At 73.5% G+C, this 113,242-nt stretch carries 99 protein-coding genes and 5 pseudogenes (1 of these 104 only partly in view); 56 read left to right on the top strand and 48 right to left on the bottom strand.

Annotated features, from left to right (window positions below; genetic code table 11):
- A protein-coding gene (locus tag AC069K_RS01885) for a hypothetical protein (RefSeq protein ID WP_478611108.1) crosses the window boundary here: on the bottom strand, nt 1-644 show its 5' portion. The gene continues 301 nt to the left of window position 1, outside the view; only the first 644 of its 945 coding nucleotides appear in the window; it begins with the start codon at nt 642-644; its stop codon lies off the left edge, out of view.
- Between the two features lie 376 nt (nt 645-1,020).
- Between AC069K_RS01885 and helR the strand changes: the two genes are divergently transcribed.
- The 3 genes from helR to AC069K_RS01870 all read left to right on the top strand — a co-directional run bounded on the left by helR (nt 1,021) and on the right by AC069K_RS01870 (nt 5,529).
- On the top strand, nt 1,021-3,204 hold the full coding sequence (gene helR / locus AC069K_RS01880) for an RNA polymerase recycling motor ATPase HelR (RefSeq protein WP_478611105.1): 2,184 nt from the start codon (nt 1,021-1,023) through the stop codon (nt 3,202-3,204).
- A 108-nt stretch (nt 3,205-3,312) separates the two neighbouring features.
- Entirely contained in the window at nt 3,313-4,290 is a 978-nt protein-coding gene (locus tag AC069K_RS01875) for a phosphotransferase family protein (protein WP_478611102.1), read from the top strand.
- A 186-nt stretch (nt 4,291-4,476) separates the two neighbouring features.
- The gene (locus tag AC069K_RS01870; protein ID WP_478611099.1) at nt 4,477-5,529 is read left to right on the top strand and encodes a methyltransferase; all 1,053 of its coding nucleotides are present in this window, start codon (nt 4,477-4,479) and stop codon (nt 5,527-5,529) included.
- 69 nt (nt 5,530-5,598) lie between these two features.
- On the opposite strand, the gene phzG is transcribed toward AC069K_RS01870, so the two are convergent.
- Together phzG and AC069K_RS01860 are read right to left on the bottom strand one after the other, a co-directional pair.
- Complete coding sequence (gene phzG / locus AC069K_RS01865; protein WP_478611096.1) at nt 5,599-6,300, bottom strand: phenazine biosynthesis FMN-dependent oxidase PhzG; 702 nt, start codon at nt 6,298-6,300, stop codon at nt 5,599-5,601.
- A 103-nt stretch (nt 6,301-6,403) separates the two neighbouring features.
- A complete protein-coding gene (locus AC069K_RS01860) occupies nt 6,404-6,796 on the bottom strand; it encodes a nuclear transport factor 2 family protein (RefSeq protein ID WP_478611093.1) in 393 nt (130 codons plus the stop codon).
- Between the two features lie 90 nt (nt 6,797-6,886).
- Here AC069K_RS01860 and AC069K_RS01855 point away from each other — a divergent pair, with 90 nt between their 5' ends.
- Nucleotides 6,887-7,333 (top strand): MarR family winged helix-turn-helix transcriptional regulator, encoded by a 447-nt coding sequence (locus AC069K_RS01855; RefSeq protein WP_478611090.1) that lies wholly within the window; start codon nt 6,887-6,889, stop codon nt 7,331-7,333.
- Between the two features lie 90 nt (nt 7,334-7,423).
- Here AC069K_RS01855 and AC069K_RS01850 read toward each other — a convergent pair whose 3' ends face one another.
- Together AC069K_RS01850 and AC069K_RS01845 are read right to left on the bottom strand one after the other, a co-directional pair.
- Nucleotides 7,424-9,142, bottom strand: coding sequence for an acyl-CoA dehydrogenase family protein (locus AC069K_RS01850; protein ID WP_478611087.1), 1,719 nt, complete (start codon nt 9,140-9,142; stop codon nt 7,424-7,426).
- A gap of 37 nt (nt 9,143-9,179) precedes the next feature.
- Nucleotides 9,180-9,755 (bottom strand): PadR family transcriptional regulator, encoded by a 576-nt coding sequence (locus AC069K_RS01845; RefSeq protein ID WP_478611084.1) that lies wholly within the window; start codon nt 9,753-9,755, stop codon nt 9,180-9,182.
- A gap of 245 nt (nt 9,756-10,000) precedes the next feature.
- Here AC069K_RS01845 and AC069K_RS01840 point away from each other — a divergent pair, with 245 nt between their 5' ends.
- Complete coding sequence (locus tag AC069K_RS01840; protein WP_358837279.1) at nt 10,001-10,186, top strand: hypothetical protein; 186 nt, start codon at nt 10,001-10,003, stop codon at nt 10,184-10,186.
- 65 nt (nt 10,187-10,251) lie between these two features.
- On the opposite strand, the gene AC069K_RS01835 is transcribed toward AC069K_RS01840, so the two are convergent.
- The 6 genes from AC069K_RS01835 to AC069K_RS01810 form a co-directional block, all read right to left on the bottom strand.
- A complete protein-coding gene (locus AC069K_RS01835) occupies nt 10,252-13,203 on the bottom strand; it encodes an AfsR/SARP family transcriptional regulator (RefSeq protein ID WP_478611080.1) in 2,952 nt (983 codons plus the stop codon).
- A 92-nt stretch (nt 13,204-13,295) separates the two neighbouring features.
- Complete coding sequence (locus AC069K_RS01830) at nt 13,296-13,697, bottom strand: NUDIX domain-containing protein (RefSeq protein ID WP_478611077.1); 402 nt, start codon at nt 13,695-13,697, stop codon at nt 13,296-13,298.
- Entirely contained in the window at nt 13,694-14,917 is a 1,224-nt protein-coding gene (locus AC069K_RS01825) for a hypothetical protein (protein ID WP_478611074.1), read from the bottom strand. The genes AC069K_RS01830 and AC069K_RS01825 overlap by 4 nt, the downstream gene beginning before the upstream one ends.
- The gene (locus AC069K_RS01820; RefSeq protein WP_365104434.1) at nt 14,914-15,678 is read right to left on the bottom strand and encodes a dTMP kinase; all 765 of its coding nucleotides are present in this window, start codon (nt 15,676-15,678) and stop codon (nt 14,914-14,916) included. The genes AC069K_RS01825 and AC069K_RS01820 overlap by 4 nt, the downstream gene beginning before the upstream one ends.
- 56 nt (nt 15,679-15,734) lie before the next feature.
- Complete coding sequence (locus AC069K_RS01815) at nt 15,735-17,666, bottom strand: hypothetical protein (RefSeq protein ID WP_478611070.1); 1,932 nt, start codon at nt 17,664-17,666, stop codon at nt 15,735-15,737.
- A complete protein-coding gene (locus AC069K_RS01810; protein WP_365104441.1) occupies nt 17,663-18,472 on the bottom strand; it encodes a glucose 1-dehydrogenase in 810 nt (269 codons plus the stop codon). The genes AC069K_RS01815 and AC069K_RS01810 overlap by 4 nt, the downstream gene beginning before the upstream one ends.
- 381 nt (nt 18,473-18,853) lie before the next feature.
- Between AC069K_RS01810 and AC069K_RS01805 the strand changes: the two genes are divergently transcribed.
- Genes AC069K_RS01805 through AC069K_RS01775 form a run of 7 tightly spaced genes read left to right on the top strand, consistent with a single transcriptional unit; the run spans nt 18,854 to nt 25,201 of the window.
- Complete coding sequence (locus tag AC069K_RS01805; protein WP_478611066.1) at nt 18,854-20,059, top strand: M16 family metallopeptidase; 1,206 nt, start codon at nt 18,854-18,856, stop codon at nt 20,057-20,059.
- Nucleotides 20,056-20,883, top strand: coding sequence for a hypothetical protein (locus tag AC069K_RS01800; protein ID WP_478611063.1), 828 nt, complete (start codon nt 20,056-20,058; stop codon nt 20,881-20,883). The genes AC069K_RS01805 and AC069K_RS01800 overlap by 4 nt, the downstream gene beginning before the upstream one ends.
- A complete protein-coding gene (locus tag AC069K_RS01795) occupies nt 20,880-21,935 on the top strand; it encodes a nucleotidyltransferase family protein (RefSeq protein ID WP_478611060.1) in 1,056 nt (351 codons plus the stop codon). Before AC069K_RS01800 ends, AC069K_RS01795 begins: the two co-directional genes overlap by 4 nt.
- Complete coding sequence (locus AC069K_RS01790; protein ID WP_478611057.1) at nt 21,932-22,885, top strand: ABC transporter ATP-binding protein; 954 nt, start codon at nt 21,932-21,934, stop codon at nt 22,883-22,885. The genes AC069K_RS01795 and AC069K_RS01790 overlap by 4 nt, the downstream gene beginning before the upstream one ends.
- A complete protein-coding gene (locus tag AC069K_RS01785; protein ID WP_358836127.1) occupies nt 22,885-23,652 on the top strand; it encodes an ABC transporter permease in 768 nt (255 codons plus the stop codon). Before AC069K_RS01790 ends, AC069K_RS01785 begins: the two co-directional genes overlap by 1 nt.
- Nucleotides 23,649-24,461: an ABC transporter permease gene (locus tag AC069K_RS01780; RefSeq protein ID WP_478611053.1), complete on the top strand. Its 813-nt coding sequence runs from the start codon at nt 23,649-23,651 to the stop codon at nt 24,459-24,461. Before AC069K_RS01785 ends, AC069K_RS01780 begins: the two co-directional genes overlap by 4 nt.
- Before the next feature lie 2 nt (nt 24,462-24,463).
- Nucleotides 24,464-25,201 carry an HAD family hydrolase gene (locus AC069K_RS01775; RefSeq protein ID WP_478611050.1) on the top strand — a complete coding sequence of 246 codons (738 nt, stop codon included), beginning with the start codon at nt 24,464-24,466 and terminating at the stop codon, nt 25,199-25,201.
- Here the strand turns inward: AC069K_RS01775 and AC069K_RS01770 are convergent.
- Nucleotides 25,194-25,679 (bottom strand): carboxymuconolactone decarboxylase family protein, encoded by a 486-nt coding sequence (locus tag AC069K_RS01770; RefSeq protein ID WP_478611047.1) that lies wholly within the window; start codon nt 25,677-25,679, stop codon nt 25,194-25,196. The genes AC069K_RS01775 and AC069K_RS01770 overlap by 8 nt on opposite strands.
- A gap of 169 nt (nt 25,680-25,848) precedes the next feature.
- Between AC069K_RS01770 and AC069K_RS01765 the strand changes: the two genes are divergently transcribed.
- On the top strand, nt 25,849-26,781 hold the full coding sequence (locus AC069K_RS01765) for an RNA polymerase sigma-70 factor (protein WP_478611044.1): 933 nt from the start codon (nt 25,849-25,851) through the stop codon (nt 26,779-26,781).
- Nucleotides 26,782-26,809: 28 nt separating this feature from the next.
- On the opposite strand, the gene AC069K_RS01760 is transcribed toward AC069K_RS01765, so the two are convergent.
- A complete protein-coding gene (locus tag AC069K_RS01760; RefSeq protein ID WP_358836131.1) occupies nt 26,810-27,121 on the bottom strand; it encodes a hypothetical protein in 312 nt (103 codons plus the stop codon).
- A gap of 256 nt (nt 27,122-27,377) precedes the next feature.
- Between AC069K_RS01760 and AC069K_RS01755 the strand changes: the two genes are divergently transcribed.
- From AC069K_RS01755 to AC069K_RS01745, 3 genes are all read left to right on the top strand, one after another.
- Nucleotides 27,378-28,376, top strand: a complete 999-nt coding sequence (locus AC069K_RS01755; RefSeq protein WP_478611040.1) for an aldo/keto reductase — start codon at nt 27,378-27,380, stop codon at nt 28,374-28,376.
- Between the two features lie 75 nt (nt 28,377-28,451).
- Nucleotides 28,452-29,261: an alpha/beta fold hydrolase gene (locus tag AC069K_RS01750; RefSeq protein ID WP_478611037.1), complete on the top strand. Its 810-nt coding sequence runs from the start codon at nt 28,452-28,454 to the stop codon at nt 29,259-29,261.
- A complete protein-coding gene (locus tag AC069K_RS01745; RefSeq protein WP_478611034.1) occupies nt 29,261-30,523 on the top strand; it encodes a SpoIIE family protein phosphatase in 1,263 nt (420 codons plus the stop codon). The genes AC069K_RS01750 and AC069K_RS01745 overlap by 1 nt, the downstream gene beginning before the upstream one ends.
- Nucleotides 30,524-30,540: 17 nt before the next feature.
- Here the strand turns inward: AC069K_RS01745 and AC069K_RS01740 are convergent, their stop codons facing one another.
- Complete coding sequence (locus tag AC069K_RS01740; protein WP_365104478.1) at nt 30,541-31,158, bottom strand: dihydrofolate reductase family protein; 618 nt, start codon at nt 31,156-31,158, stop codon at nt 30,541-30,543.
- Between the two features lie 178 nt (nt 31,159-31,336).
- On the opposite strand from AC069K_RS01740, the gene AC069K_RS01735 reads away from it, so the two are divergent.
- From AC069K_RS01735 to AC069K_RS01710, 6 genes are all read left to right on the top strand, one after another.
- Nucleotides 31,337-31,795: a GNAT family N-acetyltransferase gene (locus AC069K_RS01735; protein ID WP_365104480.1), complete on the top strand. Its 459-nt coding sequence runs from the start codon at nt 31,337-31,339 to the stop codon at nt 31,793-31,795.
- A gap of 196 nt (nt 31,796-31,991) precedes the next feature.
- On the top strand, nt 31,992-32,594 hold the full coding sequence (locus AC069K_RS01730; RefSeq protein ID WP_478611030.1) for a hypothetical protein: 603 nt from the start codon (nt 31,992-31,994) through the stop codon (nt 32,592-32,594).
- A 428-nt stretch (nt 32,595-33,022) separates the two neighbouring features.
- A complete protein-coding gene (locus AC069K_RS01725; RefSeq protein ID WP_478611027.1) occupies nt 33,023-35,143 on the top strand; it encodes a PEP/pyruvate-binding domain-containing protein in 2,121 nt (706 codons plus the stop codon).
- Nucleotides 35,140-36,024, top strand: coding sequence for a hypothetical protein (locus AC069K_RS01720; RefSeq protein WP_478611025.1), 885 nt, complete (start codon nt 35,140-35,142; stop codon nt 36,022-36,024). The genes AC069K_RS01725 and AC069K_RS01720 overlap by 4 nt, the downstream gene beginning before the upstream one ends.
- A 123-nt stretch (nt 36,025-36,147) precedes the next feature.
- Nucleotides 36,148-36,672 carry a DUF2243 domain-containing protein gene (locus AC069K_RS01715; protein ID WP_478611022.1) on the top strand — a complete coding sequence of 175 codons (525 nt, stop codon included), beginning with the start codon at nt 36,148-36,150 and terminating at the stop codon, nt 36,670-36,672.
- Nucleotides 36,669-37,574, top strand: a complete 906-nt coding sequence (locus tag AC069K_RS01710) for a cytochrome c oxidase assembly protein (protein ID WP_478611019.1) — start codon at nt 36,669-36,671, stop codon at nt 37,572-37,574. The genes AC069K_RS01715 and AC069K_RS01710 overlap by 4 nt, the downstream gene beginning before the upstream one ends.
- On the opposite strand, the pseudogene AC069K_RS01705 reads toward AC069K_RS01710, so the two are convergent.
- From AC069K_RS01705 to AC069K_RS01660, 10 genes and pseudogenes are all read right to left on the bottom strand, one after another.
- Nucleotides 37,556-39,061: pseudogene (locus AC069K_RS01705) on the bottom strand (carboxylesterase/lipase family protein); the annotation flags it as partial. The gene AC069K_RS01710 and the pseudogene AC069K_RS01705 sit on opposite strands and share 19 nt — an antisense overlap.
- 490 nt (nt 39,062-39,551) lie before the next feature.
- Nucleotides 39,552-39,761 (bottom strand): annotated as a pseudogene (locus AC069K_RS01700) (histidine kinase); the annotation flags it as partial.
- A gap of 1,403 nt (nt 39,762-41,164) precedes the next feature.
- Nucleotides 41,165-41,839: a response regulator transcription factor gene (locus AC069K_RS01695; RefSeq protein ID WP_365104499.1), complete on the bottom strand. Its 675-nt coding sequence runs from the start codon at nt 41,837-41,839 to the stop codon at nt 41,165-41,167.
- Nucleotides 41,840-41,925: 86 nt separating this feature from the next.
- Complete coding sequence (locus AC069K_RS01690; RefSeq protein WP_478611014.1) at nt 41,926-42,849, bottom strand: VOC family protein; 924 nt, start codon at nt 42,847-42,849, stop codon at nt 41,926-41,928.
- Nucleotides 42,850-42,867: 18 nt separating this feature from the next.
- Entirely contained in the window at nt 42,868-44,424 is a 1,557-nt protein-coding gene (locus AC069K_RS01685) for an FAD-dependent oxidoreductase (protein WP_478611011.1), read from the bottom strand.
- Nucleotides 44,421-44,993 carry a VOC family protein gene (locus AC069K_RS01680; RefSeq protein ID WP_478611008.1) on the bottom strand — a complete coding sequence of 191 codons (573 nt, stop codon included), beginning with the start codon at nt 44,991-44,993 and terminating at the stop codon, nt 44,421-44,423. Before AC069K_RS01680 ends, AC069K_RS01685 begins: the two co-directional genes overlap by 4 nt.
- On the bottom strand, nt 44,990-45,391 hold the full coding sequence (locus tag AC069K_RS01675; protein WP_478611005.1) for a hypothetical protein: 402 nt from the start codon (nt 45,389-45,391) through the stop codon (nt 44,990-44,992). The genes AC069K_RS01680 and AC069K_RS01675 overlap by 4 nt, the downstream gene beginning before the upstream one ends.
- Nucleotides 45,388-46,104, bottom strand: a complete 717-nt coding sequence (locus tag AC069K_RS01670; protein ID WP_478611003.1) for a cupin domain-containing protein — start codon at nt 46,102-46,104, stop codon at nt 45,388-45,390. The genes AC069K_RS01675 and AC069K_RS01670 overlap by 4 nt, the downstream gene beginning before the upstream one ends.
- Nucleotides 46,097-47,314 carry a sedoheptulose 7-phosphate cyclase gene (locus tag AC069K_RS01665; RefSeq protein WP_478611000.1) on the bottom strand — a complete coding sequence of 406 codons (1,218 nt, stop codon included), beginning with the start codon at nt 47,312-47,314 and terminating at the stop codon, nt 46,097-46,099. The genes AC069K_RS01670 and AC069K_RS01665 overlap by 8 nt, the downstream gene beginning before the upstream one ends.
- A 58-nt stretch (nt 47,315-47,372) precedes the next feature.
- Nucleotides 47,373-48,566: a 3-dehydroquinate synthase family protein gene (locus AC069K_RS01660; protein WP_478610997.1), complete on the bottom strand. Its 1,194-nt coding sequence runs from the start codon at nt 48,564-48,566 to the stop codon at nt 47,373-47,375.
- A 236-nt stretch (nt 48,567-48,802) separates the two neighbouring features.
- Here AC069K_RS01660 and AC069K_RS01655 point away from each other — a divergent pair, with 236 nt between their 5' ends.
- Nucleotides 48,803-50,035, top strand: coding sequence for an MFS transporter (locus tag AC069K_RS01655; RefSeq protein WP_478610994.1), 1,233 nt, complete (start codon nt 48,803-48,805; stop codon nt 50,033-50,035).
- Nucleotides 50,036-50,165: 130 nt separating this feature from the next.
- On the opposite strand, the gene AC069K_RS01650 is transcribed toward AC069K_RS01655, so the two are convergent.
- Complete coding sequence (locus tag AC069K_RS01650; protein WP_478610991.1) at nt 50,166-50,573, bottom strand: nuclear transport factor 2 family protein; 408 nt, start codon at nt 50,571-50,573, stop codon at nt 50,166-50,168.
- Between the two features lie 263 nt (nt 50,574-50,836).
- On the opposite strand from AC069K_RS01650, the gene AC069K_RS01645 reads away from it, so the two are divergent.
- Entirely contained in the window at nt 50,837-51,436 is a 600-nt protein-coding gene (locus AC069K_RS01645; RefSeq protein WP_358837603.1) for a cupin domain-containing protein, read from the top strand.
- Nucleotides 51,437-51,910: 474 nt separating this feature from the next.
- Here AC069K_RS01645 and AC069K_RS01640 read toward each other — a convergent pair whose 3' ends face one another.
- Nucleotides 51,911-53,683, bottom strand: a complete 1,773-nt coding sequence (locus AC069K_RS01640; RefSeq protein WP_365104522.1) for an NlpC/P60 family protein — start codon at nt 53,681-53,683, stop codon at nt 51,911-51,913.
- A 415-nt stretch (nt 53,684-54,098) separates the two neighbouring features.
- Between AC069K_RS01640 and AC069K_RS01635 the strand changes: the two genes are divergently transcribed.
- The 7 genes from AC069K_RS01635 to AC069K_RS01605 all read left to right on the top strand — a co-directional run bounded on the left by AC069K_RS01635 (nt 54,099) and on the right by AC069K_RS01605 (nt 62,589).
- A complete protein-coding gene (locus AC069K_RS01635; RefSeq protein ID WP_478610986.1) occupies nt 54,099-55,265 on the top strand; it encodes a mandelate racemase/muconate lactonizing enzyme family protein in 1,167 nt (388 codons plus the stop codon).
- The gene (locus tag AC069K_RS01630) at nt 55,262-56,335 is read left to right on the top strand and encodes a zinc-dependent alcohol dehydrogenase (protein WP_478610983.1); all 1,074 of its coding nucleotides are present in this window, start codon (nt 55,262-55,264) and stop codon (nt 56,333-56,335) included. The genes AC069K_RS01635 and AC069K_RS01630 overlap by 4 nt, the downstream gene beginning before the upstream one ends.
- A gap of 121 nt (nt 56,336-56,456) precedes the next feature.
- On the top strand, nt 56,457-57,452 hold the full coding sequence (locus tag AC069K_RS01625; RefSeq protein ID WP_478610980.1) for a hypothetical protein: 996 nt from the start codon (nt 56,457-56,459) through the stop codon (nt 57,450-57,452).
- A gap of 5 nt (nt 57,453-57,457) precedes the next feature.
- Nucleotides 57,458-58,576 carry a multiple monosaccharide ABC transporter substrate-binding protein gene (gene chvE / locus AC069K_RS01620; RefSeq protein ID WP_478610977.1) on the top strand — a complete coding sequence of 373 codons (1,119 nt, stop codon included), beginning with the start codon at nt 57,458-57,460 and terminating at the stop codon, nt 58,574-58,576.
- A gap of 59 nt (nt 58,577-58,635) precedes the next feature.
- A complete protein-coding gene (mmsA, locus tag AC069K_RS01615) occupies nt 58,636-60,168 on the top strand; it encodes a multiple monosaccharide ABC transporter ATP-binding protein (RefSeq protein ID WP_358835442.1) in 1,533 nt (510 codons plus the stop codon).
- A gap of 5 nt (nt 60,169-60,173) precedes the next feature.
- Complete coding sequence (gene mmsB, locus AC069K_RS01610) at nt 60,174-61,409, top strand: multiple monosaccharide ABC transporter permease (protein ID WP_358835435.1); 1,236 nt, start codon at nt 60,174-60,176, stop codon at nt 61,407-61,409.
- A 31-nt stretch (nt 61,410-61,440) separates the two neighbouring features.
- A complete protein-coding gene (locus tag AC069K_RS01605) occupies nt 61,441-62,589 on the top strand; it encodes an aldose epimerase family protein (protein ID WP_478610973.1) in 1,149 nt (382 codons plus the stop codon).
- Nucleotides 62,590-62,630: 41 nt separating this feature from the next.
- On the opposite strand, the gene AC069K_RS01600 is transcribed toward AC069K_RS01605, so the two are convergent.
- The 4 genes and pseudogenes from AC069K_RS01600 to AC069K_RS01585 form a co-directional block, all read right to left on the bottom strand.
- Nucleotides 62,631-63,473: an SMP-30/gluconolactonase/LRE family protein gene (locus tag AC069K_RS01600; protein ID WP_478610970.1), complete on the bottom strand. Its 843-nt coding sequence runs from the start codon at nt 63,471-63,473 to the stop codon at nt 62,631-62,633.
- Nucleotides 63,470-64,240 carry an IclR family transcriptional regulator gene (locus tag AC069K_RS01595; RefSeq protein ID WP_365104543.1) on the bottom strand — a complete coding sequence of 257 codons (771 nt, stop codon included), beginning with the start codon at nt 64,238-64,240 and terminating at the stop codon, nt 63,470-63,472. Before AC069K_RS01595 ends, AC069K_RS01600 begins: the two co-directional genes overlap by 4 nt.
- Before the next feature lie 131 nt (nt 64,241-64,371).
- On the bottom strand, nt 64,372-65,019 hold the full coding sequence (locus AC069K_RS01590; RefSeq protein ID WP_365104546.1) for a carbonic anhydrase: 648 nt from the start codon (nt 65,017-65,019) through the stop codon (nt 64,372-64,374).
- A 111-nt stretch (nt 65,020-65,130) separates the two neighbouring features.
- Nucleotides 65,131-65,514, bottom strand: a pseudogene (locus AC069K_RS01585) (class I SAM-dependent methyltransferase); the annotation flags it as partial.
- Between the two features lie 528 nt (nt 65,515-66,042).
- Between AC069K_RS01585 and AC069K_RS01580 the strand changes: the two are divergent.
- From AC069K_RS01580 to AC069K_RS01550, 7 genes are all read left to right on the top strand, one after another.
- Entirely contained in the window at nt 66,043-67,380 is a 1,338-nt protein-coding gene (locus AC069K_RS01580; RefSeq protein ID WP_478610965.1) for an MFS transporter, read from the top strand.
- A 74-nt stretch (nt 67,381-67,454) separates the two neighbouring features.
- A complete protein-coding gene (locus AC069K_RS01575) occupies nt 67,455-68,750 on the top strand; it encodes a non-ribosomal peptide synthetase (RefSeq protein WP_478610962.1) in 1,296 nt (431 codons plus the stop codon).
- 215 nt (nt 68,751-68,965) lie between these two features.
- Complete coding sequence (locus AC069K_RS01570) at nt 68,966-72,142, top strand: non-ribosomal peptide synthetase (protein WP_478610959.1); 3,177 nt, start codon at nt 68,966-68,968, stop codon at nt 72,140-72,142.
- Complete coding sequence (locus tag AC069K_RS01565; RefSeq protein WP_478610956.1) at nt 72,142-74,037, top strand: non-ribosomal peptide synthetase; 1,896 nt, start codon at nt 72,142-72,144, stop codon at nt 74,035-74,037. Before AC069K_RS01570 ends, AC069K_RS01565 begins: the two co-directional genes overlap by 1 nt.
- A 1-nt stretch (nt 74,038) precedes the next feature.
- The gene (locus AC069K_RS01560; RefSeq protein ID WP_478610953.1) at nt 74,039-75,847 is read left to right on the top strand and encodes a non-ribosomal peptide synthetase; all 1,809 of its coding nucleotides are present in this window, start codon (nt 74,039-74,041) and stop codon (nt 75,845-75,847) included.
- Nucleotides 75,837-78,761 (top strand): condensation domain-containing protein, encoded by a 2,925-nt coding sequence (locus AC069K_RS01555; RefSeq protein ID WP_478610950.1) that lies wholly within the window; start codon nt 75,837-75,839, stop codon nt 78,759-78,761. Before AC069K_RS01560 ends, AC069K_RS01555 begins: the two co-directional genes overlap by 11 nt.
- Before the next feature lie 161 nt (nt 78,762-78,922).
- The gene (locus tag AC069K_RS01550) at nt 78,923-79,414 is read left to right on the top strand and encodes a Gmad2 immunoglobulin-like domain-containing protein (protein ID WP_358837302.1); all 492 of its coding nucleotides are present in this window, start codon (nt 78,923-78,925) and stop codon (nt 79,412-79,414) included.
- Here AC069K_RS01550 and AC069K_RS01545 read toward each other — a convergent pair.
- The gene (locus AC069K_RS01545; RefSeq protein WP_478610947.1) at nt 79,409-80,500 is read right to left on the bottom strand and encodes a YncE family protein; all 1,092 of its coding nucleotides are present in this window, start codon (nt 80,498-80,500) and stop codon (nt 79,409-79,411) included. The genes AC069K_RS01550 and AC069K_RS01545 overlap by 6 nt on opposite strands.
- A gap of 145 nt (nt 80,501-80,645) precedes the next feature.
- Between AC069K_RS01545 and AC069K_RS01540 the strand changes: the two genes are divergently transcribed.
- Both AC069K_RS01540 and AC069K_RS01535 read left to right on the top strand, forming a co-directional pair.
- Nucleotides 80,646-81,659 carry a LysR family transcriptional regulator gene (locus tag AC069K_RS01540; protein ID WP_478611990.1) on the top strand — a complete coding sequence of 338 codons (1,014 nt, stop codon included), beginning with the start codon at nt 80,646-80,648 and terminating at the stop codon, nt 81,657-81,659.
- A gap of 129 nt (nt 81,660-81,788) precedes the next feature.
- Nucleotides 81,789-82,283: a hypothetical protein gene (locus AC069K_RS01535; RefSeq protein ID WP_478610944.1), complete on the top strand. Its 495-nt coding sequence runs from the start codon at nt 81,789-81,791 to the stop codon at nt 82,281-82,283.
- Between the two features lie 162 nt (nt 82,284-82,445).
- Here the strand turns inward: AC069K_RS01535 and AC069K_RS01530 are convergent, their stop codons facing one another.
- Nucleotides 82,446-82,799: an ANTAR domain-containing protein gene (locus AC069K_RS01530; protein WP_365104573.1), complete on the bottom strand. Its 354-nt coding sequence runs from the start codon at nt 82,797-82,799 to the stop codon at nt 82,446-82,448.
- A 135-nt stretch (nt 82,800-82,934) separates the two neighbouring features.
- Between AC069K_RS01530 and AC069K_RS01525 the strand changes: the two genes are divergently transcribed.
- Both AC069K_RS01525 and AC069K_RS01520 read left to right on the top strand, forming a co-directional pair.
- Nucleotides 82,935-83,288, top strand: coding sequence for a MarR family transcriptional regulator (locus AC069K_RS01525; RefSeq protein WP_478610941.1), 354 nt, complete (start codon nt 82,935-82,937; stop codon nt 83,286-83,288).
- A 142-nt stretch (nt 83,289-83,430) separates the two neighbouring features.
- The gene (locus AC069K_RS01520) at nt 83,431-84,087 is read left to right on the top strand and encodes a maleylpyruvate isomerase N-terminal domain-containing protein (protein ID WP_478610938.1); all 657 of its coding nucleotides are present in this window, start codon (nt 83,431-83,433) and stop codon (nt 84,085-84,087) included.
- A gap of 10 nt (nt 84,088-84,097) precedes the next feature.
- Here AC069K_RS01520 and AC069K_RS01515 read toward each other — a convergent pair whose 3' ends face one another.
- The 3 genes from AC069K_RS01515 to AC069K_RS01505 form a co-directional block, all read right to left on the bottom strand.
- On the bottom strand, nt 84,098-84,526 hold the full coding sequence (locus AC069K_RS01515; RefSeq protein WP_365104580.1) for a response regulator: 429 nt from the start codon (nt 84,524-84,526) through the stop codon (nt 84,098-84,100).
- 201 nt (nt 84,527-84,727) lie between these two features.
- On the bottom strand, nt 84,728-85,585 hold the full coding sequence (locus tag AC069K_RS01510; RefSeq protein ID WP_478610934.1) for an ANTAR domain-containing protein: 858 nt from the start codon (nt 85,583-85,585) through the stop codon (nt 84,728-84,730).
- Nucleotides 85,586-85,616: 31 nt separating this feature from the next.
- On the bottom strand, nt 85,617-85,844 hold the full coding sequence (locus AC069K_RS01505; RefSeq protein WP_358837194.1) for a DUF5133 domain-containing protein: 228 nt from the start codon (nt 85,842-85,844) through the stop codon (nt 85,617-85,619).
- 561 nt (nt 85,845-86,405) lie between these two features.
- On the opposite strand from AC069K_RS01505, the gene AC069K_RS01500 reads away from it, so the two are divergent.
- The 5 genes from AC069K_RS01500 (at nt 86,406) to AC069K_RS01480 (ending at nt 94,193) form a co-directional block, all read left to right on the top strand.
- Nucleotides 86,406-87,896: a cellulose binding domain-containing protein gene (locus tag AC069K_RS01500; RefSeq protein WP_478610930.1), complete on the top strand. Its 1,491-nt coding sequence runs from the start codon at nt 86,406-86,408 to the stop codon at nt 87,894-87,896.
- Between the two features lie 57 nt (nt 87,897-87,953).
- A complete protein-coding gene (locus tag AC069K_RS01495; RefSeq protein ID WP_478610927.1) occupies nt 87,954-89,711 on the top strand; it encodes a glycoside hydrolase family 6 protein in 1,758 nt (585 codons plus the stop codon).
- Nucleotides 89,712-90,053: 342 nt separating this feature from the next.
- Nucleotides 90,054-90,479: a nuclear transport factor 2 family protein gene (locus AC069K_RS01490; protein WP_478610924.1), complete on the top strand. Its 426-nt coding sequence runs from the start codon at nt 90,054-90,056 to the stop codon at nt 90,477-90,479.
- Between the two features lie 41 nt (nt 90,480-90,520).
- Entirely contained in the window at nt 90,521-90,841 is a 321-nt protein-coding gene (locus AC069K_RS01485; protein WP_365104595.1) for a nuclear transport factor 2 family protein, read from the top strand.
- 154 nt (nt 90,842-90,995) lie between these two features.
- Nucleotides 90,996-94,193, top strand: coding sequence for an AfsR/SARP family transcriptional regulator (locus AC069K_RS01480; RefSeq protein ID WP_478610921.1), 3,198 nt, complete (start codon nt 90,996-90,998; stop codon nt 94,191-94,193).
- Here the strand turns inward: AC069K_RS01480 and AC069K_RS01475 are convergent.
- The 7 genes from AC069K_RS01475 to AC069K_RS01445 all read right to left on the bottom strand — a co-directional run bounded on the left by AC069K_RS01475 (nt 94,186) and on the right by AC069K_RS01445 (nt 99,494).
- Nucleotides 94,186-94,503 carry an AzlD domain-containing protein gene (locus tag AC069K_RS01475; RefSeq protein WP_358837934.1) on the bottom strand — a complete coding sequence of 106 codons (318 nt, stop codon included), beginning with the start codon at nt 94,501-94,503 and terminating at the stop codon, nt 94,186-94,188. The genes AC069K_RS01480 and AC069K_RS01475 overlap by 8 nt on opposite strands.
- Nucleotides 94,500-95,228: an AzlC family ABC transporter permease gene (locus tag AC069K_RS01470; protein WP_365104600.1), complete on the bottom strand. Its 729-nt coding sequence runs from the start codon at nt 95,226-95,228 to the stop codon at nt 94,500-94,502. The genes AC069K_RS01475 and AC069K_RS01470 overlap by 4 nt, the downstream gene beginning before the upstream one ends.
- Nucleotides 95,225-96,205 (bottom strand): branched-chain amino acid transaminase, encoded by a 981-nt coding sequence (locus AC069K_RS01465; RefSeq protein ID WP_478610915.1) that lies wholly within the window; start codon nt 96,203-96,205, stop codon nt 95,225-95,227. Before AC069K_RS01465 ends, AC069K_RS01470 begins: the two co-directional genes overlap by 4 nt.
- A complete protein-coding gene (locus AC069K_RS01460) occupies nt 96,202-96,672 on the bottom strand; it encodes a nuclear transport factor 2 family protein (RefSeq protein WP_478610912.1) in 471 nt (156 codons plus the stop codon). The genes AC069K_RS01465 and AC069K_RS01460 overlap by 4 nt, the downstream gene beginning before the upstream one ends.
- 48 nt (nt 96,673-96,720) lie before the next feature.
- Nucleotides 96,721-97,989: a DUF6421 family protein gene (locus AC069K_RS01455; RefSeq protein WP_478610910.1), complete on the bottom strand. Its 1,269-nt coding sequence runs from the start codon at nt 97,987-97,989 to the stop codon at nt 96,721-96,723.
- Nucleotides 97,986-98,567 (bottom strand): type 2 periplasmic-binding domain-containing protein, encoded by a 582-nt coding sequence (locus tag AC069K_RS01450; RefSeq protein WP_365104611.1) that lies wholly within the window; start codon nt 98,565-98,567, stop codon nt 97,986-97,988. Before AC069K_RS01450 ends, AC069K_RS01455 begins: the two co-directional genes overlap by 4 nt.
- A gap of 432 nt (nt 98,568-98,999) precedes the next feature.
- Nucleotides 99,000-99,494 (bottom strand): FBP domain-containing protein, encoded by a 495-nt coding sequence (locus AC069K_RS01445; RefSeq protein ID WP_365104614.1) that lies wholly within the window; start codon nt 99,492-99,494, stop codon nt 99,000-99,002.
- An 81-nt stretch (nt 99,495-99,575) separates the two neighbouring features.
- On the opposite strand from AC069K_RS01445, the gene AC069K_RS01440 reads away from it, so the two are divergent.
- Nucleotides 99,576-100,145, top strand: coding sequence for a TetR/AcrR family transcriptional regulator (locus tag AC069K_RS01440; protein ID WP_478610906.1), 570 nt, complete (start codon nt 99,576-99,578; stop codon nt 100,143-100,145).
- Between the two features lie 154 nt (nt 100,146-100,299).
- Here the strand turns inward: AC069K_RS01440 and AC069K_RS01435 are convergent, their stop codons facing one another.
- Nucleotides 100,300-101,583: a serine hydrolase domain-containing protein gene (locus tag AC069K_RS01435; protein ID WP_478610903.1), complete on the bottom strand. Its 1,284-nt coding sequence runs from the start codon at nt 101,581-101,583 to the stop codon at nt 100,300-100,302.
- 236 nt (nt 101,584-101,819) lie between these two features.
- Between AC069K_RS01435 and AC069K_RS01430 the strand changes: the two genes are divergently transcribed.
- The 4 genes from AC069K_RS01430 to AC069K_RS01415 all read left to right on the top strand — a co-directional run bounded on the left by AC069K_RS01430 (nt 101,820) and on the right by AC069K_RS01415 (nt 106,217).
- Complete coding sequence (locus AC069K_RS01430) at nt 101,820-102,284, top strand: nuclear transport factor 2 family protein (RefSeq protein ID WP_478610900.1); 465 nt, start codon at nt 101,820-101,822, stop codon at nt 102,282-102,284.
- Between the two features lie 145 nt (nt 102,285-102,429).
- The gene (locus tag AC069K_RS01425; RefSeq protein WP_478610897.1) at nt 102,430-104,271 is read left to right on the top strand and encodes a choice-of-anchor A family protein; all 1,842 of its coding nucleotides are present in this window, start codon (nt 102,430-102,432) and stop codon (nt 104,269-104,271) included.
- 177 nt (nt 104,272-104,448) lie between these two features.
- Nucleotides 104,449-105,699 (top strand): phage baseplate protein, encoded by a 1,251-nt coding sequence (locus tag AC069K_RS01420; RefSeq protein ID WP_478610894.1) that lies wholly within the window; start codon nt 104,449-104,451, stop codon nt 105,697-105,699.
- 53 nt (nt 105,700-105,752) lie between these two features.
- The gene (locus tag AC069K_RS01415; protein WP_478610891.1) at nt 105,753-106,217 is read left to right on the top strand and encodes a hypothetical protein; all 465 of its coding nucleotides are present in this window, start codon (nt 105,753-105,755) and stop codon (nt 106,215-106,217) included.
- A 43-nt stretch (nt 106,218-106,260) separates the two neighbouring features.
- Here the strand turns inward: AC069K_RS01415 and AC069K_RS01410 are convergent.
- Nucleotides 106,261-106,419, bottom strand: a pseudogene (locus AC069K_RS01410) (MerR family transcriptional regulator); the annotation flags it as partial.
- Between the two features lie 8 nt (nt 106,420-106,427).
- Between AC069K_RS01410 and AC069K_RS01405 the strand changes: the two are divergent.
- Nucleotides 106,428-106,610, top strand: a pseudogene (locus tag AC069K_RS01405) (monooxygenase family protein); the annotation flags it as partial.
- A 41-nt stretch (nt 106,611-106,651) separates the two neighbouring features.
- On the opposite strand, the gene AC069K_RS01400 reads toward AC069K_RS01405, so the two are convergent.
- Nucleotides 106,652-107,554 (bottom strand): aminoglycoside phosphotransferase family protein, encoded by a 903-nt coding sequence (locus tag AC069K_RS01400; protein WP_478610888.1) that lies wholly within the window; start codon nt 107,552-107,554, stop codon nt 106,652-106,654.
- Nucleotides 107,555-107,715: 161 nt separating this feature from the next.
- Between AC069K_RS01400 and AC069K_RS01395 the strand changes: the two genes are divergently transcribed.
- Both AC069K_RS01395 and AC069K_RS01390 read left to right on the top strand, forming a co-directional pair.
- Entirely contained in the window at nt 107,716-108,702 is a 987-nt protein-coding gene (locus AC069K_RS01395) for a GDSL-type esterase/lipase family protein (RefSeq protein ID WP_478610885.1), read from the top strand.
- Between the two features lie 255 nt (nt 108,703-108,957).
- Nucleotides 108,958-109,812 carry an ATP nucleotide 3'-pyrophosphokinase gene (locus tag AC069K_RS01390; RefSeq protein ID WP_478610882.1) on the top strand — a complete coding sequence of 285 codons (855 nt, stop codon included), beginning with the start codon at nt 108,958-108,960 and terminating at the stop codon, nt 109,810-109,812.
- Between the two features lie 77 nt (nt 109,813-109,889).
- On the opposite strand, the gene AC069K_RS01385 is transcribed toward AC069K_RS01390, so the two are convergent.
- From AC069K_RS01385 to AC069K_RS01375, 3 genes are read right to left on the bottom strand one after another with little or no spacing between them, the layout of a single operon-like run.
- On the bottom strand, nt 109,890-110,711 hold the full coding sequence (locus AC069K_RS01385) for a hypothetical protein (protein WP_478610879.1): 822 nt from the start codon (nt 110,709-110,711) through the stop codon (nt 109,890-109,892).
- The gene (locus AC069K_RS01380) at nt 110,695-111,285 is read right to left on the bottom strand and encodes a sigma-70 family RNA polymerase sigma factor (RefSeq protein WP_365104643.1); all 591 of its coding nucleotides are present in this window, start codon (nt 111,283-111,285) and stop codon (nt 110,695-110,697) included. The genes AC069K_RS01385 and AC069K_RS01380 overlap by 17 nt, the downstream gene beginning before the upstream one ends.
- The gene (locus AC069K_RS01375) at nt 111,282-111,437 is read right to left on the bottom strand and encodes a hypothetical protein (protein ID WP_358837159.1); all 156 of its coding nucleotides are present in this window, start codon (nt 111,435-111,437) and stop codon (nt 111,282-111,284) included. The genes AC069K_RS01380 and AC069K_RS01375 overlap by 4 nt, the downstream gene beginning before the upstream one ends.
- A gap of 452 nt (nt 111,438-111,889) precedes the next feature.
- Here AC069K_RS01375 and AC069K_RS01370 point away from each other — a divergent pair, with 452 nt between their 5' ends.
- Nucleotides 111,890-113,089, top strand: coding sequence for a phospholipase D-like domain-containing protein (locus AC069K_RS01370; protein WP_478610873.1), 1,200 nt, complete (start codon nt 111,890-111,892; stop codon nt 113,087-113,089).
- Nucleotides 113,090-113,242 lie beyond the last annotated feature (153 nt).

The raw sequence follows: 113,242 nt of genomic DNA, 5'->3' as shown, positions 1-113,242 counted from the left end.
GCGCGTGCGGCCTGGGCGCGCTGCTCGGTTTCCTGTTCGCGCTTGCGGCGCCGGTCGGCGAGTTCGTCCTTGGGCGGGGTCTTCGGTGGGGGCGGCGCGGCCCGGCGTCCGGCCGGTTTGTGCGACGCCCCCGTCGTCTGCGGGAACGCCGACGGCGGCGTGAGCGCCGACTCCAGTCGGCCCGTGGCCCACTGGTCCGCCGCGTCCTGGTCGGCGAGGACCGCGCGCAGGGTGGTGTCGACGTCCTGCCGGGCCGCGTCCGCCAGCCGGTGGCCCGCCTCCTGTGCCAGCGCCGCGGCCTGTCCGGTCAGCGCGGACACCACGGTGCGGCGCTGCTCGTTGAGCGCTTTGATCCCGTCGGCGTCCAGGGTCTGGTAGGCCTCGCGCAGCGCCCGGCCCAGCTCCAGGAACCGCTCGCTCTCCTCGGGGCGGGAGCGCAGCAGCAGGTTCGCGGCCCAGGCCGCGAGGGTGGGGCGGCGGGCGGCGCGGATGCGGCGGGCGTCCTCGGCGCGGCCCGCCGCCTTCGCCGCGACGGCCAGCTCCTCGCGCCGGGCCACGAAGTCGGCGGGGGGTGTGCCGTAGAGCAGGTCGAGAACCGCCTCCGGGTCCTGGCCCGCGCCGCCTCGTTCGCCCTTGCGCCGCATGGTGTCCAGACTCCGCCGAACCGGGGTGCGGCGCACCTCGGAGCCCGGAAACACGAACGGCCCCAAAAAACACGAAAGGCAAGGAGGTGTTCCCACTCCTTGCCACTCTCAACTTATAGCGCAGTGGGGGCCTTGCCGCAAGGCCCCCGAGGTGGGGCACAATCGCGCACCGAGCTCAGGACGTCAGGCAAAAGGGGGATGTGCGACGTGTGTGCGTTGTCGTCGGTGGACCGGCCGTGGCCGTCGGCTCAAGGGGCGGGCGGTGACGTGGGGCCGGTGGTGGGACCCGTACGGCCGCCGTGGGCGCCCCGCACCGGTGCGCGGGTGTGCGCGCCGCCGTTCCCCGTCGTCGCGTCCCCGGATCGGAGCCGCTGACATGAGCCACCTGACCACCAGCGCGTTCGACCTTCCCGAGCGGCTGTCCCGCAAGGCCGACCCGGTGCTCGTCGGCGGCGACGAACGGCACTTCGCGGCGATCGCGGAGAGCCTGGACCAGTCGATCGCGGAGCTGTCCGACCGCTTGGAGGAGGCCCGCAGGGCGCCCGGCGGCAAGGGCCGGGAGGCCATGGACCGGGACACGGAGATCCACCGGCTGACCGGCCGTCTGCGTACCCTGCGCCGCTTCGGCCTGGACCTCTGCCTCGGGCACTTCCTGCGCGAGGACGACGCCGAGCCCGTGTACGTCGGCCGCCTCGGGCTCACCGACAGCACCGGTCGCCGACTGCTCGTCGACTGGCGCTCCCCGGCCGCCGAGCCGTTCTTCGCGGCGACCCACGCCTCCCCGATGGGACTGGCCAGCCGCCGCAGGTACCGGTGGACGGGGGGCCGGATCAGCGACTACTGGGACGAGGTGTTCACCTCCGAGGGGCTTCAGGGGCGCGCCGCCCTCGACGACCAGTCGGCGTTCATCGCCAGCCTGGGCGGCAACCGGTCGGCCCGGATGCGGGACGTCCTCTCCACCATCCAGTCCGACCAGGACGCCATCATCCGCGCGGGCTCGCGCGGTGCCCTGGTCGTCGACGGCGGTCCGGGTACGGGCAAGACCGTGGTCGCCCTGCACCGCGCGGCCCATCTGCTCTACTCCGACCCCCGGCTCGGTCACCGCCGGGGCGGGGTGCTGTTCGTCGGCCCGCACCGCCCCTATCTGGAGTACGTCGCCGACGTCCTGCCCAGCCTCGGCGAGGAGGGGGTGCGGACCTGCCTCGTGCGGGACCTGGTCGCCGAGGGCGCCTCCGCGGCCACCGAGACCGACGCGGAGGTGGCCCGGCTGAAGTCGTCGGCGCGGATGGTGGGGGCGATCGAGCCGGCCGTCGCCCTGTACGAGGAGCCGCCCACCGAGGGGATGACGGTCTCGACCCCCTGGTCCGACGTCTCGCTGAGCGCGGACGACTGGGCCACGGCGTTCGCGGCCGTGGAGCCCGGTACCCCGCACAACGAGGCACGCGACCAGATCCGCGAGGAACTGCTGGCGATCCTGATGGACAAGCACGCCGACGAGGACGAGGAGGACGGCGAGGCGGACGACGAGGTCGCGCCCCGGCTGCTGCGGAGGGCACTGCTCCAGAACCGTGAGCTGAACGGCGCCCTGAACCGCGCGTGGCCGATGCTGGAGGCCACCGACCTCGTCGGGGACCTGTGGTCGGTGTCCGCGTATCTGCGCAGGTGCGCCCCGTGGCTGAGCGCCGACGACGTACGCCGGCTCCAGCGCGAGGAGGCGCACGCCTGGACGGTGTCCGACCTGCCGCTGCTGGATGCCGCGCGGCAGCGACTCGGTGACGCGCAGGCGTCCGCGCGCAGGAGCCGGCGTGAGGCCGCCACCGCCACCGAACGCGCGCGCCGGGCCGATGCCATGGCGAGCATGCTGGAGAACGTCGAGATCGACGAGAGCGAGGGCGCGCTGGGGATGCTGCGCGGGCGCGACATCCAGGACACCCTCATCGACGAGAGCGCGCTGCCCGCCGACGAACGCGATCCGCTCGCCGGGCCGTTCGCGCACATCATCGTGGACGAGGCCCAGGAGCTCTCCGACGCCGAGTGGCAGATGCTCGTGCGGCGCTGCCCGTCCCGCAGCTTCACCATCGTGGGCGACCGCGCCCAGGCCCGGCACGGGTTCACCGAGTCCTGGCGGGAGCGGCTGGAGCGGATCGGGCTCGACCGGATCGAGGTGGCCTCCCTCAGCGTCAACTACCGTACGCCCGCGGAAGTCATGGCCCACGCCGAGCCGGTCATCCGGGCCGCGCTCCCCGACGCCAACGTGCCGACGTCGATCCGCGGCAGCGGTGTCCCCGTCCGCCACGGGTCGGTCACGGAGCTGGACGCGGTCCTCGACGGCTGGCTCGCGGCGCACGACGAGGGGGTGGCCTGCGTCATCGGTGCTCCCCGGTTCCGCGAGAAACCCCGGGTACGGTCGCTCACTCCGACCCTGTCGAAGGGGCTGGAGTTCGACCTGGTCGTCCTCGTCGACCCCGAGACGTTCGGCGACGGCATCGAGGGAGCCGTCGACCGGTACGTCGCGATGACCCGCGCGACCCGGCAGCTCGTCGTCCTCACGAGCGGCTGAGGTCACGCGGCACGCGGCCGTCCACGGGCGACATGGGCGAGGTACGGGCGGTCACGCCCGTACGAAAACCGCTCGCACCCCTTCCGGCGCTTGGCCGATCATGTCCGCATGAGCCTCGACACCCCGCCCGCCACCGGAGTCCGCACCGCCTGGGAACAGGTTCCCGAGCACGTGCGGTGCGGGGTGGAGGCCGGCCTGGGGGCGCCCGTCGTCGACGCGGTGACCCAGCGCGGCGGGTTCTCGCCGGGCGTGGCGGCGCGGGTGCGGCTGGCGGACGGGCGGCGCGCCTTCGTGAAGGCCGTGAGCGCCGAGGCCAATCCGAGCAGTCCGCTGCTCCACCGCGCCGAGGCACGCGTCTCGGCGTCCCTGCCGCTCGCCGTCCCCGCACCCCGGCTGCTGGCCACCCACGACGACGCGACCTGGGTGGCCCTCGCCTTCGAGGACGTCGAGGGGCACCAGCCCCATGTGCCGTGGCGGGCGGGCGAGTTGGCGCGTGTCCTGGACGCGGTGGGCGCGCTCGCGACCACCCTGACGCCCGCGCCGGTGGACGTCCCGGCCGTCGCGGAGAGCGAGGCGGAGTCCTTCCGGGGGTGGGAGCGACTCCTCGACGTGGGGGGCGAGGAGGGCGAGGGGTACCGGGACCGGCTGGACCCCTGGGTGCGGCGGAACATGCCCGCGCTCGCCGATCTCGCGGCGCCCTGGGCCGAGGCCGCCTCGGGCGACACGCTCGCCCACGGTGATCTGCGTGCCGACAACATGCTGCTCACGGCCGACGGCCGCGTCGTCTTCGTCGACTGGCCGCACGCCGTACGGGCCGCCCCCTGGTTCGACCTGCTCCTGATGCTGCCGTGCGTCCGCGCCCAGGGCGGCCCCGACCCGGACGAGGTGTTCACCGCCCACCCGCTGGGCCGGGACGCCGAGCCCGAGGGTGTGACCGCCACGCTTGCGGCCCTGACCGGCTATTTCGTACGTCAGTCGGTGCGCGCCGCACCGCCCGGACTGCCGACCGTGCGCGCCTTCCAGGCCGCCCAGGGCGCGACGGCGCTGGAGTGGCTCAGGAAGCGGCTGGGTTCACGGCTGCCGTAGCCGGCCGATGGTCGACACCGGGTCCCTTGCTCGTGCCATTGGCCGCGCCGGCGACTTCCAGGACTCGCGGTGGTCTCCAGCTGGACGCGAAGCAGCGGCCGTAGGCTGGAGCGCCGTTCAGGCGCTTGTCCGCAGAGTGCCCCCGCGCCCTTGCCGGTGACGGGGGTCGAGAGAGGGGACCCACCGATGGCAGACGCTCGCCCCGCAGGCACCGGAGCTCCGCAGACGTCGGCCGCCCCGGGGGAGGTGACCGGCGAGTTACTCGAACTCTCCCTGGGCTACCTCTACTCGGCGGCCCTGCACACCGCCGCGCGCTTCGGCATCGCCGATCATCTGGCGGACGGGCCGCGCAGTGCCGACGAACTCGCGAAGGCGGCGGGGGTCGACGGTCCCCACCTCTACCGGCTGCTGCGCTTCCTCGCCACCAAGGGTGTCTTCCGTGAGGACGACGAGGGCCGCTTCCACCTCACCCCGCTCGCACAGCCGCTGCGCACGGACGTCGAGCGTTCGCTGCGCGACTACATCCTGGTGCGCGGCGAGCCCGTGTTCTGGCAGTCGGCGGCCCAGCTCCACGAGGCGGTACGCACCGGCGGCACCGCCTTCGAGAACGTGTACGGCGTCCCCTTCTACGACCACGTCGCCGCCGACCCGGACCTCGGCAGGGCCTTCAACTCCAGTATGGCGGCGTTCTCCGAGACGCTCAGCAACGACGTCGTCGACGCCCTGGACTTCTCCGGTGCCACCACCGTGGTCGACGTCGGCGGTGGGCGGGGCGGTCTGCTCCGCGCCGTCCTGCGGCGCAACCCCCGCGTGCACGGCACTCTGGTCGACCTGGAGAGCGTGGTGGCCGGGCATGTGCTCGACACCCCGGAGCTGGCCGGCCGCTGGAGCGCGCGGGCCGGGGACTTCTTCACCTCCGTGCCGTCCGGCGCCGACGTCTACCTCCTCAAGCACGTGCTGGCCAGCTGGCCGGACGAGGCGTGCGTCCGCATCCTGCGGACCTGCCGCGAGGCCATGCCCGCGCACGCCCGGCTGCTGGTCATCAACGCGATGATCCCGGCGGGCAACGAGCCGCACCCCGGCAAGACCATCGACGTGCTGATGATGACGGTCCTGAACGGAAAGGGCCGTACCCGCGCCGAGTACGAGGCGCTGCTCGCCACGGCCGGTTTCGCGGTCGCGCGGGTCCTGGAACCCTCGCCGCACGCCTCGGTCGTCGAGGCGGTCCCGGCGGGCTGAGGCGCCTGCGCACCTCACGGGTCCGGGGGCCGCGGTCGGCGGCCCCCGGTCGGTCGCGCGCGGGGGTGGTCAGGGCTGGAGCCTGCTGATGTCCCAGCCGCCGTCGGTACGGTCGTAGCGCAGCCGTTCGTGGAGGCGGTCGGTGCCGTCGGCCCAGAACTCCACGGTCTCGGGGACGAGCCGGTAGGCGGTGAAGGTCGCGGGGCGCGGCAGCGGGCGCGGCGGATCCGCCAGCTGCCGTGCGGTGGCCCGCAACTCGTCCACCTCGTCGAGACCGTTCATCGTCCGGCTCTGCCGGGAGGCGGTGGACATGGCGTGGGTGAAGACGGGCCGCGCGGACCACAGGCGGTCGGACTCGGCGTCGGGCAGCTTCTCCACCGGCCCGGCAAGGGTGATCTGCTGGCTGGTCTCACGCCAGTACAGGACGCCGGACGCCCAGGGGTTCTCCGCGAGTTCGCGCCCCTTCCGGCTGGCGCTGTGGCTGAGGAAGACGAGGCCGTCCTTCGTCACGGAGCCGAGCGCCACGATGCGGGAGGAGGAGCGCCCGCGGGCGTCGGCGGTGGCCAGGGCCAGTGCGCGTGGCTCCCGGACGCCGTGCGCGACGCTGCTGTCCAGCCAGGAGGTCAGTAACCCCATCGGCTCGGGCGGCGGTGTCAGGAACTCGGGGAACTCGACCTCGACGGTGCCGGTGAGTGTCTCCGAACGACGCCCGGGAGCAGGGCCGTTGGCGGTTTCGGCGGTGTATCCGTTGGTCTGGGGAAGGTCCGGCACGGGTCATCCTTTCGACGGTTCCGCCATGATGTCCTGCCACCCCGGTGCCGTCGAGATCACCGGTCCGCCGCCGGGCCGCCCGCACGGCCGGTACGCGTGGGTTTCAGCGGGCGCTGCCGAGGTCGCGGTCGCCCTCGCCGCCCGAGAGCATCAAGGTGGTCTCCTCGATGCGGCGGAAGCGGCCGTCGGGCGCGAACTCGGCGAACACGTACACCTCCATGGCGACCGTGGAGCCGTCCGTCTTGGTGATGTCGACGGTGTGCCGGTCGGCGTACCGGGCGCCGTCGTACAGCTCGTCGTGCACGGTGACCCGCCCGTCGGCGACGAGGGTGCGCAGATGGGTGATGTGCTCGACGAACCCGGCGCGGTCGGCCCACTCGCCGTCCGTGCGCTGGCGGTAGTCCGGGGCGAAGTGGCGGTCGGCCGCCTCCTCCACGGTGAGGGCGCGGTTGAACAGCAGGTCGTCGAGAGCGGTGGCGATGCCGATGCGGTTCATGGGTGATCCTCTCAGATTATGCGTGCGCCGCGCACGCTTCAGAGGGCACCTTAACAGGAACACGTGCGCCGCGCACGCTATTCTTCGGGGGTGGACAACGACGTGGGACACGAGATCGCGGACGCGCTGGGGATTCTGCTGCGGCGCACCACCCGCGAGCAGCTGCACCACCGGCTCACCGAGGGCATGGGCGAAGGGCTGGACGAGGTCACCTACCCGGTACTCAGCGCCCTGGCCCGGACGGGGCCGCGCAGCGCGGCTGACCTCGCTCCCGATGTCGGGATCGACCGCTCGGGCGTCACCCGCCGCGCGTCCCGTCTGGAGGCCGCCGGGCTCGTACGCCGCGAACCGGACCCCGACGACGGGCGGGCCCAGTTGCTCGTCCTCACCGGGCGGGGCCGCGCCGCGGTGACGGAGCTGCGCGGACGGCTGGCCGCGCACATCACCGAGAGCCTGTCCTCCTGGCCGCCGGGCGAGGCCGAGGCGTTCGCCCGCCAGTTGCGGCGTTTCACCACCGACGGCCCGTTCGTGGGATAGGAAACGCGCTCGGCCCACCGGCGGGCACTACGCCGGTGGGCCGGGACACCTGACCGCTGGTTCAGTGCGCCCGCCGGGCGCGCTCCGAGGTCAGCGCGCCATCTCGTACGCGCCCGACAGCGCCTCCACCCGGTCCCAGACGCGCGCCGAGCGGGCCTCGTCGACGACCGGGCGGCGGACCGCGCCGAGCGCCCAGGACTGCTGCGCCTCGGTCGCCGAGTCCTTGCCGTGCAGCTCCACGGCGTGCGCGGAGAAGTCACGGACGAGAACCGCGAACAGCTCGTCCAGCACGTCCTGGTCCAGGTCCGTCAGACGGGCCTGCTCCAGGATCAGCTGACCGTGCACGACCAGCGCGAAGAGCTGGCCCACCGCGAGCAGCAGGTCGAGGTCGCGGCTCTGCTCCTCGTCGGGGGCGGCCGTGGTGACGAACGCGCACAGCGCGTCGGCCTGCTCGCGGAAGCGGGCGACGTTGGGCAGCTCGGCGTAGGCGTCGTAAGCGGTACGCCAGTCGTGGAAGCGCACGGAACCCAGGCCCCGGGCCGGCCCCTGCCGGAAGAGGAAGTCGTCGTCGGCCGCGTCGAGGCGGCTCGGCACGGCCGGGTACTCCACCGGCTCCAGCAGGTGGTTGCGCATGAACTTGAGGATCAGCGCGAGGTTGACGTGGACCGTGCCCTCCAGCTTGGGCAGTCCGCGGATCTCGATGGCCGCCTGGGCGAAGTAGTTGTCCTTCTCGAAGCCCTTGGCGGCGATGACGTCCCACATCAGGTCAATGACCTTCTCGCCCTCCGTGGTCACCTTCATCTTCGTCATCGGGTTGAAGAGGAGGTAGCGGCGGTCGTCGGGCCCGGCGGTGCGGAAGTAGTCCACGGCGCGGTCGCTGAACAGCTTCATCCCGACGAGACGGACGTACGCGTCCGTCAGCTCGCGGCGCACGTGCGGGAACGCGGTGACGGGGCGGCCGTAGAGGACGCGGTTCTGGGCGTGGGTGACGGCCTCGTACATCGCGTGCTGGCAGATGCCGATCGAGGCGGTGCACAGGTTGAACTTGCCGACGTTGACGGTGTTGAGCGCGGCGTCGAACGCGGCCCGGCCGGTGTGCAGGACGTCCCCCGGGGTGACCGGGTAGTTCTCCAGCCGGAACTCGCTGACGTACTTGGAGGAGTCGACGACGTTCTTCACCAGGTGGTACGCCGGGTGGCGGCTGTCGGCGGCGAAGAAGACGTAGCCGTCCGGGCCCTCGACGTCGGTGCGCCGGCCGAAGACGGAGACGAGCCCCGCGGCGTTGCCGTTGCCGATGTAGTACTTGGAACCGGTGGCGCGGAAGCCGCCGTCGCCGTCGGGCTCCAGGAGCATGTCGGTGGAGTAGATGTCGGCGCCGTGCGTCTTCTCGGACAGGCCGAAGGCGAACACCTCGCCCTGGGAAAGGAGTTCGGCGGCGCGGGCGCGCGCGTCGGCGTTGTCGCTCTGCCACACCGGGCCGAGACCCAGGATGGTGACCTGCCAGGCGTACCAGTAGTCGAGACCGTAGAACCCGAAGATCTCGTTGAGGGCCGCGATCCGGGCCGTGTCCCAGCGCTGGTCCTCGTTCGAGCCCTCGGAGGCCGGGGTGAGGAAGGTCGCGAACAGGCCCTCCTTGGCGGAGAACGCCAGGAAGTCGGCGAGCCAGGCGCGGGAACGGTAGTCCTCGATCAGCTGCCGCTTGCCACGCGCCTCGAACCAGTCGACGGTGGCGCGCAGCAGCCGGCGGGTCTCGGGGTCGAAGTGCGCCGGGTCGTAGGTGCGCGGGTTGAACAGCAGGGCGTCGGCCATGGAGGTCCGCCTTTCGGGAGGGTTCGCGGTCGGGGGTTCAGTGGTCATCGGTGGCGGGGGCGCCTGTGGAGAGCCTGCGGACGGTGGCCAGGACGTCGTCGAGCCAGGCGATCGTCATCCGCTCGTACGCGATGCCGCCCCGCAGCACGACGTGCTGGAGCTCCTGCCCGGTGTCGAGCGGCACGGGGGCGGCGGGGCCGGTGAAGTCGCGCAGCTCCCCCGCGAGGTAGTGGGCGAGCCGGTCGCTGTGCACCTGGCGGTGGCGCTCGACCTCCTGGATCACCGCGGCCGGGTCGTCGAAGGCCGCGCCGCGGATCTTCACGGCGAGGTCGTGCCGCAGGCTCTCGGGCTCGATCGGCTCGTGCAGCCACCGGGAGAGCGCGGCGCGGCCGGGGGCCGCGACGGAGTACTCCTTCTTGTCCGGCCTGCCCTCCTGGGCGACCTCGCGGACGGCGAGCAGGCCGTCGCTCTCCATGCGCTTGAGCACGCGGTAGATCTGCTGGTGGGTCGCGGTCCAGAAGTAGCCGATGGACCGTTCGAACCGCCGGGCCAGCTCATAGCCTGAGCCCGGCTTCTCCAGCAGGGAGACGAGGATCGCGTGGTCGAGCGCCATACCGCGATCCTTCTATGCAACTCGTTGCATAGCCAAGTCGCACCGCCCGAGTGAGACCCGGATCACCCGCGACGGCCCCCTTGCCCCAGCGGGTGCCCGCCCTGCGGCGCCGACGCCCGCCCGTAGAGGAAACGTCGACGTCCGCCCGTATATGAAACATAGATGCGCCGGTGCGAGAGTCGGCGCGGAACCGCTCGCAGGCCGGGTCGCAGCCGCAGGCCTCTTCGACAGACAGGGAAAACCCCGTGCAGCACAACCCGAAGTCCGCCGCCCGCCGCCTGACCGTCCTCGTCCCCGCCCTGCTCGCCGCGCTCCTCGCCGTCTCGGTGCCGGCCCTGTCGGCGACGCACTCGGCGGACACGGGACGGACCTCGCTGGCCGGCGACCCGGGTCACAAGAACGACCACGAGGAGTTCAACACCAAGGCGTGAGAACGGGGCGCGGCCGGCGGCGCGGGCGCCGGGGCCCCGCCGCCACGACGCGGGCGGCCCCGGGCCTACACCGGTACGACTTCGGTGGCGTCCACCAGCAGCCGCGCCTGGGCCGCCTCCGGCAGACCGGCCCGGGTGAACACCTCCAGCGCCTCTTGGGAGCGCGCCAGCGCCTGCTCGTGCTGGCCGGCGTCGGCGCAGACACGGGCGTGGATCAGCAGCGCGTAGCCCCGGTCGCGGTCCCGGTCGGGCACGGTCCGGAAGTAGGCCACCGCACGGGCGGCCGCCTCCAGCGCCGCCTGGAGGCGCCCCAGCACGCGCAGGGTGTCGGCGTACCGGTACAGGGCCTGCGCCCGCCGGCCCGGGATCCCCTCCGCCTCGCAGACCTCCAGGCACTGCGCGTAGTCGGCCAGTGCCTGCGGCAGACGGCCCAGCTCGTGCAGCGCCTGACCGCGGACGCACAGCGCGTGGGCGATGCCGTGCGGGTCGGCCATCGCGCGCAGCGCGCTCAGCGCCTCGTCGCAGGCGGGCAGTGCCTCCTCCGCCCTGCCGCCGCGGATCCGGGCCAGGGCGGCGTTGAGGGTGGTGGTCAGCCCGCCCGAGCGGTTGCCCAGCTCATGGGCGAGGGCGAGTGCCTGGTCGAAGTGGTCGGCCGCGTCGTCGTAGCGCTGCTCGAACTGGGCGATGACGCCGAGGTCGTTGTACGCCTGCTGGAGAATGGCCCGGTCCCCGGCCCGGCGGCACGCCTCGGCCGCGAGCTGGGACTCGGTCCTGGCCCGCGCCAGCTGGGTCGCCTGGAGTGCGGCGTTGCCGCAGATGAAGTGGGCGCGCCCGGCCGCGTGGTGGTTGCCGTGCAGCGCCGCGACCTCGGCCAGGGAGCGTGCGGTGAGGGCCATCTGCCCGTACGGGATGTCCTGGCCGAAGGAGCTGAGGGCCACCAGGAGGTCGGCCGCGACCGTCAGCAGGTCCGGGTCCGCGCCCTCGCCCCGCGCGACCAGGAGCTGGACGGCGTGGACGGCGCAGTCGAACTCGGCCACCACCCAGGCGCGTGCCTGACCCAGGGTCGCCAGCCGCTGCTCCCCCGGCTCCCCGCCCGCCACGGAGATCGTGCCGTGCACCGGGTCGCCCGGCACCATCCGCTGGAACGCCTCGGCCGCCATGCGCAGCAGATGGCCGAGCAGTCGGCGCTCCACCAGCGCGTCGGCCCCGGTCTCCCGTTCGGACTCCGGGTGGGGCAGGTGCAGCGCGAAGTCCCGGCCGAGGTCGTGGTAGCGGTAGCGGCCCGCCTCCGGCGACTCCAGCAGCGCGGCGTCCACCAGCGCCTCCAGCAGGGTCTCGGTCTCCGGCTCCCCCAGCGCCAGCGCCGCCGCGGCGGCGGACAGGCCGATGCTCGGCCAGGCGACCGGGGCGAGCGAGCGGAACACCGTCGCCTGCGGTCCGGTCAGCTGGTGGTAGCCGAGCTCGAAGACGGCGGATACGGCCAGGTCGTCGGCCCGCAGTTCGCTCAGCCGGCGCCGCTCGTCCGCCAGCCGGGCCAGCAGGTACGCCACCGTCCAGCCCGGCCGGGCCGCCAGCCGCGCGGCCACGATGCGTACCGCCAGCGGCAGATGGGCACAGGCGCCGACCAACGCGACCGCCGCGGCCTGCTCCTGGTCGATCCGGTGCGCGCCGACGATGTGCCGCAGCAGGGACAGCGCCTCGCCCGGGCTGAACTCCTTGAGCTGCACATGGGTGCCGGAGGGCACGCCGGAGAGGTGTGCGCGGCTGGTCACCACGACCGCGCAGTGGACCGCGCCGGGCAGCAGCGGTTTGACCTGCGCGGTGTCGCGGGCGTCGTCGAGCAGCACCAGGACCCGGCGGCCGTCCAGGACTGTACGGAAGAGGCGGGCGCGGTCCTCCACCGAGCCGGGTACTCCCTGGCGCGGCACGCCGAGCGCGGACAGGAAGCTGGCGAGGACCGCGCCGGGGTCGGCCGCGTCCGCGCCCGTGCCGCGCAGGTCCGCGTAGAGCTGGCCGTCGGGAAAGGCCTCCTTGACGCGGTGGGCCACCCGCAGGGCCAGGGCGCTCTTGCCGATGCCGCCCATGCCGCCGACCGTGGCGACGGCCAGTGCGGTGCGGTCCTGGTCGGTGAGGGCCTCGGCCAGCGCTGCGAGCGTGTCGGTCCGGCCGCTGAAGTCGGCGATGTCGGCCGGGAGTTGCGCCGGGCGCGGGAGGGCGGCCGGGACCACGGCGTCCACGGGCTCGTCGCGGGCGGGCGGCGGCGCGGCGGGCGCGGGCGCGGCCAGTTCGGCGTCTCCGGCCAGCATCCGCTGGTGCAGTGCGCGCAGCTCGGGCCCGGGGTCGAGGCCCAGCTCGGCGGCGAGCACCTCGCGCGCCGACCCGAACACCGCCAGCGCGTCGCCCTGGCGCCCGGCGGCGTACAGCGCGCGCATCAGGAAGCCGTAGGGGCGCTCGCGCAGCGGCTGTTCGCCGATGAACGCGGTGAGTTCCGGGATGACCTGGGTGTGCCGGCCCAGCAGGAGGTCGAGGGCGAAGCGTTCCTCCAGCAGTTGCCGGCGCAGCTCGGACAGCCGGGAGCGCTGCTGCTCGGCGAACGGCCCCGGCACGCCCGCCAGCGGCTCTCCGCGCCACAGCGCCACGGCCTCGGTGAGCAGGGCGGCCGCCTCGTCGTGCCGTCCGGCCTCGCCCGCGCGTGTCGCGTCGGCCGCCAGCCGCTCGGCGCGGAAGGCGTCGACCGAGGCGGGCGGCACGGCGAGGCGGTAGCCGTCGTTGACGGAGGCCAGCGCCTGCGGATCGCAGCCGCCGCTCTCCAGGATCTTGCGCAGCCGCCATACGTAGGTCCGCAGGATCATCACGGCGGAGCCGGGGGCCCTCTCGCCCCACACGGCGCTCATCAGCTCGTGCAGGGGGACGACGTGGCCGGTTCGGAGCGCGAGGGCGGCGAGGGTGGCCTGCTGCTGGGGCGGCCCGCCGGGCACGACGGCCCCTTCGATCCGAATGCCCACGGATCCGAGCACGAAGAATTCCACAGTTCCCCCGGGCGTGCACGCGCACAACTCTCACCGGCCGCTGGTCTCCAGGGGTCTGGCGCGAACCGGTAAACGGAGGGTCATCTTACGTTGCCGGCGATTTCGACCAGGTGGGGCGCGATGGCGGCCGGTTTCAGGCCGACGTCCGCCGCCTCGGCCAGCGGCACCCACACGAGCCGGTACTGGTTGTCCTCGCCGTCCCGCTCGCTCTCCGGACCGCCGAGGCGCGGGGTTCCGGTGGCCGGGCCCATCACGAAGTAGTGCTCGGTGCGGCCCGCGTTGTCGAGGGTGAGCAGGGGGGACTCCACGGCCGCCGAAAGACCTGTCTCCTCGGCCAGTTCGCGTACGCACGCCTGCTCGGGCGTCTCCCCTTCCTCGACTCCGCCGCCCGGCAGGGTGTGGTACTCCGCCCCGTCCTTGCGGCGGTGGATGAGCAGAACGGAGTCGTCCTGTCGGACGATGGCCACGGCCCGGGACTTCATCGGGGTCTCCCATGATCGATCAGTGTGCGCAGGACGGTACCGAGGTTGTCGCGCTCGTTCCACCAGCGCAGGGCCAGCGCGGTGCACACGGCCCGGTCGGCGGGGTCGAGGGTGTCGAGGTCGAGGACGCCGACCGCCCGCATCACCAGGTAGGGGGCGAGCCGGCGGTCCAGGAGCTCGGGGCCGAACGCCTCGGTGAACACGTCGAGCAGTCGGTGGAGCAGGTCCGCCCGGGCGGGCGAGAGCCGGTGGTCGAGGTCGATGTGGAGCGTCGCGGTGCGCGGGTCGAGGCGGGTGGCGCACCGCGGGGCCGCACCGTCGAAGGGTGCCTCCCGCCACCGGTAGGCGGCCGGGTGGTACTTGGGGAACAGGTACCCCCCGCCGAGGAAGAGCGACCAGAAGGCGGTCGCGAGCTCGCCGCGCACGTCGTTGTGCCCGGCGTTGCTCAGGTCGACGAAGACCGCGCCCCTGCCCACGTTGGTCTCGCTGAAATCGCCCTGGGACAGGACGCATTCGCGCGCGCCGAGGCCGTCGAAGTAGGCCGCGGTGCCCTCCAGGCACTCCCGTAGCGTCGTCGGCTGCGGCACCGAGTCGACCACCACCGGCTGGTCCAGCCACGGGCGGCGGCGCTCGACGTACCAGGGGATCAGCCGTTCGGTGACGCGGCGGGCGAAGAAGGTGTCGATGGGCGAGGAGGAACGCACCGTGCGCCGGGCGCAGTTCGCGCGGATCCGGTCGAGCAGCGGGCCGACCTCGTGCTCGGGCAGCAGTGTCCCGGCCCGCTCGGCGCGGCACAGCAGGTCGAACAGGGTGCCGCGCCCCAGCCCCATCGAGGGCAGGTACTCGTACACCATGACCGTCCCCGCGTCGGTGCGCAGCAGGGACAGGAGGGTGGGCACCCGGTTGCCCGCGGCGCCGAACTCCAGGTAACCGGCCAGTTCGGCGATGGCGTTCCGCGCTCCCACGTACTTGAAGAAGTGCGGCCGGCCGTCCCGCTGGGCGAAGCCGCAGGTCGAGTTCTTCAGCTCGCTCACGCCGGTGACCAGATAGCCCCAGGACGTCAGCGCGTGCCGCCAGAGCGGGGTGCGCGGGCCGGGGAGGCCCGGCGGCGGGGGCAGCACCTGGACGCCGCCGAGCGCCTCGACGCCCGCCCAGTCCCGCTCCTCGGCCCGCTCGGCGAGCGACTCCCTAAGGGAGAGCGCGGGCGCGGGGGCGGTCACGGGGACCCGGCCAGGCCCGCGCGGACCCAGGCCGCCGCCCGGGCCGCCGTCGTCTCCCGCCCGGCTCCCGGCAGTCCCAGCGCGTCGGCGTCCTTCAGCAGGTCCTCGACGATGTCCTGGACGCGCTGCTGGTAGAGCAGGAAGCTGTCGCGGTAGGCCTCCTTGGGCCCGGCGAAGCGCAGGGCGTCGTCGCCGTGCAGGTCCACCCCGCACTCCCAGTACGAGAAGGTCGGCGCGAGGGCGGCCTTGCGGTCGAAGCACTCCGCGACGGGGGTGCGCAGATGCAGGGTGCGGTGCGGCAGGGTGGCCGGGGCGAGCAGGGCGCTCAGCCACCGCCGGTCGCAGCCGCGGGCCTCGGAGCGGCCCATCACGGAGTAGAGGTACCGGTCCATGATGACCACGCCGCCCGAGGCGAGGTGGGGCAGCACCTCCCGGTTGACGAGGTCGGTGAGCGAGGCGGCGTACAGCAGGGCCATGGTGTACGGGTCCCAGTTGTCGTACTTGCCGCGCGCCTTGGCGTGCCAGATCAGCGGGTTCCTGATGAACGCGCAGACCCGGACGGACCACCCGTCCTCCGTCAGCGCGGTCTTCAGCAGCTCGATCTGGGTGGTCTTGCCCGCCCCGTCGGGTCCCTCCAGCGCGATGAGCCGCCCCGGAACCACCGCCTCGGCGGCGGCCGCGCCGATGTTGCGCACCGGCGCCAGCCGGGGATAGGGCCGGATGACCTCGGCGGGGCCGGGAACGTCGTCGTCGATCTTCACAGTGCGGTACTCCTAAGGGTCGTGCGGTGTCACCGGGGGGATCGGATGGGGGCGGGTCAGGCGACCGACGCGGGGGCGGTGGCCAGGTACCGCTCGAACCAGTCCAGGACGGACGCGGCGACCGCGGCGATCTCCTCGCGTCCCATCTGCCGGTACTCCGGCCGGCTCGGGATCCTGGCCCGGTCCGGCGCCGGGAACATCCGGTCGAAGAGGGCGGAGATGGCGCCGGGGTCGGTCTCCTCGGCCCCGGCGAGCCGCAGCAGCATCTTGGCGGCGTTCAGCACCGTCTTGTACAGGGCGTACGGGCTCGTCTCGACGCCCAGCAGGGGGCGCCGGAGTTCGTGCAGGGTCCGCGCCAGGTACTGGACGGTCTGCTGGTGGCGCTGGGCCGCGCCGAAGTCCGGCAGCTCCAGGTCGTCGCTGACGTACTGGCAGGCGATCCGGCCCTGTCCGAGCGAGTGCAGGGTGCTGAAGGTGCGGGAATCGCAGCGCCGGAGCAGCAGTTCATGGCGGGTGAGCACGGTGACGCCGAGCTTGACGTCCAACTCGGCGCGCAGCCGCGCCAGTTCCCCGGCGAGGTCGGCGGTGGTGCCCGGCTCGACGCCCACCAGGACGTCGAGGTCGCTCAGGTCGCGGTCGGCGGTGCCGAACCCGACGCTGCCCGCCACGACGAACAGCAGCAGCCGCTCGCCCAGCGCGGACCGCAGCCCCGTCAGGGTGGTGGCCGCGGCCCGGCGCAGTGCCGTCGGGGCCGGCAGGTCGAGGGGACCCGCCATCCGCAGGGACGCGGAGGCCGGGGACGCGGTGGCGCCGGTCATCAGCCGGTCCAGCGCGAGCTCCAGACCGGGGCGGGGGCCGGTGTTGTCGATGAGCAGGTCGCACTCCGCCGCGATCGCGTCGGCTCCCCGGGACAGCTTCACCTCGTCGTTGCGGGCCAGGGAGCCGGGGTCGACGAGCGAGCGCCGGGCCCGGACGGGCGCCGGGGCGTCCAGGTAGACCACGCTGAGCCGCTCGCCCAGCAGCCGCTTCAGCTCCCGGGTGAGCCCGGGCCGGTGCAGGCTCTCGATGGTGTAGTCGCGCAGGTAGTAGTGGGCGCGGGCATACCGGTCCAGTTCGTCGACCACCAGCTCGGCCAGCCGCCTGGGCTCCTCCTCGTACGGAAGGGCGAGGCCGTGCCGGGCGGCGGCCAGGTCGACGAGGTACCCCAGCTTCAGGCGGGTGGTCCCGAACCGGTGACGGAGGTACTCCCCGGCGCTGCTCTTGCCGCTCTCCGACAGGCCCCCGAGGCCGATGACCCGGCGGACGTCCGCCAGCAACGGCTCGGTGGGAAGGCCGACTTCGGCGAGGTGGGCGCGGAGCTGGTTCTGTACATCGACGATGGAGGCGCGGTCCGCCGCGATGACCGCGTCGTGGCGGGAGCGGCGGGTTTCCAGCGCGGCGTGCAGCAGGTGCTGGTAGCGGGTGTACCGCTCGTCGGCGGCGCGCTCGCGGCCGACGCTCAGCGCGGCGCCGTCGGCCACCGGGCCCAGGGACAGCAGCACGCTGTACGCCTCGGGGGCCCAGTCGCCCAGCACCTCGGCGCGCACGCCCGCGACCAGGGCCTCCGCGTCCCGCGCCGACCGGCCGTCCTTGAGCATCACCGAGGCGACGCAGCTCGCCTCGACGGTGGCCAGGCCCCGGTCCAGCATCACCCAGGGGTGCCGGCCGGTGAGCGCGTCCAGCCGTCGGCCGTAGCCCTTGAGGAGCAGGCCGACCAGTTCCTCGCTGCGTGACTCGGTGAACCACCAGTGGGCGAGTTCGTCGCCAGCCAGCTTCGGCCACTGCGGCAGGTAGTGGTGGACTCCGCCGCCGACGCACACCTCGTCGCCGATCGCGCTGCGCAGCAGCCTGAGCTGGGTGGTCTTGCCCGCGTTGTCGGCGCCGTCGAGAGCGATGACCCGGGGCCGGGCCGGGCTGTGGGGACCCGCGGCGGGCCGGTGGCCGCTCACGAGGTCCAGTCCCGCTGGAAGTCGGTGTGCAGGCTCAGCCCGCCGTCGATGAGCACGGACTGCCCGGTGATGTAGCGCGCGGCGTCCGAGAGCAGGAACAGGGCGAGACCGGCCACCTCGTCGGGCTCCCCGATCCGGCCCAGCGGGATGCGGGCCTCGGCACGGGCCTTCCTGTCCCGGTCGGACACCCAGTCCCGGTTCATCTCCGTGTCGATGGCACCGGGGGCGATGGCGTTGACCCGGATGCCGTGCGCCGCGTACTCCAGGGCCAGGGTCGCGGTGAGCATCCGCAGCGCCGCCTTGCTCGCCGCGTAGCTGGCGAACCCGGGCTTGGGCACCGTCTCGTGGACGCTCGTGATGTTCAGGACCGCGCCGCGGACGCCGGCGCCCACGAAGTGCTCCAGCGCCGTCCTGGCGCACAGGAACGCGCCGACGAGATTGGTGTCGAGGACCCGCGAGAAATCCGCCAGAGAATGGAGGTGGGCCGCCGATGGCAACTGTTCACCGGCATTGTTGACCAGAAAGTCGAGGGAGTCCGTTCCGCTCAGCGCGAGCTGGAACATGTCCTTCACCGCGCCTTCCGACGACACGTCCGCCTCGATGAGGCGGTAGTCGGCGCCGAGCGCGTCCAGGTATTCCCGGGTCTCCTTTTCCCGGCGAAGACCGGCCGTGCTGCTCCAGTCCCGGTCGTTGAGGACCACACGGGCGCCCGACCGGGCCAGACCCCAGGCTATCGATCGGCCGATCCCGGAACCCGCACCGGTTATCAGGGCGCTTTTGCCTGCCATCGGCAACTGGTCGGTCATGGCTGGCCGGACCCCTCTCGTCTGCTGGTGAGCAGCCCAGCCTGGCAAGCGTCCATATACCGCTGATCTACGTCACGACGGCCTCGCATATACGGCTCATCAACGAATTATCTATGCGCGAGGAAAATGACGGGTGCCCCTCGATCCGGGGTTGACCAGGCGTTTTTCATCGGCCTATGTTTCTGGGGCACCCCCGACCGAACGAGAAACGAGAAGGGAGGAAACGAAAATGCGCGCTCACAAGGTCTCGCTCCGTCCGCGTCTGGACAAGACGTCGACGAAGCAGCGGTAATTCCCGCTCATAAAAGCAGGGCGGAGCACTTGCTCCGCCCTGCTTTGTCTCTCCTCGCACCCGTCCGAGACATCCAAGGAAAGGCCGAGATGCCGCCCTCGCCCCCCGTCGTCGTACCCTCCGCACTGCCGACGATCGCGCTGCTGGACGAGCGGCTGCGCACGACCAGCGTCTGCCTCGCCGTCCGCTACGGCTCCCGCGACGACCCGGCGGAGCACGGCGGCCTCGCCCATCTGCTGGAACACACCCTGATGTCGGCCCCGCTGGACGGTCGGCCCTCGTTCTGCGAGCAGGTGGAGCGCCTCGGCGGCAACGCCAACGCCGAGACCGGCCTCGACATCATGCTCTTCTACGCCCAGGTGCACGCCGACGACGCCGACGCGGTGGCGGCGCTGCTGCACCAGGCCGTGCTGCGGCCGGAGTTGACGGACGCGGTGCTGGACACCGAACGCGACGCGGTCCTCCAGGAACTCGCCGCGGCGCAGGCCGACCCGGGCGACGTCGTGCAGGACGCCTTCCTGGCCCAGCTCTTCCCGGGCCACCCGCTGGGCCGGCCGGTCGGCGGCGACGTCGGGCAGATCCGCCGGATCACCCTCGCCGACGTACGGGAGGGACACCGCACCCGGTTCCTCACCAGCGCCATGACGCTGGTGGTGGTCGGGCCCCGGCTGCCGCGCCTTGACGGGCTGGGGCGGACCGTGGCGCCGGCCGCCGTCCCGGCTCCCGCCCGGGCCCTGCCCCCGCTCGCCCCGGACTCGGCCGTCGTCTGGCCCGACGAGTACGGCTGGGTCTGCGTCGGCGCCCGCTCCGGCGCGGCCGACGACCCCGGGCGCCGCCGCTTCGCGCTCCTGGCCCAGCTCCTCGGCGACAGCCCCTCCTCCCCGCTCTACCGCAGACTCCGCAACGAGGCAGGGCTGGCCTACTCGTTCGCGTGCTGGGACCGCGGCTACCAGGAGGCCGGGGCATGGCGGGTGCTGGTCGGTGTCGAGCCCGGCAACGGCGAGACCGTCGTGGGCATCGTGCGCGGGCTCCTGACCGAACTGGCGTCCGCGGGCCCCGACCCGGAGGACCTGGCGGCCGCCCGCCGGCAGGCCCGGATGCGGCTGATCCTGGACAGCGAGTCACCGCTGGACCAACTGCGGATGGTCGCCCAGCGCAGCCGCGCCGGCACCGCCGAGTGGTCGCTGGCGGCGGAGCTGGCCGCCCTCGACGCCGTGGACGCCGAGCAGGTCCGCGCCGCCGCGGCCGAGGTGCTGGACGGCCTGACCGTCGCCGTACGGCCGGAGGCGTCATGAGCACCCCCGCCCTCCCCAGCCCCGCCTACCTGGACTGGGCCCACGAGCAGGGCACCCGGGCCGGGATCGGCGCCCACACCTATGTGGCGGGGGCGCAGACCGACCCCGTCACCCGGGAACGGCGCTGTCTGGTGGAGTACGCGGCGCCGGAGCTGCTCGCCGCGCCCGCCGCCCTGGCCGAGCTGGAGCGGCGGCTCACCGCGGCCCACCCGGACGCCGACGCCCTGCTGCTGCGGGCGCCCGGCGACACCACGCTGCCCGCGCCCTGGCGCCCGTCGGTCAGTTACATGCGCTACACCGGCGCCGTACCGGGGGCCTCCCGGCAGCCCGCCGGGCTCGCCGTCGTGCCGGCCGGGCCGGAGCACGACCCTCTGATCGCGGACTGGCTGGCCCGCGCGATCGCCGACGGCTACGGCCCGGCCGCCGGTGACACCGGACGAGCCGGACTGGTCGACAGCGCGGCGCGGGAGGTGCTGGAGGCCCCCGACCGGGTCTCCTTCCTGCTGACCCGCGACGGCCGCCCGATCGGTCACGCGTCCGTGCTGACCGGCGCCCTGGACGAGGTCACCGGCGCGGAGTTCACCGACCTCTTCGACCTGCTGGTCGACGACGCCGACGCCGTACGGCCCGGCACCGCGGCGCTGGTCGCCGCGTGTGCCGCTCTCGCCGCCGAGCGGGGCCGCCCGCTGTTCGGCAACGTCGTGCACGACAGCACCGGTCCCGACAGCGGGGCCCGGGTCGTGGCCTCCCTCCAGGAGCGCGGCTGGCGCCTCGACCACCGCTTCTGGCGCCGCCGGCGCCCCGACCAGGAGACCCCCGTATGAGCACCACCGTCCGCGCCGACCCGATCGATCTGCCGCTGCTCTACCGGCTGTTCGACCTCTGCCCCGACGAGGACCTGCGGGTCCTGGTCCGCCGTGCCCGGGCCACCCGGGAAGCCCTCGTCCAGCTGGTCTTCTCCGTCGCCGAGCGGGCCGGACACCGCCTCGGCACCGGCTCCGCCGACGAACTGCGCCGGGCCCGCGCCCGCGCGGAGGGCTACCGGCGCCTGCACACCGCGATCCGCGCCGCGCACCCCGTCCACGTGCTCAAGGGCCCGGCGATCTCCCAGCACTACCCCGAGGGCGTCCTGCGGCCGACCGGCGACCTCGACCTGGTCGTGGCGGACGAACGCGAACTCTGGGCCGTGGTCCGGGTGGTGCTCGACCACCAGAGCGTCGAGAACCTCGACTACTCCGTGGTCGACGGCGAGCGGCGGCACATGATGGCCACCCTCTCCTGGGCGCCGCTGGATCCGCTGCTCGACCGCGACGCCAAGGTCGACGTGGGCACCGCAGCCTACTTCGGGGACGGCGCGCTCCTGCCCGTCCGCTCCCGGCCGCCGGCCGACGAGGTGCTCACCGGTCTCCTGGCGATAGCGGAGGAGCGGTTCCAGCGCGCCTTCCATGCCGTGGACGCCCTCGACGTGATCGTCCTGTCCCGGGTCGGCCCGGAGTCGGTCGCGGCGGCCGAGGCGACGGTCCGGGAGTTCCGGCTGGCCCCGGAGGTGACGGAACTCCTTGCCCACGCCGGGCGGTGCGCACCCCTCGGCCCCTTCGAGGAGCTGCTCCGGCGGCTGGAGCCCGCCGCCGAGCAGGAGCGCGAGCGGCGCTCCGCGGCGACCGCCGCGCCGCCCGCCCGGGTCCGCTACGGCATGGAGCTGCGCCGGGCCCACCGCCCCGACTGGCGGCGCGCCGTGGAGCACCACGCGGGCGGCGACACCCTGATGCTGACCCCGGTCGGCGACTATCTGCTCGTCGAGTCCGAGCTGGTCGCGCCGGACCGCTACGAGGCGGCCCTCGCCGCCCTCCCCCACCTGCCCGAAGGACCCCGATGAGTGCGATCGAGACACGCGCGCTGTGCCGCGACTACGGCGAGGGCCGGGCCGGTGGCCGGCGCGCCCACGCCCTCACCGAGGTGGACCTGATCGTCGAGGTCGGCGAGGTGCACGGTCTGGTCGGCCCCAACGGCGCCGGCAAGACCACCCTGTGCAAGATCCTCTCGACCGTCCTGGAGGCGACCTCCGGCACCGCGACCGTGCTGGGGCACGACGTCTCGACACAAGCGGCGGCCGTCCGCCGGGACATCGGGATCGTCTTCGGCGGCGACCGCGGTCTGTACGGCCGGCTCAGCGCCCGGCAGAACCTGCGTTTCTGGGCCGCCATGTACGGGCTGCACGGCCTCGCGCTGCGCCTGCGCGTCGACGAACTGCTGGAGCGCCTCGGTCTCGCCGACCGCGCGGGCGACCGCGTCGACACCTTCTCGCGCGGTATGAAGCAGCGCCTGCACCTGGCCCGCGGGCTGGTCGGCGACCCGAAGGTGCTGCTCCTGGACGAACCCACCGTGGGCATGGACCCGGTGGCCGCACGCGACTTCCGCGGTCTCGTCGGGGAGATGCGCGCGGAGCGCAGGACCGTGCTGATGACCACCCACGACATGGCCGAGGCCGAGGCGGTCTGCGACCTGGTGACGATGATCGACCGGGGGCGCGTCCTGCTCACCGAGACCCCCGCCGAGATCGGCCGCGTGGTGCCCCGGTACGAGCGGGTGGTCGCCGGCGGTGTTCCCGCCGGGACGCGGCGGGCGCTCGCCGCGCTGGAGGGCGTCCTCGCCGTCGAGGCCGAGCCGTCCGGCCGGCTGCGGGTGGAGACGGCCGACTCGTCGGTGACCCGTACCGTCCTGCGGCTCCTGGTGGAGGCCGGGGTGTCCGAACTCTCCACCCAGCGCCCCAACCTGGAGGACGCCTACCTCCACCTCATCGGCGACCGGGGCATGGCGGTCGGCTGATGCGGATCTTCCTCACCGGCTTCCGGTTCCAGCTCCGCGTCGCCCTGCGCGCCCCGGACACCCTCCAGATCTGTGTCACCGCGCCGCTGTTCACGCTGGTCTTCATGGCGATCTCCGAGCACGCCGGACGCCCCGACCTCGCCCCGTTCGCCATCGTGTCGCCCACGCTCATGTCCCTGTGGACGCTGGCCCTGTTCATCGCCGGGGAGCTGATCGGCGACGAGCGCAGGTCCGGCACCCTGGAGGCGCTGATCGCCGTACCGGCACGGCTGTCCACCCTGGTGATCGGGCGGATCTGCGCGGTGACCACCCTGGGGCTGCTCTCGTTCGCGGAGGCGTGGCTGGTGGCCGGGCTGGTCTTCGACCGGTGGCTGACGGTACGTCACCCGCTGGTGTTCGCCGTGTGCCTGGTGGTGACCGCCCTCGCGATGGCCGCGACCGCGACGATCTTCTCCCCGCTGTTCATCCTGATGCCCTCGGCGCGGACGGTCCAGAACACCCTCACCTACCCGTTCTACCTGCTCAGCGGCGTCCTCATCCCGGTGGCGATGCTGCCGTTCTGGCTCCGGCCGGCCTCCCACGCGATCTTCCTGTCCTGGAGCGGCGACCTGCTGCGCGACAGTCTGGCCGCCCCGGCGCCGCACGACGTGGCCGCCCGGCTGGCCGCCGTCCTGGCGCTGGGCGCCGCGAGCTATCTGATCGGAACGGCGCTGCTGCACCGCGTGCTGCGCCGGGTCCGCCGACTAGGAACGCTGTCCCACTCATGAGCCTGACGACATCGATCACCGAGCCCGCGCGCATCATCCGCTACAGCGCGGCCAACGCGCTGGCCGACATGCGCGCCATGTACACATGGAAGACCTGGACCTTCGGCTGGCTGGGCCGGATGCTGGCCCAGGTCACCTTCTTCGCCTTCTTCGGCCATGTCATCGGCTCCGCCGAGCAGACCCGCTACCTCCTCGTCGGCAACGCCGTGATGACCTGCGTCATCGAGTCGATGATGGTCATCGTCTCCACCACCTGGGAGCGCCGGGTCGGCACGCTCAGCCTGCTGAGCGCGGCCCCGGCACCGCTCTCGTGGGTGTTCATCGGGCGGAGCCTCCAATGGCCGGTCAGCGGTACGGCCACCTCGCTGGCGGCGCTCTTCGCCCTGGGACCGGCGTTCGGGGTGCACTGGCAGGCGGGGCAGATCGCGCCGGTGACGGCCCTGGTCGTCCTGACCGCGGCGAGCACCTACTGCTTCGGCCTGTTCGTCGCGGCGGTGGCCTTCAACGCCGACGGCGCCCGCAACATCATCTCCAACGCCACCTATCTGCTGATGATGGCGGTCTGCGGCGTGCAGGTGCCGACCTCGTACTGGCCCGACTGGGTGCGGGCGGCCGCGCAGGCGATCCCCCTCACCCAGACGCTCAAGGCGGTCCGCTCCGTCGTCGCCGGTGCGGGGACCGCCGACGTCCTGGTCCCGGCCTGCTGGGCGGTGCTGCTCGGCGCCGGCTGGCTCACCGCGGCGACCTGGATGTTCCGTCTGATGGCCCGGCGGGGCCGCCGTACGGGCTCGATGGGAGCGGGTGCCTGACGATGCGCCGCACCCGTGCCACCGGTGTACCGCCCACCGACGCCGTGGTCCTGGACTGCGACGGCACCCTCGTCGACACCCAGACGCACTGGGACCGGGCCTGCGCGGCCGTCTGCGCCCGCCACGGGGTGGTGCTGGACGATACGGACCGGCTCGCCCTGATCGGCCTGCACCTGCCGGAGCTGGGCCGGGCGCTGGCCCGGCTGCTCGGCAGGCCGGCCGCCCACGAGGAGCTGGCCCGCCAGGTCCGCGAGCGCGTGGAGGCCGCTCTCGCCGAGGGCGTCAGCGCCATGCCGGGCGCGGTCGCGTTCGTGACGCGGCTGGCCACCAGGCGCCCCCTGGCGGTGGTCTCCAACTCGCCGCGCCACACCGTCCTCCGGCACCTCCACCACGTCGGCCTGGCCGACGCGTTCGCGCTCGTCCTGGGCAGCGACGACGTCGAGCACCCCAAACCGGCCCCCGACCTCTACCGCACCGCCTGCGCACGGCTCGGCGTGGAGCCCCGCGGCGCGGTGGCGGTGGAGGACTCGGCGATCGGGGTGCGCTCCGCCCGCGCGGCGGGCCTGTACGTGGTCGCCGTCGCCCCCTCCCCCGGCCCGGACCTGACCGGCGACGCCCTCCACACCACGCTGGCCGACCCGGACCTGCTGCGGAACCTGACCGGACGCCCCCTCGCCCCGGGGGCCCGGCCCGGATCGGACGATCCCGGGCCGGGCCGGCTACGGATCCCGGTCAGCTGAACGCGGCCGCGAGCATGCCGACCTCGTAGGAACCGCCCTTCTGGTGGACCGTCACGGCGAGCCGGTTGGCGGCGTTGATCAGGGCGGTCAACGCCACCAGCGCGGCGATCCGGTCGTCGTCGTAGTGCTCGCGCACCCGCGCCCAGGTCTCGTCCGACACACCCTGGTGGGCGTCGGCGAGCCGGGTGCCCTCCTCGGCGAAGGCCAGCGCCGCCCGCTCCGCCTCGGTGAACACGGTGGTCTCGCGCCAGGCCGCGACCAGGTGGAGCCGGGCCGCGCTCTCACCGGCCGCCGCCGCCTCCTTGGTGTGTACGTCGACGCACCAGCCGCAGCCGTTGATCTGACTGGTGCGCAGCGCCACCAGCTCCTGTGTGGCGGCGGGCAGCGCCGACTTCTGGAGCAGCATGCCGGTGTTGGCGAACCGCTTGGCGAACTTGGCGCCGAACTCGTTCTCGAACAGGTGGAAACGGGGTTCCATGACGTCGTCCTCACGTGTGGTGTCGTACTGACGACCAAGAGATGCCGGCGGCCCGGTCCCCGTGACGCGGCGGCGGTGTGACGAGGGCCACCGCCGGGGACTGTCACAGAACCGCGGCGGCCGGTGTCTTGTGCGCATGGCAGCGAGGACGAACAGGCGGGAGCAGCCGATGGGGACCGAGCACGGGCGGAGCGGGGACACGGCGGGCGCACCCGCCCCGGGCACACGGGCGGACCGCGCCACCGAGGCGTTCGTCGCCCACCGCAACCTGCTCTTCACCGTCGCCTACGAGATGCTCGGCTCGGCCGCCGACGCGGAGGACGTCCTCCAGGAGACCTGGCTGCGGTGGGCGGGCGTCGAACTCGCCGCGGTGCGCGACCCCCGCGCCTATCTGGTGCGGATCACCACCCGCCAGGCGCTGATCCGGCTGCGTACGCTCGGCCGCCGCAAGGAGTCCTACGTCGGCACCTGGCTGCCCGAGCCGCTGCTCACCGCGCCCGACGTGGCCGAGGACGTCGAGCTGGCCGACAGCGTCTCGATGGCGATGATGCTGGTGCTGGAGACGCTCGCACCGACCGAGCGGGCGGTGTTCGTGCTGCGCGAGGTGTTCGACCTCCCGTACGAGGAGATAGCCGAGGCCGTCGACAAGAGCCCGGCCGCGGTCCGCCAGATCACCCGCCGGGCCCGCGCCCACGTCGCGGCCCGCCGGCCGCGCGGGTCGGTCTCCCCGGCCGAGACGCGCGACGCGCTCCACGCGTTCCAGCGGGCCGCCGCCACGGGCGATCTGCGGGGCCTGCTCGACATCCTCGCGCCGGACGTCGTCTTCATGGGCGACGGCGGCGGAGTCCGGCAGGCGATCGCGCACCCCGTCACCGGGGCCCGCGACGTGGCCGGTCTGCTGGCCCGGCTCGGCAGGTTCTCCGCGCCGGCACTGCGCCCGGCACACGTCAACGGCTACCCGGCGCTCGTCCTGCGCGTGGGCGGCGAGGTAGACACGGTCGTCGCCGTACGCATCGACGACGGCCTCATCAGCGGCCTCTACTCGGTACGCAACCCGGCGAAGCTGTCGCACATGCGGCGTGAGACGGTGCTGTGCCGCTGAGCCCGTCCACGCCGCTCACGCCCCGTCGCTACCGGCCGAACCGGACGCTGGAGAAGCGCAGCCCCTTCGGCGCCTGCCGGCCGGGAGCGACCAGGGTCGCCTTGCCCTTGCACTCCTTGCCGGAGAACACCGTGGCCGGGGAACGCGTCCCGTTGTGCGGTGCGAAGGATCCGCGGGACATGGTGAAGCACTTGCCGTCCGGCACGTCCTGCACGAAGAACACCTGGCCCCCGCTCTGGAAGGTGAACGGGCCCTTGGAGGCGACCGCCGTCCCCGCGGAGAGGGTGAGGGCCATGCCGAGCCCGACGAGCGAGACGGTGAGCGGACGGATGAGACGCATGATGGATCCCCTGGTGAACACGGTGCACTACGGACGGCGGGGCGGGATTGCCTCGCCCACCCGGACAACGACGCCCGCGGCCGCGCGACACGTGGGGCGGGCTAGGTCGGATCGTCGGACGGTGTGCGAACTCGCTCCACGGGACGAGGTTCCGGGAGGGGCCCGCGGGATCGGCGGTTGACTTCGAGCGCACTCCAGCACCTAGCGTCCTGAACAGATCGTTTCCGAGTTCTCTCCGAGTTCAGGAGGCAGCACCATGACCACCGTTCCCGCTCTCCCCACCCGGCACCTGGGCAGCCTGGCCGTCGCCGCGCAGGGCCTGGGGTGCATGGGCATGAGCCACGGCTACGGCGCCGCGGACGACACCCAGTCCATCGCGACCCTGCACCACGCCCTCGATCTCGGGGTGACCCTGCTGGACACCTCCGACTTCTACGGCTTCGGGCACAACGAGGAGCTGATCGGGCGGGCGATCGCCGGGCGGCCCCGGGACGAGGTGGTGCTGGCCACGAAGTTCGGTTTCGCCAACCGTCTGGGCGAGCCCACCCGCATCCGCGGCGACGCCGCCTACGTACGGCAGGCCTGCGAGGCGTCGCTGCGCCGGCTCGGGGTCGACCACATCGACCTCTACTACCAGCACCGGGTCGACCCGGCCGTGCCGATCGAGGAGACCGTCGGCGCCATGGCCGAGCTGGTGCGGGAGGGCAAGGTGCGCCACCTCGGGCTCTCCGAGGCGGGCGCGCACACCATCCGGCGGGCGCACGCGGTGCACCCGATCGCGGCGCTCCAGAGCGAGTGGTCGCTGTGGACCCGCGACCTGGAGGCGGAGATCGCCCCGGTCTGCCGCGAGCTCGGCATCGGCATCGTCCCGTTCTCACCGCTCGGCCGCGGCTTCCTCACCGGCCGGCTCAGCTCGGTGGACGGGCTGGAGGCCTCCGACGTGCGGCGCACCCAGCCGCGCTTCGCCGACGGCAACCTGGAGCGCAACCTGGCGATCGTGGCCAAGCTGAACGAGCTGGCCGGGGAGAAGGGGATCACCGCCGGGCAGCTCGCCCTCGCCTGGGTCCAGCACCGGGGCCAGGACGTCGTGCCGATCCCCGGCACCCGGCGCCGGACGTACCTGGAGGAGAACCTCGCGGCCCTGGCCGTCGAGCTGTCCCCGCAGGACCTCGCAGCCATCGAGGCGGCGGCACCGCCGGAGCAGGTCGCCGGCACCCGCTACGACGCGACCAGCCTGACCTTCGTCAACAACTGAATTCCGACCTCGCGGTACCCCCGTCGGAACCACCCACTCCGGGCAGGTGTGGGGTGATCTGCGAGGATGGTCCGTATGACGGCACTGGGCAGGAACCACGTGACGGTGACCGGCCGGGCCGGGGGGCCGGTGGTGATGCTGGCGCACGGCTTCGGATGTGACCAGAACATGTGGCGGCTGGTCGTCCTCCTACTGGAGGAACGTTTCACCGTGGTGCTCTTCGACCACGTGGGGGCGGGCCGGTCCGACCTGTCGGCCTGGAGCCGGGAGCGGTACTCCTCCCTCGACGGCTACGCCCAGGACATCGTCGAGATCTGCCACGAGCTGGACCTCGGGCCGGTGACGTTCGTGGGGCACTCGGTGAGCGCGATGATGGGCGTGCTGGCCGCGGCCCGGGAGCCGGAGGCCTTCGCCCGTCTGGTCCTGCTCGCCCCGTCGCCGTCCTTCATCGACGATCCCGAGCAGGGCTACCGGGGCGGGTTCAGCGCCGAGGACATCCAGGAGCTGCTGGAGTCGCTGGACGCGAACTACCTGGGCTGGTCGGGTGCGATGGCTCCCGTGATCATGGGGAATCCCGAGCGTCCGGAGCTGGGCGAGGAGCTGACCAACAGCTTCTGCCGCACCGATCCGGACATCGCCCGTGTCTTCGCCCGGGTGACGTTCCTCTCCGACAACCGCGAGGACCTCGCCAAGGTCACCGTGCCGACCCTGGTCGCCCAGTGCTCCAGCGACGCCATCGCGCCTCCCGAGGTGGGCGCCTTCGTCCAGGCGCGGATCCCCGGCAGCCGACTGATCACCCTGAACGCGACCGGGCACTGCCCCCAGCTGGCCGCACCCGAGGAGACGGCCGCAGCGATCGCCGCGTTCGCCGGGGCGGACCATTGATGTGCGCGGTCGGCGACGGCGAGGAGCCGGCCCGCCGGGAGCAGCCCGCCGACGGCCAAGCGGCGTTCGCGGACCTGCTGGAGGACAGCGCGGAGGACCTGTACGAGCACGCGCCGTGCGGGTACCTGTCCACTCTGCTGGACGGCACCATCGCGAAGGTCAACACCACGCTGCTGGAGTGGCTGGGATACCGGCGGGGCGAGCTGGTGGGCCGGCGGTCGTTCTCCGACCTGCTCACGGTCGGCGGCAGGCTCTACCACGAGACGCATTTCGCTCCCCTGCTGCGGATGCAGGGCGAGATCAGCGGGATCGCCCTGGAGCTCAAGGCGGCCGACGGCAGCCGACTGCCGGTGCTGGTGACCTCCACGGTCAAGACGGGCGGCGACGGGCAGCCGCTGCTCATCCGCACCACCCTCTTCGACGCCCGCGACCGCCGCGCGTACGAGGAGGAGCTGCTGCGCGCCCGCCGGGAGGCGGAACGCGAGCGCGAGGAGCTCAAGCGCCTCAACACCACCCTCCAGCAGACCCTGCTGCCCTCCGCCCTGGCGCGGGTGCCCGGCCTGGAGGTGGCCGCGCACTACCACATCGCGTCCGCGGACCGGGTCGGCGGCGACTTCTACGACCTGTTCCCCCTCGCCGCGGGTACGTGGGGGCTGTTCCTGGGCGATGTCTGCGGCAAGGGCGCCAACGCGGCGGTCATCACCTCACTGGCTCGCTACACCCTGCGCGCGGCCGCCGTGTACGACCCCGACCCGGCCGCCGTGCTCACCAACCTCAACACGGTCCTCAACCACGAGTACCACGGCACCGACCCCCGGTTCTGCACGGTCATCTTCGGGCTGCTCACCTCCTCGGAGGGCGACGGGTTCCGTCTCACCCTGGCCAGTGGCGGCCACCCTCCGGCGCTGCTGATCGGCGCGGAGGGCGGCGCCGAGTACGTCCACACGCCGGGCGGGCAGCTCATCGGTGTCCTGCCCCACCCCCACATCGCCACCACGACCGTCGACCTGGCCCCCGGCGACACCCTGCTGCTCCACACGGACGGCCTCACCGAGGCCCGCACGGGAGCCGCCGACCGCCGCGGGGACCGCTACGGCGACGAGGCGCTCCTCGCCTTCGCCGGGGCCCTGGGCCCGACCACGGCCCCGGGGACCGTGGCCGCCGTCCGCGACCTGCTGACCACGCTCGGCACGGGAGTGGACGACGACACCGCGGTCCTGGCCGTCAGCGTCCCGCGCCCGGGCGCCCGTCCGGGGACCTGAGTCACCGGTCACTCCTGTCACTCCTGCTCGCCCCGGGGCAGATGCGTCCTTGCCTCGTCGTACGTTCCCTCGCCCGTGGACCCGGCGGGCGCGTACACCAGGTGCAGCACACCCGTCCGGAACGCCTCGGACGAGAGCAGCCTCAGCGGGATCGTGGGCTCGCCCTCGTCGAACAGGCGCATGCCCTTGCGTACGGCCAGGGGGTGCACCAGCAGGTGCAGCTCGTCCAGGAGGCCGGCCGCCAGGAGCTGGCGGACGACCGAGATCGAACCGCTGAGGGCGATGTCACCGCCGGGACCGTTCTTCAGGGCGGTGACGGCCTCGACGAGGTCACCCCGGAGCTGCTCGGAGTTGCGCCAGGTGAAGTCCGGCTCGCCGCGTGAGACGACGATCTTGCGGGCGTCGCCGAGCGTCTTCGCGAAGCCCGCGTCCTCGCCGCCGGCCGCCTCCCGCTCGGGCCACGCCCCGGCGAAGCTGTCGTAGGTCCTGCGGCCGAACAGGACGGTGTCGGCCGTGCCCAGCATCGCGCCGACCGCCGCCCCCATCTCGTCGTCGAAGTACGGGAAGTGCCACTGGTCGGGCGCCTCGACGACCCCGTCGAGCGAGATGAAGAGGCCAGCCGTGATCTTCCTCATGATGTTCCTTCCAGAAGGGCCGCCGTTGCGGTCTGCTCCATGAAGACGGCCGGGAGCGCGGAAACTCATCGGTGGTGCTGCGCACCGCGTGGTTTGCGGGTTCGTCCCCCCGGGGGCGTGGCCCCGGCGGGATGGAACCGCCATCTGCCCGTCAGCGGCCGCCCGATAGGCTCGCACCATGTCGACCAGCCCTTTCGTCCCGCCCGACTTCGACGTTCCCGAGAGCCTGTCGGGTACGGGGTTCCGTCTGGAGCCCCTGAACGGGCGGCACAACGAGGCCGATCACGCGGCCTGGACGTCGAGCATCGCGCACATCCGGGCCACCCCCGGCTTCCAGGACCGCGACTGGCCGCCGCCCGCCGGGATGAGCCTGGAGGAGAACCTCCGCGACCTGGACCAGCACGCGGAGGACTTCGCCCGCCGCACGGGCTTCACCTACTCCGTCCTCGACGACGGGGGCGAGGTGATCGGCTGCGTGTACATCTATCCGTCGCGCACCGACAGCGGGGTGGCCCAGGTGCGTTCCTGGGTACGGGCCGACCGCGCCGAGCTGGACCGGCCGGTCCACGACGCGGTGGCCGCGTGGCTGTCCTCGGCCTGGCCCTTCGAGCGGTTCGACTACGCGCCGAGGGTGTGACCCGGGCGGCAGCCCCCGAGGGGGCACGACCGGTGACGCCGCGTCACCGGCACCGCCCTGCTCCCGGGTACACCACCGGGACAGCTTGGCGAGCACGCGGGAACGGCGACTCCCGGACATGATCAGATACCGCGAACCGGAGCAATGACGACCCCCTTATGGCTCTCACACAGCTCTGTTCGCCATACTTCGCGCCGTGGACCAGCGAACAGATGACCAGCACACCGCCCTCACCGCCGCCCTCAACGCGGCCGCACTGAACCCGGCGCACGTCCCCGGGCTGATGCCCGCCCCCGCCCCGGCGTCCGAGGCTCAGCCGGACCCGCAGGACGGGACCGGGCCGGGGGCGGAGCCCGAAGGCGCGGTGACCGAAGGGAGGGTGACGCACGATGCGGCGACGGATGACGCGGTGACGGATGACGCCGTCGAGGACGCCGCCGCCGGAGCCGTCCCCGCAGCGGGGCCGGACGCCGGGACGGACGCTCCCGCCGCCGAACTCCCCGCCTCCGAAGCGGCAGATGACGGGCCCGTCTTCTCCGTCTCCGACCGGCGGGGCAGCATCACCGCCGACCGTTCGGGGATCCGGCTGTGCCTGGACGGTGAAGAGGCCGCGTTCGGATGGGACGAGCTGAGCGCCGTCGAGTACGCGACCTCGCGCTGGACCCGCCGGTTCACGATCACCGTGCACCTGCCCCGGCCGCGCTGGTTCCGCAACGACGTCCAGGCCGAGGACCGGGCGAGTCTGGAGCAGTGGTCCGAGCAGCTCGAAGAAGTCCTGAACGCCTACTTCGAGGAGTAGGACCCACCCGCCCGCACCACCCGTGCCGACGCCCGCACCGCGCCGAGCCGCCCCGCGCGGCCTCGGCGCGGACGTCGTCCGCCCCGTGGCTTGTTCCGCACTGCTCAGCCGCCACCTCCTGCGCAAGGCAAGGCAGACTCAAGCAGAAGCTGACATGAACAGCCAAGGAGCGGGGTCGTCGCACGGGGACTCCCGTCACTCCACCGGAATGCCGTCGACCCGGTCCCGGAGTGGCGGGAGAGACCCCTGATCTCCCGCCGCCGACGCACGCCGCACAGCACCCGCCGCGCGGGATCGGTCCGATCCCCCGCCCCGGGCCGGAGGGGGAGAGACATGCTCGCACTGTCGTGGACCAGGCCGACACTCATACCGGGGTCCCCAGCCGCCGCGCGCGAGCGTCCGTCAGCCGCGGCCGCGGGCGGTGGACGATGACCGCCCTCGCCGAACGCGGCGGCCGCGAACACGGCGGGGAGCACGGCGAGGAACCGGGCGGGGAACCCCTCGTCCCCGCCGGTGCCGCCGTCGCCCTGGACCACCCCGACGCCCGGCTTCCGCTGTCCGCGGGCTCCAAGGCCGCGAACCTGGCGCGCGCGGCCGCCGCCGGACTGCCGGTCCTGCCCGGCTTCGTCGTCCCGCACGGCTCCGGTGACGACGCCGAGGCCCTGCGGCACGCCTGGCGCGAACTCTCCCGGGACGGCACGGTCGCGCTGGTCGTCCGCTCCTCGTCCCCGCAGGAGGACACCGAGGAGTCGTCCCTGGCCGGGCAGTTCGCCTCCGTGCTCGACGTCCGGGACTGGCCCGCCTTCCGCGCGGCGGTCCGTACGGTCCTCGGCTCCGCGGACCGGCCGGACGGCACCCGGGCCCCGATGGCCGTCCTCGTCCAGCCGATGCTCGACGCGCGCGTGGGCGGAGTGCTCTTCGGCGCCGACCCCGTCGGGGGGCGGCCGGACCGGATGCTGGTGAGCGCCGTGCGCGGCGGCCCCGACACCCTCGTCAGCGGCGAACAGGACGGGACGAGTTACCACTTGGCGCGCTCCGGACGGCTGCTGCGCCCCACGCCCCCGCACACCGCCGACGAGCGGCTGCTGACCCGGGGCGAGCTGTACCGCCTCGCCCGGCTGGCCCGACGGGTGGAACGGGTCTTCGGCGGACCCCAGGACATGGAGTTCGGCTTCGACGGCACCGGGCGGCTGTGGCTGTTCCAGGCCCGTCCCATCACGGCGATGACCGCGCGGCCCGCACGCGGCGCCCGGCTGCTCGGCCCCGGTCCCGTCGCCGAGACCCTCCCCGCCACGCTGCAACCCCTGGAGGAGGACCTGTGGGTGGCGCCGATGGCCCGGGGGATCGCCGCGGCGCTGGACATCGGCGGCAGCGCGCCGCGCCGTCTGCTGCGCGCCCACCCCGTGGTCACCACGGTCGCCGGCCGCGCCGCCGCGGACCTGCGTCTGCTGGGCGTCGTCCCGCCCCGCCACCGGCTGCTCGCCCGGGTCAACCCGCTGCCGGGTGCCCGCCGACTGGCGGCGGCGTGGCGCACCGGGCGGCTGACCCGCGCCCTGCCCGACCTGGCCCTCGACCTCACGGCGGACATCGACCGGCGGCTGGCCGAGACCCCGCCGCCGGCCCGGCTCTCCCGCGCCGACCTGGCCGCCCTGCTGCGCTGGACCCGCTCCGCCCTGGCGGCCCTGCACGCCCAGGAAGCGCTGGCGGGCGCGCTGTTGCGCGAGGACGGCTCCCGTACGGCCGCGAGCGCGGCACTCACCGCCCTGGCCGAACACCGCGCCCGGGGGCTCACGGACGCCGAGACCGTGGCGGCCGCACCCGTCGTGCTGGCGCTCACCCCACCCCGTCTGACCGGGCCGCTGCGGCTGCCGCCGAGCGCGGAGGAGGACGGGGAGAGACCCGCGGTCGCGGAGAAGGGCCCGGCGGCGGAGAAGGGCCCGGGGCTCCCGGCGCTGCCCGCCCGGGAGGCGCTGCGGCTGCGCATCCGCTGGATCCACCAGCTCCAGGTGCACCTCGTCCACGACGCCGCGCGCCGGACCACCCTGTCCCACCGCTCCGTCGCGCTGCTGCGCTGGCACGAACTGCTCCGCACCCTCGACGGCGACGGTCTGCCGAAGGACCTCGCCCAACGGCTCCCCCGCCCCGACGGTCCGCCCCTGCCCGACGCCTTCCGTCTGGCCGAGGACGCCGTGGTGGTCGCCGAGCGCCCGCGCGACGGCGGCACCCCCGCGCGGGGCGTCTCCGGCGGCCGTGCCGCCGGAACCGCCTGGGACGGCCGGGGCGAACGCCCCGAGGACGCCGTCCTGGTCGTCCGCACCCTCGACCCGGCCCTCGCTCCCCTGCTGCCGCATCTGACCGCCCTGGTCGCCCAGACCGGCAGCCCGCTCTCCCATCTGGCCGTCCTGGCACGCGAGTTCAAGGTGCCCGCCGTGGTGGGCGCCGCCGACGCCGTGCGGCGCTTCACCCCGGGAACCCGCCTGGCCGTCGACGGGACCAGCGGCGACGTACGGCTCGACGACACCCGCACCCGAGAGGCGGCCGACCGGTGAAGCGACTGGCACACCTCTTCGCGGGCGCGGCCGGGCTCGGCGCGGGCACGTACGTCGTCATCTACCTCTACCGCTGGCAGTGGCAGCGCGCGATCATGTGCGGGGTCCTGCTGCTGGTCGCCGAAGTGCTGCTGCTCGGACTGATCGTCCTGGGCCGCCTCAGCCGGATCGAGGAGCGCATCGGCGAGGGCGACCGGCGTCACGCCGACGTCCTGGCCCGGCTGGAACAGCCGCCCGCCGCGGACCCCGCCACGCGCTTCCGGTGGCTGGACGACATCCGGGTGGAGCGCACCCATGTCTTCGTTCCCGTCCTGATGGCCGCGGGCGCCGTGCTCTCCGGCCTCGCGCGGCTCGTCCAGAAGATCGCGCAGAGCACGGTCCGTCCCGCCGCCGACCGCCGGGTGGCGGGCCGGCTCGCGATCCTGGCCGCACCACCGCTGGGCACCGACCTCGACGCCCTGCCCCCGACGCGTCAGGACCGGCGCCGCACCCGGCACCGGGTCACCGGTTTCGTCGCCGGAAGCACCGCGCTGGCCGCACTCGTCCTCGGCCTCGGCGAGCTGACCGAAACCCGTCCCGAGGAGCGCGCCCCGGACACCGTGGCGACCTCCGTGGTGGTGCGCCTCGCCACCCGGGGTGTTTCCGGCCAGGAGTACCGGAGCCTGCTGGCCCACGAGATCTGGAACCGCTGCCGCCACTCCACCGCCGTCCCGCTGTACGACACCACCCTGGGCAGCCTCGGCGACGGCCTCTACGCCGGTGTCATCCACCCCGCCCTCGCCGATCACGACCGTATGCGGCTGCGCGGCTGCCTGGAGGACGCGGCGACCGACCGCGCCTCCTTCAAGGTCGTCGGCATGGACCAGACGAAGCGGGACTGACCCCGGACGGGCGGTCGCGGGGGCGGAAGTGCGCCGCAAACGGGTGGGCGGCGGTGGGCGCGGACGGGGACGGGTAGTCGCAGGGGAACGAGCACGGTCCCACTCCCCGTCAGGAGGCCGCCTGTGGCTACCCCTTCGACTCCCCGTCGCCAGCCGCCCCCGGACTACGGGACGGTCCGCCCGCAGCGCTCGGTGTGGTCGGGGGTGCTCATCGGGGTCGGGATCGCCGCCTTCGTGGACGAGACGGTGTTCCACCAGCTCCTGCACTGGCACCACTTCTACGACAAGTCCACCCCCGGGGTGGGACTGGTCTCCGACGGCCTCTTCCACGCCTTCGGCTGGCTGGCCGTCGTCACCGGTCTGATGGTGATGGCGGACCTGCGCCGGCGTGCCGCGCTGAGCGGCCGGGGGCTGGCCGGCGGGATCCTGCTGGGCGCGGGGTTCTTCCAGCTCTACGACGGGACGGTCCAGCACAAGCTCTTCGAGCTGCACCAGATCCGCTACCACGTCGACCTGGTCCCCTACGACTGGACGTGGAACGTGCTGGCGGTGATCCTCCTGGCCGTGGGCGCGGTGCTGGTGAGGCGCTCCCTCACCCGTGAGGCGCCCGGATCCGCACCGGCGCGGGCCCGGGAGCCGCGCCGGTGACGCCCTCGCACACGGGGCAGGCCGCGGGCATCCCGGCGGCGACGGCCGCCGTGCTCGCCCTCGTCGCGGCGGCGGGATACCTCCTGGCCGCGCGGCGGCTGAGGCGCCGCGGGGACGCGTGGCCGTGGGCGCGGGACGCCTCCTTCGCCGCGGGCCAGGCGGGCCTCGTCCTGGCCGCCCTGGTCACGCCGCCCGGCGGGGAGTTCACGGCGCACATGGTGCAGCACCTGGTCATCGGCATGGTGGCCCCGCTGCTGCTGGTGCTGGGGCGCCCGGTGACCCTGGTGCTGCGGGCCCTGCCGGCGGGCGCCGTGCGGCGCGGTCTGCGGGGCGTGGTCCGCTCCCGCCCGCTCGGTCTGCTGTTCCTGCCGCCGGTGGCGGCGGTGCTCGACGTGGGTGGTCTGTGGCTGCTCTACCGCACCGCTCTCTTCTCCCGTCTCCACGACCACCCGTGGCTGCACGCGGCCGTCTCGGTCCATGTCCTGGCCGCCGGGCTGCTGTTCACCTTCGCCGTCTGCCGGCTCGACCCCGTACGCCACCGCCACGGCCTGCCGCTGCGCGCCGCCACCCTGGTCGCCGCGGCCACCGCCCACGCGGTCCTGGCCAAGACCCTGTACGGCGCCTCTCCGCCCGGCACCGCCTTCTCCGGCCATGATCTGGCCCGCGCGGCGGAGGCGATGTACTACGGCGGTGACCTGGTGGAGATCGCGCTGGCCGTCGTCCTGGCCCGGCAGTGGTACACCGCCGCCGGACGGCGGGGAAGCGCGAGCGGACGGGGCCGTCAGCGCACCGGCCCCTGCGAGCTCGGGGGCGCGACCGTGGCCCAGAAGGCGCATTGGTGGGCCCTGTCGAAGTCGGTCCGGAGGCCGATCGCGTCCGGGGCCAGCGAGAGCGTGCGGTAGGGGGCCGGGGCAGTGGCCTGCCAGGCGGGCGGACCGGGGGCGCCGGTGCCGGCGAAACGGGACCAGAGCGTCCTCATGGTCTGCGCCAGGCGTGTCTGCCCCGCGTCGAGGCGGGGCTCGGGCGCCGCGAGATAGCGGAACAGATACGGGATCTCGGCGCCGTGGTAGGCGCCCAGGGGGAAGCCGGGCGGCGCGTTGTAGAGGACCGGCGCGGACCGGTCGGCGAACTCGTACGCGAAGACGCGGCCCGGTGCGGCGGTCGCCAGCGGGCGGGCGGACTCCCGGGTGGGGCAGGCGACGAGGTGGTCGCCGAACGCGGCCGCGAAGGCCAGCCGGTGGTCACCGCCGTACCGCGACGCCGGGTAGCGCGCGGCGACGCGCGGCCCGTCCCCCTTGAACAGCGTGGCCAGGACGACGGGATAGCTCACCGCGTCGAGGCGCACCCCGCCGGACTCCACGATGAGCGCGCCGATGGTGCCCTCGTCCAGCGTGCTGCCGATCAGCACCGGGACCTTCGCGTGGTCGCCCTCCGCGACGGCCTGGAGAGGGGGTACGGGCAGGACGGGCGTGCCGGACGTCGGCCACCAGGGCGCCGCGCCGCTGGTCGGCGCCTTCAGCAGGTCGGCGGCCGGCTTGCGCCGCAGGCACGCCACGACGGTGGCGGGGACGGTGCCCGGGCAGCCCGCCCCGGCGGCGAAGCGTCTCCCCGCCGAAGTGGACTCGGCGAGCGGGCGGGACGCCACCCCGCACGGCGCGCTCTGGACGACGGCGCGGGCGAACAGGCCGCGCGAGGCGGGCGCCGCCAGATGGTCGCAGACGCCGAGACCGCCCGAGGACTGGCCGGCCGCCGTGACCCGGGCGGGGTCGCCGCCGAAGGCGGCCGCGTTCGCCCGCGTCCAGCGGAGCGCCGCCTGCTGGTCCAGCAGACCGTAGTCGCCGGAGCCGGTGTCCGGGGCCTCGGCGGTCAGGCCCGGGTGGGCCAGGTAGCCGAAGGGGCCGAGCCGGTAGTTGGCCGTGACCACGACCAGGTCTCCGGCACGGGCCAGCCCGGAGGCGTCGTAGTGGGCGGCGGTGCCGGAGACGAACGAACCGCCGTGGAACCACACCAGGACGGGTCTGCCGTCACCGCCCCCGGGCGGGGTGAAGACGTTCAGGTAGAGGCAGTCCTCGTTGGTGACCTCGTCGGCGCCGAGCACCGCACGGGCCTTCTGGGCGCACGCCCCGGCGAACCGGGTGGCGTCCCGGACGCCCGGCCACGCGGTGACGGGCCCGGGCGCCCGCCACCGGCGCTCCCCCACCGGCGGGGCGGCGAACGGGATACCCAGGAAGGCGCGGCCCCCGCCGGTGACCGCACCGCGTACGCGCCCCGCGTCCGTGGCGACCACGCCCGGGTCCCCGGATGCCCGGACGCCCGCCCGGGCCGGGACCGCGACGGCGAGGCAGAGCAGGGCGAGCAGGGCCGCGAACAGGCGGCGGGTGGGGGCCATGGAAGGTTTCTACCCGGCGCCGCGCGGGGTCCTCTTCGCCCGAAAGGGGCACACCTGAGCGATCCGGCGCCGTCAGCCCGGGAAGGGACCCGCCACCGGCGGGAACGAGGCCCTGACGAGCAGGCCGCCGTCCGGGCCGGGGGCGAGGGCGAACCGCCCCGCCCAGCTCGGCGGTCCGCTCGCGCATGGACCGGATGCCCACCCCGTCGCCCGAGCGGTGCTCCACGAGTCCGTGCCCGTCGTCGCCGACCTCGATGACCACCTCGTCCGGCACCACCCGCACGCGCAGCGCGGCCGCCCCGGCTCCGGAGTGGCGGACGACGTTGTTCAGCGCCTCGCCCCCGATGAGGTAGACGGCCACCTCCACGGCGGCCGGCAGGGGCGGCAGCGGGTCGGGGCTGAAGCACACGTCCACCAGGAGCCGCTGCCCGAACCGGTCCGCCAGCTGCCGCAGCGCGCCGTCGAGCCCGTTGCGGTCCAGTGCGGCCGGTGCGAGGCCGGCGGAGATCTGCCGGAGTTCGGCGATGGCCTGCCCGATGCCCTCGGAGGCGGTCTCCAGGGGCCGGGCGGCGGCGGAGCCGTCCGGTACGGCGAAGCGCGCGGTGTCGATCTGGAGGCGGGCTCCCGAAAGGGCGGGGCCGAGGCTGTCGTGCAGATCGTGCCGCAGGGCGCGGCGCGCCTCCTCCCGCGTCACCACCATGCGCTCGCGGGCCGCCCGCAGGTCCTCGTAGAGGCGTACGGAGGCGAGCGCGGGGGACGCCTGCTCGGCGAGCGAGCGCAGCACCTCCTCGTCCTGGCGGTCCAGCGCCCGCTGGCCGGCCCGGGGGGCGACGCGCAGATGGCCGATGACACTGCCCTCGTAGGTGAGGGGGAAGCGGTGGGAGCCGGGGACGGGCTCGCCCGCGGCGGCCAGGGTGCGCGGACCGCCGCGGGTGTCGACCACGACTTCGGCGCCGGGCAGGTTGAGGGTGCTCACCACGGTGTCGCACAGCAGCCGCGGGGCCTGCGCGGGCGCGGCGGCCTGGCTGAGCCGCCGCGAGAGGGCGCGCACGACGTGGTAGGGGCGGGCCCGGTCGCCGTAGTAGACGCGGTCCACCACCCGTACGGCCAGGCGGGCGCAGGGGTAGAGCAGGGCTCCGGCGGCCAGGCCCACGGCGCCCGACACCAGGGCCTGGGTGCTCAGCCCGCCGGGCAGGGCGCGCAGGACCAGCAGGGAGCCCAGCGTGTACACGGCGATGAGGGCGGCGGTGAGCAGGAGGGAGCCGAGCATCTTGCGGGTGGCCCGGTCCAGTTGGCCCGAGCGGTCGCGGCTGATGCCGTAGATCGCGCAGAACGGCCACAGGAACGCCACGGTGTACGCGTACGACCACAGGGCGCCGGAGGGCGGGGCGACGCGGTTGACGTAGAGGAAGACCAGCCACAGCACGTACGGCAGGACGGGGACGATCTGCCGCCGGTCGGGCGTGCGCCACCAGCGCACGGCCATGACGGTGAGGCCGGTGAGCAGCAGGACGGTGGTGAAGGAGACGACGGGGACGTGGTCGAGCAGAGTCGTGCGCGCGCGTTTCCACGCGCCCCCGGCAAACGGGTCGGGAACGATGTAGGGGACGGGGTCGGTGTAGGCGGGCACCAGGCTCCACCCGGCGACCAGGACGAGGTAGAGCCGCCAGATCCGGTGGCGGGGCAATTGTCCGCTCGGCAGGTAGAGCGGCAGCGCGTAGAAGGCGAACTGGGCCAGCGCGTAGGAGAGCCGGGAGAAGACCGCAAGGGCGACGCCCAGGCCGTGGGGGGCGTCCGTGACGGTGACCGCGATCAGGGCCGCGTCCGCGAGGACGTTGGACGTGCCGGCGGCGACCAGGAGCGGTCCCAGGACGCTGCGGGAGTGATGGGCCGTCATGAAGGCACCCAGCAGGACCACTCCGGTGGCGGCGACGACCGGGACGCCGCGGGGAAGGATGTACGGGGTCAGCCGCGCGTCGTCCAGGTGGGCGAGCGCGAGGACGGCCCAGGTGACGGCGGAGGCGAGGGTCAGGCCGTAGGCGGCGAAGGCCGGCGCCGCCCGCCCGGCCCGTACGCTCGCCCTCTCGTCCACCGCGCGCTCCTTCAGTCCTCGTCCCCCAGGCCCGCGTCCCGCGCCCTGGCGACGGCCTCGGCGCGGGTGGTGACCTGGAGCTTGTCGAAGATGTGCGTGACGTGGTTGCGGACCGTCTTCTCCGACAGCACCAGATGCCGGGCGATACGGCGGTTGTCCAGGCCCCGGGCGATCAGCTCCAGCACCTCCGCCTCGCGCGCGGTGAGCGCCGGGAAGAGCTGCTCGGCGTCGTGGCGGCGGCCTTCGCGCAGCAGCGCGGTGAGTCGGGCCGCGGTCTGCGGGCCGAAGACCGCGCCGCCGGCGGCCACCGTGCGGACCGCGTGGAGCACCTCGCCCGCTCCCGCGCCCTTGACGAGATAGCCCCGGGCACCGGCCTGGAGAGCGGCCAGCAGGCTGCCGTCGTCGTCGGACATGGTGAGCATCAGCACCGGAAGCCCGGGGTGGAGGCCGCCGAGCCGCCGGGTGACGTCGACGCCGGAGGCGTCGGGCAGGGCCAGGTCCATGACGACGACGTCCGGGACCTGGAGCGCCACGGCCTCCAGCGCCTCGGCGGCGGTGGCGGCCTCGGCGACCACATCGGTGCCGCCGGTGCTCTCCAGCGCGGCCCTGAGCCCGCTGCGGAACAGCGGGTGGTCGTCGACGATCAGGACTCGGGGCACGGCGGTGTCCTCGTCTTCATGGCTCACAGGGCGACGTTAACGGCCGCCCGGGGCGATCCCCGGTTTCGCCGCTCGCCGGGCGCCGTCGCAGGCGGCGCCCGGCCGGGGCGCGGTCAGGCCCGGTGGGTGCCGGTCATCAGCGCGGCCATGTCCTCCGGCGCGATCCACGAGGGCGGGGGCGGCTGGCCCCAGCTGAAGAAGCTCTCGTTGACGTCGAAGACCTCCGGGTCCCACAGCTGGTCGTCGACGATGCAGTCCATGTCGGAGTAGTACTCCGTGAAGTTGCCCGCCGGGTCCTTGAGGTACCAGAAGAAGTTGGAGCCGATGTGGTGGCGGCCGAAGCCCCAGACATGGCGTTCGGGGTGGTCCTCCAGCATCGCCATGGCGCCGCGCCCGATGTCGTCGACGTCGTCCACCTGCCAGGAGGTGTGGTGCAGGAAGGGCACGGGCGCCCTCAGCACCAGGAGGTTGTGGTGGTCGGTGGTGCAGCGCAGGAACGATCCGGCGTCGCCCAGCGAGTCGCTGGTCCTGAAGCCGAGGCCGTCGCCGAAGAAGGCCGCGGTCGCCCGGGGGTCGGGGGTGCCCAGGACCGCGTGCCCCAGCTTGCTGGGTCGCACCCGGTCGGGGCGCAGCAGGCCCGGGGCCCGGCCGGTGGTGCGCTCGGTGCGCCCGGGTCCGTTGTAGGGGGTGGGGGGTGTGGGGAGCGGGGCGGGGCGCGGTTCGATCTGGAGGACGGCGCGGGCCCCGGTGACGGGGTCGGCCGCGGTCAGGGTCGGGCCGGGTCCGCGCACCGCGGCGATGCCCATGCGGCGCAGCCGGGCCGCGGCGGCGTCGAGGTCGTCGGGGTCGTCGACGCCGACGCGCATCTCGACCAGGCGGCGGGTGGGGGCCGCGACGATCCGCAGCTGCCGGCCGCCGTCCCGGGTGGCGAACCAGCCGTTCTCCCCGGCCCGCAGGCCGAGTTCGGTGTAGTACGGGGCGGTCGCCGCGGGGTCGGGGACGCCGATGGTGACGGAGGACAGGCGGTGCAGTGACATGGTGGCGCTCCTTCGGGGTCAGGGCAGGACGGCGTCGCCGCGGGCCGCGCGCAGCGCCTGGGCGACGATGGTCAGGGTGGGGTTGACGGCGGCGGAGGAGGGGAAGAAGCCGCCGTCGACGACGAACAGGTTGCGGACCTCGTGGCTGCGGCAGTACGGGTCGAGGACCGAGCGGGCGGGGTCGTGGCCGGCGAGGACCGTGCCGCACTGGTGGCCGGTGTGTTCGACGCCCATGCGGTGGGTGAGGACGAGCGGGTATCCGGCCCGGCGCATCATCCGGGCCCCCTCGCGCACCAGACGCCGGTGGGCGCGGGTGTTGACGGGGTGCCAGTCGAGGGTGACGCCGCCGCCGGGGCCGAGCAGGACCCGGTTCTCCGGGCGCGGCAGGTCCTCGGAGATGAGCCACCAGTCGACGCTGTGCGCCGCCAGTCCATCCAGGATCCGGCGGGGTACGCGCGGGTGCGCGGTCGCCATGGCGGCGGGGTGGACCTTGCCCATCAGCTGGAGGTTGCCGAGCGGGTGGGGGGTGCGGGCGCCGGCCCGGTAGAAGTCGTTGACGGCGAGGGTCTTCTGGAAGACCGAGGGGTTGATCCGGCGCGGGTCGACGGCCATCAGCACGCTGTTGTGGTGCAGCATCAGGTTGCGCCCCACCAGGCCGCTGCCGTTGGCGAGCCCCGACGGGTGGGCGCTGTTCGCCGAACGCAGCAGCAGCGCCGCGGAGTTGACGGCTCCGCAGGAGACGACGACGGTTCCGGCCGTGAGCGTGACGGGGCGGCCGTTCCTGGTGGCCTCGACGGTGGTGACCGTGCGTCCGGAGGGATCGGTGCGCAGCCGGGAGACGTACGTGTGGGTGAGCAGCCGGACCGTGGGGGCGCGCAGGGCGGGGCGCAGGGCGCGGGTCTCGGCGTCGCTCTTGGCGCCGACGCGGCACGGGAAGCCGTCGCAGGTGCCGCAGCGTTCGCAGGTCCCGCCGTCGGCCAGGTCGACGCCGAGTTCCAGCGGATGGGGGTGGAGTCCCTGGTCACGCAGCCGCCCCTGCAACTCCGCGATGCGGGGCGCGTGGGTGACGGGCGGGTGGGGGTAGGGCCGGGACCGGGCCGGCCCGGTGGGGTCGTGGCCGTCTTGGCCGTGCACCCGGTAGAGGCGTTCGGCCTCGGCGTAGAAGGGTTCCAGGTCGCCGTAGTCGAAGGGCCAGGCCGGCGAGGTGCCGTCCAGGTGCTCGACCGCGTCGAAGTCGTCCTCGCGCAGCCTCGGCAGGCTCGCCCCGTACACCTTGGTGGTGCCGCCGACGTAGTAGTGGGTGGCGGGGGTGAAGGCCTTGCCGCCGGTGGTGTGCCAGGGCTCGGCGTTGCGGTAGCGGCCGTCGCCGAAGACGGCCCGCGGGGACCAGTTGGCCTCCTCGCGTGGCAGGAAGCCGCCGCGCTCGACGACCAGGACGCGTGCGCCGGTCCCGGCGAGGGCCCAGGCCACCGCCGCTCCCCCGGCGCCGGAGCCGACCACGAGGACGTCGGCGTCGTAGCGCGTGGCGTCGTGGCGGACCACCGGCGGCGTGCCGGGCCCCCAGATCCCGTTCATGTCCCTCTCCTCTCGTGCGGCGGTTCCGGCCGGTACAGGCGTACGGCGGTGTGCTCCTCGTAGGGCTGGTGGCGGGGGGCGTGGACAAGTTCGAGGTGCAGGCCCCAGGGGGTGGTGAGGTACACCCACCGGGTGCCGCGGATGGGCCCCTCGCCGACCTCCTGCGGCTCGCCGAGCATCCGTACGCCGGGGGTGGCGGCGAGCCGGCGGACACTGGCGTCGAAGTCGTCCGTCCACAGCGCGAGATGGTGGCCGCCGACGTCGCTGTTGCGGGGCATCGGCCGGTGCCGGCCGGGTCCGGTGTACTCGAAGAGTTCGACGTTGAGGGCCGGGCCCAGCCGCAGCATGGCGATGTGGACGGTGGCACGGGGGTCGACGCCGAGTTGGCGCCGCATCCAGTCGTCGGCGGCGGCGACGGGTCCGGTGCGGTAGGCCTCCTCGGCGCCCAGGACCTCGGTGAAGAAGGCGACGGCGTCGTCGAGGCGGGGCACGGTGAAGCCGATGTGGTGGACCGCCCGCAGCCCGGGGACGCGCGAAGGGGCCGGTGCGGTGGGTGGGTCGGTGGTCATGTCCGCTCCTGGGTGGTGTCGGGGGTACGGGGTGGCAGGCGCCGGGCGACGGCGTCGGGGGTGAGGGTCAGGCACAGCAGTTCGGCGCCCCGGGGTCCGGCCCGCAGCGTGACGTCCTGGGCGGTGGGGGCCAGGAGCAGGTCGCGGGCGCCGAGCGCGGTGCCGGCGGGCGGGGCGCCGGGCCGGTGGAGGGTGAGCGGGCCGTCCAGGACGTACCAGGCGGCTTCGGCGTCGTCCCGGCCCACGAGGTCGTACCGCGCGTGGGGCGCCAGGCTCACCCGGTCGACGGCCTCGCACTCGCTGTGCAGCATGCCGCGCCGGGCCAGGCAGCGGACGCGGAGGGGGCTCGGGCCGCCGGTGTGGAGGGCGGCCGTGCGGCGGCTCGCGTTGACGATCACGGGTGCTCCTCTCTGGGGACGTCCAGGACGGCGTGGAAGTACTCCAGCCCCTCGGGGCCCGCCCGGAGGCGGCACTCGGTGCCCAGGGGCAGGGTCAGGGAGACTCCGGGAGCCAGGGCCACGCCGGCCGCCCCGACCTCGGCGGTGCCGGCGCCGTCGGTGACGTACACGGTGTGTTCGACGTCCTGGGCCGCCAGCCGGGCCGTCTCCCTCGGGAGGAGACAGCTCACGCGTACGGTGCGCAGGGGGCCGGTGAGGACGCCGGCGGCGTCCACGGGTCCGGCCCGGCGCAGGTCGGTGATGACGGCGTGGGTGGTGCGGGCCGGGTCGGGCATGGCGGTCTCCTTCGTGGGGGGTGGGGCCGGGACTTCGATGACGAGCCAGGACAGCGGCGTTCGCGCGGTGTTGCGCAGTCCGTGGCTGCGGCCGAGGGCGGTGAGGACGGCCGTGCCGGGCCGGACGGGGTGGGGGTGGCCGTCGAGGGTGATCTCGCCCTCGCCTTCGAGGACGAAGTACAGCTCCTCGGTGCGGGTGTGCCGGTGTTCGCCGCTGACGCCGCCGGGTGGCAGCCACGCCCACTCGACCGCCTCCCACCGGCCGTGCAGCCCGGTGCGGCGGGCCAGGCACGTCCAGCGCGAGAGTCCTTCGGAGGCGTGCACGCCGTGCACGTCGGCCGGTTCGCGGACGTCCGCGACGACGATCGCCTCACGCATGACCGGCCGCCCCGCCCGCCGTGTGGGCCGACTTCAGGCGCCGGGCCGCTTCGGCCAGTTCCCCGGGGGTGACGTCGTCGACGAAGACGGCCGCACCGATACCGGTGGGCAGCGGAAGCCGCTGGCTGCCGTCGCGGTGGCGGACGGTGTCGGCCAACGCCTCGCCCAGCAGGCCCGGTTCACACAGCTGGTGCCACACGGGCAGTCCGAGACCGCGCATCGCGTCCAGGATCCGCCGGCTCTCCACCGGCGCCACCAGCCCGCGCCCTTCGGCGATCAGCGTGGTCAGGGCCATGTCGACGCACACGGCCTCGCCGTGCAGCAGCTCGGGCAGGGCCCGCATCTCCAGCGTCGGGCTGAAGGAGTGGCCGTAGTCGACGACCCGCTCCAGCTCGCTCTCCCAGAGGTTGCCCTGGAGCTCCTCCAGCATGCCGTGCACCGCCCGGCCGAGGACGTCCCGCACGGCGGGGTCCCCCCGCCGGTCGCCACCCTGGAAGCGCTCGCCGACCAGCCGGCCGCCGTGGGCCTCCAGGAGGGCGAACAGCTCCCGGTCCTTGATCAGCGCGATCTTGAGGATCTCGGCCATGCCGTTGCTCAGGTGCCGCCGGTCGAGGGTGGCCAGGAAGCGCGGGTCGAGGAGCGTCAGGGCGGCCGGGTGGTAGGTGCCGAGCCGGTTCTTGTGCGGTCCGAAGTTCACCCCGGTCTTCGCCCCGACGCCCGCGTCGACCAGGCCGATCAGCGTGGTGGGCACGCGGACGTACGGGGTGCTGCGGCGGTAGAGGCCGCATGCCAGGCCGACGACGTCCATCAGGACTCCGCCGCCGAGGGCGACGACCGGCTCGCTGCGCCGGGCGATGCCGAACCGGTCCATCGCCCCGGCCACCGAGAAGACGGCGTCCATCGTCTTGAGCTGCTCGTGGGCGGTCAGTACGTGGATGTCGAAGTCCAGCCCGCGCGCGGCCGCGTAGGCGCGCAGCCGGTCACCGTACAGCTCGTCGACGGTGGTCTCCACGACCAGGAGCCGGCGGCGCGGGGCGGGGCCGCCGCCGGGGACTCCCGCGCCCGCGAGCGCGGGGTTGCGCGGGTCCAGGACGTCCGGGGTGAAGCCCACCTCGTAGCGGACGGGCTTGGCGGTGCTCACGGTCCAGGAGCGGACCGGCTCGCCCGAGGTGAACAGGCCGTGGGAGGAACGGGGGGCCAGGGTGGTCACGAGGGTTCTCCTCACAGGAGGCGGTGGGTGGTGGGTGGTGGGGCGGATATGTCCCTCACTACGCTGCGGGTCCCGACGCCCCGGGCACATGAGACGACGGTCCCGGCCGGGTCCCGGTCCGGTCCCGGCCGCCGGGGCGGGACCCCAGCTGGTCCGCCGTCCCGGCGACCGCCTCCAGACCGTCGCGTACGACGTCCGGGGCGACCGCGGTGACGGTGCGGCCACCGCGGACGTGGGGCTGCCCCAGGGCGTCGAGGAGCACCATGCCGAGGGCGCGCTCCGGGTCCTTACCGGGGTGCGGGTCCTTACCGGGGCGCGGGCCGTCTCCGTGGGGCGGGCGCAGCAGGACTCCCAGGACGTCCTCGGCGGTCACGGGCGCGGGCAGCGCGTCGGGCGCGCCCCAGCGGGCGAGCAGCTCGCGGTGGGCGGCCTCCCCCTCCGCGTCGAGCAGCCCCATCCGGCGGGCGCAGCGGGCGGCCACGAGCAGGCCCTGGGCCACGGCGTCGCCGTACCGCAGCGCCCCCACGCCCAGGGCGCGCAGGGCGTCGGCCACCGCGTGCCCGTAGCGCAGCGCTCCGGCCGGGCCGTCCTCCAGCGGGTCGTAGCAGGTCATCGCGGCCCGGGCGTCGGCGCAGAGCGCGATGAAGGAGACCAGCGCGCTCGTGTCGTACCGGCCGTCCGGCCGCAGCCGGGCGCAGACCTGGTCGAAGGAGCCGGGGCACACCGCCAGCACATTCCTGACCAGGGCGTACAGACCCGGCCGCACGGCGCCGGGGGCCAGGGTGTCGAGGAACTCCAGCTGGGCGCGGACCAGGACCGGCACCCGGCGCGGCCCGGCGGGGCCGACCAGCGACAGTGCCGTGTCCAGCACGGCGGGCAGGGTGGTCGGCAGCAGCAGGGGGCCCCGGCCGGTGCGCGCGGCCACCGGACCGGCGGCGTCGAGGACGCTCGTACCCCCGAGGGCCACGACGACGGACCCGGCGGTGACGTCCCCGGTCCCCAGCGCGTCCGTGCCGCCCACCCGCACCAGGCGGGTGGGGGCGGCGGCGCCGAGGTGGTGCAGGACGCGGTGGGCGTGCGCGGCCGGGACGCCCCGGTCGGAGACGACCACGAACCGGTCGGCCGCCAGCCGCCGGGCGATACCGGTCAGCTCCTCCCACGAGGCGGCACCGGCCCGTATCTGGAGGGGGACGCGGGCGGGGCCGGAGCCGACGCTCCGGTCGAGGGCTACGGGGGGAGAGGAGGAGCACATGAGGGAACTCGCAGACCGGGCACGGGGCCCGAGAACGGATGGATGCCCTCATACCGTCGGCGGGCCCTGGCCCCGGACACATGAGGCTCCGGCCCCGACCCGGCCCCATCGCCCGGTCCCGGCCGCACCCCCTCGGGGCCCGGCCCGGTCCCCGCCTTCGCCCAGCCGGTGCGTCATGGCCGCCGGTGCGCGGGGCGCGCGGTCCTCGCCGCGATCTTCCTGATAGGCAGTCGCGGGTGAGCAACCACGTATCCGCGCGCGAAGCGGACGACGCCGGTCCTGGCCCGGGCGGCAGCGGGCGCGGCCTGCCGTTCGCCGTGGCCGCCTACGCCTTCGCCGTCGCGATGTGCGGCACGACCCTGCCCACTCCGCTGTACCGCATGTACCAGCGTGAGTTGGGGTTCTCCTCGTTCATGGTGACCGTGATCTTCGCGGTGTACGCCGTCGGGGTCATCGTGGCGCTGCTCCTGCTGGGGCAGTTGTCGGACTCCGTGGGTCGGCGGCCGGTCCTGCTGGCGGGGCTGGTGGCGTCGGCGCTGAGCGCGCTGTGCTTCCTCTTCGAGCAGGGGCTGCCGGAGCTGTTCGCGGGGCGGGTGCTGTCGGGTCTTTCGGCGGGCCTGTTCACGGGCACCGCGACCGCCGCCGTGGTGGAGCTCGCCCCGGCGCGGCGGGCCGCGTCGGCCACACTGCTCGCCACCGCGGCCAACATGGGCGGCCTGGGCAGCGGCCCGCTGCTGGCGGGGCTCATCGCCCAGTTCGCCTCCGATCCGCTGCGCCAGGTCTTCCTCGTGGACCTGGCCCTCGTCGCGGCGGGCGTCGTCGGCGTCCTGCTGATCCCGGAGACGGTACGGGACCGCGGCGGCAGGTCGCGCCGCCCGCGACGGCTGCGCGTGCCCCCGTCGGTGCGCCCGGCGTTCGTCCCGGCGGCCATGGCGGGCTTCGCCGGGTTCGCCACCATGGGTCTGTTCACATCGGTGGCCCCGAGCTTCCTGAGCGAGGTCGTGGGAGTGAGCGAACCCGCGGTGTCCGGCACGGTGGTCTTCTCGGTCTTCGCCGCGTCTACGGCCGGTCAGCTGCTGATGGGACGGGTCGGGGTGCGCCGGGCGCTGCCGTGGGGCTGTGTGGTCCTGGTGGCCGGTATGGCGCTGATCTCCTGGGCGCTGCTCGCGGCCTCGCTGCCCCTGCTGGTGGCGGGGGCGCTCACCGCGGGCGCGGGCCAGGGCCTGTCGTTCCGGGCCGGGGTCACCGAGGTGGGCGCGCACAGCCCGCCCGAACGGCGGGCGGAGATCACCTCGGCGCTGTTCGTCGTGCTGTACGTGGCGATCTCGATCCCCGTGGTGGGGGTGGGGGCCATGGCGGTCACGCTGGGCCTGCGCCCGTCGGGGCTGATCTTCAGCGGGTGCGTCGCGCTGCTGGCGGCCACCACGGCGGTGCTGCTGTGGACGCGGCCGGTGCGGCGGGACGCCTGAGAGGAAGCGGCGGCGGTCGCCGGGACCGGCTGCGCGAGCGGCGGGCCGCGGCGGAGCCGCCCGTCTTCGGCGCACGCGTCCCACGGGGGCCGACGCGGCGGGCAGCATCCGCCCCGGGGAGGCGCAGTCCTCAACTCACTTCACCGGGGGCGAAGTAGTCGCGCATCCGGGCGATCCTGCCGTCGCGGATACGGAAGATCTGGACCAGGGAGACGGACCTGTCCCCGGCGTCCTCCTCGAAGACCGCGTCGATCTCGGCGATGAACACGTCGGGGTCGCCGGTGACATGCAGCACGTACCCGGACTTCTCCGCGCTCGGCGCACCCATGCCCTTCGGCTGCCGCTCGTAGTACGCCGCCATGGCGGCGCGGATCTGCTCGCGCCCCTCCAGACGCCGGGGGAAGGCCGCGCCGGGCTCCACGAGCGGCGCCTCGAAGACGCCGTCCTCGGTAAACAGTTCGGCAAGGGCGTCGGCGTTCCGCGTCAGCGTGCCGGCGTGGACGAAGGACCGGAAGATTTCCTGCGGGGAACGGGACACGGCAGGCTCCATTGACAGGGAGAACGGTCAGGAAGCCCACCTCACCACAGGCGCGCCCCCGTCAGGGCGACTTCCGGAAAGCGCCACCCGGGTCTTCTCGGGCGGATCCCACGAGGTGACGGGCGTCCCAGCCGCCGCCGGAAGCGTGCCGGGCGGGCAGGGGCGCGTGCGTTCGACTGCGGACGACTGCCCGCAGACGAACAGGCCCGCTGTGGGGTAGATCAGAACTCAAGCCATTATCAAGCGGAAAGAGAAGCCCTCCTATGACGCACATCGTCCTCCCCGGCCAACGTCCCGAAGGCCGCCGCGGGTTCGAGATCGTCCTCTCCAGCAAGATGACCGGCCAAGCGGCCTCCTGGGTGGAAACCCGCCAGGGCCCGGCCTGGTCGGGCCCTCCGCTGCACACCCACGCCGAGTCGACGGAGACCTACTACGTCGTCTCCGGCACCCTCCTGGTCCAGGTCGACGACGAGGTCGTGGAGCTGCGTCCGCGCGCCCTCGCGCACATCACCAGCGGCACGCGCCACACCTGGGCCACGCCGCCCGGCGAGGGCTGCCACTTCCTGACCCTGCACATGCCCGGCGGTTACGAGGACTACCACCCCACCGCGCTCCAGGCCGAGAAGGACAACGGCGGTCCCCTCACCCAGGAGGACCTTTTCAAGATCGCCGCCCGGTTCGACTGGCGCCCCGCGGGCGACACGCCGATGCGTCTGACCCCGGACGGCCGTCTCGTCCCGGCCTCCCAGGCCGACGACGAGGCCGCGCGCCTGCGCGCCGAATGGCTGGCCGCGCAGGGCGAGAAGGCCGAGATCACCCCCATCCACGACCCCGGCTTCTACGTCACCAACCAGCCCGCGTAACCGCAGCACGGGTCCGCGCCGGACGGGGGCGCGCTCCATCCGCCGTGCCCCATAGCGTCCCTGACAGCGCGTCAGGCGACGCGGTACTTCTCCGCCCGCTTCTCACGCGTCGCTCAGCCGAGACCCGTGGCGCCGCGCAGGCCGCTTTCCGGGTTCGCTCCCCCTGCCTTGCGCCGGGCGCCCCGGCGCCCGGCCGGTCATGTCCGCTGCCTCGCACCGGGCGCGGATGAGTGCGCCCCGGATAACGGGGTATCCACCTCCCGGACAGGGGTGAACCCGAGGGGTCGGTGGTCCGGCCCGGTTCAGGTGGTGATGGTGATGCGACAGACAGTGATCCGGCGGCCTCGGCCGCCCTCCCCCAGGCCGCCCCTGGACCTGCGCACTCCCAGCGGGCGCCCGCTCCCGTACTGACCGGGCACCCGGACGCCCGGGCCGCGCTTCCCGCACGGCCCGGGCGTCCCGCACGCTCACACCTCAGACGCGGTGGACGGTGTGCAGCTTCTTGGCGTACGTACCGGTGCCGTCCAGCAGCGAGGCGCCGCCCAGGTCGGCCATGGTGGGACCGTTGTTCGTCTTGCGGCTGGAGACGAAGCGGCGCTGACCTGCGGCGTCCAGGCCCAGGTAGATACCGACGTGGTCGATGGTGACGGTGGGGTTGTCGTCGCCGGAGTCGGCGTTGAACAGCACCAGGTCACCGGGCTGGAGCAGCGCCGCCGCGGGCGGGTTGGTCCCGTCGGTCCGGTCGATGCGCGTACCGGGCGCGTAGTCCACCATGTCCCGCGACTTGCGCGGCAGCCGGGTGCGGGAGGTGTCCTGCCCCGCCGCCATCGGTACGCCCATGTGGTAGCCGTACACCATGCGGGTGAAGCCGGAGCAGTCCAGATTGCCGACCTGCTTGCTGGACGGGCCAGTGTAGGTGCCGTCGGGGAAGGTCCAGCCGGTGCCCATGTACTCGTGGAAGTCGGCGCCCTCGTAGCGGAAGCCGTGCGGGTCGAGATAGCCGTACCCCGCCTCGCCCAGGACCTGCTTGTCCTTGGCGGGCCCGGAGCCGCTGGTGACCGCGGGCCCGTCGGCGAGGAACATCGCCGCGTACGCCAGGACGTCCGGGGCCGTGGAGCCGGCCCAGGCGCGGATCGTCTTCTCCAGGTCCGGCGTCCAGGTCCCGTCGAAGGGCTCGGGCAGCACCCGCACCCAGTCGCCGTGCGTGACGCTCGGCGGCGTGGCCCAGGTCGACTGGTCCACCTGGAAGCGCTTCACGGAGAGCTTGACCGGCAGGTTGGTGCAGCCGTCGTTGGCCAGTGCGCGCAGACCGACCCGTCCCTTGCGGCCGAAGGTGTCGTCGCTGAGGTCGACGTTCCACGCGGCCGGTTCCGCGGAGGCCGTGCGCCAGGCCTTCACCTGGATACGGGTGCCCTCGCGGCGCACCCGTATCGTCCAGTCGGTGCCCGCGCCCACGCCCGTGGCGAGGGTGAGCGCGCTGGAGCCCGCGAGCAGGTCGACCTTGTCGGCGACCTCCTTCTCCACGCGCAGCTCGACCGCGCCGGTCGTCAGGAAGGACAGCCGGGCCCGGTAGTTGTTGCTGGTGTCCTGGTAGCCGAAGGACAGGGCGTAGGAGCACGCCTGGCCGGTGGGCACCTTGTCGAAGTGCGCCACGGACCGCGCGTCGAAGTCCGTGATCTCGCCGTCGCGCAGGGTGACGTGGCGGCTGGCGTAGTCGGTGGTCAGGCTGATGACACCGGCGCCGGGCGTGACCGAGTAGTCGGTGACGGCGGGTCCCAGCGTCGACCAGCTGCCGCCGCCCGGGGAGGTACCCCAGTACACGCGGTCGGCCTCGGGCAGCGTGAGGTCCGGCAGGGTGCGTACGAAGTCGTCCACGAAGGACTTCTTGTTCTCCGTGAACGTCCGCACGGGGCCCGGCAGGACCACGGTACGGGCGCCGTGCGTCAACAGGGCGACCCGCTTGCCGCCCGAGGTGACCTCGGTCCGGGCCGGGGTGCCCGAAAGGACGGCGGTGGCGAGGGGGGCGTCCAGGGTCAGCCCGCTGAAGTAGGAGGCGTTCAGCGGCGGCAGCGTGACCGAGGAGCGCGGCGAGGCGAGCCCGGCGGGCGCCGCGAGGGAGGCGGCGGAACCGGTGGAGACGGTGGAGACGGCGGCGCGCGCCGGAGCGGCGGCGACGGCGCCGAGTGGAACGGTGGCGGCCGAGGCCGCGAAGATACCGAGCAGGCTGCGCCTGGAAGTGTGGGACATGTGCGTCATCATGAGGCAGCGGTGGGTGACCGGTGCCACCGGGTCCCCTGGGCGTCCGATGTGCACGACTCGCCGGTTTGCACCCCTGCGCGAAGGTGACGCGGTCGGACAACAAGGGTATTTCACCCCGGTCGTCACGGCGGCCGGGGCCGGGGGCCGAGAGCCGGGCCATCCCTGCCCGGAGACCTCGGTTCGTCGGGCGAGGGTCCGGGGGGAGCATTCCGCCCGGGCCGGTCCGGCGTCAACACCCGGGCGGCGACGCGACGCTCACGGAGCTCGCCACCTGCCACGACCCGGGAACGGTTCCCGCGCGACCCATTGACACCCGCCACCGCGCGTCATTACCGTCACGCCAACATTTCGAACGCATGACGAAATATCGAACGGTACGGCCGCATCCTCGGGAGCAACTGCCTTGCGAATCACCGGAATCAGCACACATGTCGTCGGGACTCCCTGGCGCAACCTCACCTACGTCCAGGTCCACACCGACGAGGGCCTCACCGGAGTCGGCGAGACGCGGATGCTGGGCCACACCGACGCGCTCCTCGGCTATCTGCGCGAGGCCGAGGCCAACCACATCGCGGGCTCGGACCCGTTCGCGATCGAGGACCTGGTGCGCCGGATGAAGTACGGCGACTACGGGCGCGCGGGCGAGATCGTGATGTCCGGTATCGCGGTCGTCGAGATGGCCTGCTGGGACATCAAGGGCAAGGCGCTCGGCGTCCCCGTCTGGCAGCTGCTCGGCGGGAAGGTGACGGACCGCGTCAAGGCGTACGCCAACGGCTGGTACACCACCGAGCGCACCCCCGAGGCCTACCACAAGGCGGCCCGCGCGGTGGTCGAGCGCGGCTACCGGGCGCTGAAGATCGACCCCTTCGGCACCGGCCACTACGAACTCGACCACCGGCAGACCCGGTACGCCGTGTCCCTGATCGAGGCCGTACGGGACGCGATCGGCCCCGAGACCGAGCTGATGCTGGAGATGCACGGGCGGTTCTCGCCGTCCACGGCGGTCCGGCTGGCCCGCGACCTCGCCCCGTTCGCCCCCGCCTGGCTGGAGGAGCCGGTGCCGCCGGAGAACCTCAAGGCCCTGGAGAAGGTCGCCGCCAAGGTGGACATCCCGGTCGCGACCGGCGAACGCATCCACGACCGCATCGAGTTCAGGGAGCTGTTCGAGTCGCAGGCCGTCGACATCATCCAGCCCGACGTGGGCCACATCGGCGGCATCCTGGAGACCCGCAAGCTCGCCGCCACGGCCGAGACGCACTACATGCTCGTCGCGCCCCACAACGTCGGCGGCCCGGTCCTCACCGCCGCCAGCCTCCAAGTGGCGGGCTGCACACCCAACTTCAAGATCCTGGAACACTTCAACGACTTCGCGGACGCCGAGATCAAGAAGGTCGTCAAGGGGGCCCCGCAGGTCGTCGACGGCTACTTCGAGCTGTCGCACGCCCCGGGTCTGGGCGTGGAGCTCGACGTGGACGCGGCGGCCGAATTCCCGCAGCAGCAGGCCCGGTTCGACCTCTGGGCCGAGGGCTGGGAGAAGCGCGCCCCCAAGTTCTCCGGGGCGGCGGGATGAACAGCCGCGAGGCCAAGGGCTTCCTGGGCGGTACCGCACCGGACGGCGGGCCCCGGGCGACCAGCCGCGCCATCGTCGTCGACGCGCCCGGCACCCACCGACTGATCACCGTGCCGCGCCCCCAGGCCGGCCCCGGCGAGGTACTCGTCGAGGTCGCCGCCGCCGGGGTGTGCATGAGCGACCGCGAGGTGTACGAGGGCCGGCGCGCCCCCGACTACGTGCGCTACCCCGTCACCCCGGGCCACGAGTGGTCCGGGACCGTCGTCGCGGCCGGGGCCGGGGTCGATCCCGCGCTGGTGGGCCGCAAGACGGTCGCCGAGGGGTTCCGTTTCTGCGGGACCTGCGAGCGGTGCCGGAACGCGGAGACGTCCCTGTGCGCCGCCGCGTACGCGGAGACCGGCTTCACCCATCCCGGCGCCTTCGCCGATCACGTGGTGGTGCCCGCCCGGCTGCTGCACCTGCTGCCGGACGACGTCGATCTGCGCGGCGCGGCCCTGCTGGAGCCCGCCGCCGTGGTCGCCGCCGCCGTGCGGGCCGGGGCGCCGGAGGCGGGCGAGCGGATCGCGGTGGTCGGGGCGGGGACGCTCGGACTGCTCGCGGTGCAGCTCCTCGCCGCCTCCTCCCCCGCCGAGCTGACCGTGATCGACCCCCGGCTCGACCGGGCCGAGCTCGCCTGCCGCATGGGGGCGACCGAGGCCCGTACGCCCGTCCACTCCGGCGAGGCGCACGGCTACTACGACCTGGTCGTGGAGACGGCCGGCGCGCGCACCACGGCCGCCGACGCCTGCCTCCTCGCGCGGCGCGGGGGCCGGGTGGTGCTCACCGGGATGTTCGCCGAAGGCGCGCTGGGCATCGACCCGGTGCGTCTGTCGGTGAGCCAGCTCACCGTGCGGAGCGTCTTCGGCGCCCCCTCGGCCGCCTGGTCGTTCGCCGTACGCGCCTACAGCACGGGGCTCATCGACCCGGCGGAGCTGATCACGCACGAGTTCCCGCTGGAGCGGTACACCGACGCCCTCGCGCTGGTCGGAGGCGGTGACCCGAAGACCGGAAAGGTGCTGCTGCGCCCCTGAGGCGTCGCCGTGCCGGGCGCCGCGGCGCTTTCCCGTCCCCTATGACCCGAACCTCGTTCGACATACCGAACACGCTCGACCCTCCCGTATGCGCACGACTCTCCGTACAAGGAACCCGCCTGTGACCGACGCACCAGCAACCGACCCCCGCCCGGGCCCCGAGGGGCCCCGCCGACCGGGCGAACCGGCCCTCGCCGCCCTGGGCCTGGCCGCGCCCCGCGACAACCCCGCCGACTCCTCCCCGCACACGTTTCCCGACGGGGGCACCTGGCGCACCGAGATCCCCTCCGTCGAGGGCCCCGAGGCGCTCGCCGTCGTCCTGAAGGAGGCCTCCCGCCTCGACGTGCCCGTGCACCGCGTCAGCCAGGGCAGCGGGGTGTGGATGCTCTCCGACACCGAGATCACCGAGATGGTGGAGGGCTGCGCCGAGCGCGACATCGAGCTCTGCCTGTTCACCGGGCCGCGCGGCACCTGGGACAGCGGCGCCTCCGTCCGTACCGACTCCGGTGGCGCGGGGCTGCGCGCACGGGGCCATGACGCGCTCGCCGGGTGCGTCGAAGACGCCCTGCGGGCGGCCGAGTTGGGGGTGCGCTGCCTGCTCGTGGCGGACGAGGGCGTGCTGTGGAGCCTGCACCGGATGCGCGAGGCCGGTCTGCTGCCCGCCGAGACCACCCTCAAGGTGTCCGCGCTGATCGGCCCGGTCAACCCGGCGTCCGTCGCCGTCTACGAGCAGTTGGGCGCCGACTCCGTCAACGTCCCCTCCGATCTGACGGCCGCCCACTTCACCGAGGTCAGGCGCGTCTCCAGGGTGCCGCTCGACCTCTACATCGAGGCGCCGGACGATCTCGGCGGCTATGTGCGGATGTACGAGGCGGCCGAGCTGATCCGCCGCGCCGCCCCGCTCTACCTCAAGTTCGGCCTCTCCAAGGCGCCCGGCATCTACCCCTACGGCGCCCATCTGCGCGACACCGCCCTGCACACGGCCCGCGAGCGGGTCCGCAGGGGCCGGCTCGTCCTCGACCTGCTCGCCCGCCTCGGCGCCGACGGCGGTATGTCCCCGCTCGGCTCCCGCCGCCCCGGCGCCCTCCACCGCTTCCCCGCGAACCCGAAGGACTGATGACCATGCGCCGCATCCGACCAGCCGCACTCGCCCTCACCGCCGGAGTGCTCGCCCTCGCCCTCACCGCCTGCGGACAGGACAGCGAGGGCGGCGGCAAGGCCACCCCCAAGGGCGGCAAGGGAGCGACGATCGGCATCGCCATGCCGACCAAGTCCTCCGAGCGCTGGATCGCCGACGGGAACAACATGGCCCAGCAGTTCCAGGCGCTCGGCTACAAGACCGACCTCCAGTACGGCGAGGACAGCGTCGACCAGCAGGTCGCCCAGCTCGAGAACATGATCACCAAGGGTGTGGACGCCCTGGTGATCGCGGCGATCGACGGACGCGCCCTCAGCGACGTCCTCAAGCAGGCCGCCGACCAGCACATCAAGGTGATCTCCTACGACCGCCTGATCCTGGGCTCGCCCAACGTCGACTACTACGCCTCCTTCGACAACGAGAAGGTCGGCGTGCTCCAGGCGACCTACATCGTCGACAAGCTGGGGCTGAAGGACCCCCAGCAGGGCGGCGGCAAGGGCCCCTTCAACATCGAGCTGTTCGCCGGCTCGCCCGACGACAACAACACCCGCTACTTCTTCCAGGGCGCCCTCAAGACCCTCCAGCCCTACATCGACAAGAAGCAGCTGGTCGTACGGAGCGGCCAGACCCGGCTCAACCAGGTGACCACGCTCCGCTGGGACGGCGCCACCGCGCAGAAGCGCATGGACGACCTGCTGACCAAGGCGTACTCCACCGAACGCGTGGACGCCGTCCTCTCCCCGTACGACGGGATCTCCATCGGCATCCTGTCCGCCCTGCGCTCCGGCGGCTACGGCACCGCCGCCAAGCCCTACCCGGTCGTCACCGGGCAGGACGCCGAGGTCGCGTCCGTGAAGTCCATCATCGCCGGGGACCAGGCACAGACCGTCTACAAGGACACCCGGGCCCTGGCCAAACAGGCCGTGCAGATGGCCGACGCGGTGCTCACCGGCAAGACGCCGCAGGTCAACGACACCAAGACGTACGACAACGAGAAGAAGGTCGTGCCCGCCTTCCTGCTCAACCCGGTCAGCGTCGACAAGTCCAACTACCAGTCGGTGCTGGTCGACTCGGGCTACATCAAGGCGAGTGACCTGAAGTGAGCGGCCCGAACAGGGGGGCCGGGGGAGCCAGGGGGGACAACGAGGCGCCCATCCTGGAGATGCGCTCCATCGTCAAGACGTTCCCGGGCGTCCGGGCGCTCTCCGACGTCTCGCTCACCGTGGCGCCCGGTGAGGTGCACGCCATCTGCGGTGAGAACGGCGCGGGCAAGTCCACCCTGATGAAGGTCCTCAGCGGTGTCCACCCGCACGGCAGCTACGAGGGCGAGATCCTCTTCCAGGGCGAGCCCTGCGCGTTCAAGGACATGCGGGCCAGCGAGGCGCGCGGGATCGTCATCATCCACCAGGAGCTGGCCCTCGTCCCGTACCTCTCCATCGCCGAGAACATCTTCCTCGGCAACGAGCACGCCACCCGCGGCATCGTGAGCTGGGGCGCGACGCTCAAGCACGCGGCGCGGCTGATGAAGCGGGTGGGGCTGCGCGAGCATCCGCAGACCAGGGTGGCGGACATCGGCGTCGGCAAGCAGCAGCTGGTGGAGATCGCCAAGGCCCTCTCCAAGGAGGTGCGGCTGCTGATCCTGGACGAGCCGACGGCCGCCCTCAACGACGAGGACAGCGCCCATCTCCTCGACCTCATCCTGGAGTTGAAGGCGCAGGGCATCGCCTCGATCATCATCTCGCACAAGCTCAACGAGATCGCGGCGGTCGCCGACTCGGTCACCGTCCTGCGCGACGGCAGGACGATCGAGACCCTCGACGTGAAGGCCCCGGACACCACCGAGGAGCGGATCATCCGCTCGATGGTGGGCCGGGACCTCGACCACCGCTTCCCGCCGCGCACCCCCTACGCGGGCGACCCGGGCGCCCACCCCGCCCTTGAGGTGCGGGACTGGACCGTGCACCACCCCATCGACCAGCAGCGCAAGGTCGTCGACGACGTCAGCCTCCACGTGCGGCGGGGCGAGATCGTGGGCATCGCGGGACTGATGGGCGCGGGCCGCACCGAGCTGGCCATGAGCGTCTTCGGCCGCTCCTACGGCCGCAACATCAGCGGCACGGTGTGGAAGGACGGCCGTCCCATCCGGACGAAGACCGTCCCCGAGGCGGTCGGCCACGGCATCGCGTACGTCACCGAGGACCGCAAGCACTACGGGCTCAACCTCATCGACACCATCAGCCGCAACATCACCCTGGGCGCCCTGGACAAGGTGTCCCGGCGCGGGATCGTCGACGAGCACGAGGAGCGGCGGGTCGCCGAGTCCTACCGCACCTCCATGGGCATCAAGGCCCCGACCGTCTTCGAGCCGGTCGGGCGCCTGTCCGGCGGCAACCAGCAGAAGGTCGTCCTCAGCAAGTGGATCTTCGCGGGTCCGGATGTGCTGATCCTCGACGAGCCCACCCGCGGTATCGACGTGGGCGCCAAGTACGAGATCTACACCGTCGTCGACCAGCTGGCCGCCCAGGGCAAGGCGGTCGTCTTCATCTCCTCCGAACTGCCCGAACTCCTCGGCATGTGCGACCGCGTCTACACGATGGCGGCCGGCCGTCTCACCGGTGAGACCGCCCGCGCGGACGCGACCCAGGAAGTGCTGATGCGCCTCATGACCACGAACGACACCACGAACAAGAGGTAGCAGATATGGGTCCGGTCACCACCGACGCCGCCCCCAGCCCCCCGCGGACTCCCGAGCCGCCGCGCTCCCCCACCGGGGCGCTGCTCCTCGAAGCGGCCCGCCGCAACATGCGCCAGTACGGGATGCTGGTCGCGCTCGGACTGATCGTCGTGCTGTTCCAGATATGGACCGACGGCGTCCTGCTCAAGCCCAACAACGTCACCAACCTGGTCCTCCAGAACAGCTACATCCTGGTCCTCGCCATCGGCATGGTGATCGTCATCATCGCCGGCCACATCGACCTGTCCGTGGGCTCGCTCGCGGCCTTCGTCTCCGCGGCCTGCGCGGTGATGATGGTCGAGCACCACGTGCCCTGGGTGGTCGCGCTGGCCGTGGCGCTCGCGATCGGCGGTGTGGCGGGCGCCTGGCAGGGGTTCTGGATCGCGTACGTGGGCATCCCGTCCTTCATCGTCACCCTCGCCGGGATGCTGCTCTTCCGGGGCGGCACCCAGATCCTGCTCGGGTCGCGCTCGCTCGGCCCGTTCCCCGAGGGCTTCCAGAAGATCTCCACCGGATACCTTCCGGAAGTCGGCCCCGACACCAACTACCACAACCTCACGGTCCTGCTGGGGCTCACCCTCACCGCCGTGGTCCTGATCCAGGAGGTGCGCTCCCGGCGGCGCGAGCAGGCGTACGAACTCGACGTGCTGCCGCGGGGCCTGTTCCTCACCAAGTGCGTGGCGATGGCCGCGGCCGTCCTCGCCTTCACCCTGACCCTGGCCAGCTACCGGGGTGTGCCGGTGGTGCTGCTCCTGCTGGCCGCCCTGCTCATCGGACTGGGCTTCGTGATGCGCAACGCGGTCGTGGGACGGCACGTGTACGCGCTCGGCGGCAACCAGGCCGCGGCGAAGCTCTCCGGCGTCAAGGACAAGCGCGTCACCTTCCTGGTCTTCGTGAACATGGGCGTCCTCGCGGCGCTCGCCGGTGTCGTCTTCGCGGCACGGCTGAACGCCGGCACACCCAACGCCGGCGTCAACTTCGAGCTGGAGGCCATCGCGGCGGCCTTCATCGGCGGTGCCTCGATGAGCGGCGGCGTCGGCACGGTCCTGGGCGCCATCATCGGCGGTCTGGTGCTCGGCGTGCTCAACAACGGTATGTCGCTGGTCGGCGTCGGCACCGACTACCAGCAGGTCATCAAGGGCTTCGTCCTGCTGGCCGCGGTGGGCTTCGACGTCTGGAACAAACGCAAGGTCGGTTCATGACACCCCCACGATCCCTCGAAGGAGTACGCGGATGAACACCAGCAGACGTACGGTGATGGCCGTCGGCCTGGCCGCCGGTGTGGCGGCGACGAACCTGGGCACCGCCCGGGCCGCGCAGGGCCGCACCCCCACCAGGACGCTCTTCGGCACCCTGGACGACGGCACCCCCGTCCACCGGTGGACCGTCAGCAACGGAGGCGTCCGCCTGGACGTCCTCTCCTACGGCGGGATCGTGCACCGCCTCGACGTGCCCGACCGGCACGGCCGCACCGCCAACATCGCCCTCGGCTTCGACAACCTCGCCGACTACGTGGCCAAGTCCCCGTACTTCGGCGGTCTCATCGGCCGCTACGGCAACCGCATCGCGGCGGGCAGGTTCACCCTCGACGGGCATCCCTACCAACTGCCCCTCAACGACGGCGAGAACAGCCTGCACGGCGGCACCAAGGGCTTCGACAAGCAGATGTGGCACGTGGAGCCCTTCACCCACGGCTCCCGCACCGGCCTCGTGCTCTCCCGGATCTCGCCGGACGGCGAGATGGGCTACCCCGGCACCCTGAAGGTCCAGGTCACCTACACCCTCACGGCGCGCGGCGAGTGGCGCATCGACTACGAGGCGACCACCGACCGGGCGACCGTCGTCAACCTCACCAGCCACACCTACTTCAACCTGGCCGGCGAGGGCAGCGGCCCCGTCTACGACCACACCCTCGAACTGGCCGCCGAGCGCTACACCCCGGTCGACTCGGGCCTCATACCGACCGGTGAGCTGGCCCGCGTCTCGCGGACCCCGTTCGACTTCCGGCGTACGAAGCCGATCGGCCGTGACATCCGCCAGGGCCACCAACAGCTCCTGTACGGCAAGGGGTTCGACCACAACTGGGTGCTGGACAAGGGCAGCACACCGGAGCCCGAGTACGCGCTCACGCTCGCCGAACCGCGCTCCGGCCGGGTGATGAGGATGTTCACCACCGAGCCGGGCATGCAGTTCTACAGCGGCAACTTCCTGGACGGCACGCTGGTGGGCACCTCGGGCCGCGTCTACCGCCAGGGCGACGCCCTCTGCCTGGAGTCGCAGCACTTCCCGGACGCGCCCAACCACCCCGCCTTCCCGTCCACGGTGCTGCGCCCGGGCGAGACGTACCGGTCGTCGACGGTGCACGCCTTCTCGACGCGCTGAATCACCGCGGGTACCGCCTGCGCCCGGACGTCACCCGGACGTCACCCGGCGAAGGCGGTACCCGGCAGCCCGCGCCCGATACCGGGCAGCACCAGCAGCGCCCCGCAGAGCGGGTGCGGCCGGGGCAGACCGGTACGGGCGCTGGTGACGTAGAGGTCGGTGAGGTCCGCACCGCCGAAGGCGCAGGCGGTGGGGCGGCGCACCGGCAGCTCGACCACTAGGTCGAGCGTGCCGTCGGGGCCGTAGCGGCGCAGCGCGCCCCCGTCCCACAGCGCCACCCACACGCCGCCCTCCGCGTCGACGGTGAGCCCGTCGGGGAAGCCGTCCTCGTCGCCGATCACCGCGAACGGCCGTCGGTCGTGGGCGAGGTGCCCGTCGAAGTCGAAGACGTCGATCCGCCGGGTCGGGCTGTCGACGTAGTACATGAGCCGTCCGTCGGGGCTCCAGCCGGTGCCGTTGCTGACCGTCACCGGGCCGGGCACGGCCGTGGCCGCGCCGTCGCCGGTGATCCGGGTGAGGGAGCCGCCGCCGCTCGCCTCGTCGTAGCGCATCGTGCCCGCCCACAGGGCGCCGTCCGGTGCGACCGCCGCGTCGTTGCCGCGCCGCCCGGGCACGGGGTCGCGCAGCAGCCAGGAGAAGGCGCCGCCGGGGCCGTAGAGCCCGACGCCGTCGCGGAGGTTGACGACGAGGCCGCCGCCCGCGCGCGGCTTGGCGGCGCCGACGTGCTGCCCGGTCGCCAGAACCGTGCGCCGCCCGCTGCCCGGCTCGTAGGTGTGGATCCGCGACGCCAGGATGTCCACCCAGATCAGCCGGCCGGCCGCCGGGTCCCAGGTGGGCCCCTCCCCGAGTTCCGCCTCCTCCCGTACCGCCACGTCAGGGTTCATCGTGCGCCCCGGTGGCCGAGCCGCACGGACAGGTCGCCGGCGCCCTTGAGCGCCAGCTCGGCGAGTTCCGCCTCGCGGGCCTCGGTCCACCTGATCATCGGTACGGAGATGGACAGCGCGGCGACGACCCGGCCCGCGCTGTCGTGGACGGGGGCGGCCACACAGCTGACGTCCGGATTGGACTCCCGGTGCTCGAAGGCCGTCCCCCGGGCCCGGATCTCGGCCAGCGCGGCGCGCAGCGCGGCGGGGTCGGTGATGCTGTCGGGGGTCATGGCGACGAGTTCGCCGCCGGTGATCCGGGCGTCGAGCTCCGCCTCCGGGAGCGAGGCGAGGAGCATCTTGCCGACGGAGGTGCAGTGGGCGGGCAGCCGGCGCCCGGCCGCCGAGACCATCCGGACGGCGTGGGTGGAGTCGACCTTGGCGATGTAGATGACGTCGGTGTGCTCCAGGATGGCCACATGGACGGTCTCGTCGCAGGTGAGGGCCACCTCGCGGGCCACCTGCTGCCCTTCGGCGGCGAGGTCGAGCTGTTCGGCGTACCGGCTGCCGAGCTGGTAGGTGCGCACGCCCAGCCGGTAGCGTCCCGGCTGCCCGGGCGCCGGCGCCAGGTAGGAGCGGGCGGCCAGGGTGCTGACCAGTTCGTGGACCGTCGTGCGTGGCAGACCGAGTCTGCGCATGACGTCGGGCGCGGAGAGCGGCGCTTCGCTCTCCAGGAAGAGTTCCAGCACGTCCAGCGCCCTGGCCACCGCCGGCACGAGTCGCCCCATGGCCGCCACCCCACCCTCTGTGTTCGAAACTCCGGTCAACGACCGGAATGACGAACACAGGCTATCGACAGGGTGCTTCGGGGGGCAATGGGCGTTGCCCCCCGGGTGACCGCGGAATCGGGCGGAGCCGCTCAGGCGGAGAGGGGGGTGGACGCCGCCGGGTCGGGGATGCCGTGCGCGGTGACGAGACGGGCGCTGCCCTCGGCGAGCTGGTAGGCGAGTCCCACGACGCCGGTGTGGCCGGAGGCGACCTGGTCGGCCAGCACCCGGGAGCGGTCCAGGAGCAGGTCCACGGTGTGCTGTATGTGCGCGTCGATGTGGTCGCTGTCGGAGGTGAGCCCGGCGGCCCGGGCCGCCAGCACGCTGGGGGTGACGCGCTCGACGACGTCCCGGACGTACCCGCCGGCCGGCAGACCGCCCTCCACGGCGGCGCGGGCGGCCGCGACGGCGCCGCACGAGTCGTGCCCGAGGACCACGACGAGGCGGCAGTCCAGCACGCTGGTGCCGTATTCGATGCTGCCCAGGACCTCCGGACCCAGGACGTGGCCGGCGGTGCGGACCACGAACAGGTCGCCGAGGCCCTGGTCGAAGATGATCTCGGCGGCCAGCCGGGAGTCGGAACATCCCAGCAGCACCGCGAAGGGCTTCTGCGCCGGCGCGAGCTCGGCCCGCCGCGCGGCGTCCTGGTTGGGGTGGCGCGGGGCCCCGGCCACGAAGCGCCGGTTTCCGGCGAGGAGGGAGTCGAGGGCGTCGGCAGGAGAGACGGCAATGGATGTCATGTCACCAGACTCTACGAGGCGGGGGGCCTCGCCGCACGGGGCGGGGGCGGGGGCCGCCCCCGCCCGGTTGACGCATCGCCCCGTACGCCCCTTGTGTACGCCGCTGGGCGCTCAGCCGGACCGGTGTGTGACGCGGATCTTGGACTGACCGTGCTCGCGGATCTCCCAGTCGTCCATGAACCGCGCGGCAAGGCCGTGCTTCTCGGCGAGTGCGACGAGCGTGGCGGTGCGGTAGTAGAAGTCCTCGCGCAGCACCTGGTGCTCGGCGCCCTCCGTGCGGTCGAAGGTGAAGTCGGGCGATATGTCGATGCCGTAGTAGTGGCCGGGCTCCAGGTAGGCGATGAAGCGCCAGCCGGCCCGCAGGTTCCCGCAGCCGATGTCCAGCATGCGCTGGCCCGGGCGGAGCCCGTGCTCCCGCAGGTAGGCGAACTGCATCTCGCCCAGCGCCAGCCACCGGTCGTGCGACTTGCTCCCGACGGCCACCTCCGGGCTTCTCCGACATACCGGCCCTTCCCCGTGTGGGGCGTCGACGGAAACGACCCTAGGAAGCGGGAACCGGGAGGTAATCCCTCGCACGGCCGAAGTCGCGGGGTCCTCCTCAGGTGCCATGTCCTCCGGAAGGACGAGGCTGGCGAGGCGGGCGAGGTGGGGCCAGGCGGGCGAGGCGGGCGGACGGGGGTCGTTCGGGCGGCGGTTCCGCGTCCCGGCGGGCGCAACGCCGCATACGCTCCATAACTGACGGAATAGATGATTCCGCAACAAGGTCGTCGCCAGTGGCGTTTTTCGGCCAGGATCGCGACCATCACTTTGTGTGCAGGGTACCCGCCCCCCCGCCCACCCCCCTTCCGGTCCGCACCGGCGTACGACTGTTGCGCCGTGCACACCGAGTGGCAGGCGTTCATGCGGACTTACCGCGAGTTCGCCGAAAATTCTTACGCGTTTTTGACAACAGAAGACAAGAGACGACCGAAAGTGGCCGTGATCCTTTGACTCCCGATCCGGGGCTCGGTGAAGGTCGTTCACATGTCCCTCACATCCGGAGCCTCCACGGGCAGCCCGATGCGCCGACGCGATTTCCGGATGCTGCTCGCGGGAGCGGCCGCCGGACAACTCGGCGCCCAGGTCACCCTGGTGGCCCTCCCCCTGGTGGCCGTCCTCGAACTCGACGCCTCCGCCTTCCAGGTGGGCCTCCTCACGGCCGCGGAGACCGCCGCCTTCCTCCTCGTGGGACTGCCGGCCGGCGCCCTCACCGACCGTATGCGCAAGCGTCCCCTGATGATCCGGGCGGACCTGGTACGGGCCGTGGCGATGGGCAGCATCCCGGCCGCCGCGCTGGCCGACGCCCTGACGATGGCGCAGCTCTACGTGGTCGCGCTGGTCACCGGCGTCGCGACCGTGTTCTTCGACGTCGCCCACCAGAGCTTCCTGCCGCAGATCCTGCCGCGTGAGGAGCTCATGGCGGGCAACGGCGCCCTGGAGACGGTGCGTTCGACCGCGCAGGTGGGCGGGCCGGGGGCGGGAGGCGGGCTGGTCCAGCTCGTCGGGGCGCATCTCGCCGTGCTCGCCGACGCCCTGGGCTATCTGCTCTCGGCCGCGTTCCTGCTGCGCGTCAGGCAGCCCGAGGCACCGCCCGAGGTGGCCGCCGACGCGTCCCTGCGCAAGGACATCGGCGAAGGCATCCGCTTCGTCACCGGCCATCCGCTGCTGCGCGTCATCGCCCTCACCACGGCCCTCGGCAACCTGTGCATGGCCGTCCTCATGGCGACGCAGACCGTGCACCTCGTCCGTGTCGTCGGTCTGGAGCCGGGCGCCCTGGGCCTGGTGCTGTCCGCGTCCGCCGTCGGCGGGCTCCTGGGCGCCGTGTGCTCCGGACGGCTCGCCGCCCGGTGGGGGCAGGCCCGGCTCATCCTCTGGTCGGTCCTGCTGAGCGGGCCGTTCGCCCTGCTGTGGCCCCTGTCCGGGCACGGCACCCTCGGGGCGGCCCTGTTCGCCGCGGGATCGGCGGGCATCTCCTTCGGCGCCGTCGTCTACAACATCGCCCAGGTCAGCTTCCGCCAGGGACTCTGCCCGCCGCACCTGCTCGGCCGGATGAACGCCACCCTGCGCTTCCTGATGTGGGGCACCCTGCCGCTCGGCGCGCTCCTGGGCGGCACCCTCGCCGAGGCCTTCGGCCCGCGCGCCGCGCTGGCCTGCTGCGCCGCCGGCTTCCTCGCCGTACCGCTGCCGCTGCTGCTCTCCCCGCTGCGCCGGATGCGGGACCTGCCCGAACCGGGAGACCTCGGCGCGGCGTTCCCCGGAACACCCGGGGAGGACCCGGCCGTGGACGGCGACGAGGAGCCCGCCCCCACCCCTTCCCGCTGACCCTCCGGAGCGCGGTCGCCCCGCGTGCCGCAGAGCCACGACACCCCGGCCCACCACGACAGAACGAGGACTCCGTGCCCAGCATCACGAGCCAGTACCTGGCCCGCTACCGGCGGATCACCGCCGACGCCGGGTCCGGCACCCTGCTGCCCGTCACCGGGGCGCAGCGCCGCTTCGCGCTGGTGCGTTCGCTGGACCCGGCCGGACGCCCCGACGTGGTGCCGATGTTCTTCGCCTTCCCGTACGGGACCGTCGGCCCCGAGCGGTTGCGGGCAGCCGCCCGCGGCCTCGCCTCCCGGCACACCGCCCTGCGCTCGCGGCCCGCCGTCGTGCGCGGTACCCCGGTCCTGCACGTCGGAGAGCCGGACATCCCCGTCCTGCGCCCGGTCCCCGCGCCGGGCGAGCGCCCCGCCGACACCCTGCGCCGCGCCCTGGCCTCCTGGGACCCGCAGGGCCCGCCCCTGCGGCTGTTCCTCGTCCGCGACGAAGAGGGCCGCACCGAGGACCTCCTCGCGATCGCCCTCGACCACGCCGTCTGCGACGGCCGGTCGCTGGCCCGGATCGCCGAGGAACTCGGCGCCGCGTACACCGAGCACCCGGCCGGTCTCCGCGTCACCCCCGAGGAGACGGAGGCCGAACGCGACGCCTACCGCGAGGCGGTCCTGCTCCAGCTCGCCGCCGAGGAGCGCGCGGACACCCCCGACGCCGCCGCGTACTGGGCGGACCGGCTGCGCGCGGTGCGGGCGCACGCCCCGCTGCCCCGCCCGGAACGGGTGGCCGCCGGCGCGCTGCCCAGCGGCTCGGCCGAGGCCCGGCTGCCCGCGCACGACGGCGGCGTCCCCTTCCCCGGTCTGCTGGACGCCTGCCGCGCCACGGCGGACGCGCTGTACGGCCCGGGCCACGTCGTCCCGCTCGGCTACCCGTGGGGCGGCCGTCCCGTCGGCGCGGAGCCGGTCGTCGGCTGCTTCCTCAACACCGTCGTCTTCCCCGCCGCCACCGGGCACAAGTCCACGCCGGAGGCGACCGCCGACGCCTGGTGGGACGACCTGGACCGGGCCGACATGCCCTTCGACGCGGTCGTGGCCGCAGCGCGGGCCGCCGGTACGGGCTGGAACGGCGCGCTGGACGGACTGCTGACCGTCGACGACGACAGCCGCCGCCCACCCCTGCGCCTCGCCGGTGTCGAGGGCCGTGAGGTCCACGTCGACGGCAGACCGGTGCGCGGTCCGTTCGCCGTCTCCGTCACCCAAGGAACCGGGATCCGGCTGCGGATGGTGTGGGACCGCGCGGTCCTCGACGACGCCGCCGCCCACCGGGCCTTCGACGCGCTCACCGGGGCGCTGCGCCCGGTGCCGCACCCCGCGGGCTGACCCAGACACACCACGGGGCGGACGTCTCCGCGCGGCACGCCCCCGGAAATGCACGCCCCCCGGCAACCGACACCCCCGCGGCACCCGTCGCGCCCCGAACCCCGCACGCACCTCCTCCGCGGCTCCGCACAACCCGCCGAGCCGCCCGTACGACCGCGCCCGGCACCACCGTGACCGGGCCGGTGAACCGCCCCGACGACCCTCAGGGACCGATCATGCTTCCCCTCTCCGCCTCGCAGGAGATCGTCTGGCTGCACGAGCAGATGCAGCCCGGCAGCCGTGCCTACAACTTCACCGCCGCGCTCGACCTGTGGGGCCCCCTCGACGCGGACGCCCTGCGCGAGGGCCTGGCCGCCACCCTGGCCCGCCACGCGGGTCTGCGGCTCGAACTCGTGGACCGGCCGGGATCGGTGCCCGGGCAGCGGGTCGCGCCGCGCTGCGAGCCGAGACTGCACACCGCCGACCTCAGCGGCGAGGACGACCCCGAGGCGGCCTTCCAGGACCTGTTGCGCCGCGAGGCCGAGACACCCCTCGACACCTTCGAGGCGCCGCTGATCCGCTGGACGCTCGTCCGCCTCGCCGAGGAGCACCACCGGCTCGTCCACGTCGAGCACCATCTGATCCACGACGGCCATTCGTTCGCGATCCTGCTGGACGACGTCTTCCGCACCTACCGCGCCCGCGTCGCGGGGGAATCCCTCACGCTCCCGCCCGCACCCTCCTACGCGGACCACGTACAGGCCAGGTCCGGCGCGGCCTTCGCCCCCGAGTCCCTGGAGTTCTGGCAGTCCTTCCTGCGCGACCAGCCCCACGACCTGCCGCTGCCCGGTCTCGCCCGGCCGGGCGCCCGCCGCAGGCACCACGGCGGACAACTGCGCCAGACCATCGGCGCCGACCTCGCCGAGCGGCTGCGCGGCCACGCCCGTGAGCGCGGCCTCACCCCCTTCGCCACGCTCCTGGGCCTGTTCGCGGAGCTGCTGCGCCGCCACAGCGGCCGCTCCCGCATGGTCATCGGCACCGCCGTCGGCAACCGGCCGCTGGGGTACGAGGACGCCGTCGGCATGTTCGTCAACACCATCCCGCTGCCGCTCGCCCTGGACGCCACCCTCCCGGCCCAGGACACCATGGACGAGGTCACCGACACCCTCATCCGCGCCCTGCCGCACCAGGACGTACCGGTCCAGGAGCTGACCCGGGCGCTGGGCCTGCACACCTCCGGCGCCGACAACCCGCTGTTCTCGGTGATGTTCAGCGCGCACGACGCCCCGCTGCCCGAGATCGACCTGCCGGGCCTGGACATCACCCTGTTCGAGGGGTTCAACACCGGGACCACCCGCTTCGACCTGGACGTGGTGCTGCTGCCGGACGACCGGCGCGGCGTCACCACCCGCCACGGCGCGCCCGGCATGACGCTGGTGTGGGACTACGACGCCGACCTGTTCGGCGAGGACGTGGCCCGGCTGCTGTCGGGCCGCTTCCTGGACCTGCTGCGCGCCTACCTCGACGCGCCCGCGGCGCCGCTGGCCGACCTGGCCCCGGCCGCCGTGGAGCCGGCCGCCGAAGCCGCGCCCGTGCCGTCCGGCCGCGATCTGCTGGACCCGGTGGCCGCCCAGGACCCCTCGCTGCCCGCCCTGCTGTGCGGGGCGCGCCGGGTGACGTACGGCGAACTGGACGGGCGGGTCGCCGCGCTGGCCGAGCGGCTGCGTACCGCCGGGGTCACGCCGGGGCAGCCCGTGGCCGTCGTCCTGCCCCGCGGCGCCGACTCGGTCACCGCGCTGCTGGCCTGTCTGCGCACCGGCGCCGTCTACTGCCCGCTCTCCCCCGCCGATCCGCCCGCCCGCACCGCGCTGCTGCTCCAGCGCCTCGCCCCGGCGCTCGTGCTGACCGCCGAGGGCGGCCCGGACCTGCCCGACGGCCTGCCCCTCGCCCGGCTCGACGCGCCCGTGCTGCCCCGCGCCCACGCGGCCGACGTCCTGCCCGGCGCCACCTACGTCATCCACACCTCCGGCTCCACCGGTACGCCCAAGCCGGTCGCCGTGGGCCGCGCGGCCCTGGAGCACCATCTGACCGCCACCGCCGACCGGTTCGCGCTGACCAGCGCCGACCGGGTCCTGATGTTCGCGCAGCCGTCCTTCGACGTGGCGCTCGAGGAGGTGCTCCCCACCCTGCATGCGGGGGCGTGCCTGGTGATCCCCGAGCACGAGGTGCCCACCGGAGCCGAGCTGGCCGGGCTCCTCGCCGCCGCCCGCGTCACCGTCGCCAACCTTCCCACCAGCTACTTCCTGGCCACCCGCGAAGAGCTGCGCCCGGCGCTGCGTGAGGAGAGCTGGACGCCCCGGCTCCTGGTCCTGGGCGGCGAGCGCCTGCCCGCGGAGACCCTGCGCGGCCTCCTGGCCGACACCGATGCCACCGTCCTCAACGCGTACGGCGTCACGGAGGCCGCCATCACCTCCACCGTCCACGAGGTCTCCCGCGAGGCCCTGGCCGAGGGCGCCGAGATCCCGCTGGGCACCGAGCTGCCGGGCGAGCGCGTCCACGTCCTGGACGCCCACCACCGCCCGCTGCCCGACGGCGCGGTCGGGGAACTGGCCATCGCCGGGCCCGGCCTGGCCGAGGGCTACCCCGGCAACGCGGAGGTGACGGCCGCCCGGTTCCGTACCGTGGACGCGCTGGGCGGGGAGCGGGTCTATCTCACCGGCGACCTCGGCTACCGCGGCCTGGACGGTCTGCTGTACTTCCTGGGCCGCCGCGACAACCAGGTCAAGCTGCGCGGGCACCGCATCGAGCTGGAGGAGATCGAGGCGGCGGCGTCCGCCGCGCTCGGCGGCCGGTCCTGCGCCGTCGTCCTGGACACGGAGAGCCCCGCCGCCCCCCGCCTCGTCGGCTTCTTCGAGGACGGCGCCCATCTCACCGGCGTGGACGAGAAGGCGCTGCACACCGAGTTGAGCCACCGGCTGCCCGGGGCCCTCGTGCCCGCCCGGTGGGCCCGGCTGGAGACGATGCCGACCCTGGCGGGCGGCAAGCCGGACCGTACGGTCCTCACCCGCCGCGCGGCCGCGCTCGACTCGGTGGCCCCGGCGGCGCCCGAGGCCGGGACCGCGACCGCGACTGCGACCGCGACCGGGGACACCGCGTCCGCCGCCGTGCCGGACGACCCGATGACGGCCCTGCTGGCAACCGGCTGGCGTGAGGTGCTCGGCCACAGCCGCTTCGACGCCGGATCCCACTTCTTCCACATCGGCGGCCACTCGCTGCTGGCGGCCGAACTCGCGGCCTGGCTGGAGCCCCACCTGGGCACGCGCCCGCCGTTGAAGGTGCTCTTCCGCAACCCCGTCCTCGCCGACCAGGCCGACGCCCTCGCCGCCACCGCCCCCCTCTCCACGGAGTCGTGATGATCCAGTCCCCCGCCCTCCCCGAGACCACCCCCGCGACCGCCGGCGCCGGCACGCCGGCGAGCATCGCCCACGGCCCGGCCGCCGAACCGACCGCCGTCGTCGCCCGCTTCGAGGAATGGGTCCGGCGCGCCCCGCAGGCCCCGGCCGTCGTCGACGGCGCGCGCACCTGGACGTACGAGGAGCTGGGCGCCGCGGCCGACGGCGTCGCCGCCGCCCTGCGCGAGCGCGTACACCCCGGTGACCTGGTCGGCGTCTGCCTCGACCGGTCCACCGCCCTGGTGGTGACCGCCGTCGCGCTCGCCCGGATCGGCGCCGTCTACCTGCCGCTGGGCCCGCGCCCCGGCGAACGCCGCACCCAGGCCGTCACCGAGGACCTCGACGTCGCCTGCCTCGTCGGTGACCCCGCTGTCCTGCCCCGGGCCCACCAGGACGGGGAGCACGTCGCGCTGCCCCTGCCCACCGACGGCGTGAACGCGCCGGGCGCCCCGGTGGCCGCGTTCACCACCCGTCCCGAGGGTGCGCGGCGCGCCCCCGAGGGCGCCCTGTACGCCGTCCTCACCTCCGGATCGACCGGCCGCCCCAAGGCGGTCGCGGTGGCCGAGGCCTCGCTGTCCGTGGCCCTGGACTGGTACCGGGAGGCCACCGCGCTGGCGCCGGGCGACCGGCAGTCGCTGCTCATCGGCGTCGCCTTCGACCCGCATCTGCTGGAGCTGTGGGCCGGGCTCACCTCGGGCGCCGCCCTCGTCCCGGCCCCGGACGACACCCGCTGGGACGCGGCCCTGCTCACCGACTGGTGGCGCGAGGCCGCCGTCACCGTGTGCGTGGCGGCGACCCCGACGATCGAACCCCTCCTGGACCGGCCGTGGCCCGCGGACCTGCCGCTGCGCCACCTCGTCGTCGGCGGCGACCGCATGCGCCGCCGCCCCGGGCCGGACGTCACCGCCACGGTCCACAACGCCTACGGCCCGGCCGAGGCCACCGTCCTCACCACCACGTACGCGATGCGCGCCACCTCCCCGGCCGCCGACCGGACGACGCCGCCGCCGATCGGTACGCCGCTGCCGGGCGTCACCGTCGTCGTCACCGATCCGGACGGCAACCCCGTGGCCCGCGGGCAGGACGGTGAACTGCGTCTCGGCGGCCACTGCCTGGCGCTCGGCTACCTCGACCCCGAGCTGACCGCGCGGCGCTTCACCGCTCCCCCCGGGCACCCGGCCCTGGAGGGCACGGACCGGCTGTACCGCACCGGCGACCGGGTGCGCATGGCCGCGGACGGCACCCTGGAGTTCCTCGGCCGCCTCGACAGCCAGGTCAAGATCAGCGGCGTGCGCATCGAACTCGCCGAGGTGGAGGCCGCGTTCGAGCAGGACGCCCGGGTGCGCACGGCCGTGGTCACCGTGGCGCGCGACGGCTCCGGCCTCGCCCGGCTCGTCGCCCACCTCAAGCCGGCCGACGCCACGCCGCCCGCGCCCGCCGATCTGCTCGACGCGGTCCGCGCCTGGCTTCCCGAGCAGGCCGTGCCCGCCGCCGTACGGTTCGTCGACGCCCATCCGCTGGACGCCAACGGCAAGGTGGACCGGGCCGCCCTGGCCGCCCACGCCCCGTCCCCGGCGGCGCCCTCGGCCCCGGCCGACGACCTGGCCGAGGCCACCCCCGGCGAGCGCCTCGTCCTCGCGACCGTCCGCGAGCTCCTGGGGCGGCCCGAGACCGTACTCGGCGACCACTTCACCGACATCGGCGGCACCTCCGTCGTGGCCGCGCGGCTGCTCGCGGTCGTCGAGCGGGAGAGCGGCGTCCGGCCGCGCGCCCACGAACTGCTGCGCAGCACCGATCTGGGCGCTTTCGCCGCCCTCCTCGACCAGCGCTGGACCCCGCGACCGGCAGGAGCCTGAGATGACATCCACCCCCGCGCAGCCCACGGCGACCGCGCTGCCCGGCCTCGTGGCCCGGCACGCCGCCCGCACCCCCGACGCCCTGGCCGTGGTCGACGGCGACACCACCCTGACCTACCGTCAGCTCGACCAGGAAGGACGCGCCCTCGCCGCGCATCTGCGCGAGCACGGGGTGGCGCCCGGCGACCGGGTGGCACTGCTGACCACCCGCTTCGCCCGCACGGTCGTCGCCCAGCTCGCCCTGTGGGGCGCGGGCGCCGTGTGCGTGCCGCTCGATCCCGCACAGCCCCGGCCCCGTACCGAAGGCATGATCTCCGACGCGGGCGTCACCCTCACCCTCGGCGACGCCAAGCTGCTGGACGCGGCCGGGCTCGGCGGGCCCGTCCTCGCCCTGCCCGAAACGCCGCTCGGCGAGGGCCCGTCGACGGGCGGCGGCGCTCCCGACAGCCCGGCCTTCATCATGTTCACCTCCGGCTCCACCGGCCGCCCCAAGGGCGTCACCATCGCGCACCGGGCCGTCGCGGAGCTGGTCACCGCACCCGAGTACGTCACGGTCACCGCCCGCGACCGCGTGCTGTTCCACTCGCCGATGACCTTCGACGCCTCGACGTTCGAGGTGTGGGCGGCGCTCGCCAACGGCGCCGCGGTCGTCGTGTGCACTGTGCCCCGGCCCTCCCTGGAGGACCTGGCCCGGCACGTCGAACGCCACGGCGTGACGGTGGCGTTCTTCACCACGGCGCTCTTCCACCAGCTCGCCGCCCGGCGCTCGCGCGTCTTCGCCCAGCTCCGCTCGGTCGTCGTGGGCGGCGAGGCGATGGCCGCGGGTCACGCCCGTGACGTGCTGACCGCCTTCCCCTGGCTGGAGCTGGTCAACGGCTACGGGCCGACCGAGACGACCACCTTCGCCACCGCCCACACCGTCACCGTGCCCGACTGCGACGGGCCGCCGCCGATCGGCCGCCCCATCGCCGGGGCCACCGTCCACGTCCTGGACGCCGACGGCAGCCCGGTCCCCGAGGGCGAGCGGGGCGAGCTGTGGGTCGGCGGGACGCGGCTCGCCGACGGTTACGCGGGGCGGCCCGAGCTGACCGCCGAGCGCTTCGTCGACCACCCCACCGCCGGGCGCCTCTACCGCACCGGCGACGTCGTCTCCGCCCGCCCCGACGGCGTCCTGGACTTCCACGGCCGCAACGACGACCAGATCAAGGTCCGCGGCTTCCGCATCGAACCCGGCGAGGTCGAGCACGCCCTGCGCCGGGAGGCACAGGTGGACGACGCGGCCGTCACGGTCGAGGGCGCGGGTACGCCCGAGGCGCGCCTGGTCGCGTTCGTCGTCGCCGCGCCCGGCCCGGTGCCCGCCGTCTCCGCGCTGCGCGAGCGGCTCACCGCCGTCCTGCCCGCCCATCTGGTGCCGGACGCCCTCACCCTGGTGGACCGGCTTCCGCTGACCCCCTCCGGCAAGGTCGACCGGCGCGCGCTGGCCCACCGCCCCCGGGCCGCCCAGGAGCGGGCCGAGGCGCCCGCCCCGGCGCTGACCCCGCTGGAGCAGGCCGTCGCCGATGTGTGGAGCCGGTCCCTGGGCAGCGAGGTCACCCATGGTGAGGCCGACTTCCTCGCCCTGGGCGGTCACTCCCTGCTCGCCCTCGCCGTCACCGACGACCTGCGCGAGGAGCTGGGCGTCGAGCTCTCCCTGGCGGACTTCTTCGCCGCCCCGACCGTCGCCGCCCAGGCCGCCCTCATCGAGCGGGCCCTGCTGTCCGCCCACAGCGACCTCCACCCCCGCACTCCGGAGCACAGCGATGTCCACTGACGCCGACGCCACGGCGCGCGCCGAGCAGCAACGGCTCCAGCTCGAACTGCTGCGCAGGGCCCGCGCCGGCGCCGCCCGGCGCTCCCCCGCCGCCCCGGCCGACCGCGCCCCGGCGCCGGGCCGCCCGCCCCTGTCCCGGGCCCAGCGCCGTATGTGGCTGATGGAACGGCTCGGCGGCGCGGGCGACTCCTACCACGTCCCCTTCGCCACCCGGGTGCGCGGCCCGTTCGACCCGGCCGCCCTCGCCACCGCCCTGCACGCGCTGGTGGTCCGGCACACGATCCTGCGCACCTGTTACGGGGAGGAGGCGGGCGAGCCCTTCCAGGAGGTCCTCCCGGCCCCGGCCGCCATCGCCGTACCCGTCGTGGAGGCGGACGCGGCCGAGGCCCCGGCGCTGCTGCGGGAGGAGGCGGCCCGCCCGTTCGACCTCGCGGCGGGCGAGGCGGTACGGGCGCGCGTCCTGCGCCACGCCGAGCAGGACCACACCGTACTGCTGACGTTCCATCACATCGCCATCGACGGCGGCTCCCTGGACACCGTGGCCGACGAGCTCGCGGCGCTGTACACCGCGGCCACGGACGGTTCCGGGCCGCCCCTCTCCGACGCACCGCCGCAGTACGCCGACCACGCGCGCCGCGAACACGAGGGGATACCCGGCCTCCGGGCGGAGCTGGACCGCTGGAGCGCCCTGCTGGCCGACGCCGCCCCGCCCCGCCTGCCCGCTCCCCGGCCCTCGGCAGCGTCCGCCACCGCCGGGGCGGCGGCGGTCCACACCGTGCCGCTCGCGCCCGCGCTGCCGGACGCCCTGCGCGCCCTGGGCGCCGAGCACCGGGCCACGCTCTTCGCGGTGTCGCTCACCGCCGCGTTCGCCGCGCTCCACCGCCTCACCGGCGACGACGACCTCGTCATCGGCGTGGCGGGCACCCATCGCACCGGCGCCGCCATGCGCGGTCTGGTCGGGCTGTGCGTCAACACCCTGCCGGTCCGCGTCGACGTCTCCGGCGACCCGTCCTTCGCCCACCTGCTGCACCGCGTGCGCGACGCGCTCCTCGACGCACAGCGCCACCGGCACATCCCGTTCGACCTCGCGCTGGAACGCCTCGGTGCCACGGCACGCGGCGCCGACGGCTCCGCGCTGGTCCGCGTCACCTGCGACGTGCTGGGCGAGCCCACCGTGCTCCGGCTGCCCGGCACCTCGGCCGAGTACGTCGACGTGCCCACCGGCGGCGCCAAGTTCACCCTGTCCTACGCCCTGGCGAACGGCACCGGCGAACCGCCCGCGGCCCTGGTGCAGTTCGACCGGGACGCGCTGGACGAGGCCGCGGCCGAGGCGACCGTACGGGACTACGCCGCCCTGCTCGACGCGGCGGCGGCCGATCCGGAGCTCGCCCTGAGCAAGGTGCCCGGGTTCGGTACACCCCACGACCGGGCCCAGGACCCCGCGGAGGCGGAGCCGTCCGCCGCTCTCCCCGCCGAGGAGGACGCCCACCCGGCCGTCCAGGTCCTGCGGGCCCACCCCCAAGTCGCCGACGCGCTGGTCGTCCAGGCCGAGGGGGGCCGGCCAGTCGCCTATGCCGTGCTCAGCGACAGCGCGGGCCCCTCCGGCAACGAGCTGCTCGGGCTGCTGCGCCGCTCGCTCCCGGCCGCGTCCGTGCCCGCCGCGGTCACCGTGCTCGACGCGCTGCCGCGGACACCCGGCGAACTGCCGGGCGCACCTGCCCCGGCCGTCCTCTCCGGACCGCGCGCCGCCGCCGTCACCGAGGGGTTCGCCGCGCTGCTCGGGCGCACTCCGCCGCCCGACGGCGACTTCTTCGAGCTGGGCGGCCACTCCCTGGTCGCCGTGCAGCTCGCCGAACGTCTGCGTACCGGGCTCGGCCTGCCGCTCACCGGCCTCGACGTGCTCCAGGCCCGTACGCCCCGGGCACTCACCGCGCTCCTGGACGAGCGGGCGGCCCAGCAGTCCGCGGCCAAGGCCGCGGCCGGGCCCGCCCGGAGCCGGGCCACCCGTCCCGGCACGGTGCTGGTCACCGGCGCGACCGGGGGTGTGGGCGCGTTCGTCCTGCGGGAACTGGCCGCCCGGGGCCGCCCCGTGCTGGCCCTGGCCCGGCCCGAGTCCGCCCATCTGATCGCCGCCGAGGGCGTCGACGTCGTCGAGGGCGACCTCACCGACCTGGCCGGACTGCGCGACGCCGTCGCGGACGCGGACGCGGTCGTCCACGCCGCGTCCACCTTCACCCGGCCCGAGGTGGACCTGGCGGCCATGGAGGCGATGGTCGGGGCCTGGCGCGGCGGGCCGTTCGTCTTCGTCAGCAGCGTCGACGCGTACGGACACCCGCACGCCCAGCGGGTCCTGGAGGAGTCCCCGTCCCGCGAGCCCCTCAGCCCGTACGGCAGGGCCAAGGCCGAGTGCGAGGCCATGGTGCTGCGCGCCGCGGGCACCGACGGGCGCGGCGGAGCGAGCGCCGTGCGGTCACCGATCGTCTGGGGCGCGCACGAGCGGCTGCGCGAGCAGCTGCGCTGGGGCGCCCTCGGCACGCTCTACCAGGCCGCCGTCCGGGGTGAGGCGATCGAGGTACCGCGGCCCGGCACCGCGGGCCACCCGTGGTACGGGGCCGCCTGGGTACACGCGGCGGCCCTGGCCCGCGCGGTGACGGAGTGCCTGGACCGCCCCATGCACGGTGTCGCCAACGCCGTGAGCGGCCACGTCTCCTGGCGCGACCTGGCTCAGGACCTCACGGACCTGCTCGGCACCGACGCCGAGGTCCGCGAGAGCGACGCCGCGCCCCGGGACCTCGACCACCGCTGGCACTACGACAGCCACCGGCTGGCCCGTCCGCTCAGGCCCCGTCCGGGGGAGGACCGACGGAGCGTACTGGCCGAGATGATCGGCGGCATGACGGACGGCAGTGCCTGACGATCCGTCAATTCAATGACACGGCACGGGAGCAGGCTCTCTCCGGGGAACGGCACGTCGGCACCGGGGCCGACGGAAGACGACCGAAGTTGGCGGTTGTCTTCCGTCGGCCCGCAGCCCAAGCTGCCAGTGCCGGACAACTCATCTCCCGGGGAGGCTTCATGACCAACCGCGTGGACCAACCGCGCCCGCTCGACCTGGTCGGCAACCCGATCCACGTCGGCGGTGTCGCCACCGGCTTCGAGGCCACTCTGGAGTACCGCGTCAGCGACGGCCACCAGCAGGTGACCGGCACGTTCGCGGCGGGCGGCGGCACCGGCGAGCACGGGCAGTTCCACTTCACGGTCGACGTCGGCCACACCGCCTTCCGGGCCGACCGGCTGCTCGTTCAGGTCTTCGAGGCGAGGGCCAGGGACGGCGGCGAGATCAACGCCGTCACCGTTCCGGTCATCTACGGGCCGCACATCGTGCCCGGCTACTACGGCTACCGCGAGCACACCGTGGCGAAGGGCGAGACGCTGTCGGCGCTGGCCAAGACGTACTACGGCAACGCCTCCCTCTATCCGCGCATCGTCCGGGCCAACCCGGCGCAGATCACCGACCCCGACAGGATCGTGCCGGGGCAGGTGCTCCGGATCCCGATCGGGTCATAGCCCCGGCCCGATCCGGACACCTTCCGGGCCCCCGGCCGCGCGCGGGACGTACGCCAGCCCGTGCGCGCCGGGCTCGCCCGTCTTGGCGATGTCCAACCGGCCCACCTCCTCCAGCGTATGGAGGTCCACGACGTGGACGGTTGAGGAAACCACGCAGGACACGTACGCGAGCCGGCCGTCCGGCGACGAGGTGATGGTCAGCGGGAAGAGCCCGACCTCCACCGCGCCCAGCCGCTCCCGCGTACCGGCGGAGAACACCGTGAGCCGGCCCGGGGCCTGGCGGCCGAGCCGGGACGCCGGGTCGGGTTCCGTCCGCAGCTCGCCCACCAGGAGCAGGCCCGTCGAGGTGAGGTGCACCGGCAGCACCACGTCGTCCGTGGGCAGGGTGCCGACGACGGACGCCGTCCGGGCGTCGATGACCGAGACTCCCGTGTCGGGGCGGTCCCCGGCGTCCGAGAGGAAGGAACCGGCGTACGGCGACGCCACGTACACCTGGGAGCCGTCGCCGGACACGGCGAGTCCTTCGCTGCCGGGCACCTCGACCTTCGCCGTGAGGACGCCCCGTTCGAGGTCGACGACCGAGACGAACGGCGCTTCCTTGTTGGTGGCGTACCCCGTCCGGCCCGTGGGGTCGATGGCGAACCAGTGCGGGCCGGGGGCGTCCGTGTCGATCCTGCCCAGGGGGCGGCGGGTCAGCGTGTCGATCACGACGACCCCGCCGGGCCGGTCCGCCGAGCCCTCGACGCTGACGTAGAGACGGTGGCGGGCCGCGTCCAACGCCACACCGTGCGGGCCGTGTTCGGGGGCGAGGTCGATCACCTCGACGACGCGGCGCGTGTCGACGTCGATGACGGTCAGTTCGGTGCGCCGGCCGCCGTTGGCGTGGTAGTAGCCCGAGTCGTACGTCGTGGCGCACCACAGCAGGCGCTGCGTCGGATCGAAGCACAACTCGTGCGGCTCGGCCAGGACGTCGATGGTGTCCACGTGCCGGTCGGAGGCGGCGTCGAAGAACGAGACGGTGGGTCCGCTCTGGCTGACCACTGCCAGGAGATCGCCGTCTCGGCCGGCGCGGGGGGACTGGTGCACGGAAGGCTCCCTTGAGGGGTGGAGAGGACATCGCACGAGGTGTCTCGCGGACGTGTCCACTCTTGCCGGAGTCCCGTCCCCCAACCATGCAACAATGAGCACGGCATCATTGTCCCAGGCGTAAAAACGCAGCTCAGGAGCGATGTTGGACCTCAATCTGCTGCGTGCGCTGGATGTCCTGCTCCAGGAGAACAGCGTGACCCGTGCCGCCGAGCGGCTCGGGACGTCGCCCGCCGCGGTCAGCCGTACGCTCGCCCGGCTGCGGCGTGCCGTCGGCGATCCCCTGCTGGTCCGGGCCGGGCAGGGCCTGGTCCCGACCCCGCGCGCCCTGGAACTGCGGGACGAGGTCGGCGCGTTGCTGCGCGGCTGCGAGAACGTGCTGCGGCCGGGGGCCGGTTTCGACGCCGCGCACCTCCATCGCACGTTCACCGTGCAGGCCACCGACCTGCTCATGGCGGGTCTCGCCGGGCCCTTGACCGAGCGTGTCCGCGCGGAGGCGCCCCAGGTGGACGTGGTCTTCCTGCCGGAGGCGATGGAGGGCGGCCCGGCCCTGCGCCAGGGTGTGGTGGACGTGGAGCTGGGCGTCCTCGAACACCTCGACCCGGAGATCCGCGCCCGGGCCCTGACCCGGATACCGCTGGTGGGCGTCGCCCGCAGCGGCCACCCCCTCTTCGACGGGCGCATCACCGCACGCCGTTTCGCCGCCGCCGGCCACATCGGCGTCTCCCGGCTGGGCAAACGCCTCGGGCCCATCGACGGCGCGCTCGCGGAGCTCGGGCTGCGCCGCCGCACGGCGGTCGTGGTGCCCAGTCACACGAGCGCGATGCTGCTGGCCCGCACCACCGATCTCGTCGCGCTCACGCTGGCCGGCTGGCTCACCGACACCATCGCCGCGCTGGGGCTGCGCACCTTCACCGTGCCGCTCGATCTGGCGCCCCTGGAGCTGGGCATGGCGTGGCACCCCCGCAACTCGGCGGACCCGGGGCACCGTTGGTTCCGCGACCACCTGGCGGCCGCGGTGACGGACCCGTCCGGCACCAGGCCCTCCGGAACGGGCACCACCGGTACGGACTCCCCGGGCACGGGATCACCCGGCCCCGACTCCGCCGGCCCGGACCTCCTCGCCCCCGGCACGGGGCAACCCCCGGCCGCTCGGTGACTGTTCCGCGGACCATCCTGGAAGATCACCCCCCTGGGATGAGCCGGCCCTCCACCCCCGGCCCACCCGGATCCGGTACGGTGCCTCGTTCAACCCGCCAGCGTCCGCCAGCGCCGTCAGGAGCCACCGTTGCACGCCCCAGCCGAGACCTCACGGGTGCTCGTCACCCTCTACGAGACCGTCGCCGCCGCCGAGGAAGGGCAGGCGGGTGCGTTGTGGCGGCTGGCGGAAAGGGGGCGCCAGCTCGACGCCAATCTGGTGCGCCTGGCGCCGGACGCGTCCGTGGCCGAGCACGTCGAATCCGAACTGGACGTGCTGCTGGTCGTGGTCGAGGGCGCCGGTCACCTCGACAACGGCGTGGAGCGGCAGCCCCTGGCGCCCGGGACCGTGGCCTGGCTGCCGCGCACGGCCCGTCGCGCCCTGTCCGCGGGTCCGGACGGACTCGCGTACCTCTCCGTGCACCGGCGGCGACCGGGGCTGAAGATCGGCGTCCGCACCGCCCCCGTGGACGAAAGCGGTGAGGCGCCCTGCTCGCTGGACCGCGTCTGCCCGGCCTGCGGGCGGATGGCGGCGGAGTCGGACGCGCGCTACTGCGCCCGGTGCGGGGAAGAACTGTCGAGTTAGGCGGCGCCGGCGGCTGATGGTCCCAACCTGTCCGGCGCCTACGTCCTCCGTACGAAGATAACGTCCTACCGAACTACCTCACTCGCGCCGGTGAAAACCTCGAATTCCCGATCGTCTCGCGAAGCACCCGGATCCACGCCACCCTTCGAACGGCTCTTCGGGTCACCGAGGAGCGGCGCCGTCGTGCTCCGGCCCGGCCGCTCCGTCCACGGAGGCGAGGTGGGCGACGGCCGCCGACAGCCGCTTCTGGACCTGCTGGGGCAGGGGGACGCCCCCGACGGAGTCCACCACCTGCTGGGCCACGCGATGCAGCTTGATGTTGGTGTGCTGGGACGTCATGACCAGCGCGGTCCAGGCGTTTTCCGGAGTGAGGGCGAAGGCGGCCATGAGGACCCCACGGGCCAGGTCGATCGTCCCCCGGCTCCGCATGGCCCGCCGCAACTGCACGAGCTCGACCCCTGGATCCGACTCGGCACCCACGTTGACGGGCTCGGCCGAGTCCGACGGCTGCGCCATGGCCCTCTCCCATGTGTCCAGGATCCCGAGTCTCCTCCGGCCCAGAGTCGCGCCCGGACCGGAGACACGTCAAGAGATACATGAAGTAGAATTCGCCTGTTCCTATACATGAAGCTCAGGGCGTACGATCCGCTCATGGGTGAAGTACCGGAACCGCACACAGGGTGGACGTTCATCACCAGCCACGCGCGCGTGCTCGCGGTCATCGCCGAGAACCAGAACGCGCGGATCCGTGACATCGCCGCGCACTGCCGACTCACGGAACGCGCCGTGCAGAAGATCATCGTCGATCTGGAGCAGGCGGGATTCCTCTCCCACACGCGCCAGGGACGCAGCAACACCTACCGGATCGAGCCGGGCAAGGTCCTGCGTCATCCGGCCGAGGCGGAGGCGGGTCTCACCGTCGCCGCGCTGCTCGCCCAGGACGAGGAGCGCCGCGCCGAACTGCTGCACGCCGGCGTACGCGTGCGGACCGGGAGAAGTGGCTGACACGGGCCCCTGAGTCCGCCCCCACCGCCGACGCGGAGCCCCCCGGTCGGGCGGTCCGCGTCGCCGCCGGTGTCCGCCGCCCGGTCACCACACCGCCGAAACGCGCTTGTCCGGTGTGCCGGCCCCGCACTACCGTGCCCCCGTGGATCTCTTCCCGGACTCATGGGCGGCCCTGCTCGGCGCGGTCGCCGAACGGCCCGACCAGGACTTCGAACGGCCCTCCGGCTGCACCGGCTGGCTCGTGCGGGACCTCGTCTGCCACCTGATCGTCGACGCGCAGGACATCCTCATCACCCTCGCCACGCCCGCCGACACCGGGCCGACCGCCGACGCGGTGACGTACTGGCACGTCCAGGACCACCCGCCGACCGGCGAGGACCCGCTCGACGCGCTGACCGTACGGCTGGCCGCCGCCTACGGGGACCCGGGGCTGCTCAGGTTCCACCTCGACGACGTGGGCTCCGCGGCCGGGCGCGCCGCCGCGCTCGCGGACCCCGCGGCCCGGGTGAGCACCCGCGACCAGGTCCTCACGGTGGGCGACTACCTCTCCACGTACGTCATGGAGGCGACGCTGCACCACCTCGACCTCGTCGCGCACCTGCCGGGCGCCGCCGGGCCGCCCGCACCGGGGCTGGCCCACTCCCGGGCGACACTGGAGGCGATCGCCGGGGCGGCCTTCCCCGCCTCGCTCACCGACCGTGACGCCCTGCTGGTCGGCACCGGCCGCCGTACGCCGACGGAGACGGAGCGGGCCGCGCTCGGCGCGCTGGCGCCGCGGCTGCCGTTCGTCCTGGGCTGACGGCGCGCCCTCAAGGTACGGCCGGTGCGCAGGCTCGTGTGTGGAGGTCGGCGAGGGTCCGGACGTGGCAGCACAGCGCCCAGGGGTCGAGGGGCTTGAGCAGGATCCCCGCGGCGCCGAGTTCGAACGCGAGCCGGGCGATCCGGTTGTCGCGGCTGGTGCCGGTGACCAGCAGCACGGGCAGATCGCGGGTCTGGTCCAGGCGGTGGAGGTAGGAGAGGGTCTGGAGACCGTCGATGTGCGGCATGGCCACGTCCATCACCACGGCGGCGACGGGTTCGCGCAGCACTGTCTTGAGGGCCTGTTCGCCGCTGGTGGCGCGCAGGACGGGGCGGCCCAGCGGCATGAGGGCGTGTTCCAGGGCGAACAGATTGTCCTCGTGGTCGTCGACCAGCAGAAGAGCCTGTCCCTCACCCGGCGGGGACGCGTTTTTGGGCATGCGGGACGACGAAAGCGGTACGGGCACAGATGGCTCCCACTGATCGGCTGTACGGCGATGAGCGGGTAGCCGCTTCCTGACCACTCCGAAAAGTGAGCATATCGACTACTACGGCGCCGAGGCCACTCCTCCGGGTTTCTGGGCGGTGTGCTCACCGGCGGGCCGGAACGCGCTCTATCCTGTGCGCCGCGCCCACCGGAGTTACGTGCCCGCGCTCCCCGAGCGGCCCAGGGCGTGGAGGTACTCCAACGCGTCCAGCACCACGGTGCGTTCGTGCCAGGCGAGCCAGCTCCCCACCTGCCGGCCGGTGGCGGCGAGCGCCTTCGCCTGGACCGGGTGCAGGGACTTCGTGGGGCGTTCGAGGTGGGCCGAGACGATGCCCAGGCACGCGCCCGACGCGCTGACCAGAGGAACGCTGTGGCAGGCGCGGCTGCCCGCGGCGAGGATGGTGTGACGCGCCTCCTCGGTGAACACCGCGTCGGTGGCGACGTCGTGCACGGTGGTCAGCTCCACGTTCTTGGCGGCTTTCGCACACGAGGTGCCGTTCTCCCCCACGAAGGCGAAGAACTCCACGAAGTGTTCGCTGTGGCCGGTGTGGTGCTCCATCCGCAGACCGCGTGCGGTCGGATCGCTGATCTGGACGTTGCCCATGTCCGTGCCCGTGATGGCCAGGGTCTGCGACAGGAGGGCGCCGAGCACCGCGCCCCGGTTGACGTGGCCGGGGTCGTCGACGCCGACCGTGTCCAGGCGGGGCGGTCTGCCGCGCACCCGCCCCGGGAACCACGGGTCGGCGGGGCCGTCGGGTCTCGGTGTGCGCACGACCGCGCCGGCCAGGACGCGCAGCTTCACGTTGTACCGCTGCGAGGCGCGGCGCAGCAGCGTGAAGGCGCTGTCGGCGTCCGGCAGCAGATAGCGCTCCTGGAGGATGCCCTGGGCGTGGGAGACGAGCGGTCGGCTGCGGACCTGGGCCCGCAGGTCGCGGACCTCCTCACGCAGCCGTGCCAGCTCCTCGGCGCTGCCCTCCGCCGCCCGCCCGCCGGGCACGCCGTCTTCGCTCATCCGCTCCATGTTGTTCTCTTCCGGACTCCGTTCAAGCGCTCAGCACCGAGTCGTCGAAGGTCCGCGCACCGGGCAGCCGGTGGCGGGCCGCGATCACGGCCGTGTCCACGTCCCGGGTGCCCGTGGACACGCACAGCGTGTAGGAGACGTCCTCCAGCCGCCGGCGGGTGGCCTCGGTGCCCTCGGCCGCGTTCAGCGCGCTGAGCGCGTCGTACTCGGCGAGGAGATCGCGCAGCACTGCCGGGTGAGCCATCAACATGAGGAATCCTCCACTCGAAACGGTCCCGATGGGATTCCGCCTGCCCCGGCTTCTCGTCCGTACACACCTCCACCACACTTCGTTCGATCAGGCGGGGCGTTCCCTCGGGGCCTGAGCGGAGGACCGTCCCGGGGGTCACGGCGGACCGGCCGGCCACGTGTCGAGGTATCGACGCATCGACCGGGGGATCTCTCCACGCCACCGTGCGGTAGGGGGCGCGGACCGTGCTGTACGGGGGCTTGCACACAAGTCTTGAACCAGTGGGAGCGCTCCCAGCATGGAGTTGGACGGGCGTGCGGTCAAGATGTTGTAGGAGTCGAAGTCATGAGACGCCATCGGCGGCCAACTCGTTCGCTGTTCTAGGGCAGTTGGGGCCGAAGGCCATTCACCGGCGGGGCCTCCGGATCGCGAGGGCCTCCCGGGGAACAGGCCGCGACGTATCGCGTCCTCCTCCCTTGCCATGCGCCACCCGAGCCCCTACCGTGATGCCCCACCAGTGGGAGCGCTTCCATCCGTCGGACACCGGCATCAGCCGGTGTCCCGGCCGCGAAGGATCCGCTCATGCGACACCCCCCGCACTTGGCCCTACCCTTGGCCGCCGCGGCGCTCGTGCTCGCGAGTGCCGTCGTCGTCCCGCACGTCACGGCATCCGGAGCGGAGCCGTCCTGCTCGGTGGCGTACACCGTCACCAACGAGTGGGGCGGTGGCTTCCAGGGTTCCGTCACGCTCACCAACAACGCCTCCGCGCTGTCGGGCTGGAACCTGGGCCTCGCGTTCACCGGCAACCAGAAGGTGACGCAGGGCTGGAACGCCAAGTGGTCCCAGTCCGGCGGCTCCGTCACCGCCGTCAACGAGAGCTGGAACGGTTCGCTCGCCCACGGCGCGAGCGTCACCCTCGGCTTCCTCGCCTCGCTGACCGGCGCCAACACACCGCCCCGCGCGTTCACCCTCAACGGCGAGCCGTGCGCCGCCACGGGCGCGGGCGACCCCACCCCGTCCCCGACCCCCACCTCCCCCTCACCCTCCCCGACCCCCGGCACCGGCGCGCCCGTGCTCCACGCCTCCGGGAACAAGCTGGTCGACGCGGGCGGCGCCACGCGCAGGCTCCTCGGCGTCAACCGCTCCGGCGGCGAGTTCATGTGCGTCCAGGGCCGCGGCATCTTCGACGGGCCGGTGGACGACGCCTCGGTGGCCGCCATCGCCGCCTGGCACGCCAACACCGTGCGCATTCCCCTCAACGAGGAGTGCTGGCTGGGACTCTCCAACGTCAAGCCGGAGTACGCGGGCGCCCGTTACATCGGCGCCGTCCAGGACCTCGTCCACCGCGTCGAGGCCCACGGCATGACCCCGATCGTCGAACTCCACTGGTCGTACGGGCAGTACACCGGCAACTCGGCCGGCTGCTCCGACGTCCACGCCAGTTGCCAGAAGCCGATGCCCGACGCCCAGTACGCGCCCGCGTTCTGGTCCTCGGTCGCCACCACCTTCAAGAGCGATCCGGCCGTCGTCTTCGACCTGTTCAACGAGCCGTACCCGGACCGCGCCACCTCCACCACCGACCAGGCGTGGAGCTGCTGGCGCGACGGCGGAAGCTGCCCCGGCATCGGCTACGAGGTCGCGGGGACGCAGGACCTGCTGGACGCGGTACGGGGCGCGGGCGCCCGCAACCTCGTCCTGGCCGGCGGCATCGCCTACGCCAACGACCTCACCCAGTGGCTCGCCCACGCCCCGGCCGACCCGGCGGGCAACCTCGCCGCCGCCTACCACGGCTACAACTTCAACAGCTGTGCGAACGAGGCGTGCTGGGAGGCGACGCTCGCACCCGTCGCCGCCAAGGTCCCGCTCGTCGCGGGCGAGCTGGGCGAGAACACCTGCGCGCACTCCTTCGTGGACCGCGCCATGAAGTGGTTCGACGACCGGGGGATCTCCTACCTCGGCTGGACCTGGAACACCTGGGACTGCTCCTCGGGACCCTCCCTGATCAGCAACTACGACGGCACCCCCACCGCGTACGGCAGCGGCCTGCGCGACCATCTGCGCGCCGTCGGCTGAAAGACGCGCCTCTCCGGCGTCCCCGCACGTCACCCACCGAAAGGACACCGCCCCACCATGAGCCGCATACCCACCCAGTCCCCCCGATCCACCCGCTCCTCCCGAAGGCGAACGGCCCTGCTCGGCGCCGGTGTGCTCGTCGCGGCCGCGACCGGCACCGCGGGTCTCGTCGGCGCCGCGGGCACCGCCTCGGCGGCGACCGGCTGCACCGTCGCCTACCAGATCCAGAACCAGTGGTCCACGGGCTTCACCGCGTCCGTCACGCTCACCAACAACGGCCCGGCCGTGAACAGTTGGAACGTGAAGTGGACCTACGCGGGGAACCAGCAGGTCACCCAGGGCTGGAACGCCAGGGTGACGCAGGCCGCCGCGACGGTCACCGCCGCCAACGAGAGCTACAACGGCTCGCTGGCCACCGGCGGCTCGACCTCCTTCGGCTTCAACGCCTCCTACAGCGGCACCAACGCCCTCCCCACCTCGTTCACCCTGAACGGCGTGGCCTGCAACGGCGGCGACACCCCCACCGACCCGCCGACCACCCCACCGACCACTCCCCCGGCCGGCAACCGCGTGGACAACCCGTACGCCGGTGCCAAGGTGTACGTGAACCCGGAGTGGTCCGCGAACGCCGCCGCCGAGCCGGGCGGCAGCCGGGTCGCCAAGCAGCCCACCGGCGTCTGGCTCGACCGCATCGCCGCCATCGCCGGGACGAACGGGACCATGGGGCTGCGCGCCCACCTGGACGAGGCCCTGAAGCAGAAGGGCAGCGGCGAGATGGTGGTCCAGCTGGTCGTCTACGACCTGCCGGGCCGCGACTGCTCCGCGCTCTCCTCCAACGGGGAACTCGGCGCCACCGAGATCGACAAGTACAAGACGCAGTTCATCGACCCGATCGCCGCGATCCTCGGGGACAGCAAGTACGCCGGGCTGCGGATCGTCACCGCGGTCGAGATCGACTCGCTGCCCAACCTCGTCACCAACACCGGCGGCCGCGCCACGGCGACCCCGCAGTGCGACACCATGCTGGCCAACGGCAACTACGTCAAGGGCGTCGGCTACGCGCTGCACAAGCTCGGTGCCGTGCCCAACGTGTACAACTACGTGGACGCCGGCCACCACGGCTGGCTGGGCTGGGACGACAACTTCGGCCCCTCGGCCGAAATGATCAAGAAGGCCGCGACGGCCGAGGGCGCCACGCCCGCCGACGTGCACGGCTTCATCACCAACACGGCCAACTACAGCGCCCTGAAGGAGAACAACTTCACCATCGACGACTCCGTCAACGGGGTCTCCGTGCGCCAGTCCAAGTGGGTGGACTGGAACCGGTACGTCGACGAGCTGTCCTTCGCCCAGGCGTTCCGCGCCAAGCTGGTCTCGGTCGGCTTCGACCCCGGGATCGGCATGCTGATCGACACCTCGCGCAACGGCTGGGGCGGCACCGCCCGGCCCGCCGGACCCGGCGCGAAGACCAGTGTCGACACCTATGTGGAGGGCGGTCGCTACGACCGGCGCATCCACGTCGGCAACTGGTGCAACCAGGCGGGCGCCGGTCTCGGCGAGCGTCCGCAGGCGGCCCCGGCCGCCGGGATCGACGCGTACGTGTGGATGAAGCCGCCGGGCGAGTCCGACGGCTCCAGCAGCGCGATCCCCAACGACGAGGGCAAGGGCTTCGACCGGATGTGCGACCCGACGTACACGGGTAACCCCCGCAACGGCAACAGCCTCTCGGGCGCGCTGCCCAACGCCCCGCTCTCCGGGCGCTGGTTCTCCGCCCAGTTCCAGGAGCTGATGAAGAACGCCTACCCGGCGCTGTAGTCCCGGCGGGAAGAGCGTGGGCGGCGAGGACGGGGTCCTCGCCGCCCACCACCGCGTCGGCTTCCGTACGGGCCGCGCCCGGCCGCCCCGCCGATCCGGCCACGCCCGCCCGCGCCGCCCCCTCGTCGGCGTCGCGCGCCCCGGGCCCGTGCCCGCCCGCCGGACCTGCCCGGCATCCGCTCCGGCCCCGCCGGGCGGCGGGGGGGGGCCGTGCCTCGGCTCGCGCGTGCGGAGCACGGCGGTACTTGGCCGGAAAGCGGCGAGCGACTTACGCTCGCCGCTTTCCGCGCACCACACTGGAGCCTCACGCCCAGGGAACAGTACGGACGAGGAGTTGGTGAGATGTCCACGCAGGCCGCCGAGGGCTCCGCGCAGGCCACCCGAGCCGCGATCGACGCCTATCTGGCCCGGCTCTCGGAACGGGATCTGGACGCCGCCGTGCAGGTCTTCGCCGAGTCGGTGGAATTCAACGCTCCGGGCTCACCGGCCGTGCCGTGGTCGGGGCCGCGCCCCGGGCGGGAGGGGGTCATGACGTTCTTCACCACCCTCCACGAGTACCTGAAGCCCGAGGAGTTCACGGTGACGCACATCGTGGTCGAGGGGGAACAGGGGGTGATCATCGGCCATCTCCGGGACACCGTCAAAGCCACCGGAAAGCCGCTCGTGACCCCCTTCGCCGCGCATGTCACGGTCGTGGACGGCAAGATCGCCCGCTATCACCTCTTCGAGGACACCCACGCCCTGCACCGGGCCGTGACCGAGGACTGACCGGCGCCGGACCGCCACCCACCGCTCCAGAGAGGCACGAGATGACTCCGCCCGGCATGCCCTCCCACCCGGTCGTCCGCGCGTTCGTCGACGCGGTCAACGCCCAGGACCCGCAGGCCCTGTGGGCCGTCCTGGCCAAGGACGCCACGGTGGTCGACGTCGGAACCGAACGCGATCCCCAGGCGTGGGTGGAACGGGAGCTGTTCTCCTCGCACGCCCGGATGGAGGTGGTACGGGAGTCGCCCGACGGTCTGTCAGTGACGGCGCGTTTCCACAACGACATCTGGGGGGACATCGACACCGCGTGGGAGTTCACCGTCTCCGGCCCCGTCATCCGGGGGTTCGTCACCGGCCCCGGCTGAGCATCCCCCGCCGGACGGAACCGCGCACACGCGGAAGAGGTACGCGGAACGGCAGCGGGAACAGGGAAGCAGAGGCAATGGTGTGAGCCGCACCTCGGGGCCCAGGGCTCAGCCGGCACCGAAGGAATCGGTCCGGATCCGCCTGCTGGGCCCGGTGAGTGTGGAGGTCCAGGGCCGGCACATCGGCCTCGGGCCGCAGCAGCGCGCGCTCCTCGCGGTCCTCGCCCTCGCGCGGGGCCGCCCGGTCAGCACGTCCCGGCTCTCCGAACTCCTGTGGGAGGGGGACGCGCCGGACGGCGCGGTCAGCGCCCTGCGCACCCACGTCATGCATCTGCGGCGCATCCTGGAGCCGGGCCGGCGCGCCACCTCCGGCTTCGAGCTCCTGCTCAGCGCGGGCGCCCGCAGCAACACCAGCTACACCCTCCAGGTCGCCGACGAGCAGGTCGACGCCCTGCACTTCGTGCACCTGACCGACCAGGCCCGCAAGGCGGCGGCCGACGACGACGCCGAGGCCGCCGTCGCCCTGCTCGACGAGGCGCTCGCCCTGTGGACCGGGCCCGCGCTCGAAGGCGTCAGCGACCGCAGCTTCGCGCTGGCCGAGGCGGACCGTCTGGAGGAGCTGCGCCTGGTCGCCCGCGAGGACCGGCTGGACGCGCTCGTCGAGCTGGGCCGCTACGAGGAGTCGGTGCCGGAACTGAGCACGCTGGTGGCGCAGTTCCCGCTCCGCGAGCGGCTGCGCTGCCAGTTGATGCTGGCGCTGTACCGCTCGGGCCGCCAGGCCGACGCGCTCGCCTCGTACCGCGACTACTACCAGCTCCTCGACGACGAGCTGGGCATCGAGCCGGGCCGCCCGCTCAAGGAGCTCCACCAGCGCGTCCTGGTGGGCGACCCCGGGCTCGCCGCCCAGCCCGCGCCCCCGGCCGCGCCCCCGCCCGCGGCGCTCCCCGTCCCGCGCCAGCTCCCGCCGGACGTCGGCAGCTTCACCGGCCGCGCCGGGTATCTGCGCGAGCTGGACGCCCTGCTCTCGCAGTACGCCACCGGCCCCGGACAGACCCTGGTGATCTCCTCGCTGTCCGGGATGGCGGGGGTGGGCAAGACCGCGCTCGCCGTGCACTGGATGCACCGGGCCGCCGACCGCTTCCCCGACGGACAGCTGTACGCGAACCTGCGCGGCCACGCCGACGAGCCCCCGGCCACGGCCGACGACGCGCTGGGCCAACTGCTGCGGGCCCTGGGGGTCGGCGCCGGGCACCTGCCGGAGAACACCGACGAGAAGGCCGCCCTGTACCGCTCGCTCCTCGCGGGCAAGCGGATGCTGATCCTCCTCGACGACGCGGCCGGGCTCGAACAGGTGCGCCCGCTGCTGCCCGGCTCGCCGAGCTGCTTCGTCGTCGTCACCAGCCGCAACGACCTGCGGGGCCTCACCGCGTTCCACGACGCCCACCGGGTGAACGTGGCCGCCTTCAACGACGAGGAGGCTCTCGCGCTGCTCGCCCGCGTCATCGGCGCGGACCGGGTACGCGGCGAACCCGAGGCCGCCGCCGAGGCCGTCCGGCTCTGCGGCGGCCTGCCGCTCGCCGTCCGGATCGTCGCCGCGCACCTCATCGGCGACCAACATTTGCCGCTCGCGGAGGTGGTCCGCGCCCTGCGCGGCGAGGACCGGCTGGACGACCTGGCCCTCGACCAGGAGCAGCACACCGGCGTCCGCAGCGCCCTCGCCCTGTCCTACCGCTCGCTGCCCGCGCCCGAGCGGCAGCTCCTGCGGCTGCTCTCCCTCACCCCCGGCGCGGAGGTCTCGGCCCCGGCCGTCGCCGCGCTGGCCGGGGCGCCGCAGGCCGCGACGGCCCGGCTCCTTGACCAGCTGGTCTCCCGCAGCCTGCTCCAGACGCACCGGCCCGGCCGCTTCCATCTGCACGCCCTGGTCCGCCTGTTCGCCCGTGAGCGGGCCCGTGCCGAGGACCCCGCCGAGGTACGGGAGGAGGCCGTCGACCGGCTGCTCACCTGGTACCTGGCGACCGCCGAGCAGGCCGGGCACCTGCTCTACGGCACCTTCTACTCCTGGTACGCCGCGCCGCCCCCCGAACCGGACGGCTCCCCCACCGCGCCGCTGACCTTCAGCGGCCCGCCCGCCGCGCTGTCCTGGCTGGAGGACGAGCGAGCCGCCCTGCTGGCCTGCGCCCAGTACGCCCTGGGGCACGGTCCGCGCGCCTTCGCCTGGAAGTCGGCCCTGGCCACGCACGGCCACCTCATGGAGCACGGCCAGCGCACCGCCTGGCTGCGCGCCGCGGAGACGGGACTGCGCGCCGCCGACGCCGAGCACGACGACCACGCGCGCGCGGTGATGCACTGGAGCCTGTGCTACGTGCTGTGGGAGCTGGCCCGCCACGACGAGGCGCTGCGGCACAGCGCCCGCGCCGACGCCCTGTTCGCGCGGGCCGGACTGCCCGTGGAGCGGGCCGGCGCCGTCCTGGGGCTCGCCGCCTCCCACCGCGAACTGGGCAACCTCGACCAGGCCCAGCGCCACGCCGAGCACACCCTGGCCCTCTACCGCGACGGCGGAGAACCGGCCGGGGAGGCGTGGGCCCTGTTCCTGCTCGGCTCCGTCCGCCTGGACCGCGGCCAACTGGGGGCCGCTCAGCCGTACTTCACCGAGGCCCTGGAGCGTGCCGAGGCGTCGGGGGACGAGCACACGGTGATGCTGTCCCTGTGGGGGCTGGGCGCCCTCCATCACGCGCGGGGCGACCTGGAGGAGGCCCAGCGCCTGCTCAGCCGGGCGCTCGCCGCGCACGGCAGACTGCTTTCGACGTACGCGGCGGAGGGCGCGCTCACCACGCTGGCGGCGGTGTGCCGCGACAACGGCGATCCGCGGCTCGCCCTCAAGTACGCGATGGACGCGCTCAGCGTCACCCACCGCACCCACCGCCGGCTGGTCGAGCCGGACGCACTCAACACCATCGGTACGGTCCTGCTGCACCTGGACGACGCGCCCGGCGCCCTGGACCACCACCGCCGCGCGCTGGACGCGGCCCGGGCGACGGGGTGCCTGCGGGCGGACGCGGCGGCCTGTGTCGGGCTGGCGGCGGCCCACCGGCACCTGGGCGAGAACCGCGAGGCGCTCGCGTACACCCGGCGGGCCCTGAGCACCGCCGCGCAGGCCGGGCTCAGACTGGTCGAGGGCGAGGCGCGCACCGAACTCGCCCGGGTGCACCTGGCGCTCGGCCACCGCACCAAGGCCGCGCAGGCGGTCGAGCGGGCCGTGCGGATGCACCGGGCCGCCGGACACGGGCCCGGCCTCGCCCGCGCCCTGGAGGCCGCCGCCGCCGTGCGGGGCACCGGCGGCGACCTCAGCTGACGGCACGTACCAGCGCGGTGACGACGGCGGCCACCAGCACGACGAGCGGCACGGGCGCCTTGAGCCGCCAGGCCACCAGGGCGCCGGCGAACCCGGCGAGCCGGGCGTCGAAGGTCATGCCGTGCGCGCCCGCCGATCCCACCAGCTGGGTGACGACGAGCACGGCGAGCAGCGCGGGCGTCAGGTACTCCACGAACCGGGGGAACCACGCGGGCAGTTCGCGGTCGCCCATCACCAGCGAACCGGCGCCCTTGATGAGGAACGTGGTCACCACCAGGGCACCGACGACGATCCACGGGTCGTTGCTCACCGGGCCCCCTTCTCCGGGCGGGTCGTCGGCATCGCCGTCCACACCACCGCGATCGCACAGGCCACGGCGATGGCCGCGTCCGGGAACCCGGCCGCGGTGAGGGCCGCCGCGCACACGGCCGCGGTGGCGGCGGCCGTCCGTTTGCGGGCGGTGCCCAGGTGCGGCGCGAGCAGCAGGAAGAACAGGACGGGCGAGACGGCGTCCAGGCCGTAGGTGAGGATGTCCACGGCCTCGAACGGGCCGATCGCCCCCAGCAGCGTGCCCAGGACCCACCCGAGCCAGAGCACCACGCCCGAGGAGAGCAGCCGGGTCCGGTCGAAGCGGCCGTCCGCGTCGCTGGCGATGGCCCAGGACTCCTCGATGACGAGCTGGGACTCGACCGCCCGGCGGGCCCGGCCGCCGCGCAGCGCGGGCAGGATGGCGAAGCCCATCACGAGGTAGCGCAGGTTCAGCAGGGTGCCCGCCACGGCCGCGGCCGCCCAGCCGCCCCCGTTGGCGATCACCGAGACCGCGGCGAACTGCGAGGAGCCGACGAAGACGAGCCCGGACATGGAGGTCGCGCCGAGCGCGCCGAAGCCCGCGCCCTTGGCGAGGACGCCGAAGGAGATCCCGAACGCGAAGATCGCCACGGTGAACGGCACGGCGGCCCTGGCGCCCGCCGCCCAGGCCCGGCGGCGTCCGGCGGGCGGCGCCGGGCGGGCGGGTTCGGATTCGGTGCCGGTCATCCGCTCCCGCCCGCCGCCACCGGGGCGGCCCCGCCCACCGGGGCCGGGCCCGTGCCCTCCCGTACGGCCCGCGCGTACGCCCGCACCAGCGCGGTCGTGACGGCGCCGACCGGGTACTCCAGCGCGTCGACGGCGGTGACCGGCTGGACCTCGTACGCCGTGCCGGTCAGGAACACCTCCTGGGCGCGGGCGAGTTCGGCCGGTTCCATATGCCGCTCCACGGTCTCCAGGCCGAGTCCGCGGGCGAGCGCGAGGACGGTGCGCCGGGTGATGCCGTCCAGGACGCACTCGGGCGGCGGGGTGTGCAGGGCGCCGTCGATCACCAGGAACAGATTGGCGCCGGTGGCCTCGGCCAGCCGGCCCCGGTGGTCCAGGAGCAGCGCGTCGTCGCGGCCCGCCGCCTCCGCCTCCTGTCCCGCGAGGGAGCCGAGGGCGTACAGGGCGGCCGTCTTGGCGCGGACCGGGGCCGTGTCGGGCGCGGGGCGGCGCCAGCGTGAGGTGGCCAGCCGGATTCCGCCCGGCCCGGCGGTGAAGACCCGCGGCCAGGGCCAGGCCGCGATCGCCACATGGACCGCGGTGCCCGGGGCGACCAGGCGCAGGGTCTCGCTGCCGCGCCAGGCGACCGGGCGGACATAGCCCTCGGTCAGGCCCGCGTGGGCCACCACCTGCCGGGTGGCCGCGTCCAGTTCGTCGGCGTCCCAGGGCAGCGCGAAGCCCATCTCGCGGGCCGAGGCGACGAGACGGAGGCTGTGCTCGTGGAGCTTGAACGCCTGGCCCGCGTAGACGCGTTCGCCCTCGAAGACGCTGCCGCCGTAGTGCAGGCCGTGGCTGAGGACGTGCAGCCGGGCCTCGCGCCAGGGCACGAGCCGGCCGTCGAGCCAGATGACGCCGTCCCGGTCGTCGAGCGGCGGCGCGGTGGGCGGCCGGGCGCCGCTCGCCCCGCTCGCGTCACTCGTCCCGCTCAGGTGGCCGCTCATGTGGCGAACCCCCGGTCCGCGTACGGGTAGCCCTCCAGTTCGTTGACGGGGACGGTCTCGTCCCGCCGGGACGCGTAGTAGATGCGGACCTCGTCGATCAGGCCCGCGTCGTCGAAGCGGTAGATCTCCGCTCCGCGCAGCACCTTGCCCAGGCGCGGTTTGAAGGCGGTCCACTCGCAGGTCGCGGTGCGGCTCTGCGGATCGGCGTAGACGGCGTCCACCGCCCAGTGGGAGTCGTTGGCGCGTACGTCGGCGCCCCAGCGCTCCACGACCGGGTCGATGCCCTCGATGGGGCCGGCCATCCCGACGGCCAGGTAGTGCACGACGTTCTCGGCGAGGCACCGCGCGAACAGGTCGCGGTCGACCTTGTTGCAGGCCTCGAAGTACAGCCGTACCGCGGCCTCCATGGCGGAGCGGTCCAGCGCCCGTCCGGCCGCGCGGCCCTCACCCGTGGCGTCGCTGTCCATGTCGCTCGTCTCCTCGGTTGTCGTTCCGGCTCGCTCGCACGGCCTTGTTCACAGCTCCGCCGGGGCGAAGCGCAGGGGCGGCAGGGAGGCCAGGCGGCCCTGGGCGCGCACCAGCCGCGACTGGTCGGCCGTGAAGGCGTACCGGTCGCCCTCGGCGCCCTCGCGCAGGTGCGTGCGCACCAGCTCCCTCGCCGCCGCACGGTACGCCTCGGGCGTGGTGACCGCGGCTTCCATGGCCTCTATCGTCTCGACCAGTTCGCGCAGTCCGTCGATCACGCCGTCGTACGAGAGCGACAGGCGGCTGCCGTGGTCGGCGAGGGCCCGGCGTTCGCGCAGCCACGAGTAGAGGAAGACGCCGGTGCCCGCGTCGAAGTTGCGGACCGCGCGGGCGTCGAGCGGGTAGCGGAACATCCGCTCCAGCAGGATCATGGCGATCTGTTCATGGGCGTACGGGACGGTCTCGTCGTGGCAGGCGAGCACGGTCCTGGCGTCGACCTTCAGCTCTTCCAGCACCCCGATGAACCAGTTCATCTTGAGCTTGATGTGCTGGTCCAGCGGCCATCGCCCCTGGTGGTGGAAGTAGTCGTGAAGATATCCCCACAGGGAGCGGGCCTGGTAACACGCCTCGGGGTGCATGCCGATCGAGGCGCGGGGCACGGATTCCGGGGTGAGGACGGCCCGCGCGGACGGCACCGCGTAGGTTTCGTGGATCCTGCGGAACTTACTGAAGAAGAAGATCGCGTAGGCCTGTTCGGCCACCTTGTCGTGGGCGGCGACGTTCTCCGGGAAGAAGACGATGCAGTTGCCCCGGGTCAGCCCTTCACTGCCGGCGAGGAGCACGGTGGCCTGGCAGTTGTTCTTGGGGTGCGGATAGCGCACGGCCAGTTCGGGCAGCGCGTCGGGCTCCTTGCGGCGGACGAGGAAGAACTCCAGCCGCCTGCCGACGGGCGGAACGCTGTTGGTGGTCTGGACGGGGGCGAGGAAGGCCGCCCAGTCGCCGTCGGCCGGGGCGGTCAGGGCGTCGCGGGAGCGGGCGAAGTGCGGCGGGGTGTCGAGCCCGGCGGCCAGCCAGCCGTCGACGTCGGCGGCCAGGGCGTCCGCCTGGCCGGTCCTGCCGTGCCCGGTGAACCAGCGCACGGCCTCGTCCCTGATGGCCCGAAGGCTCGCACGATCCTCCTCGCCCGGCTCCGCTATCGTGCCGTCGTCGCGCTGGCGGGTGCGGAAGGCGTCGACGCGCGGCAGGAGCCCCTGGGCGAGCCGTTCCGCCTCGCCCAGCAGTTCGTCCTGGAGGCGGTGGGTGCCGAGGGTTCCGGTCACGAAGCGGCCTCCCGCAGGTGGTGCACGGTGTAGACCATCGGCACCTCGCCGAAGCTCCGCAGCACGCGCAGGCCGTGGGCCCGCGCGGCCACGACGGTGGTGACGCAGCCCTCGGTCTTGCCGTCGGCGCAGTCGATGGCCGCCTGCGCGTTGCTGGTCACCAACTGCCGCCTGCTCGCGGGCGAGATGAGGCCCGCCGGGGCCGGGTGGGTGGCCACGGTGCGCGGCTCGGCGTGTGCGCCGGGGGCGACGGCGAGCACCATCTCGTGGGTGGGCCACACGAAGGAGTCCACCATGCGGCAAACCTGGAGGTTGCCGAAGACGAGGGTGTGCAGCTCGGGGTAGACGGCGCAGGCGACGAGGGCGTGCTCGCCGTCTCTGGGCACGGTCTCCATCGCGTATTCGAGGGTCGCGTGGAGGGTCACCCGCCCCGGGCCCTCACGTCCTTGGCGCCGGAACCACTCGTGCGCCGCGGCTTCCAGATTGGTGCCGGTCGGGCCCAGGGTGTGCAGATGCCGAATCTCGCCGATGGGCGAAGGCGATAAAGAACCGGCGCCCACGCGTTCCCGCGTCACCATGTCCACTCCCCCACGTCTTCCCCCGCGGTTCCTCTGTCGCCCTCGGGCGACACGCGGGCTGTGCGTCGGTGCACGGCCGCGTCGGTGATCCTAAGCGGGGCCGCCCCGCAGCGGCCACCGCGCCCGGAGCGCACCGACTGATTTCCCACACTGTGGCCACTTCCGCCCGTTCAACGTTCCGGAAATCCGGCGACAAATGCCGTCGGGGCGGGTGCCGTTCACGCCCTTTTCCTCCACCGAACCGGTCGGGCGGCGTACGCATCGCGTCACTCCGGGGGGCGCCCGGGGGCCCACACCGGCGCAACACGCGCGCCCCGGCCACCTTCAGCCCCTCCCGGGGCGGCCGGAAGCCGACGGAGCCGCTCCGCTTCGTCCTCGCCGTTTCCGCGCACTCGCGGAGACGGCCCGAAGGAGGAAGGACCCGGCCGGCCGTCAGGCCTCCGTCACCTTGGCGAGGAAGGCGGCGAGGTTCACCGCGACCCGCTGGATCCTCTCCTCCAACGGAATGGTCTCGTGGAGCCGCGCTCCGAAGCCCGCGTCCTTCCTGCCCCGTACGTACAGCGAGCAGGCGAGGTCGTCGCAGAGGTAGACCCCCACCGAGTTGCCCTCCTGTCCGGCCCTGCCCGCCTTCGGGGCGACCATCAGGGAGACGTTGCCGTCGTGGACGGTCAGGCATATCGAGCACATGCTGTGCCGCCCCTGCCCGGAGGTGTGGCCGGGGCGGCGCAGGACCAGCGCTCTGGCTGCGCCCTCCAGCTCGGTGACGAGGTAGGCGCGGCCGGGGGCCTGGGGATCTCGCCAGCCGAGGTAGTCCAGGTCGTCCCAGGGGTGGTCGCCGAGGTCACGGGGCACGGACAGGCGCTTGGCCTCGCCCTTGGTGCAGTTCACGAAGGCGGCACGGATCTCTTGTTCGGTCAGCTGCTTCATAAAGGTGAGGCTAGTTTGCCTAAAGGTGTTAGGCAAACGCATAATCGGTTCAGCCGGGGATCGGCCGACGAGAGGAAGAGCATGGGGCGTGTGGGGCTCAGTACGGAACGTCTGACCCGGGCCGGGGCGGAGCTGGCCGACGAGGTCGGCTTCGACCAGGTGACCGTCTCGGCGCTGGCCCGGCAGTTCGACGTCAAGGTCGCGAGCCTGTACTCGCACGTCAGGAACTCCCAGGACCTCAGGACCCGGATCGCGCTGCTGGCCTTGGAGGAGCTCGCCGACCGGGGCGCCGCCGCGCTGGCCGGGCGGGCGGGCAAGGACGCGCTGTCCGCGCTGGCGAACGTCTACCGGGACTACGCGCGCGAGCACCCCGGCCGCTACGCCGCGGCCCAGCTCCGGCTCACCCCCGAGGCGGCGGCCGCCAGCGCCGGCGGCCGGCACGCGCAGATGACCCGGGCCGTCCTGCGCGGCTACGACCTGAGCGAACCGGACCAGACACACGCGGTCCGGCTGCTCGGCAGCGTCTTCCACGGCTACATCACCCTGGAGCTCGGCGGCGGCTTCAGCCACAGCGCCCCCGACACCCAGGAGACCTGGACGCGGGTCCTGGACGCGCTGGACGCGCTGCTGCGGAACTGGCCCGCGGGCTGACGCCGCCGGACACCCGGGACGCGGGCCCCGTCCGGGCGGACGCGCGAGCGCCCGCCACCGTCAGCGGTGGCGGGCGCCTCGTGCGGGTCACCTCGCATGCGGGTCACCTCGCATGCGGTCTTTTCACCTACGGTCACCTCAGCTACGAGTCACCTCAGATGCGGGTGTCCTCCACAGTCGGGATCCAGCGGTCCGCGCCCCGGTCCGCGTTGCCGTTGCCGGTGAGGGAGCTGCGCGGCGCGGGGGTGACCTTGGCCGGGGTCTTGGCCGGGGCCTTGCCGCAGAACGCGGGCTCCAGCGTGTTCGTCAGCCCGCTGGTGACCGTGCCGTTGTTGGAGGCGTTGGCGAAGAGCACGACCGTGCGCTTGCCGTCCCCGGTGGAGAACGTCTGCGTCTGGTAGCCCTGGACGATTCCGCCGTGGCCGAGCACCTTGCCGCAGGAGAGCGCGATCTCCCGGATCCCCAGGCCGTAGCTGATCTTCGCGGTGGGGGTGGGGAGCACGCTCGTCATCTGCCGCAGCGACTCGTCGGAGACCAGCCCGCCGGAGTCCCCGGCCAGCAGCGCGGTCATGAAGCGGTCCATGTCACGGGCGGAGGAGACCACACCTCCCGCGCTCCAGACCCAGGAAGCGGTCTGCTCGGTGGAGTCCAGCAGCGGCTTGGTGCGGTCGTCGTTGGTCAGGTAGCCGGTGACGTGCGGGCCCGCGATGGTCTTCTGCGGGACGCTGAACGTCGTCTGACGCAGCTTCAGCGGCTCGAAGATCTGCTCGCGCAGCAGCTCGGCGTAGGGCCGCCCGGTGAGGTGCTCGGCGGCAAGACCCATCAGCACGAAGTCGGTGTTCGAGTACGAGTACGCCGTCCCCGGGGTGTACTGGAGACCGTGCTTCACCGACATCGCCACGAGGTCCCTGGGCTCGTAGACGTTGTTGCGGATGCGCTTCTCGAAGGCAGCCGTGGTCTCCTCCCCGCTCTGTTCGAGGAGGTCGTTGGTGTGGTCGTACACCCCGGCGCGGTGCTCCATGACCTGACGGCCGGTGATGGACCAGCTCTCGGGGAGCGTCCCGGCGGGCAGGTACTCGCGCAGCGGCTTGTCGAGGTCGATGCGGCCCTGCTCGGCGAGGCGCATCACCAGGACCGAGGTGAACATCTTGGAGTTGCTGCCCACCCGGAAGCGCCAGCCCGCGTTCATGGCCGTGCCGTCGAGGTTCGCCTTGCCCAGCGTCACCGTCCTGCTGCGCTCGGGCCCGCCGTGGTCGCGGATCACCGCGAACGCGCCCGGCGCCCCCGCGTCCACCACGCGCTGGAGCGCGGCGCGCACCGCCGCCACGTCCGGATCGGCCGGGCCCTGCGCGGCGGAGGCGCCCACCGCGCTGCCGGCCAAGAGCGCGACGGACGCCGCGAGCGTGGTCACCGAGCGCCTGATCGTGATTCCAGCCATATGAGAAGTACCCCTGTTCCCCGGTGACTTGGTCAGTGCCCCGGCCTTCGCAATACTCGTACGCCCAAGATCGTATATGTCGGGTGGGCATCCGGTTGACGCTTGGACGAATTCGCCGCGGCCGGTGGGCGAACGCCGGCCCCTCCCCCGCGCCCCTTGCCCGCCCACCGGCGGTCGGCGACGATCGGGAACCGGCCACCCGCCGCCTGTGGAAGGAACCCGTGGAAGGAACAGCCGTGCCCGAGTCCGAGTCCGAGTCCGAGTCCGTGCCCGTCTCCATGCGCGTGTCCGTGCCCGCGTCCGATGTCAAAGCCGAGCTCGACCAGTTGATGCGCACCTTCCTCGGGGCGTTCACCAACACCGGCGGTACCCGGCCGGGCGTCGAGGTGCTCCGTGAGGTGTTCATCCCGCAGGCGATGATCATCAGCAACGTCGGGGGCAGGCTCGTGGTCTACGACCTCGACACGTTCATCGAGCCGCGCGAGAAGATCCTCACGGACGGGACGCTGACGGAGTTCTCCGAAGGGGAGGTGGCCGAGCGGACCGAGGTCTTCGGTTCGATCGCGCACCGTTTCAGCGAGTACCGCAAGTCCGGCTTCCTCGACGGCGCGTGGTTCGAGGGCTCCGGCCGCAAGACCACGCAGTTCGTCCGCACACCCGAGGGGTGGCGGATGAGCTCGATGGCCTGGGACGACGAGTAGGACCCGGGCGGTAGCCGGGGGTGGCGATGGTCCTTTGCGGTGGTCTTGCTCCGCGACACCCACCGGATCGCGCGCACCGCGACGGGGGTGTGTGAGCCTGGCCGCCGAGGGGGGCCGTCCCACTTCCGAGGAGCTGGTTGTTCCGGTGTTCCGTCTCCCACTGGCCCGTCCCGGCGCGAGATCCCTCTGGCCCCTGCTGACCGCCGCGGCGCTCTGCGTCGGCGCCCTGCCCGTGACGGCCGCGGCGCTGCCCGGCGGGCATACCGTCCCCGATTCCGCCCTGGCCGACCGGCCGCTGCCCGGCGGGCTCGGCCCGTGTGTGCCGGGCCTGTGCCCGCCGGACGGTTACCCGCCCGTCCACAACGGCCCCGTCCGGTGGCGCGACAACGGCGTCAACGTCTACGTCGGAGGCGACTTCCACGTACGGGAGAAGGCCGCCGAGGCCGAGGGCCGCGTCGTGGTGCTCGGCTCCTTCGACCAGCACAAGGCCGCGGGCGTCAGCGGTGTGTACAACGTGGGCGAGGCCGGGGTCGGCTCACGGGTCGCCCCGCCGGTCGGCGCGGACTGGCTGACCACGGGCAAGGACGTCACCGTCGCGGCCGGGCAGCGGCTGCTCGCCGAACAGGGTGTCGTACGGCACGCGGGCGCCCTCTCCGGGACCGTCCTGGCCCGGCGCACCGTCCACGACACGGACGCGGCCCGGCCGTACACCGCGCTGCGCGGTCAGCTCACCGACGCCAGCCAGTGCTACGCCCGCCCCGGCGGAGCTACCCGTACGCCCACGGGGACGGCCGTCCACGCGGGCGGGGAGACCCTGTTCACCGGTGACGGCACCTCCATGCTCCAGGTGTTCACCGTCGACTTCGACATGCAGAGCGCGAGCGGCGGCCAGGAGGGCATCCGCTTCGCCCGTATCCCGGCCGGGGCGACCGTCCTGGCCAACGTGGTGGGGACCCACCGGACCATCAACACCTACAGCGGCACCATCGACGACTCCAGCCCGTTCAACCATCTGCGCACCCGGCTGCTGTGGAACGTCCCCGACGCGACCTCCGTCGTCTTCAAGGGCACCGGCCAGTTCCAGGGCAGTGTGCTCATCGGCAACCAGGCGTCGCTGGCGACGGTGAGTCTGCCCGGCGTCAACGGGCGTTTCTTCACGACCGGTTCCCTCACCCACACCAGCCCGCCCTCGGGCGGCGGCGGCCAGGAGTTCCACAACTACCCCTTCGACGGGAACCTGCCCGACTGCGGCACCGCGCCCGTCGAGGGCGAGGTGCGGATCCACAAGACGGACCACGCCACGGGCCGGCCGCTGGCCGGGGCGGTGTTCGAGCTGTGGGAGGAGACCAACGGCACCACCGGGCTCCAGACGTCGGGCACCCGCCCCGACACCCGCCGGGGCGACGCGTGCACGACCGGTGGCTCCGGGTCGTGCGAGCGCAGGGTGTCCCCGGGCACGTACTACTGGCTGGAGACCAGGGCTCCGCAGGGCTACGACCTGCCCTCCCCCGCCCACTTCGGGCCCCTGGTGCTCACCGGTGAGAACGCCTCGCGGGGTGTGTCGGTGACCGCCGCCAACCATCGGCACGTCGAGCCGAAGGGGTCCCTCACCGTGGAGAAGAGCGACGCCGAGACCGGCCGGCCGCTGGCGGGGGCGGTGTTCCGGCTGTGGCACGAGACCAACGGGGTCACCGGGCTCCAGACGTCGGGCGCGCACCCCGACACCCCGGTCGGCCCCGGCTGCGCGACCCCGGGTTCGGGCCGGTGCCGCTTCACGGATCTGGCCCTCGGCATCTACTACGTCCAGGAGACGGCCGTGCCCGAAGGGTATGTGCTGCCCCGGAACCCGGTCAGCGGCCCCCACCAGGTGACCGCGGCCAACGCCCCCCAGGGTGTCACCGTCAGGCTCACCAACCAGCGCGGGGAGCCCGACAAGGGAGGAAAGGGCGGCAAGGGAGGCAAGGGAGGCAAAGGCGGACGCCACTGACGCCTTCGCCCCGATGAGGGCGTGACCTGCCGGAACGGTCCGGCTCCCGCGGAGCGGCCGCGCCACCGTGTGACCCACGGCAGCGCGGCCGCTCCGGTGTGTTTGCGGGTGTGGCACGTGCGTACGATCTCGGTCGGTGGGGCGGGATCGCGCTCCACAGAAGGGGAATCCATGGCCATGACCGACAGCAACGGCGTCAATCTGTCCGGAGTGACGGGCAAGCTCATCCAGACCGTCGCCCTGACGAAGAATCCCGCTCCGCAGGCGATCGCCACCGACGCCGCCAACGGACACGTCTTCGTGCTCCAGATGGAGAGCGCCGCCAAGACGCCGCTCGGGAACATGTACCTCAACCGCATCGACCGGACCACGGGCCGGCTGACGGGCAGCATGTACCTCACGGGCTTCGGGCACGGGATCTCCATGGGGGCCGAGCCGGTCGGGACGGACACCTATCTGTGGACCGAGGTCGGTCCGGTCTCCCCCAACGACGGCGTCAGCAACGCCTTCGGCCAGGCCGTCACCCGGTTCCGCTTCGTCGACGGGGCCACCCTCGACCAGGCCGCCGTGCCCGCCGCGCAGAAGTTCTGCCCGCCGGGCGGACGCAACACCGGTCCTTCGGTGGACCTGGCCAACAACATCCTGACCATCGTCTACTTCAAGGGCAGCGTGCGCTGCTTCACCCGCTACGACCTGGCGAAGGCGGCGCAGGGCCAGTGGGTGGAGGTGGGCAGCACCTTCGAGCTGCCCGCGGGCGCGGAGACGGGCCTCACCTTCCAGGGGTACACCACCCTGGGGAGCGTCCTGTACGTGTACCAGTGGAAGAAGGACCCGGTCACGACCTACCCGGGAACCGCGTACATCACCTCGTACTCCCTGGACACCCGGACGAGGATCGACTCGCAGGTGGTCACCGGGGCCGACGGTCTGGAGCGGCGCGAGCCGGAGGGACTGGCCGTCGAGGTGGATCCCGCGACCGGTGAGACGCGGCTGCTGTTCGGCTTCAGCGACACCGTCCCCGGGACCACCGGGCGGCGCAACGTCACCATCGGCTGGTACCCGACGCGGCCGGCGGTCGACGGGGTGAAGGTGCTGACCGACTGGGAGAACCTCACCCTCGCCGCGGGGGTCAAGGCGGGCGCGGAGGCACCGCGCGGCCGGCTGGTCGCCCTCGCCGACACCACCTACCTCCAGCTGCGCGGCACGCTCTCGGGCAGCTTCACCGCCGACACCCTGGTCGCGACGCTGCCGCAGCGGCTCTTCCCCACGCGGCCCGTACGGCAGAACACTCCGCGCAACATGTACTACGGGGTGGGTGTGTGCCGGGTCGAGGCGAACAAGCTCGGTGAGCTGTGGGCCTTCGGCGCCACCGCCGACAACGCGATCTCCTGGATCGACCTCGACTGCTTCTCGGCCGCCTGGCGATGACCGCGCCGGACCGCTCCCGCCCCGACCCGCTTCCGCGATCCGGAGGATCGACCATGCCCTCGCGCACCACCAGCCGCCGCTCCCTGCTCGCCACGGCCCTCGCGGTCCCGACCGCGGCCGCCGGTGTGCCGCTGCTCACCGCCTCGCCCGCCGCCGCCGCGGCCACCGGCGTGGCGACCATCGTGGACTGGACGGACATCGCGCTCGCCGCGGGCGTCTCCGCGAGCGCGGGCACGCCCGCGCAGGCCCGGGTGGTGAGCATCGCGGGCACCGAGTTCCTCCAGCTGCGCGGCCTAGTCACCTGCGCCTTCTCCGGTGACGCGCAGCTCGGCACCCTCCCGGCGACCATCCGTCCGCCGAAGACGACCCGCGGTGTCTGCCCGCGCAACAACCACCTCGGCGTCAACGCCACCCGCGTCGAGGCCGACACGGCGGGCCGCGTCATGGTCTACGGCCCGCAGACCTCGGACCCGGTCACCTGGATCCAGCTCGACAGCTTCTCCTCGGTGCAGCGCTGATGTACGGGTGGGGCGGCGCCGGCCGCCCCACCCCACGGGGGCCCTACAGCCCGTACCGCCGAGCCGATTCCTCCTCCTGCGCGAGGCGCTGGAGCGCCCGCAGCACCGGTTCGAAGAGGATCGTGGCGGCCACCGCGGTCTCGGCCCGCTCCGCGTCGGAGGGCTGGGCCTCCACGAAGTCCAGGTCGCGGACGGCCACTTGGTACAGCCGTGGGGCTGTGGCACGAGGCGTACATCGTGGCCGAGGGGTCGTACGAGTCGATCTACGCGGACATGCCGCCGTTCGGTCTGGCCGCGGCGACCGGGGTACTGCCGCTGGAGAGCCGGGGCCGCCGTGCGGCCGACCGGCTGGCCCACCAGAGCGGGGCGAACGCCAACACCCCCTCGGCGTAGGCGGGTTGGCGTCACGGGGAGCACCGGCGGGGGGGGTGCTCTCAGCCCTCGTCCAGCACCGCCCGGATGACGTGCCGGGCGTTGGCCGCCATCGCCGGGTTGGCCGTGCGGTGGTAGGGCAGCGCGATCAGCGCCTGGGACAGGGTGCGCCCCCGGCCGCGCCTCCAGGTCGCGTCGTCCACCCCGAGCGCGTCGCGGAAGACCTCCCGGGCGTCGGCGGGCAGCAGGTTCCAGGCGGGGAAGAGGTCGCAGGCCGGATCGCCCACGCCCAGGCATCCGAAGTCGATCACCGCGGTGAGCCGGCCGTCCTGCACGAGCAGATTGCCGGGCATCAGGTCGGCGTGGAGCCACACCGGCGGACCGTCCCAGCCGGGCGCCCGCAGGGCGTCCTCCCACACGGCGAGCACGGCGTCGCAGTCGACACCCTCCTCCGGGATACGGCGCAGCTCCTCGATCGCCGCCCGGGTCGGCCTGTCGAGCGAGGCTACGGGCCCGCCGCGGTACGCCGCCGGCGCGCCCGGCAGGGTGACGCTCCACATCGCCTCCACGAACCCGGCCAAGTCCCCGGCCAGCGCGACGGGTTCCTTCAGCGCGCCCGCCTCGGGGTGCTCCCCCTCCAGCCACCGGTACACCGACCACTCCCGGGCGAACTCCTCGCTCGGCTCCCCCGCCCCGAGCACCTCGGGAACGGCCGTGGGCAGCAGCGGCGCGAGCCGGGGCAACCACGTCCGCTCCCTCACCACGTCCTCGGCCCCGCCCTGCTCCAGCGGCAGCCGTACGACCATGTCCTCACCCAGCCGGTACACGGCATTGACCGTCCCACCGGAGGCGAACCGCACCACCGGAAGCCGCGCCCACCGCGGGAACCGCCCGGCGACCAACCGCCGCACGAGCGCCTCGTCGTCGCCGGGGTGCGGGTGGGGGTGCGTCTGCGCTGAACTCATGGTCCACCATCCGACCGCCGCGCGGAGTGCGGCGTCAACCAGTTTTCCCGACCGCGGCACGTCGACAGGACTGTCACCAGTCCCGCGCCTCACCGTCAACGATGCCCGCGCGATCGCCCGTATCGAGGCTCATCTCGCGGTCCCGGAGAACCATTAGGGTGATGTTGATCAACCCGTCAAGAAAGGCCCCGCACCTCACCGTGACCGCCTCACGCCCCCACGCCCTCTTCTCCTTCGGCACGCTGAGGGACGAGCGGGTGCAGACCGCTCTCTTCGGCCGGCCCGTTCCCACCTCCGCCGCGTCGCTCCGCGGCTACACCACCCGGCCGCTGCCGATCACCGACCCGTCCGTGATCGCCACCAGCGGCCTGGACGTGCATCTCACCCTGGAGCGTGCGTACGGCGCCGTGGTCGAGGGGGCCGTCCTGCGCCTCACCGATCAGGACCTGGCCGCCGCCGACGCCTACGAGGTCGACGATTACACCCGCCGCCGCGTCCTCCTCTCCTCCGGGGAGAGCGCCTGGGCCTACCTGGACGCGAAGCCGCTGCGCCCGGCGGCGCGCATCGTGATCGTGGGCGACAGCATCGCGTACGGGCGCTGCGATCCGCGGGGCGGGTGGGCGGCGCGGCTGGCCGCGAGCCACATCGCCGCCAACGAGGCCGACCACCGGGTCTTCAACCTGGCCATCCCGGGCAGCACCCTGGCGGAGGTCGGTGAGCAGACACCGGCGCTGCTGGGGCCCCGGCTGCCGGACACCCTGCTGGTGGCCGCCGGTGTCAACGACTCGGCCGTGCCCCTCTCTCCGGCACAGTCCGCCCGGCCCGCGCACGACGGCCTGGCGCGCGTCGCCGACAGCCTCGACTCCCTGGCCGCCACCGCCCTCGCGCACAACGCCCGGCTCGTCGTCATGGGGCCGGTGTGGCTCGACGAGGAGCGCACCGGCGACTACGCGGGCCTGCGCTTCACCGAGGCCCGGGCGTTGGAGCTGCGCGAGTCGGTACGGACGTGGTGCCTGCGGAACCACGTCGACTACGTCGACATGTGGGAGCCGCTGCACGGGAAGAGCGATCTGCTCGTGGACGGCCTGCACCCGGCGGGCGAGGGGCACGAGGCGCTCTACCAGCACCTCAGCGCTGTCTGCCGCTGAACCCTCGCTCCCTGACCGTCCCGCCGCGCCGTCCGCCGCCGACGCGGACCGCCCCGGACCGGACCGTGCCCGCTCGCCAGATCGCGATCAGGCCGTCCCGCGGTGTGATCAGGACAGCATTCGCCCAGCCGGGGCCCAAGCGACAACTCGCCGCGCCCTCCTCCTGTTGGGCCTCTCGTCAGAGGCCGTCCGCCGCCCGGGGATCTCCCCCCGGGCGGCGGACGGCCGCAGTCGAGAGAGGAACACCAGCTACCGATGAACATCAGTCGTACCGTTTCCCGGGCCACGACCGCCGCCGCACTGGCCGCGGCGCTGGGCATGGGCGCGGTCCAGGGCGCGGCCGCAGCTTCCCCGGCCAAGCGCGCGGCGACGGGCCACACGGTCCACGCCCCCCTGCCTCCTGCCTCCGCCGCATCTCCCGCGCTCCCCGCCTACAAGGAGGACGGTGGCTGGACGGGTGACGGGCTCGCGCTCAACGCGGCCGACAACGCCCGGGTCGACGCCTTCATCGAGCGGGCCAGGAACGCCGAGCGTTCCATCAGCCCGCAAGTGAGGACGGCCGCGCTGCTCAGCGGCGCCGAGCTGATCGGGTTCGACCACCGCCTCAAGTCCCCCGACTCCCTCAAGCGCAAGGTCGCCACCTCGCTCCTCGATCACCCGGGGCAGCCGGTGAACGACGCGCTGGCCGGGATCAGCGACTCGGTCCGCTACACCTTGCAGTGGCCCGACAGCCGCTACACGGAGGGTGTCGCGCGCGCCGCCTCGGTGCTGTCCGCGTGGGGCAACGATCCCACCAAATGGTCCAACACCTGGGCCCGCGCCCAGGGCTACAAGGCCATCAACTCCGGATGGCGCGCTCCTCGTTCGGAGCACCTCTTCGAGGTGCAGTTCCACACCCCGGCGAGCAAGCACGCCCAGGAGGTCACCCACACGCTGTACGAGGAGCAGCGCCTTCCCACGACGAGCACCGAGCGGGCCAGGGAACTCCAGGCCCGGCAGGACGCGATCTTCGCGGCGGTTCCCGTCCCGCCGGGCGCCGACTCCCTGACCGCTCCGGCGCGGTCCGGGGCGCCCCGCCCTTCCCTGCGTCCTCAGCCCGTGGCCCCGTGACGGCAGGCTGACGGGCGGCGCGTACGCGCAGGACCCGGCGCGCGCTCGCCTTCCTCGCGCGTCCGTAGGCGGCACGGTCACGGCTCGCCCCCGATGCGCCGCCCCGTCGTGAAGGACGTCGGGCGCGCCCGTAGGGGGCGTTCCGGCAGGGGTGCCGGCCGGCGGCGGAGTGAGGTGCGGGGGGAGCGGGCGGTGGCCGCGTGCGTGGTCAGGGCGGTGATGTGGTCGGCGAAGTCGGGGTCGGGCAGGGGGAGGTCAAGGTCGTCGTCGACGTAGCTGAGGGCCGCGGGTATGTAGTCGAGGACGGCGTGGACCGGGTCGGGCACCGGCAGGGGGCCGGTGCGCAGGGCGCGCAGGATGCGCAGGGTGGTGGTGAGGTCGACGTCCCCGGCGCTCGCGCGGTGGGCGCTGAGGGTGTCGGTCTGGATGTGCCACCAGTCGGCCTCGGGGTGTTCGCCCAGGGCACGATGGTGCAGCCCCAGGCAGAACGTGGCGGCCGCGTCCCCCGCGCCGGCGGCGTACTGCCACCAGAACCGGGCGGACTCGGGGCGGCCGGCCAGATGGAGCATGCAGCCCAGGACGCGGGCACCGGCCGGTTCGGGCAGGGCGCGGGCGAAGAAGAGCTTGAGGTCGTCGAGCGCGTCGGGGTGGAGGACGAACGTCTCGCAGACGACGGTGAGGTCCTGGGCCGCGCTCACCTCGTCCAGCGGCGGCCCCGGCTCGGACAGCAGCGCCCGCCAGGTGGCCGGCAGGGGGTGCCCCGGCCGGGAGGCGAGAGCGGGCTGCGGGGCAGCGACGCGGGCGGCGAGGCGCTGCTCGGCGGCCTCGACGTCGGCCCGGGTGCAGGGCCGGTGGGACAGGCGGGCACGGGCGAGCACCTGGTCAATGGGCGATGTCATCAGCGTGTCCCTCCTCGGTGGAGCGGTCCGCGAGGCCGAGGGTGTGGCGCAGGCGGCGTTTGGCGTGGCGGGCGGTGGAGCGTACGGCGGCGGCGGTGATGCCGAGGTGGTCGCCGACCTGGGCGGGGCTCAGACCGTGCAGATGGAGCAGGAGCATGACGTCCATCTGGCGCGGCGGGAGCTGGCGTACGGCGTGGAAGAGGGCGAGGCTCTCCTCCAGCTGGCCGATCGGGTCGGCGGCGCGGGCCAGGGCCACCGTCTCGAAGGCGGCCTCCTCCAGCAGCGCGGGACGCCGGCTGCGGGCGCGGGCCAGGTCGAGGGTGCGGCTGCGCAGCACACTCCAGGCGTACGCGGCGGGGTTCTCCTTGGACAGGACGACCGTCCAGATCATCAGGAGCTGTTCGAAGGCGGCGTCGACGGCTTCCTCGGCGTCGGCGCGGTGGTTGAGGACGGTCTGCGCCCAGCGCAGGTAGACGGGACGGTGCATATGGTGGAAGGCGCTGAAGTCCACCGGCAGGTGCTGGTTCGTCATCGCGGGTCTGCCCGGCGCGCGGTGCGGGAGGTCCTGGCTCACCGGTCTCCCTCTCCGTCCGCGCGCAGCAACTCGCTCACGCCGGTGCGGACGCCGGCGGCGGCCGCTCGCCGCAGTAACAGGGCCGCGTCGCGGCCGAACACCCGCATCGCGAGAACTGCCAGGACCACATCGCCTACCCGATCGATCGTCACGAGACCTTCGGCTCCTTCCTGGTGCGTGACGGGGCCCGTCCGTCCCGCCCCCCGACGGCCCCGGAAGGCACCGGTGCGGGCCTTCGAACAGATGACGCCCGGCGGCGCCCGAATGTGCAACCGCGGATCCCGGAAAGGTCGCCGGGCACTTGCGTTCCCGGGGCGAACATGCGTTTGCAGTGCCGTGCTTCCGCTCCAACTCCCCTGATGAAGCCGGTTCGTTACCCTCGGTAGCCGTGGCCTGACCTGCCGTTGGATCGATCGGCACCGGGGAGCGGCGCGAAGTTGCGCAAAGTGACAGCAACGCAACGGACGGGGCTCGTGTGACGCAAGACACACGTCATGCGAGGCAACCGATTCCCCCGGGTGCCGTCGGGGCGCGAGGGCCGGCGGGCTATCGTGCACCTGCTCACAGCAGGAACGATCTCTACCGAAGTCCTTTTCGTCGAGGAGTGAGAGACATCAGACGCATATGTTCCGCCGCGTTGCTCGCGGGGTCCCTCCTGGCCGCCCTGCTCGTCCCGGCCCCGGCCGCCGTGGCGGACCCGGCGCCGATGCCCACCACCGGCGCGGTCTTCAACAACCCGCAGGGCACCGCGGCCGAGCAGAACGCGATCAAGGACCACATCATCGGGGCGATCGACAACACCCAGAGCGGCCGCACGCTGCGCGCCGCCCTGTACGCCCTGACCGACACCGGCTACAGCGACGCGCTCCAGCGCGCCCACGACCGGGGCGTCCAGGTCCGGGTCGTCCTGGACTACTCGTACTCCACCTCCACCGCTGCCACCCAGCTGGCCGCCGCCCTCGGCAAGGACATGACCCAGCCGTCCTGGCTGCATGTGTGCCCCAAGGACCGCGCGTGCATCGCGGACACGACGCTCGACCCGAGCAAGAACCACATCAACCACAACAAGTTCTTCCTCTTCTCCCGGGTGGGGGACGCGGGCGTCGCCGAGGACGTGGTGATCCAGACGTCCGCCAACCAGACCGCGGCGAACACCTCCCGCTTCTGGAACAACGCCTACACCTCGGTGGGCAACACCGACCTCTACACCGCGTACACGGCGTACTTCAACGACCTCGCCGCGGAGAAGCGCACCACCGACTACTACCGGCAGGGCACCACGTCCGGGGGCGAGAAGTACTACTTCTTCCCGCAGGCGACCGGTGACCTCATGGTCGACGTACTGGACAACGTCTCCTGCACCGGCAACACCACGGTCGGCTCCGCCTCCCACAAGACGGTCGTGCGCGTCGCCGCCTACGCCTTCACCCGCGCCGCGGTGGCGAGCAAGCTGAGGCAGCTCGCCGACCAGGACTGCTGGATCGAGGTCGTCTACAACGACACCAGCCAGCTCGCGACCCTCGGCAACCACGCGCGGATCAAGCCGTACCGGCTCCACCTCGACAACGGCACCGCCGACACCGAGGCGGACGACCTGTTCGTCCACTCGAAGTACCTGCTGGTCGAGGGGAACTACGCCGGGCACCCGGACACCAAGTGGACATTCACGGGCTCCCACAACCTCGACCTCTCCTCGCTCAGGGAGAACGACGAGGCGCTGCTGCGCGTCGAGGGCGCCACCACCCACGACGCCTACCGGAGCAACTTCCTCGCGATGCGCTCCCAGGCCACGCTGACCGGCTGACCCCGGCCCGCCCGGCGGTGGTGTTTCCGGACATGTCGGGCTTGCTGGTGCGGGGGTGGCGGGCCAGGGGGGGGGAAGGGGGCACACAGAGCCACCCAAAGAAAAAACCCACTCAACCGAAAACGCCTCCCTCGCCCCAAAACCCAAATAGGA

This window comes from Streptomyces sp. NPDC043908 (assembly GCF_056435525.1).
Note: the sequence above shows the minus strand (reverse complement) of the source record. Positions and strands in the feature narration are given on the sequence as shown.

Excerpts from the sequence above, each read along its gene's own strand:
- helR (WP_478611105.1), top strand. The coding sequence starts at position 1,021 with ATGAGCCACCTGACCACCAGCGCGTTCGACCTTCCCGAGCGGCTGTCC.
- AC069K_RS01735 (WP_365104480.1), top strand. The coding sequence starts at position 31,337 with ATGTCGACCAGCCCTTTCGTCCCGCCCGACTTCGACGTTCCCGAGAGC.
- AC069K_RS01870 (WP_478611099.1), top strand. The coding sequence starts at position 4,477 with ATGGCAGACGCTCGCCCCGCAGGCACCGGAGCTCCGCAGACGTCGGCC.
- AC069K_RS01420 (WP_478610894.1), top strand. The coding sequence starts at position 104,449 with ATGACCGACAGCAACGGCGTCAATCTGTCCGGAGTGACGGGCAAGCTC.
- AC069K_RS01765 (WP_478611044.1), top strand. The coding sequence starts at position 25,849 with ATGGGGACCGAGCACGGGCGGAGCGGGGACACGGCGGGCGCACCCGCC.
- AC069K_RS01460 (WP_478610912.1), bottom strand. The coding sequence starts at position 96,672 with ATGGACAGCGACGCCACGGGTGAGGGCCGCGCGGCCGGACGGGCGCTG.
- AC069K_RS01660 (WP_478610997.1), bottom strand. The coding sequence starts at position 48,566 with ATGTGCTCCTCCTCTCCCCCCGTAGCCCTCGACCGGAGCGTCGGCTCC.
- AC069K_RS01505 (WP_358837194.1), bottom strand. The coding sequence starts at position 85,844 with ATGTTGATGGCTCACCCGGCAGTGCTGCGCGATCTCCTCGCCGAGTAC.
- mmsA (WP_358835442.1), top strand. The coding sequence starts at position 58,636 with ATGCGCTCCATCGTCAAGACGTTCCCGGGCGTCCGGGCGCTCTCCGAC.
- AC069K_RS01600 (WP_478610970.1), bottom strand. The coding sequence starts at position 63,473 with ATGAACCCTGACGTGGCGGTACGGGAGGAGGCGGAACTCGGGGAGGGG.
- AC069K_RS01565 (WP_478610956.1), top strand. The coding sequence starts at position 72,142 with ATGATCCAGTCCCCCGCCCTCCCCGAGACCACCCCCGCGACCGCCGGC.
- AC069K_RS01440 (WP_478610906.1), top strand. The coding sequence starts at position 99,576 with ATGGGGCGTGTGGGGCTCAGTACGGAACGTCTGACCCGGGCCGGGGCG.
- AC069K_RS01775 (WP_478611050.1), top strand. The coding sequence starts at position 24,464 with ATGCGCCGCACCCGTGCCACCGGTGTACCGCCCACCGACGCCGTGGTC.
- AC069K_RS01385 (WP_478610879.1), bottom strand. The coding sequence starts at position 110,711 with ATGACATCGCCCATTGACCAGGTGCTCGCCCGTGCCCGCCTGTCCCAC.
- AC069K_RS01390 (WP_478610882.1), top strand. The coding sequence starts at position 108,958 with ATGAACATCAGTCGTACCGTTTCCCGGGCCACGACCGCCGCCGCACTG.
- mmsB (WP_358835435.1), top strand. The coding sequence starts at position 60,174 with ATGGGTCCGGTCACCACCGACGCCGCCCCCAGCCCCCCGCGGACTCCC.
- AC069K_RS01395 (WP_478610885.1), top strand. The coding sequence starts at position 107,716 with ATGTTGATCAACCCGTCAAGAAAGGCCCCGCACCTCACCGTGACCGCC.
- AC069K_RS01770 (WP_478611047.1), bottom strand. The coding sequence starts at position 25,679 with ATGGAACCCCGTTTCCACCTGTTCGAGAACGAGTTCGGCGCCAAGTTC.
- AC069K_RS01590 (WP_365104546.1), bottom strand. The coding sequence starts at position 65,019 with ATGACATCCATTGCCGTCTCTCCTGCCGACGCCCTCGACTCCCTCCTC.
- chvE (WP_478610977.1), top strand. The coding sequence starts at position 57,458 with ATGCGCCGCATCCGACCAGCCGCACTCGCCCTCACCGCCGGAGTGCTC.
- AC069K_RS01495 (WP_478610927.1), top strand. The coding sequence starts at position 87,954 with ATGAGCCGCATACCCACCCAGTCCCCCCGATCCACCCGCTCCTCCCGA.
- AC069K_RS01555 (WP_478610950.1), top strand. The coding sequence starts at position 75,837 with ATGTCCACTGACGCCGACGCCACGGCGCGCGCCGAGCAGCAACGGCTC.
- AC069K_RS01465 (WP_478610915.1), bottom strand. The coding sequence starts at position 96,205 with ATGAGCGGCCACCTGAGCGGGACGAGTGACGCGAGCGGGGCGAGCGGC.
- AC069K_RS01485 (WP_365104595.1), top strand. The coding sequence starts at position 90,521 with ATGACTCCGCCCGGCATGCCCTCCCACCCGGTCGTCCGCGCGTTCGTC.
- AC069K_RS01605 (WP_478610973.1), top strand. The coding sequence starts at position 61,441 with ATGAACACCAGCAGACGTACGGTGATGGCCGTCGGCCTGGCCGCCGGT.
- AC069K_RS01845 (WP_478611084.1), bottom strand. The coding sequence starts at position 9,755 with ATGGCGCTCGACCACGCGATCCTCGTCTCCCTGCTGGAGAAGCCGGGC.
- AC069K_RS01805 (WP_478611066.1), top strand. The coding sequence starts at position 18,854 with ATGCCGCCCTCGCCCCCCGTCGTCGTACCCTCCGCACTGCCGACGATC.
- AC069K_RS01570 (WP_478610959.1), top strand. The coding sequence starts at position 68,966 with ATGCTTCCCCTCTCCGCCTCGCAGGAGATCGTCTGGCTGCACGAGCAG.
- AC069K_RS01640 (WP_365104522.1), bottom strand. The coding sequence starts at position 53,683 with ATGTCCCACACTTCCAGGCGCAGCCTGCTCGGTATCTTCGCGGCCTCG.
- AC069K_RS01630 (WP_478610983.1), top strand. The coding sequence starts at position 55,262 with ATGAACAGCCGCGAGGCCAAGGGCTTCCTGGGCGGTACCGCACCGGAC.
- AC069K_RS01685 (WP_478611011.1), bottom strand. The coding sequence starts at position 44,424 with ATGAACGGGATCTGGGGGCCCGGCACGCCGCCGGTGGTCCGCCACGAC.
- AC069K_RS01680 (WP_478611008.1), bottom strand. The coding sequence starts at position 44,993 with ATGACCACCGACCCACCCACCGCACCGGCCCCTTCGCGCGTCCCCGGG.
- AC069K_RS01670 (WP_478611003.1), bottom strand. The coding sequence starts at position 46,104 with ATGCGTGAGGCGATCGTCGTCGCGGACGTCCGCGAACCGGCCGACGTG.
- AC069K_RS01790 (WP_478611057.1), top strand. The coding sequence starts at position 21,932 with ATGAGTGCGATCGAGACACGCGCGCTGTGCCGCGACTACGGCGAGGGC.
- AC069K_RS01860 (WP_478611093.1), bottom strand. The coding sequence starts at position 6,796 with ATGAACCGCATCGGCATCGCCACCGCTCTCGACGACCTGCTGTTCAAC.
- AC069K_RS01525 (WP_478610941.1), top strand. The coding sequence starts at position 82,935 with ATGGGTGAAGTACCGGAACCGCACACAGGGTGGACGTTCATCACCAGC.
- AC069K_RS01645 (WP_358837603.1), top strand. The coding sequence starts at position 50,837 with ATGACGCACATCGTCCTCCCCGGCCAACGTCCCGAAGGCCGCCGCGGG.
- AC069K_RS01800 (WP_478611063.1), top strand. The coding sequence starts at position 20,056 with ATGAGCACCCCCGCCCTCCCCAGCCCCGCCTACCTGGACTGGGCCCAC.
- AC069K_RS01740 (WP_365104478.1), bottom strand. The coding sequence starts at position 31,158 with ATGAGGAAGATCACGGCTGGCCTCTTCATCTCGCTCGACGGGGTCGTC.
- AC069K_RS01830 (WP_478611077.1), bottom strand. The coding sequence starts at position 13,697 with ATGAAGTCCCGGGCCGTGGCCATCGTCCGACAGGACGACTCCGTTCTG.
- AC069K_RS01530 (WP_365104573.1), bottom strand. The coding sequence starts at position 82,799 with ATGGCGCAGCCGTCGGACTCGGCCGAGCCCGTCAACGTGGGTGCCGAG.
- AC069K_RS01795 (WP_478611060.1), top strand. The coding sequence starts at position 20,880 with ATGAGCACCACCGTCCGCGCCGACCCGATCGATCTGCCGCTGCTCTAC.
- AC069K_RS01550 (WP_358837302.1), top strand. The coding sequence starts at position 78,923 with ATGACCAACCGCGTGGACCAACCGCGCCCGCTCGACCTGGTCGGCAAC.
- AC069K_RS01785 (WP_358836127.1), top strand. The coding sequence starts at position 22,885 with ATGCGGATCTTCCTCACCGGCTTCCGGTTCCAGCTCCGCGTCGCCCTG.
- AC069K_RS01725 (WP_478611027.1), top strand. The coding sequence starts at position 33,023 with ATGACCGCCCTCGCCGAACGCGGCGGCCGCGAACACGGCGGGGAGCAC.
- AC069K_RS01745 (WP_478611034.1), top strand. The coding sequence starts at position 29,261 with ATGTGCGCGGTCGGCGACGGCGAGGAGCCGGCCCGCCGGGAGCAGCCC.
- AC069K_RS01780 (WP_478611053.1), top strand. The coding sequence starts at position 23,649 with ATGAGCCTGACGACATCGATCACCGAGCCCGCGCGCATCATCCGCTAC.
- AC069K_RS01445 (WP_365104614.1), bottom strand. The coding sequence starts at position 99,494 with ATGAAGCAGCTGACCGAACAAGAGATCCGTGCCGCCTTCGTGAACTGC.
- AC069K_RS01560 (WP_478610953.1), top strand. The coding sequence starts at position 74,039 with ATGACATCCACCCCCGCGCAGCCCACGGCGACCGCGCTGCCCGGCCTC.
- AC069K_RS01490 (WP_478610924.1), top strand. The coding sequence starts at position 90,054 with ATGTCCACGCAGGCCGCCGAGGGCTCCGCGCAGGCCACCCGAGCCGCG.
- AC069K_RS01875 (WP_478611102.1), top strand. The coding sequence starts at position 3,313 with ATGAGCCTCGACACCCCGCCCGCCACCGGAGTCCGCACCGCCTGGGAA.
- AC069K_RS01810 (WP_365104441.1), bottom strand. The coding sequence starts at position 18,472 with ATGACCGACCAGTTGCCGATGGCAGGCAAAAGCGCCCTGATAACCGGT.
- AC069K_RS01760 (WP_358836131.1), bottom strand. The coding sequence starts at position 27,121 with ATGCGTCTCATCCGTCCGCTCACCGTCTCGCTCGTCGGGCTCGGCATG.
- AC069K_RS01435 (WP_478610903.1), bottom strand. The coding sequence starts at position 101,583 with ATGGCTGGAATCACGATCAGGCGCTCGGTGACCACGCTCGCGGCGTCC.
- AC069K_RS01750 (WP_478611037.1), top strand. The coding sequence starts at position 28,452 with ATGACGGCACTGGGCAGGAACCACGTGACGGTGACCGGCCGGGCCGGG.
- AC069K_RS01580 (WP_478610965.1), top strand. The coding sequence starts at position 66,043 with ATGTCCCTCACATCCGGAGCCTCCACGGGCAGCCCGATGCGCCGACGC.
- AC069K_RS01400 (WP_478610888.1), bottom strand. The coding sequence starts at position 107,554 with ATGAGTTCAGCGCAGACGCACCCCCACCCGCACCCCGGCGACGACGAG.
- AC069K_RS01500 (WP_478610930.1), top strand. The coding sequence starts at position 86,406 with ATGCGACACCCCCCGCACTTGGCCCTACCCTTGGCCGCCGCGGCGCTC.
- AC069K_RS01850 (WP_478611087.1), bottom strand. The coding sequence starts at position 9,142 with ATGGCCGACGCCCTGCTGTTCAACCCGCGCACCTACGACCCGGCGCAC.
- AC069K_RS01690 (WP_478611014.1), bottom strand. The coding sequence starts at position 42,849 with ATGTCACTGCACCGCCTGTCCTCCGTCACCATCGGCGTCCCCGACCCC.
- AC069K_RS01415 (WP_478610891.1), top strand. The coding sequence starts at position 105,753 with ATGCCCTCGCGCACCACCAGCCGCCGCTCCCTGCTCGCCACGGCCCTC.
- AC069K_RS01470 (WP_365104600.1), bottom strand. The coding sequence starts at position 95,228 with ATGACCGGCACCGAATCCGAACCCGCCCGCCCGGCGCCGCCCGCCGGA.
- AC069K_RS01515 (WP_365104580.1), bottom strand. The coding sequence starts at position 84,526 with ATGCCCAAAAACGCGTCCCCGCCGGGTGAGGGACAGGCTCTTCTGCTG.
- AC069K_RS01510 (WP_478610934.1), bottom strand. The coding sequence starts at position 85,585 with ATGAGCGAAGACGGCGTGCCCGGCGGGCGGGCGGCGGAGGGCAGCGCC.
- AC069K_RS01595 (WP_365104543.1), bottom strand. The coding sequence starts at position 64,240 with ATGGGGCGACTCGTGCCGGCGGTGGCCAGGGCGCTGGACGTGCTGGAA.
- AC069K_RS01450 (WP_365104611.1), bottom strand. The coding sequence starts at position 98,567 with ATGGTGACGCGGGAACGCGTGGGCGCCGGTTCTTTATCGCCTTCGCCC.
- AC069K_RS01755 (WP_478611040.1), top strand. The coding sequence starts at position 27,378 with ATGACCACCGTTCCCGCTCTCCCCACCCGGCACCTGGGCAGCCTGGCC.